Below are 115,343 nucleotides of genomic sequence, written 5' to 3'. Positions count from 1 at the left end.
TTGAGCTGCACATCGGCGGCGCGAATGAGAAGATTGTCTGTGATCCCGGTCGAGATCGCTGCAAGAGACCGCATCGAACAAGGGGCGACGATCATACCGGCCGTGCGGAACGATCCGCTGGCAATCGATGCACCGATATCGCTTTCCGCATGGAAATGAGCGGCGAGCCCGATTAGCCGCCCCAGCGCCTCGTTGCCCGCCTCATATGCGATTGTCCGGCGCGCTGCTGACGTGACGACGAGATGCAGTTCAACATCATCCATGGCCGCCAGGAGCCGGCCGACCTGAAGACCGATCGCCGCCCCCGAAGCACCGGACATGCCGAGAATGACACGCCTCATCATGGCTCACCTTCCCTTGTCTTGAGGGATCCAAGTCCAAGTTCGCGCCAGATCGCATCAACGCGCGCCGAGACCTCCGGCGTCATTTGCAGCACGCGGCCCCATTCCCGATCGGTTTCTGCGCCAAGCTTGTTGGTGGCATCGAGACCGAGCTTTCCACCGAGCCCAGGCTTGGGAGAGGCAAAATCGAGGTAGTCGATGGGTGTGTTATCCACCACCACCAGATCGCGGGAGGCGTCGAACCGCGTGGAAAGCGCCCAGATGACATCGCTCCAGTTTCTGACGTCAACATCGGCATCGACCACGATGATGAGCTTGGTATAGCTGAATTGCGGCAGCATCGACCAAAGCCCGAGCATGATCCGACGCGCTTGCCCTGGATAGCGCTTGTCGATCGAGACGACGATCGCCCGGTAGGAGCAGGCTTCTGGAGGCAGATAGAGATCAATGATCTCGGGAAACTGGCGCTTGACGATGGGAAGGAAGAGGGCATTCATCGCTTCTCCAAGCACCGAAGGCTCGTCTGGTGGACGGCCGGTGAAGGTCGAGAGGTAAACAGGATCCTGCCGCATCGTCATCGCCCTCAAGGTCATGACGGGAAACGGCTCGACGGAATTGTAGTAGCCCGTGTGGTCGCCATAGGGACCCTCAAGTGCGGTGTCCGCGATCGAAACGGTCCCCTCCAGAACGATTTCTGCAGTGGCTGGAATATCAAGGGGCTGGGTGAGCGCCCGCACCACATGGGCGCGCTTTCCTCTGAGCACACCGGCGAACGAAAGCTCGCTCATTGTCTCCGGCAGCGGCATGACGGCGGAGAGGATTGTTTGTGGATCAGCGCCGATCACGACCGCAATGGGCATATCCTGCCCCACCGCCTGCCACTGCCGGAAGTGTTTTGCAGCACCACGATGGGCAAGCCAGCGCGTGATCAATCGCTTGCGATCCAGCGCTTGCAGCCGGTAGACGCCGACATTGACATCCCTGGGGTCGGAGGGCGATGCGGTGACGACAAGCCCCCAGGTGATCAGCGGTGCCGGTTCGCCGGGCCAGCACCACTGGATCGGCAGTCGGTTGAGATCAACGGCCTCGTCTTCAAACACGATATCCTGGCATTCGGCGTGAGAGACCCTGCGGCATCCCAGCGCCATGGCGGAGCGAAGCACAGGCAGTTTCTTCAGGGCATCCCGGAGCGACGCCGGCGGCCTCGGTTCGCGCAATTCGGCCAGAAGGTCCGCGAGATCGCCGATCTTGCCGACAGGGATGCCATAGCCAAGTTCGATCCGCTCGCGCGTGCCGAACAGATTGGCAAGCAGCGGTATCTCTGACACTGCACCGTCCGACCGGACCGGGCGCTCAAAGAGCAAGGCCGGGCCTCCCTCTGCCAGGACGCGCCTGTGGATTTCGGTTACCTCATGGACAAGGCTCACCGGCTGCGCGACGCGGAGAAGCCGTCCCTGCCTTTCCAGTTCGGTCATGAAAGCTTGAAGACCGTCGTAGCGACGAGGCGGTGCGTTCTGTGTCATGCGGACCGCTATGACCTGTGAATTCGGTTGCGTCTTTGCGCTGGAGCAATCTGGATTGTCGGCCGTTCCCATAGGTTTGCGCCGGTTCAAACCACTCAAATTGGCGCAATGCAGATAACATCCATTCTGGCTCTCCCGCTGAAAGCCGTGCCGCTCATGCCGCTCGTATCAATTGAGCTCGTGGCAAGTCGCCTCTTCAAGCTCCTGCTCCTAGCTCATGGCGATATGTTCGAGCGCCTTGGCACATACAAAAGCTGCCGCTTTTCGTTTGCCCCGACTGATCTGCCCCTCGTCTTCCTGATCGAGCCCGACCTGCCTCGTCTCAAGGTGGTGCGCAAAGACGAGACCTTCACGGCGGATGCAGGTGTCGAGGCCCCGCTGGTCATGCTGCTGGCGCTCCTTGAGGGGCGCTGCGATGCCGATGCGCTGTTCTTTTCCCGCGACCTGAAGGTGATCGGGGACATGGAGGCCATGCTTGCGATGAGAAACGCACTCGATGACTGCGATATCGACCTTCCGCGTGATCTCGCGCGGATCGGGGGACCGGCCGCGCCCATCGTTCACAGGCTGGCCGTGGAAATCCGAAGCCGGTCGCTCAAGGGGATCCAGTGATGGAACTGATCTGTCCGGCGGGAACGCCAGCCGCCTTTCGTGAAGCCGTCGATGCAGGCGCTGATGCGGTCTATTGCGGCTTCCGCGACGAGACCAATGCCCGCAATTTTCCCGGCCTCAATTTCAGCCGGGACGAACTGGACGACGCAATTATCTATGCCCGTAAGAAAGGCTGCATGACATTTGTCGCCCTCAACACCTTCATGCGGGCTGGCGACGAAGAGATCTGGTATAGCGCAGCGGCCGACGCGGTAAGGCTCGGTGCCGATGCGCTGATCCTGGCCGATTTCGGCCTCATGGCCCATGTCCGGGAACACTATCCAGAGCAGCGCTTGCATGTCTCGGTTCAGGCGTCTGCTTCCAATCCCGAAGCCATCAATTTTCTCGTCGAAGCCTTCGACGCAAAACGGGTCGTCTTGCCGAGAACGCTGACGATCGGCGACATTGCCCGCATTGGTCGCAAGGTCAAATGCGAGATCGAGGTCTTTGTTTTCGGCGGGCTTTGCGTCATGGCCGAGGGACGCTGCTCGCTCTCCTCCTACGCCACCGGCAAATCGCCTAATATGAACGGCGTCTGCTCCCCGGCGAGCCATGTGCGGTACCGACAGGACGGCTCCGACATGGTGTCGGAGCTCGGCACTTATACGATCAACCGGTTCAGCCATGGGGAGGCCGCCGGCTATCCCACACTGTGCAAGGGACGCTTCGACATCGGCGATGCGCGTGGCTACGCCTTCGAAGACCCCGTGTCCCTCGATGTCATGGGCGAAATCGAAGCCTTGAAGGATGCCGGCGTCTCCGCCTTGAAAATCGAAGGACGCCAGCGCGGCAAAGCCTATGTGGCCGAAGTCGTGTCAACGCTGCGCCAAGTGCTCGCAACCGCCCCCTCGGGACGTGGCCCATTGTTGACCCGGCTGAGGGCGCTGAGCGAAGGGCAGAAGACCACGGTCGGCGCCTATGAGAAGCGCTGGAGATAAGCATGACTGAACTGACACTGGGCCCTGTATACTATCTCTGGGACGGCCCGAAATGGCGGGATTTCTATTATCAGATCGCAGACGAAGCGCCCGTGGATCACATTATCCTCGGCGAGACTGTCTGCTCCAAACGGCAGCATTTCATCGAGCCATACTTGGCAGACGTGGTGGAGCGCCTGGAACGGGCGGGAAAATCGGTGGCCTTTTCCTCGCTGGCGCTAATCACCTTGGAGCGAGAAAGTCGGATCGTGAATGAGCTGATCGAGACGTCGGACTACCCCATCGAGGTAAACGACCTCTCCGCCATCGGCCTGATCAAGGGCCGCCAACACCTCGTCGGCCCCTTGGTCAATGTCTATAATGGCCCAACCGCGCGCTTGCTGGCACAGCGCGGGGCAGACCGTATCTGTCTTCCGCCGGAACTTCCCTTTAGCTCGATCGCCAGGATCGCCGCCGACGCGCCGGATGTGGCTCTCGAAGTGATGGTATTCGGTCGCATGCCGCTTGCCATATCGGCCCGCTGCGCCCATGCCCGTTCCAAGGGCAGGATCAAGGACAACTGCCAGTTCGTCTGTGGCGAGGAGCCGGACGGCCTGTCAATCAGGACACTCGATCGCCAGTCATTCCTGGTGCTCAATGGCGTGCAGACAATGTCGCATACGTGCCAACTCCTGCTCAGCGAACTGAAGGACTTGCAAGAGGCCGGGGTCAATGCCTTCCGTCTCTCACCACAGGACTGCGACATGGCGCGCATCGCCGCCATCTTCCAGGAAACGCTGTCGGGCAGCATGGAACCCCAAGAGGCCATCGAACTGATCGGGCATACTTATCCCAAAGCCAAGTTCTCCAACGGCTTTCATCACGGGCGAGAGGGAGCTGGCTGGGTATCGCGGGCGAAAAACAATGCCCATGCGCCATAACGCGCGAGGGAGTGCGAGCACATCTTGTTTGCGAAAGCGCAACGACCGGATCTGCATTCCTCACCATAGTCGGCACCACAGCGATAACGCATTGAAGCGCAAAGCAAGGTGAACTCGATGGAACTTGACGCAAGCCAGACGGTCGGAAAGATCGCGACCTCCCTCCCCGGTGCAGCCGCACTTTTCCGCCGTCACGCCATCAGTTTCTGCTGCGGTGGCTCAGATAGCATCGAGGTTGCGGCTGAAGCCGCAGGACTCTCGCCGGAAACCCTGGTGGACGAATTGCAGGGCCTTGTCGACGCCGCCTCGACAGAAGCACCGGATGGAACTGCCGATCTGATCAAGCACCTCAGAACACGCTACCACGACACCCACCGCGCAGAACTCATCTCGCTGATCCCGCTTGCGGCAAAGGTCGAGCGGGTGCATGGCGACCACCCCGATGCACCGATCGGCCTGGCAAATCTGCTCGAGCGCATCCAGAGCGACCTACACAGCCACATGCATCGCGAGGAGCTCATGCTCTTCCCGCTCATGGAACGCGGCGACCATCAAGCTCTGACGAGACCCATCGAACAGATGCGCCACGAACATGACGTAGAGGCCGGGCATCTGGCAGAACTCGAGCACGTGACAGGCGGATTTCATCTGCCGGACGGCGCATGCAATTCATGGCATGCGCTTTACGCAGGGGCGAAGAAATTCGCCGACGATCTGGTCCAGCACATGCATCTGGAAAATGAAGTCCTCTTTCCACGCTTTACCGGCGGGACCCTCTAAAACAAATCTATTGAAGATGAGGAATCATGTTGAAGAGCCAGAAGCCGGACCGAGGCATAGACCGCGACAGGTTTGTTCCTCCGGTCGTCTTTAGATCGCGGCGTGAGCGTGTCTGTGACACCGTCTGCGACATGCATGAATGCGTGATCAGTGGCTGCGCCGGACCCGAGACGGTCGCCTATCTCATGGACCGGCTGCTGTCACTTGATCCTCGATACACAGGCGACAGACGATGATCGGCCCCTCCATGCCATCCGCTCAATTGCGCCTGGAGTTTGCGCGTAAATGTGCAGTTCGCGCTTCAAATCCCCATCAAACCTGCGTTGGATTGACGCACGCTGAGGTTTATTTGTTCGACGCTTGGCATTCGTCAAACCGAGCCAGAATGCGTTAGGCGGGTTTTTACCTCATCACCTCAATTCTCGCTAAAATCACATCGTATCATGATGTTACGATATTCGGCATGATGCCCCAGCTCAGGACAACCTGTAAGATGCGCATCACCGACTTTTCGATCAGCAAACGCCTCTGGCTAGCGATCATGATCCCCCTGGTTGCAGCACTCACCCTTGCCTCGATGGAGTTTCTAAGCTCGTGGGGTTCCTACCGGCAGATGCAGACCGTCGTCAAAGTGAGCGAGAACATCGCGGCGATGGGCGAGCTGATCCACGTCCTTCAAGGAGAGCGGGGACACAGCGCTGGATACATCGGATCAAAGGGCAGCACGGACAAGCAACCGCTTGTGACGGCGCGTCAGTCGACGGATGCGGCTCTGGCAAAATTGCCAGATCTCTCTGATGCCTTGGCGGAATTCGAAAACGCGGAGCTTAACCGTCGCTGGAGCTTCGTACAGGACACATTGAAAAGCCTCGCCGACACCAGACGATCTATAGACAATCTGTCCTTCACCGGAAAACAGTCCTTCGACTTCTATAGCGGCCTGATCGGTGAGCTCTCGGGCCTCGCCTCGGAACTGTCCCTCCAGGGTGTCGGGTCGAGGATCGCGGCCGAAATGATCGGCTATAACCTGCTCATGCAGGCAAAGGAGATCGCAGGCCAGGAACGCGCAACCGGCAACGCCTTCATCACCTCAGGCAACATTGACCCCGAGCGTATCGCTCCCTTTGCCCGCATGGCCGGCGCGCAGAATGCGTTGATCGATAATTTCCTCGCCCTGCAACAGAAGGAATGGCAATCCGCCTACGCTTCGCAGCTATCCATTCCAGCGTCGCAGGAGATCGAAGCCACGCGGTCGACCTTGATTGGGATTGGTTCAACAGCGGTCAGTGATTTGAGTGCTGATCGCTGGTTTACAGCCGCCAGTCAGCGCATTGACGCAATGAAGGCTCTGGAAACGGCAAGCCTCGAACGTCTCGCCAGCGAGGCACGCGCCATCGCCGCAGCCGCATTCACTCGCCTTGGAACGGTTTTGATCCTTTGCATCGTCGGGGCCATTCTGGTCTTTACCTTGTCGATGTTCCTGGCAGGAACCATCAGCCGTCCTCTGAAGGCACTCGTCAATTCAATGCGCAGATTGGCGGAGGGTTACCTCGAACCTACCGGGCAATCTGCCGACCGTAAGGACGAAGTCGGAGACATGGTCAAAGCGGTGGAAGTCTTTAGACTTGCCGCCATCCGCAATCGCGAACTGGAGCTTGAGGCAGAGCGTGCGCGCGAACAGGCCGAACGGGACCGAGTTGACATGCAAATCGCAGCAGAGGCAGAGGCCGAAGCGCGTGTGAACAAGGCGACGGGAACGCTGGCCCAGGCCTTGAGGAAACTTGCTGCTGGCGACCTTCTTTGCGAGGTGAACGAAGCCTTCGCACCGCAGTTCGAAGACCTTCGCCATGACTTCAATCGCTCGGTGGTGCAGTTGCGGCGAGCGTTGGTTGGTGTTGGCCAATCGGTCAAGACCGTCACCGGCGGAGCATCCGAAGTTTCTTCAGCATCGGATGACCTGTCGAGGCGCACCGAGCAGCAGGCCGCCTCGCTTGAAGAGACGGCCGCGGCACTCGAACAGATCACAGCCAATGTGACGGCCACGTCTAGACGCTCAGATTTGGCCCGCAGCGTAACAAAGAGCGCACGCGAAAGGGCAAACCGATCCGGTGAAGTGGTGCGAAACGCCGTGGCAGCGATGGACAAGATCGAGCAGGCATCGAGCCAGATCAGCCAAATTATCGATGTGATCGACCAGATTGCCTTCCAGACAAACCTGCTCGCTCTCAATGCGGGCGTCGAGGCAGCCCGCGCCGGCGAGGCCGGCAAAGGGTTTGCCGTGGTTGCGCAGGAAGTCCGGGAGCTGGCACAACGTTCGGCACAGGCAGCCCGGGAAATCTCAGGACTGATCGGTAATTCTGAACTGGCTGTTCGCCAGGGCGTCGAACTGGTCTCCGAGACCGGTACCGGACTGGCCGAAATCGACGAGCTCGTGCAGGAAGCCGCAAGCCACGTGGATGCCATCGCCATTGCAGCCCAGGAACAGGCAGTCGGTCTTTCGCAGGTCAATGTCGCGGTGAACCATCTGGATCAATCGACACAACAGAACGCGGCCATGGTGGAAGAGATGAACGCTGCTGGCGCAGCCTTGGCCAGCGAAAGTGCCACCCTTCAGAGCCTGCTTCTTGGCTTCCGTTTGACCTCACCTTCCGACGGCAACATTGTCCCAGAAAGGATGAGGGCCTGAGTCAATTGAGATTTCAATATCCTCAAATGAGACGGACGACGCAGTGGTCCGCAGCCGACACTCATGTCGTTCCTAGCTCCGAGCGTGGCCCGATCTTGCAGACGCCATCAAACGTCTGCTCGTGCGAGCCCGCGGGCCATCGCAGCGATGAGGTCGGTTCTGGTGACGATACCAATCAGCTTGTCATATTCCAGAATGGGCACGGCATCGACATCTGTATCACCCATCAAGGGCAACAACGCTCCGAGCGGCGTGGTCGCAATAGCGCGAGGGATCGTGACACTCATGATGTCGATTGCGAGGACTGGTTTATCCCTTTCGGGATCGATCAGCCTTCTCAGAGCGGGAATTAGACCTCGATCGAGACGAAGTGCGTCTTCTCTTGCGCGGCTGATGAGGTGCCTCTGGAAGATAATGCCAAGAAATCGCTGTTCATCGTCGACCACGGGCAGCGATGTGAAACGATGGCGCCGGAAGAGATCCGCGACCGTGCCCAAATCTGTGTTTGCCTTCACGGTGATCAGGTTCGAGGACATGATAGCGCCCGCAGTTGGAGTGCCGGTCTGGTGCGCTGCTGCCTGGAGCTCTGCTGCACCGATAAGGCGTGCCAAATCTTCAACGCCGAGGTTGAATGACTGTCGATAGCGTTGAAGGATGTCGCTTAGCTCAGCCTCGGAGAGGCCCAGCCGTTCGACGGCAATCCTGTCCGCTGTGCCGTGCCTGTTTTGCTGGTCAAATTGACGAAATGGATAGCGACGCCCTGTGAGCCTGGCATAGGCGATCGCAATCAGGACGAGGCTTGCAGTGCCCGTCGCAATCGGCGCAAGCGCGAACCAGAAGCCAAGGTGCTCCACAGCTTCCGGGCTCATGGCAGCCGTCATGGCCACTGCTCCTGCCGGCGGATGAACTGCCCGCAGCATGATTGTCACAAAGATCGCAATCGAAACAGCAAGGGCGATCCGTAACGTCGGCTCGTGGATGAACAGCGAGATTGCAACGCCAACAAGAGCCGCGACAGTATTGCCGATGACAGCAGACCATGGCTGAGCAAGCGGACTGTTGGGAACGGCAAACACAAGAACGGCAGTCGCGCCCAGCGGTGCGACGAGGTAGAGGCCATTTTCAAGATCGACGGCGGGAGACATCAAGAAATAGCCGGTCAACCAAAGCCCCATGAAAGCTCCAAGGCCCGCGCGCAGAGCCTCCAACGGAGCAGTGCCAGTCACTGCCGGCCCAAATGAACGTAAGAACTGCAATTGAATGATTCCGATCGATCGAAAGCACAAACTTTCAGCAATTGATTGAAGTTTCAACCGGCTGCTCGCGCTCCGAGCCGCCTTGATCCCAGAGCACCAACTATGGTCCGCCCTCTCACAATATCAAGTTTCTCCGATCGTTGGCGGAAGGTCAGGATCGACGTTTGACCGAGGCTTTTCCACGCGACCAGCACCGCGAGCGCGCATGGTTCAACACGCTAAACGAGGCCTATGTGAAGGCACGGTATTCTAAGCATTTCGAGATCAGCGAAGAGGCTTTGGTCTGGCTCCACGAGCGAACGGTCGTATTGCTCGATCTGGTCAGGCAAGTATGCGCCGAAAGGCTTCAGTTGCTGGCTCGCAATGAATGAACGATGCCGGTGTGTAGGGAGTGTTCGGGCCTCTAAAGTCTAACATTGGATCCGATCTCTGCATTCTTCCGAGTTCGACAACCGATCATTCTTCGTCCCCCGGATCAAAGCCGCGCTTGTGCGAGATCCGGGTGTACAATGAAGAACATCGGAGCTTTCAGCATCGCGGCGACCGCAGCTCGCGAAAGCGGGAATTCTCGTCACGCCAGGGTCGGAACAAAGGAAGCCGCAGGAGCCTTAGCGGAGCGACCCGAAAGGGTCAGGCGGGACCGACTTCACACAGGCTTGGCGTTCCGCATGAAACGCGCCAATTAGACGTGCGAGCTGTGTCTTGATGCAAGTCGTTCGCTAGGATCAGCATCGGCAATAGACGTAGATCTGCGAAGCCTCCGCCTTGAGCTGGTTCGAACTATCGACTCTGTTGTTGCACCCTCATCATTGGCATTTTTTTGGCCAGGCCAATAATTCAACGACCGTTTAGGCGCCATAGAACAAACTTGCTAAGCTGAATTGCACCTGAGGCAGAAGGCGCTTGTTGTAGTTTTCGCGCGAACTAAATGTTGGCCGCTAAAGGCAATGCATGGCGGGATCTGTAACTTAGACCTGAGCATGCCCCCCCTCAATCTGGACACGCTTGTCGATGCGATGCCTCGGCGCACCGCGCATGGCGAACAGATCCTTCAACTCGAAGGCACAGGCCATTACACTACGGACTACCCAACTGAAGGCCTCGGCTGCCACTGCTCAAATCATTCGTGACATTTGCTCTTGCGTGCTGACTTCATGAGAAAGAAAGCGTCGCCCGGCTATCGCACGAAAAACCGCGCCGACACCTATCAGAACAGGTTCATCGACGCCGATTGTCTGCATGGCATCTGGCAGGCCTCCAAGGGGCCCGGCCCAGCGGCGCTCCTGCGTGCGGCTGACAGAGGACACGACGACAACCGGCGTGTCGGACGTCATGCCGTTCTCGCTCAACCGTTGCTCGATCTGCCCTGCCATCCGCCCACCCATGTAGAAGATGGATGTCTGGTTTGCTTTGGCGAGCGAGGGCCAGTCAAGGGTTCGCGGCAATTCGGCGTTCCGGGAATGGCCGGTGACGAAACGAACCTGCTGGGCGTGGTCGCGGTGGGTGAGCGAGGTCTTTAGTGACGCCGCCATGGCAGAAGCCGCGGTGATGCCCGGCACGACGTCGACGGCAATCCCCTCGCTTTCCAGTCTTGCAATTTCTTCGCCCGCGCGACCGAAGATCATCGGGTCCCCCGATTTGAGGCGGACGACACGTTTGCCGGCCTTTGCGAAACGCACCATCATGTCGTTGATGTCGTCCTGGCGGCAGCTTTCCCGACCGCCTCTCTTGCCAACGAGGAAGCGTTTCGCCTCTCGTCTCGCCAGTTCCAGAACCTCCGGCGAGACGAGGTCGTCGAAGAGGATGACGTCGGCTGCCTGCAATGCCCGCATGGCCTTCAGCGTCAGAAGTTCGGCATCACCGGGCCCTGCCCCAACCAGTGTCACCGATCCCGAGCCCGGAGCAGACGCGATCTGCTCCGCCGTCACCAGCAATTCGTCCGCAGTCTCTTCCGTCGGCGGTTCATTCGTCATCAGGCTTTGCGCAACGAACCGTTCCCAGAAGAGCCGCCTTGGCCCACCGGGCGCAAGCCGGCGATTGACCGCTTCTCTCAGCCGATGCGCAAGGCTTGCCCATTGCTTCACGGACGGCGGCAAGAGTGTTTCGATCCGCTGGCGGATGGCCTGGGCGAGGATGGGGGCTGCCCCATCCGTCGAGATCGAGACGATAACCGGCGAGCGATTGACGATCGAGCCGAACTGGAACTGGCAGTAGGCCGGCTTGTCGATCACATTGACAGGCACGCCCGCCGCACGCGCCGCACAAAAGAAGGCGCGCGCCTCGTCCTCGGTTTCGCAGTCGGCGAGCGCAAGTGAAGCTCCGGTGAAGATGCCGCAATGCCACGGGTGTGCGTGGTGGATCAGAGAAGTCCGCTCGATCAGCGCCGTCATGGTCTCGCCGAGATCATCTGTTTCGCAATAGAGCTCGACCTTGGCACCGCAGGCCTGCAACAGCTCGGCCTTCCAGGCAGCGCCATCCGATCCGCCGGCGATGACCGCCCGCTTGCCTTGAAGGTTCCAGAATACTGGAAGCTTGGCGAGTGCGGAAATACGTTCCTGTCCGTCACTCGGCGGCAATGGATTGCGTGGCATCCAGGATTCTCCTGATTTCGGGGCGGCACGAGCCGCAATTCGTTCCGGCACTCAAGGCAACGCCGATGGCTTCGACCGACCGGCAGCCACCTCGTGCAGCCGCGTTGATCTGGTTGATGCCGACCGAAAAGCAGGAGCAGACGATCGCCCCCTTGTCCGGCCGGCCGGCAGCCGGTCGACCGGCAATCAGCATCGAGCGCGCACTGCGATCCGGATGGCTTTGCCAGAGCTGGTCGACCGCCCATTGCCGCGAGACAGAGACCGGGTTCGACGAGACGAATAGGCCGGCCATCAGCTTTCCTCCCTCGAAGGCAAGCAAGCGGTGGTCACCGGCTCGCTGGTCCATGTAGCCGGAGGATTCATGATGATCCTCAAGCTGCAGGCTGCGCCGCAGCCAGGTCTCCCAACCCTCGGCAGGTGGATCACCTGCAAATTCCACGCGGTAGCCGCCTTCAGCTTTCGCGATCGACCAGTAGGCAAACGGCAGATCGAGCGGGCGCGTTGCCGACACCAGGAAGCCGTGGGCTTTCGCCACGTGGCGGGTGACCGACGCCCGAGCCATTTTCAACGCCGGTTGGCCCGAGATCGGATCGACGCGGGAGGAGACCAGTGTATCGACGCCGGCGCTGGGCGCCGTCTCGCCCGTCCAGTGCATCGGCACGAAGATCGAGCCGCGGCTCTGGCGTTCGGTTAGCAGGGCCCGCACGATGATCGACCTGCCGTTAGCACCCTCGACGTTCACCAAATCGGCATCGCCGATACCGGCCTCATCCGCGTCTGCCGGATGGATCTCGCAGTAGGGTTCGGCGATATGTCCGGACAGCCGGGCGCTCTTTCCCGTCCGCGTCATCGTGTGCCAGTGATCGCGGATCCGGCCCGTATTCAGGGTGAAGGGATAACATCCATCGGCCTCTTCAAGTGCCGGTGCAGTGACGGGCACAAAGCGCGCCTTCCGGTCTGCAGTGAAAAAGCCGCCATCGGCGAAAAAGCGTGCAGTCGATGATCCATCTTGCCGCAAAGGCCATTGGAACGGCAGAAGGGCGTCATAGTCTTCCGCGTTGATCTCGGCATGGGCACCAATGTCGAAATCCCGTTCGCCTTTGTTCTCGAAAGCGGAGAGCGCCGCATGCTCGGCATAGATATCGGCCGGACCGCGATAGTCGAAACCAGGATCAAAGCCTAAGCGTTTGCCGATCTCTGCCAACTGCCACCAATCGGCGCGGGCCTCGCCTGGAACGGACAGGAATGGCCTCTGCCGGGAGATCCGCCTTTCGGAGTTCGTCACGGTCCCCGATTTTTCGCCCCAGCCGCTTGCCGGAAGCAGGACATGGGCGAGACGGGCCGTGTCGGTATCCTTTTGGATATCCGAGACCACCACGAAAGGACAGGCTTCAAGCGCTGCCTTGACGGCAGCGGCATCGGGCATGGAGACCACAGGATTGGTCGACATGATCCAGATCGCCTTGATCCGCCCATCGGCGACCGCCTCGAACATGTCGACGGCCTTCAGGCCAGCCCGCTCCGCAATGACCGGCGACTTCCAGAAGCGTTGCACGCGCTCGCGGTGCACGGGGTTCTCGATCGCCATATGGGCCGCGAGCATGTTGGCGAGCCCGCCGACCTCGCGGCCACCCATTGCATTGGGCTGGCCGGTCAATGACAGCGGCCCCATGCCAGGCTGTCCGATCCGGCCTGTCGCCAAGTGACAGTTGAGGATGGCATTGACCTTAGCGGTGCCGACGAACGACTGGTTGACCCCCTGGCTGTAGCAGGTGACGACCTTCTCAGTCTGGGCGAAGAGGCGGAAGAACTGGCGCAGCAGCATGCCGGAGACACCGGTCGCATCGGAGAGATCCGCCATGCTTCCGCGCGAGGCGGCAAGTAGCGCTTCGCCAAACCCAGAGGTGTGCTTTCCGACATAGTTTTCGTCGATTGCGCCTGTTTCCGCCAAATAGGCAAGGAGGCCATTGAAGAGAGCGATGTCACCGTCAGGCCGGACCGCGAGATGCAGGTCGGCAATGTCGCTGGTCGCAGTTCGGCGGGGGTCGATCACGACCACCTTCATGGCAGGACGTGCAGCCTTGGCCGCCGCCAGGCGCTGGTAAAGGACCGGGTGGCACCAGGCCATGTTGGAGCCGACCAGGACGACAAGGTCGGAGAGCTCCAGGTCCTCGTAACAGGCGGGCACAGTATCGGCGCCAAAGGCACGGCGATGTCCGGCAACCGAGGATGCCATGCACAGGCGCGAATTGGTGTCGATATTGGCAGAGCCGATGAACCCCTTCATCAGCTTGTTGGCGACGTAATAGTCCTCTGTCAGCAATTGCCCGGAGACATAAAAGGCGACGGAATCGGGGCCATGATCGGCGATCGTCCGCTGGAAGGTCGAGACGACGAGATCGAGTGCCTCATCCCAACCGGCGCGTTGGCCGTGGATTTCCGGATAAAGCACGCGCCCTTCAATGTCGAGCGTTTCGGCGAGCGCCGATCCCTTGGAGCAAAGACGACCGTAATTGGCCGGATGGTCCGGATCTCCCCGCACGCTGACCTTCCCCTTTTCGTCAACTGCGGCGATCACGCCGCAGCCGACGCCGCAATAGGGGCAGGTCGTCTTGGTTTCAGAGGGCATGTCTGCGGCTCCGCGCATTGATCATCCCACTTACTCGGCTGCGACCATCATGCTTTCGAGCATGATGGAGAGATGACCGTCGATATTGCGGACTGGAATGGTCTTGACCTCGCCTTCATCGGCCCCGAGCGCCCGGCCGGTTTCGAGCGAGATCACCCAGTTGTGCAGTGGGCAGGTCACGGCCTTGCCGTGGACAATGCCTTGCGTGAGAGGGCCGCCCTTATGGGGGCAGTGATCCTCGATGGCGAAGACCTCGTTCTCGGCTGTGCGGAACACCCCGATCTTGCCTTGGGGGGTCTTCACGCAGCGCGCGCCGCGCAGCGGAATATCGTCAATGGTGCCGATTGCGATCCAGTTTCCGTTCATCGCCTCACTCCGCAGCCTGATTGTAGTTGATGGTCGCCATAGGCTTGAACTCATGCTTGTCCTTGCCGGAGACGCGCTCGGACCAGGGGTCAACCTGGGCGAATTTCTGACTGAAAACGAAGCGGTCGTAGTAAGCGCGGCGCTTGTCGGCATCCTCCATGATCTGACGGCGGATTTCGTCATGGCCGATGCGTTTCGCCCATTTGTAGATGCGCTCGAGATAGCGCCCCTGCTCGCGATACATCTGGGTGAGTGCCACGATGTGCTCCAGCGCCTCTTCCTCGGTTTTGACGAGGCCGAGCACATCCGTGCCCTTGATATCCAGGCCAGCAGCGCCGGCGAAGTGGATCTCGAAGCCACTATCGACGCAGATCACACCGATATCCTTGCAGGTGGCTTCGGCGCAGTTGCGCGGACAGCCGGAGACGGCAAGCTTGAGCTTTGCCGGTGTCCACGAGCCCCACATGAATTTTTCGAGCTTGATGCCAAGCCCCGTCGAATCCTGCGTGCCGAAGCGGCACCAGTCGGAGCCGACGCAGGTTTTCACGGTGCGCAGACCCTTGGCGTAAGCCTGGCCTGACACAAAGCCGGCCTTGCCCAGATCGGCCCAGACGGCGGGAAGGTCTTCCTTCTCGATGCCGAGCAGATCGATGCGCTGGCCGCCGGTGACCTTGACCATCGGTATTTCGAACTTGTCCACGACATCGGCGATGGCACGCAATTCGGCGGCGTTCGTCACGCCCCCCCACATGCGCGGCACGACGGAATAGGTGCCATCCTTCTGGATGTTGGCGTGAACACGCTCGTTGATATAGCGCGACTGGTAATCATCGGCATATTCGTCGGGCCAATCCGAGACGAGATAGTAGTTGAGCGCAGGGCGGCATTTGGCGCAGCCGCAGGAGGTCTTCCATTCCAGCTCCTGCATGACGGCGGGAATGGTCTTCAACCCCTTCGCCTTGATCAGCCGGCGCACATCGTCATGGCCGAGTTCGGTGCAGATGCACATCGGGGTCACGGCTGCGGGGTTATAGGCGTCGCCCAACGTCAGCGCCATTAGTTGCTCGACAAGACCTGTGCAGTTGCCGCAGGAGGCAGACGCCTTGGTGTGGGCGCGCACGCCATCCAGCGTCGTCAGGCCCTTGGCCGTTATCGCCGAGGTGATCTTGCCCTTGCAGACGCCGTTGCAGCCGCAGATTTCTGCATCATCCGGCAAGGCTGCAACGGCCGCCATAGGGTCCAGCGGGGTTCCCCCCTGATAGGACTGGCCGAAGATCAGGGTGTCGCGCATCTGCGAAATATCGGTTCCACGCTTCATCAGGTCGAAGAACCAGGAGCCATCTCCCGTCTCGCCATAGAGCACGGCGCCGAGGATCTTGTTGTCCTTCAGCACGAGCCGCTTGTAGATGCCGGCCGAGGCATCGCGCAGCACGATTTCCTCTCGATCAGGCGCTTCTGCGAAGTCGCCGGCGGAGAAGAGATTGATGCCGGTGACCTTGAGCTTCGTGTTGACGACCGAGCCGTGATATTCGCTGGTCCCCCCGGTCAATCGATCGGCAAGGACGCGGGCAGCTTCGTAAAGCGGCGCGACCAGACCGTAGCAAGTGCCGCGATGTTCGGCGCATTCGCCGAGCGCAAAGACGTTAGGGTCCGAGGTCATCATGCCGTCGTCGACGACGATGCCGCGGTTGACGGCGATCCCCGCCTCCTTGGCGAGGCTAGAGGCCGGGCGGATGCCGACGGCCATAATCACCATGTCGCCTGATATCACTCGGCCATCTTCCAGCTCGATGCCCTCGACCTTCTCGGTGCCGAGGATCTGTTTGGTGTTGGCCTTGGTGATGATCTCGATGCCGCGTTCGGTGAGCGCCTTCTCAAGCAGGTAGGCTGCGGCGGGATCGAGCTGGCGCTCCATGATGGTCGGCATCAGGTGGATGACCGTGACATCCATGCCCTGCCGCTTCAGTCCGTAGGCTGCTTCGAGGCCGAGCAGGCCAGCGCCGATGACGATGGCCCTCCCCTTGCCTTCCGCTATCCTCAGCATGGCGTCGACGTCGTCGAGATCGCGGTAGGGCAACACGCCGGGCAATTGATGACCTGGCACCGGGATGATGAAGGGTAGTGAGCCTGTCGCGATGACCAGCTTGTCGTAGGCGACAGTGATGCCGTTCGCCGAGGTGACCGTCTTCGCATGCCGGTCGATCTCTGTGACCTTGGCGCCCTTGTACAGGGTCACGCCGTGCGCCGCGTACCAGTCGTCATTGTGGATGACGATGTCTTCATAGGACTTTTCGCCTGACAGCACCGGCGACAGCATGATGCGGTCGTAGTTGACGCGCGGTTCGGCGTTGAAGATCGTCACGTCGAAATGGCCGGGGGCCTTTTCGAACAGTTCTTCCAGCATGCGCCCCGGCGCCATGCCGTTGCCGATGATGACGAGTTTTTCAGCCATTGATGTTACTCCGCGGCTTCGACAAAGCGGTGGCGTTCGTAGAGGAACTTCAACACGGCTTCGCGGGATTTGAGGTAGGTGCGGTCTGCGGCGAGCGCGATGCGGTCGCGCACCCTCGGGATCGGGACCTCAAGCACCTCGCCGATGCGGGCGGCGGGGCCGTTGGTCATCATGACGATGCGGTCGGACAAGAGCACCGCCTCGTCGACATCATGCGTGATCATGATCATCGTGTTGCCGAGACGGGAGTGAATCTCCATCACCGCATCCTGCAGATGAGCGCGGGTAAGAGCATCGAGAGCTCCGAAGGGCTCGTCGAGCAACAAGATCTTCGGCTCCATCGCGAGCGCCCGGGCAATGCCGACACGCTGCTTCATGCCTCCGGAGATTTCCGCTGGGCGCTTGTCTTTGGCATGCGCCATCTGGACGAGATCGAGGTTGCGCATGACCCAGTCATGCTTTTCCGCCTTCGTCTTCTTGCCCGCAAAGACCTTGGAAACAGCGAGATTGACGTTTTCGTAGACGGTCAGCCAGGGCAGCAGCGAGTGGTTCTGGAAGACGACTGCACGTTCCGGACCAGGTTCATTCACCTCGACGTTCTCGAGGAGGACGGCTCCGGCGGACACCCGCGTCAGACCGGCGATCAGGTTGAGCAGTGTGGACTTGCCACAGCCGGAATGGCCGATAATCGAGACGAACTCGCCCTTGTCGATGGTGAGTGTGACGTCTTTCAGCACCTCAGTTCGCGTACCCGAACGTTCGAAGCTTTTGTCGATATGGTCGATCTTGAGATAGGCGTTCATGGTCGCTCTCCTCAGTTCTTCGCGGTGCCGCGGGTGATGACGTTGCCGAGGAGGGCGACCAGCTTGTCGAGGACAAAGCCGGTCACGCCGATATAGGCGAGCGCCACGATGATGTCGGAGAGACGCGAGGAATTCCACGCATCCCAGATGAAGAAGCCGATGCCGACGCCGCCGGTCAGCATTTCGGCGGCAACGATAGCCAGCCACGACAGGCCGACGCCGATGCGAAGGCCGGTGAATATGTAGGGGGCAGCAGCCGGCACCATGATGCGGATGAAGAATTCCAGCGGGTTGAGGCGCAGCACCCGGGCGATGTTACGATAGTCGTCTGGAATGTTGCGCACGCCGACGGCGGTGTTGATGATCACGGGCCAGATAGACGTGATGAAGATGACGAAGATCGCCGACGGGTTCGAATTCTGGAAGGCCGCAAGCGACAGCGGCAGCCAGGCGAGTGGCGGTACCGTGCGCAGGATCTGGAAGATCGGGTCGAGACCACGCATGGCCCAGACCGACTGACCGACGACGGCACCGAGAAAGACGCCAACGATGGCGGCGAGGCCAAAGCCGATTGCCACGCGCTGCAGCGAGATCAGCACCCGCCAGGCCAGACCGATATCCTGCGAGCCATAGTCGAAGAACGGATAGGCAATCAGATCATAGCTGTCGATCCAGACCTGCGACGGCGGTGGCAGGGTTGCGCCTGGGTTTGAACAGGCGATCTGCCAGACGGCCAGCAACGCAATCAGCACCACAAGCGGTGGCAATACATTGCGACAGATAAGGATTGCGATGTGTTGAACGTCGAATCTGCGAGCCGGGCGCTGTGCCATCATGACGACGGTACCGGTCTTCGTCGTGGACGTGGCCATCGCCTGTAGATCAGCCTTGCGAGCGGTTGCGGTCATGGTGTGGTCCTCTTGGGCGGTTGGTAGATGGTGGGCGATGAGGGATTGCCCCTCATCCCCCTGCCGGGACCTTCTCCCCATGAACGGGGAGAAGGGGATTTGGGCGAGGCTCCAGCCCCATCTCCCCTCGCCCCGCTTGCGGGGAGAGGGTGGCGGCAGCCGGGTGAAGGGCAAGGACGCCTTACGCCCCGGCCTTGATCGACAGGCTGTCGAGATAGGCCCTCGGGTTTTCCGGATCGAAGACCTTGCCGTCGAAGAAGGTCTCAGGACCACGCGACGAAGAGGCCGGAATATCGGCAGCAGCGATGCCGAGGTCGGCGGCTGCGGCGCGCCAGATGTCCTCGCGGTTGACCTTGTCGACCAGCGCCTTGATATCGGTATCGGGTGCGAATTTGCCCCAGCGGACGTTCTCGGTGAGGAACCAGGCGTCATGGCTCTTGAAGGGATAGGAGGCGTGATCCTTCCAGAACTTCATCTCAAGGCCCGTGTTTTCAACGAGGCGGCCATTGCCGTAGTTGATGGTGCCCTTGAGGCGTCCGGCAACATCCTTCGGCGGCACGTTGAACCACTGGCGCTTGCCGAGGATCGCGGACATCTCTTCCTTGTTGTCCATGCTGTCGGCCCAGATCTGGGCTTCCATAACGGCCATCATCAGGGCCTTCGCGGCATTCGGGTACTTCTCGATCCATTCGGTGCGCAGGCCGAGCGCCTTTTCCGGATGGCCCTTCCAGAGCTCTCCGGTGGTGCAGGCGGTAAAGCCGATGCCCTGGTTGACGAGCTGCTCGTTCCAGGGTTCGCCGACACAGAAGGCGTCCATGTTGCCGACCTTCATATTGGCAACCATCTGCGGCGGCGGGACGACGATGGTGGAAACATCCTTGTCCGGATCGATACCGCCGGCGGCCAGCCAATAGCGGATCCAGAGGTCATGGGTGCCGCCGGGGAAGGTCATGGCCACCTTGATCTCGCCGCCGGCAGCCTTCTTGGCGGCAAAGGCTTCCTTCAGCTTGGAGGCATCCAGCTGCACGCCGGTTTCGGCATATTCCTTGGCAACCGAAATGCCCTGGCTGTCGAGATTGAGGCGGGCGATGATCGACATCGGCACGGGCACATTGTTCTGCGTGACCTTGCCGGTTTCCATCAGGTAGGGCATCGGGGTCAGGATATGGGCGCCGTCGATGCCGTTCGCCTCGCCACCGAGGACAAGGTTGTCACGGGTGGCGGCCCAGGAGGCCTGCTTCAGCACTTCGACATCGGGAAGCCCATGTTTTTCGAAGAAGCCCTTTTCCTTGGCGATGATCAGCGGTGCTGCATCGGTGAGTGCGATAAAGCCAAGTTTTACGCCCGTCACTTCAGGCCCAGCGGTTGCAGCGAATGCGCCGGATGGGAATGCCAGGCGGGCAGCGCTCGCTAGTGCTGCCGCAGAACCGAGTTTAAGAATCTGACGCCGGCTGATGCTCGTTGCTGTGGTCTTGGTCATAGCTTGTGCCCCTCTTTGTCTAGTGACGGAGATCCGGAAAACGAAAAAAACGCCGCGTGCTTTCCTGCGGGGTCCTGGCGGGAGGAGCCGGACAGCAAGAAGCCTGCGACGTCATTGTCTGATGGTTATCTGCGCCTCTAAGGCGCTCATCCGTCCCGCGATCGCCGTTGACCGTGGACATAGAGAGTGAAGCAAGGGCCGTGCCAGTTTCGTCTGGCGACGGTTAAGCGTCCGAAAAACAAGCGCTGTTTTAATGGAAGGTGCGACCGCCTCTCGACAGTCACAAGATCAGCCTGCTCGTTCGAGGGCCTGACTTTTCGTGCAAATGCCTCAGGTTTGTGCACCGCAGCGCATCAGCTATCGACCGTCCTCGGGCTAGACGACAAGCTTGATCGGACCGGAAATCGCTCGACGTAAGCTTGGACTTCATCCGGATCAAAGCGCGTGCCATCCATGAAGCCATCATAGCCACCGGACGCCTTTTCGCTCGCCGCATCCGGTAGGGCGGCATCCTGCCCCAACGCTGTGATGTAGAGGTCAGGCCGGAAAGCGCTCCGCGCATGCATCATGCCTTCATCACTGAAGTCTGCCTGACCCCAGCGAAGCATCTGGCTGTAGATCCAGCTTGCCTGATCTGGCCGCGGATGATTGGCGGCCCCGCGATGGAAGAGGAAATAATCCGGGACGACCCGTTTTGTCCCCTGCGCATCAAGACTGAACTCGCCATTCAAGACGCGGCGAATGATGCCCGTGGGCGCTGCGATGTATTCCGGCGCGCTCAGGATCTCGGCAAGCTCGTTATGGTGAGCAGGGTCATCGCACCAGCGCGCCGCCCGATCGAGCGCGACGATCAGACGGGAGACCGTGTCGGCATTGGCATCGGCCCAGTCGGGGCGCATGCCGAGCACCTTTTCAGGTGCCAGAGGCCAGATATCCTGCTTGGCAGCCACGATGCGCCCCGTGCCCCGTTCCGACGCAATCATGTTCCAGGGCGCCCCGACGCAGAAGCCATCGATCGCGCCGGCCGCGAGCGCATCCGAAGTCAGCGGTGGCGGAACCACCACCAGCTTCACGTCCCGGTCCGGATCGATGCCGCCCGCCGCCAGCCAGTAGCGGAACTCGTAATTATGCGAGGAGAAGGGATAGGTCATCCCGAGTGTGGGCACCGGTTCGCCCCGCGTTCGCATGTCGGCGAGCAAGGCCGCCAGCGCCCTGGCATTAGCCAAGGCATCGGCATCATCTGCCAGCCCCGTCAAAGACTTCATCCGTTCGAAGATTCGGGCGGACAAGGTTATGGCATTTCCGCCGCGACCGAGGGAAAAGGGCGCGATCGTCGGCGAGGGATTGGAGCCAAGCCCGAGCATTGATGCGACGGGCATCGGCGAGAGCATGTGGGCGATGTCGAACTGGCGGAAGGCAAGCCGATCGCGGACATTCGCCCAGGTAACGTCCCGGACAAGCTCGAGGTGCAAGCCCTCCTTTGCCGCAAAGCCGAGTTCTGCTGCGACGATCAGGATCGAGGCATCCATCAGCGGGATGTAGCCCGCCCTGAGCGTCCTCTGCTCCTTGTCACGCACAGTCACGGGCGCATGGATGACAGTATCGCCGGATTGGGTTGAAACCATATCGCTCACCAGCATTCTCCGATCCATGCCGCGCTCACAGCAACAGTCCTGCAGCCGTCACGACACTCTGCGCGATATCGGCCAGCTTCTTCTTCTCGTTCATGGCGGTCTGTCGAAGCAGAGCGAACGCCTGCTCCTCGCTCAAGCCCCGCATTTTCATCAGGATGCCCTTGGCGCGCTCGATGACCTTGCGCTCCTCGAGCGCATTGCGCGCCTCGACCAGTTCGCGTTGAAGGCGGCTGAAGGCATTGAAGCGGCTCACCGCCATGTCGAGGATCGGCTTGATACGCTCTTTCTTCAGCCCATCGACCACATAGGCCGATACGCCGGCATCGACGGCAGCCTCAATGGCGGCAGTATCCGAGCGATCGACAAACATGGCAATCGGCCGCGAAATCATCCGGGTGAGCTGGAACATATGCTCCATCATGTCACGATTGGGGTTCTCTATGTCGATGATGATGACATCAGGATCCATCGTCTCGATCAGCCGCGCGACACCCTGCATCTCATGGATCACCCGGACATTCAGATGCCCGGCTTCGTTCAACCCCTCTTCGATGATCGAGGCCCGAATGGCATTTTCGTCAATGACAAGGATCGTCAGATCAGTCGAAGGTTTTGACATGCTCACGCCACGGCTGCCACGGACAACGAGTGCCGCGTGGTTCGCAGACATCTCTCTGGAGCCACTGCTGCGTCCAACACGCGCCGTGGCTTCCTTTCAACTGCATGAGTGGTCGTGTGTACGGACAATGCAGTCTCCCACTTACATCTGTACGTCATCAAGCAATTTTCACGCCAGATTTCTCGCCCTCATCACCACCATTGCAACCAACCTGGGCTTTCAGTTATTGCAGTTAGATGCCTTCTTCGCTATATTGGCAATCAAGGAGATAGAGTAATGGCCAGCCAGATTGTTCATTTCGCCAGACTGTCAGATCGCGACCGAAAAATAGCAACGCCCTTTCCAAAGCTGGTTGCCGGCGACAGGCTGGAACTCCACGTTCGTGATGCAGGTGGCAAGGAGCGGACCCTCCCCATCCCGCCCTCGGCCGCCGCGGCTGTTGAAGCTCTTCTGGCGCACATGCTGCGCGGAGAGCGCGTTGCCGTGCTGGCCGAGGACCAGGAACTGAGCCCGAGCGAAATTTCAGCCATTCTCGGCATCTCCCGTCCGCTCGTCGTCTTGCGCATGGACCGGGGCGATCTGCCATTCCGCTACGTCGGCAAACACCGCCGCGCCCTCCTTAAGGATGTGCTCGCGTTGAAGTCGAAGCTCGACAAACGACAGACGGCGATCGAAGGGCTAGCCGAGGACACAGAGGACCTGATCGAGACCTATGGCCTCTAATCCGCCCGTCGCGGTCTACGATGCCTGCGTCCTCTACCCCTTCCACCTGCGCAACATTCTGATCCAGTGCGCCTTCGACGGTCTCGTCGAGGCTCGCTGGACCGACGATATACATTATGAGTGGATGCGCAATCTCGCCGCTAACACACCAGGTTTCTCCATCGACCGTCTCGAAGCCACGCGCGACCGGATGAACGCCGTCCTCCCAGAGCAGTCGTGGCGGACTATCGCCCGTTGATGCACGAGCTCACGTTACCGGATCCCGACGATCGGCATGTTCTGGCAGCCGCCATTTCAGCGAAGGCCTCCGTTATCGTCACCTGGAACCTGAAGGACTTTCCCGCGAGAAACCTTCTCGCCCATGGTGTGACCAGTAAGTCGCCAGATGATTTCCTCATCGATCTCCATGCGGCGCTTCCTGATGCATTAATCTCCAGTGTCAGGAGTACAAGGCATAATCTGCGCAAGACAACCCCGTCCGTTGAGGCGTTCATCGACGCGCTTCATCAAGGCGGACTGAAGAAGTTTTCAGGGGTGCTTCGCCGGAACATAGCCGGATTGAAGTGAGCAGGATCCTTGAACTGCCGAGAGCGCCCCACGACTTCCGTGGGTTACCGTGTCGCCCTCGCCAGCTTTACGGACTTTTAACTGTCTGCCCCTAATTCCGCACGCCCTCGGCCTGAGGCACCGAGAAACTGCGGAATGACACATGCCAAACGAAGATCTTTCCAAACACCATTTTCAGAAGAAGACTTTGACCTACTGCGATGTCCGTATTGCACCCGTGGCGCCGGATTGGGTCGTAGAGAACATAAGGCCGTACCTTATCGGTTTGATCACTTGTCGAAAGACACCCGCTCTCGCGAACAATCGCTACGACTGGCGGCACATTGCACATGATTGCGGAATCGATGAAGCCCTGAAGACAACGCTGAAGAAGCAACTGCGACCAGCCCTGGATGCGATCATGCGCTGGCTGAAGGAGCCGCCTGTAGAAGACGACGCTCCGAAAGGCAGAAGACTGCAAGCTGCGCCGAAATCCGGTGCCACGGGACAGTTTTCCCCCTCCCCGACAAGCCAGCATCACGAAGTCGAAGAGGTCGAGAGCTCGCCCTCACCTGGCCGCCCCGGCCCTAAGCCGAGACCAGCTTCTGAAAAACCAGAACCATTGTTCGAGGCGAACGAAGACCCAAGTTCATTCGCCGATGCACTCGCCTATCAAATGCGCCGCTTTGGCGAGAGTTACTGGCAACTCCACCGGGCTGTCGTTCGCATAGACGAAACCTTTGATGCGAAGACCTTGCTGTCGTGGATTGAGGGCCAGCGTGTGCCTCGCTCGGTGGCCAGCTATGACGTACTTATCCTAAAGCAGACAGGATCCTATGAGCAGGCAAGCTATGCCATCCAGGACACGCCTGACGTCGTGCAGCAGCACTATGGGCGCTTTCTGCCGCAGGACAAAGCAGCATTGGCGGCGCGGATCCTCAACCAGGTATGGGAGGCAGCGTAGAGTGGCGGATGCGTCGCTCAGCCGATTGGAGGCAGATGCGCAAAGTATCAACGCCCGTCTACGACACTGCCTGTTGTCTCCGCCTTGAAGGGAATCGAACCCGCGGCATGTAACTTTAATCCCCGTCAAGCCATCTCCGCCCATCAACCATATTGTCACTTTGGGCCTTTGGTGGTAAAAATTGCTACCAAATGCCTTCGGAGGTCGCCTATGCCAAATGTTGAAAAGGTCAGCGTTTCAATGACACCCCAACACGCCGAGTTATTGCGTGACGCTGTGAACAGTGGCGCTTATGCCAGCGGAAGCGAAGTTGTTCGCGAAGCCATGCGCGACTGGTCGACCAAATGGATGCAAAAGCGCGAAGATATCGGCAAGTTGCGTGCGATGTGGGAAGAAGGCAAGGGTAGCGGCCCTGCGGTCGAGGTGGATTTTGATGCGGTGTTGGATGAAGCACGCCAGGAAATAGTGTCTGCAGCTCCCCATGCCCGCTAAGCTCTTTTGGACCCCAAAGGCGCGCGTCGACGTTAAGAGCATCTATATCAAAATGCGGGAAGAGCAGCCGCGCAGCTCGGATCGGTACTTCGCCAATATTCGCCGTAAGGTAGAATTGCTGATCGAGCACCCGCGCTTAGGCGAGCGTCACCCGGAAGTATTCCGAACGGCTCGAATGTTGGTCGAAGCGCCATATGTGATCCTCTACGAGATAAGGCCTGACACCGATGACGGCCCTATTGATACCGTCGAGATCGTCCGAGTGGTGGACGGACGCCGTGACCTCTCGGCGCTGTATAAGACCTGAAGGAATGATGGCAAAGTACCGAACGCCTTAGCTGGAGCTGACCTGCGGCGCGTCCAGAAGATTTAGCTTCGTCAATTATTTAGCTGCTCCGTGCGGCGTATGCAGAATTATGGATCTCACGCTGAGAGAGACCTAATGGCCCAACAACCTCAAACGATGCCGCCGGAACCGCCCTTTACGGCGGGGCGTTCTGCGGCGACCCTCGCGCGATAGCCGCTGGCGCGATAGGTGGCAACCGGGTTGATCGCACCACCAGCCCGACGACGGGCCTCCGCCAGGATCGGCTCGACGTCGGTGCGATAGGCGCGCTTCAGCGTATCTGTCGCCATCAGCGCGTCATTCCCGGACTGGTAACCTTCGAGCGCTGCGCGATCCACCAGAAGCGCCTGCGCATAGGCACGGCGGATCTCGTTGGCGCTTGCAATCAGGCTCTCGATCGGGTCCGTCACGTTGTGACTCTGGTCGATCATATGCGCCGGGTGGAAGCCCTTCACGCCACGATGCTCGGCATCAACCAACTCGTTGAAGACGAGGAAGAGGCGGTAGGGTTCGACCGAACCGGCATCCAGATCGTCATCCCCATATTTCGAGTCGTTGAAGTGGAAGCCGCCGAGCTTGCCGAACTGGATCAGGCGCGCGACGATCATTTCGATATTCGTATTCGGCGCATGATGCCCGAGGTCGACGAGGCAGAAGGCCTTATCACCAAGCGTCTGGGCGATCAGATAGTTTGTGCCCCAGTCCTGCACGACCGTCGAATAGAAAGCCGGCTCATACATCTTGTGTTCGGAGAACAGCCGCCAGTCATCCGGCAGCGCCTTGTAGATGTCGCGCATCGCTTCGAGATAACGCTCGAACTGGCGGGTGAAGTTGCTCTGCCCCGGGAAGTTCGAACCGTCACCGATCCACACCGTCAGCGCCTTGGAGCCGAGTGCGGCACCAAGTTCGATGCATTCGATATTGTGCTCGACGGCCTGACGACGGGTTGCTGCGTCCACATGGCTCAGCGAACCGAACTTGTAGGAATGCGCCTGATCAGCGCCATCCGAGAAGGTGTTCGAGTTCATCGCGTCGAAGCCGAGGCCCAGCGCATCGGCCTTGGCCCTGAGCTCCTTCGGATCGGCCTTGTCCCACGGGATATGCAGCGAGACCGTCGGCGTGGCACGCGTCAGCTGCTGGATCACGCCGCAGTCGTCGAGCTTGTCGAAGATGTGTCGCGGCTCACCGAGACCGGGGAAGCGCGCAAAACGCGTGCCGCCTGTGCCCACCCCCCAGGAAGGAACCGCAACGGAAAACTCCGCGACCTTGGCCGTCACGGCCTCGATGTCGATCGACTGGCGGGAAAGCTTGGCGCCCAGCGCCTCATAGTCGCTCTGATGGGCGCTCTGACGACGCTCGTTTTCTGCCGCGATGACATCTGCGGCGATCCGGGTCTCGTTCATTTGATCCTCCTTCGCGCATGAAGAACCTTGCTTCAGCGCATCTGTCGCATTTCAGGGGACATCATGCGAGAGGCGCAACGCCCCTCTCCTCCACACCCCATTTCACCCAATCGCCCGGCAGAGCGGCTGACAGCCTCGCGGCGAAACCGCCGCGAGGCTCTTGGGAGGTCAGCGGGTGAAACTCTGCGCGTTGCCGGCATCGACATTGATGATGTTGCCGGTCGACTTGGCCGAAAGATCGGACGCCAGGAAGTAGATGGCTTCCGCGATGTCTTCCGGGAAAACATTCAGCTTCAGCATCGAGCGGTTACGGTAGTGCTCCTCGAGATCAGTGACTTCGATCTTCGAGGAGGCCGCACGCTGTTCGCGCCACTCGCCGTTCCAGATCTTCGAGCCGCGCAGAACTGCATCCGGATTGACCGTGTTCACCCGGATGCCGGCATCGGCGCCCTCGAGCGCCAGGCAGCGGGCGAGATGGATCTCGGCAGCCTTGGCCGTGCAATAGGCAGACGCATTCGGCGACGAGGCAAGACCGTTCTTCGAGGCAACGAAGACGACGTTGCCGCCAAGCTTCTGGCGACGGAACAAGCGGAAAGCCTCACGGGAAACTAGGAAATAGCCGGTGGCCAGAATGCTGATATTCTTGTCCCACATGGCAAGCGTCGTGTCTTCGACCGGAGCCGAAGAGGCAATCCCGGCATTCGACACGAGGATATCGACGCCACCGAATTCCACGCAGGCTTCGGCGAAGGAGCGGATAACCGCATCCTCGCGCGTCACGTCGAGCTGGACGGAGCGGACCACATCCGCGCCATGTCTCTTCGAGAAGTCGGCGACGGTCTGCTCCAGTGCCGCCGCGTCGATATCGGCCAGCACCACGCAGGCACCTTCCGCCATCAGACGGTCTGCCGTTGCCCGACCAATACCGCCTGCGCCGCCGGTCACGAAGGCAACCCGGCCGGCAAGGCTCTTCGGCTTCGGCATGCGCTGCAACTTGGCCTCTTCGAGCAGCCAGTATTCGATGTCGAAAGCTTCCTGCTCCGGCAGACCCTGATATTCGGAAACCGTCGAGGCGCCGCGCATGACGTTGATCGCATTGACGTAGAATTCACCGGCAATGCGGGCCGTCGCCTTGTCCTTGGCAAATGACAGCATGCCAACGCCGGGAACCAGGAAGATCACGGGGTTCGGATCGCGGATCGCAGGCGAATTGTCGTGTTTGCAGGTCTCGTAGTAGCGCGTGTAGTCGGCGCGATAGGCTTCGAGCGCCTTGTCGAGGCCGGCAAGAACCGCATCGACATCCGGCTTTGCCGGATCGAAATCGACGATCAGCGGCCGGATCTTGGTACGCAGGAAATGGTCGGGGCAGGACGTGCCGAGGCTGCCGAGCGGCTGCAGGTTCTTCGAATTGACGAATTCGAGCACGGCATCCTGATCGTCGAAATGGCCGAGCTTGCGCTCTGCCTTGCCGATGCGACCGCGAATCTCTGGCATCAGTCTTGCAACGATCGCGCGACGCTCGTCTGCCGGCAGGCTCTTTGCGACGGCACCGCCGAAGATCGTCTTGCCTTCCGTCTCCTTCGCAAACCACGCGATCGCCTTGTTGATGATCTCGAGCGTCAACAAGTAGCAGTCCTTGGCATCATCTGCCCAGGTGAACAGGCCATGGCTTTCGAGAACCACGCCCTTGGCGTTGGGATTGGCCTTTACGAAGGCTTCGAGGTCGAGGCCGAGCTGGAAGCCCGGACGCCGCCAGGGCAGCCAGCCGATCTCCGAGCCGAAGATCTTCTGCGTCAATTCCTTCGAATTCTTCGAGGCCGCAATCGCGATGATCGCATCCGGATGCATGTGATCGACATGCGCGAAGGATACGAAACCATGCAGCGGCGTATCGATGGAAGCAGCACGCGGATTGAGGTTGAAGGTGCAGTGCGGCAGGAAGCCGACCATACGGTCTTCGTCGTGGACGCCCTGATAGATGCCCTTCAGCGCCTCAAGCTTCTCCTGATAGAGCGTCGCAAAGCCATCGAGCTTGATCGTTCCGACGTCGCCGCCTGAGCCCTTGACCCAGAGAACTTTGACCGCCTGTCCCGTCAGCGGATCGATTTCCATCACCTTGGCAGAGGTGTTGCCGCCGCCGTAATTGGTGATGCGCTTGTCGGCACCCAGGAGATTGGAACGGTAAAGAAGCTTGCCGGGCTCATCCAGCTTGGCCGCGTAGGCATCATCCCAACGGTTTTCGAGAAGGCGGGTTTGGCCCGTCATGACATCCTCCCTGCATTGATTTTCATGAGCGGTCAGCGACGGCTCATCTCATTCTTGTTCGCAGGTATCGCGCAGCCATCCCGCGATTGTCAATCAGTTTCGATCATTTCTTTTCATTGTGCGATGCAATATAATTATTTTTGATCGCTTCTGATTGACAGCGTAAAAACATTACGAATAAATCACCGTCGGGAGGACCCCATGCACGAACGCGAACGCCATCGCATTATTCTGAGCGCGATCCAGGAAAAGCCTGTGATCACGGTGCAGGATATTGCCGAGCTGACCGAGGCTTCAGAAGCCACGATCCGCAGGGACATCGCGTCTCTTCACGTGCAGGGAAAGCTGAGGCGCGTCCGCGGTGGCGCCGAGGCTGTCCATCCACCGCAGCTCGGCAATCTCGCCGCCCGCCCTTTCCGCGTCTCCGAATCGGTCAACATCGACAAGAAACGCGCAATTGCGCGCGCAGCGGTCGATCTCTGCGAAGAAGGTGATTCAATCATCATCAATGGCGGCACCACCACCTTCCAGATGGTGCATTTCATGTCGGCCCGCCGCCTGCAGGTGATGACCAATTCCTTCGCCATTGCCGAACACCTGGTGAAGCACTCGAAATGCACGGTTTCGGTTCCGGGCGGCGCTATCTATCGCGACCAGAGCCTGATCCTGTCGCCTTTCGACAATGACGCGATCCGCAATTTCTACGCCCGCCGCATTTTTATCGGCGCGCAGGGCATCAACGCACTCGGCGTGATGGAGTCCGACGCACTCGTCATCCAGAGCGAACAGAAGCTGGTACGCCAGGCCGAAGAGCTAATCGTGATGGTAGATTCCAGCAAGTTCGCCAAGCGTTCGAGCCTGATCCTGTGTTCGCTCGACAAGGTCTCGACGATCATCACCGATGACGGAATTTCCGACGAGGCGGCCACGATGGTCACCGACGCCGGCGTAAGACTCATGACCGTGAAGCCGATGGCTTCTTCGGCAAGGGAGGATACCTCGTCGGTCGCCTAGGGTGGCGCCGGGAGGGAGAGTAAAGCAGTTCATCAACCTGGGAGGAAAATATGAAACTGACAAAAATGTTGCTGGCCGGTGCAGCGATTGCACTCGCAACCATGGGCTCGGCCGCACAGGCCGCCGACATGAAGATCGCGCTCGTGGTCAAGTCGCTCGGCATCGGCTTCTTTGAAGCTGCCAACAAGGGCGCGCAGGAAGCAGCCAAGGAACTCGGCGGTGTGGAAGTGATCTACACCGGCCCGACCTCGACCACGGCCGAAGGCCAGATCGAAGTCATCAACTCGCTGATCGCCCAGGGCGTTGACGCCATCGCGATTTCGGCAAACGATCCGGATGCAGTTGTCCCGGCCCTCAAGAAGGCCATGGACCGCGGCATCAAGGTCATCTCCTGGGATTCGGGCGTAGCGCCTGAAGGCCGCATCATGCACCTCAACCCGTCGTCCAACGCGCTGATCGGCAAGATGTGCCTGCAGCTCGCCGCCAACCACCTGCCTGATGGCAAGGGTGACTTCGCGATCCTGTCCGCCACCACCACCTCGACCAACCAGAACATCTGGATCGAGGAAATGAAGGCACAGCTGAAGGACTTCCCTGGCCTCAATCTCGCGACCACCGTCTACGGTGACGACCTGGCCGACAAGAGCTATCGCGAAGCCAATGGTCTTTTGACCTCGCAGCCAAACGTCAAGGTCATCGTCGCTCCGACGACCGTCGGCGTTCTCGCAGCGTCTCAGGCCGTGAAGGATGCCGGCAAGATCGGCGACGTCTATGTCACCGGCCTCGGTCTGCCGTCCGAAATGGCGGGCGCGATCAAGTCCGGCGCGACGAAGGAATTCGCCATCTGGAACCCGATCGACCTCGGCTACTCCGCAACCCAGATCGCTTATCGTATCGTCAAGGGCGAAACCGATGCGGCTCCGGGTTCGGAAATCGAAGCCGGCCGCATGGGCAAGATCAAGGTTGGCGACAACGGCGAAGCCGCGATGGCAGATCCCTTCGTCTACAATGCCTCGAACGTCGAGGAATTCGCCAAGATCTTCTGATCATGGCAGACCAGACCCGGCGGCCCTTGCCGCCGGGATTCCCCTTCAGTCGGTAAGTAAGATGATGACCGTTCAATCTGCCAAGCTCGCGGCGGGCGCGATCCCCGCTGGCGAGCCCATCCTCGAAATGCGGGGCATTTCCCAGATCTTCCCGGGCGTTAAAGCCCTGGATCGGGTCGATATCGCCCTCTATCCGGGCAAGGTGACCGCGCTGATCGGCGAGAACGGCGCAGGTAAATCGACGCTCGTCAAGATCCTGACGGGCATCTATCGCCCGAACGAAGGCGAAATCCTGATCGACGGCAAGCCTACCACCTTCGCCAATGCCCAGGACGCCATCGACGCCGGCGTCACCGCCATCCATCAGGAAACGGTGCTGTTCGACGAGCTCACCGTCGGCGAAAACATCTTCCTCGGCCATGCGCCGCGCACGCGCTTCGGCCTCATTGACTGGCGTACCATCAACGAGCGATCCCGGCAGCTGATGAAAGCGCTGGAAAGCGACATCGACCCGACCACGAAGCTCAAGGACTTCTCGATCGCCCAGCGCCATCTGGTCGCGATCGCCCGCGCACTCTCCGTTGATGCCCGCATCGTCATCATGGACGAACCGACGGCAGCCTTGTCGCGCAAGGAAATCGACGATCTCTTCCGCATCGTCGAGGGCCTGAAACGCCAGGGCAAGGCGATCCTCTTTATCAGCCACAAGTTCGACGAACTCTACGAGATCGCCGACAACTACGCCGTTTTCCGCGATGGCCGCATGGTCGGCTCCGGCGTTCTAAAGGACACGCCCCAGGACGAGATCGTGCGGCAGATGGTCGGTCGCGACGTCCACGACGTCTTCCCGAAGATCGAGGCCGTGATCGGCGCGCCTGTCCTCAGTGTCGTCAGCTACAGCCACGAAACCGAATTCCGAGATATCAGCTTCACCTTGCGCAAGGGCGAGATCCTCGGCGTCTACGGCCTGATCGGTGCCGGCCGCTCGGAACTCTGCCAGTCGATCTTCGGCATTAACAGGCCGAAATCCGGCAGGTTGGAACTCGAAGGTCGCGAGATCGCCATTCGCAACACCTCCGATGCGATCACAGCCGGCATCGTCTATGTGCCCGAGGAACGTGGTCGCCACGGCCTGGCGCTGGAACTGCCGATCTACCAGAACATGTCGCTGCCCTCGCTGATCCGCACCTCAGTTGCAGGCTTCCTGAAGGCGACAAATGAATTGAAGCTTGCGCGCCGCTTTGCCGAACGGCTCGATCTGCGCGCGGCGGCTCTTTCGGTGCCGGTCGGCACGCTCTCGGGCGGCAACCAGCAGAAGGTCGTGATCGGCAAGTGGCTCGCCACCTCGCCCAAGGTCATCATTCTCGACGAACCGACCAAGGGCATCGACATCGGCTCCAAGGCCGCCGTCCATGCCTTCATCTCGGAACTCGCAAGCGAAGGCCTTTCGATCATCATGATCTCGTCCGAACTGCCCGAAATCCTCGGTATGTCGGATCGCGTCATGGTCATGCGCGAGGGCCTGCAGGCCGGTATCTTCGAGCGCGAAGGCCTGACCGCAGAGACGCTGGTGCGCGCCGCCACCGGCAATGCGTGAGGAACGACAATGCAAAACCTTCTGAAAAACCGGGAAATGCTGCTGGCTCTGATCATCATCGGCATGATCCTCGGCTTCACCACCCGCGCGCCCAATTTTGCCAACCCGGACAATCTGGTCACGATCTTCAACGACACCTCAATCCTGATCATCCTGGCGCTTGGCCAGATGGTCGTGATCCTCACCAAGTCGATTGACCTGTCGGTTGCCGCCAATCTTGCCTTTACCGGTATGGCCGTCGCGATGCTCGACAGCGCCTTTCCGGGCCTGCCGCTGGCACTCCTCGTGCTCCTCGCGATCGGCATTGGTGCAGCGCTGGGCGCCATCAACGGCTTCCTCGTCTGGGCGCTGCAAATCCCGCCGATCGTCGTGACGCTCGGCACGCTCACCATCTATCGCGGCATGAGCTTCGTGCTCTCCGGCGGCGCCTGGGTCAATGCACACCAGATGCAGCCGGACTTTCTCGGCGTGCCGCGCCTGCCGGTGCTGGGGCTGCCAATCCTCTCCTGGGTCGCGATCGCGGTCATCCTGCTCATCGGCTTCATTCTTGCCCGAACCGCCTTCGGTCGCTCGACCTATGCCGCAGGCGGCAACCCGGTCGCTGCCATCTATGCCGGCATTGATGTCGGTCGCGCCCGCTTCCTGGCCTTCGTGCTTTCGGGCGCGCTGGCCGGCCTCTCCGGTTACCTCTGGGTGTCGCGTTACGCCGTCGCCTATGTCGACATCGCCGCCGGCTTCGAACTCGACAGCGTGGCAGCCTGCGTCATCGGCGGCATCTCGATTGCAGGTGGCATCGGCACCGTGATCGGCACGGTCTTGGGTGCGCTCTTCCTCGGGGTCATCAAGAATGCGCTGCCCGTCATCGGCATTTCGCCCTTCGCCCAGATGGCGATCTCGGGCATCGTCATCGTGCTCGCCGTCGTCTTCAACGCCCGCGCCGAGGCCAAGAAGGGCCGCATCATCCTGCGCGACCGGGCAGCGGGAAAGGAGGCGACCGCATGAGCACTGCAGCCGAACAGACAAAGCGCGTCATCCCCGACCGTCTCGAAACGCCCTTCCGCCGACTGCTTGGCAGCTGGGAGGTTCTGCTCTTCTGCGTGGCGGTGCTGATCTTCATCGCCAATTCGTTTGCCTCGCCCTACTTCCTGAATGCCTGGAACCTGTCGGACGCCACCTTCAACTTCACGGAAAAGGCGCTGATCGCCTTTGCCATGGCGCTTCTGATCATCGCCGGAGAGATCGACCTCTCGGTTGCCGCGATCATCGCGCTCGCATCGACGGCGATGGGTTACGCCGCACAGCTCGGCGTCGGCGCGCCGGGTCTGGTCGCGATCGGGATCACCACCGGCCTTGCCTGCGGCGCCTTCAACGGCCTGCTGGTTGCCGGCCTGAAGCTCCCCTCGATCGTCGTGACCATCGGCACCATGAGCCTCTTCCGCGGCATCTCCTACATCACGCTCGGCGACCAGGCCTTTGGCAAATATCCCGCCGATTTTGCCTATTTCGGTCAGGGATATGTCGTGTGGGTCTTCTCCTTCGAATTCGTCCTCTTCCTGGTCATGGCGTGCCTCTTCGCCATCCTGCTGCATCGGACGAATTTCGGACGCCATGTCTACGTCATCGGCAACAATCCGCATGCCGCACGTTTCTCCGGTATTCCGGTCGAGCGAGTGAAGTTCATCCTTTTCGTTCTGACCGGCCTGATGAGCGGTATCGCCGCCGTCTGCCTCACCTCGCGCCTCGGCTCGACCCGTCCCTCGATCGCTCAAGGCTGGGAGCTTGAAGTCGTCACCATGGTCGTACTTGGCGGCGTTTCCATCCTCGGCGGTTCGGGCACCATCGTCGGCGTCGTCATCGCCGCTTTCGTCATGGGCCTCGTCACCTTCGGCCTTGGCCTTCTCAACGTGCCGGGCATCGTCATGTCGATCTTCATCGGCCTTCTCCTGATCATCACCATTGCCCTGCCGATCGTCGCCCGCCGGATCAAGCATGCGAGGAACGCGCAATGAGCGAGACCGAACGCCACGTCTTCAAGATGAAGCTCAATCCCGGCATGGAGGCCGAATACAAAAAGCGCCATGGCGAGATCTGGCCTGACCTCGTTGACCTGCTGCATGATGCCGGCATCAGCGACTACACGATCCATCTTGATCCCGAGACGAACCTTTTGATCGGCGTTCTCACGCGCACGAAGACGCACAAGATGGCCGACCTTCCGTCCCATCCGGTGATGAAGCGCTGGTGGGCACATATGGCCGACATCATGGCAACCAACCCCGACAATTCACCCTGGTCAGTCGATCTGAAACCCGTCTTTCATATGCCATGAGCCAGTCCTTCGAACGCATCGCCGTGATCGACATCGGCAAGACGAATGCCAAGGTGGTCGTTGTCGACACCGCAACTGGTACCGAAATCGCCGTTCGCAAGACCGCAAACGCAGTTGTCTCCGGCTCACCCTATCCACATTTCGACACCGACCGGCTCTGGTCGTTCATCCTGCAGTCGCTGTCGGATTATGCGCGACAGCCGGGCTTCGACGCCTTGTCGATCACGACCCACGGGGCAAGTGCTGCCCTCCTCGACGAGACGGGAGCGCTGGCCATGCCGGTGCTGGACTATGAGCATCTGTATCCGGCAGAGGTGATCAGCACCTACGATGCTTTGCACCCCGACTTTTCTGACACTTTCTCGCCAAGGCTTACCGGCGGGCTCAATCTCGGCGCCCAATTGCACTATCAGCGTACCTGCTTCCCCGCAGGCTTCTCTCGAGTCAGGACAATCATCACCTATCCGCAATACTGGGCCCTGCGCCTCACGGGGGTCGCGGCAAACGAAAAGACATCGCTCGGTTGCCATACCGATCTCTGGCTGCCTTTCTCCGACGGATTTTCACCTCTGGTCGAAAAGCTGGGCCTCTCGGAAAAAATGGCGCTGGTCCGCTCAGCCTTCGACGTCCTCGGCGAGATTCGCGCGGATGTCGCCCGCCAGATCGGATTGTCGAAACCTGTCCCGGTCTATTGTGGCATCCACGATTCCAATGCCTCGCTTCTACCCCATCTCGTCGATCGCAAAGAGCCTTGCACCGTCGTGTCGACCGGCACCTGGGTCATCTGTTTTGCGCCAGGCGGACAACCCTCCAAACTCGATCCAGCCCGCGACACGCTCGTCAATGTCGATGCCTTCGGCACGCCTGTGCCTTCTGCCCGCTATATGGGCGGCCGCGAGTGGGAGCTGACCACCAGCCATCTCCCTCCGACAAGCCCGGAGGCCGAATGGGCCGCGCTGGACGCGGTCATAGCGTACCAGAAGATGCTTTTGCCCAGCGCAGTGAAAGGGTCTGGTCCCTTCCCGATGGCTCAGGGAAAATGGATCGCGGAGCCGGACGACGCCGCGGGGTGTCGCGCTGCAGCCAGCCTCTACCAAGCCTTGATGACCGCGACCTGCCTAGAGATGATCGATTCCAAGGGAGAGATCATCGTCGAAGGCCCATTCGCAACGAACCAGATCTTCCTCGCCGGTATCCGCAGCCTGACCAAGCGGACCGTCCTGGCCTCCGCATCCCAAACCGGCACCGCTCTTGGTGCTGCGATTCTCGCAGGGATGCGGCCTGAACATTCAATGCGTCGAATTGAGCAATCTATTCCATATCTCATTGAATATGCTGAAGCGTGGCGAAGTCGAATCCCGCTGACCTATTCTCATGGTTGACCGCTTTTACAAGTGCGACCAGTTCATGTTCTGGACCTTTGGACTGGTGCACACTCACGAGCGCTTGGTCCGCCACGGTTTTGCCCAGTCTTGAGTTCCCTCAGCGGTCTTAGGTTTACCGTATTCGGGGCGTTAGCGGGGTGTTGCGATGCGACCACAGCATCAGATGGAGGAGCGAAAGCCGTGACGGGCAGCCGCTTCATCATCTGCGGTCAGGGCGATCTTGGGCTGCGTGGATCGATGTTGGCCGATAACCCCGGCCTTGCCTCACTCGGACATACTCAGGTCCTCATGACATAATCCATGAAAGCGCGGTCAGACACGGGGCTTAGAAGGTCACCACAAGGAGGCCGGTCTTGATCCCGATATCCGGCGTCCGGCGGGCCTAGCATCGCGGCAACCCCACCCCTTGTAGCTGATGCGCAGTCGGACTTAGGCGTTGATCGACTTCTGACTATCGTAGACGCCGCGTCGCAGGGTACCGATCTTGAAAGCCGCTCCGGCATCCTTTCTCTTCCCGAGAAGCAGATCGAAAAGGCGAGTGACATCATCGGGAAGAGGAGTGGCTTCGGGGGCAGCGCAAAAGCGTTCATTTACGCCCCTTTGCAAATCAATGGCCTCCCGCTCGACTACACGCCTGTGCTGGTGGGCTTTGATCCTTCGCCGCTCTTAGAGGGCGCTTGTGACGCTTTTGTCTGCTTTGTCACCCACCAGCCTATCGCCTTGACGCTCAAACGTATCCCGTGGCGTCTGCGGACCAGGAGCATCGTGTCCAAAGCGAGATCCGAAACGATACGCCGCAACCAGGCATTATCCGTCTCCGGTTCCTGCAGGCGGCGATGTGATCGCCCTTCAGGCCGCCATCATCGGCTAACAAGCCATAGTTCAATAAGGATCACTTTCGAGGGCAAGGCCATGGGATCAGTTGGCGATTATAGCGGCCAACTTGGGTCTTCAGAACTAAAAGAAACGGTGTTCCTTGCCGCTCATCGGCGACGCGTGAACAACCCCTCCCGACACGATCTCGAAATCACCCGGCACGCGGGCGACGATCTGCTTCAGCGTGGGGTGATCGAGGTAGACGACAGTGTCTGCGCCCAGCCGCTCGATATGGCGGACCTGGCCCTGCCATTTGCCCTCGCTCTTTGACAACGCAAGATGCTCGGGGCGAATGCCGTAGGTGGTGCAACCTTCTGCGGCGGCGACCTCGCCATCGTAGAGGTTCATTTTCGGCGATCCGATAAAGCCAGCGACGAAGGGGCTGACAGGGTTGTTGTAGAGGTCCATCGGCGGGCCGACCTGTTCGATGCGTCCAGCATTCAGGACGACGATCTTGTCGGCCATGGTCATCGCCTCGACCTGGTCGTGGGTGACGTAGATCATGGTCGCGCCAAGTTTGGCGTGAAGGTCGGTCAGTTCCATGCGCATTTGCGAACGCAGGGCCGCGTCCAAGTTGGAAAGTGGTTCGTCGAAGAGGAAAACCTTGGGATTGCGGATGATCGCACGCCCGATCGCGACGCGCTGGCGCTGCCCGCCTGACAGAGCCTTCGGCTTGCGGTCGAGGAGATGGGTGAGCTGCAGGCTTTCCGCAGTCTTTTCGACCTTCTCGGCGATCTCGCTCTTCGGACGACCTGCGAGCGACAGGCCGAAGCCGATATTCTCCCGCACCGTCAGATGCGGATAAAGCGCATAGGACTGGAAGACCATGGCGACGCCACGTTTTGACGGCTCGGCATGGGTCACGTCCTCGCCGTCGATCACGATCTGGCCCGAACTCGACGTTTCCAGCCCCGAAATCATCCGGAGCAGGGTGGACTTGCCGCAGCCGGAAGGGCCGACGAAGACGCAGAACTCGCCCGTCTCCACCGTCAGATCGATGCCCTTGATGACCTCGAAGCTGCCGAAGCTCTTGCGGATGTCCTTGAGAACGACACTGGTCATGCGACTATCCTTTGACGGCACCGGCGGTCATGCCGGCCACGATCTGTCGGTTGAAGAAGATGTAGACGATAAGCGGTGGGATGGTGACCAGCAGAATGTTCATGAAGAGCAGATTGAACTGCGTCTGGAACTGGCCCTGGAAGTTATAGAGGGTGAGCTGCACCGTCACGTTTTCGCGGCCCGGCAGGTAGTAGAGCGGATTGGTGAAGTCGTTGAAGATCGTGATCGACTGAACGACGATGACGGTCACGGTCACCGGCTTCAAGAGCGGCAGGATCACCCGGAAGAAGATCTGCAAGGGCGTTGCCCCGTCGATCAGCGCCGCCTCATCGAGATCACGCGGGATCGCCGCGATGAAGCTTCGAAACAGGAGAACCGAGAAGGCCAGCCCATAGGCAACCTGAATGAAGATCATGCCGGTGATCGTCTTGAAGAGACCGATGGACTGCAGCACCCAAATTGTCGGCACCACTGCCGGCGGGATCATCAGACCGGCCAGCACAAAGCCGTAGATCACCTTGTTCCAGCGCGACGGACGGCGCTGCAGGACATAGCCGACCATGGCGCCGAAGAGCACGAGCAGTGTCACCGCAAAGACCGTGATGACGGTCGAATTGAAGTAAGCGAGCAGCAGCAGATAGTTGCGGGTCTCCAACACCTGCAGGAAATTCTCCCACAATTGCCATTCAACAGGCCAGGTGAATGTCAGCCGCGAGGCGTCCTGACGGTTTTTTGCTGCCGTCAGGAAAATGAAGACGAAGGGCAGGATGAAGATGATGGACGCAAGGGCGAGCGATACGATCCCCGTGGAGAGCTGACGACGGGTCATAGATCCACCTCCCGACGATTGAACCACGCTGTGAGCGGCAGGATGATCAGCGCAATCAACAGGAAGAGGATGACGTTACCCGCCGTTGAGAGACCATAGAAGCCGGCCTGGTATTGCTTGTATATGACGCTTGCCAGCACATCCGACGAGAAGCCCGGGCCGCCCCGTGTCATGGCCCAGATCAGATCGAAGCTGCGAAGGCCGCCGATGAGAGACAGCGTCACCACGGTGACCGTTGCCGGGCGCACCAGGGGCACCGTGACGCGAAAGAACATCTGTGTGCGGGTAGCGCCGTCGATCCGTGCAGCCTCGTAGTAGTCCTGGCTGATCGTTGCGAGACCGGCAATATAGATCAGCGTCGCAAGACCGACCCCTTTCCAGAGATCGACAAGGATGACCGAATAGAGCGCCAGCGAAGGATCGGTTAGCCAGCCGGGACCTGGAAGCCCGAGAGCATTCAACGCCACATTGACCATGCCATTCGTCGGATGCATGAGCACCGCGAAGGTTATCCCGATGCCGATGGTCGACACGAGGACGGGAAAGAAGACGACGGTTCTCAGAAACCCCTGAGCCCATATTCCCGATGTCAAAAGCACGGCGAGCAACAAGCCAAGGACGGATTTGGCGGCTGACGTTGCGACCGCATAGATCAGCGTGTTGACGGTACCCTGGATCAGAAAAGGCTCGCGCAGAAACTGACGGTAATTGTCGAGACCGATGAACTCAGCCGAGAACAGGTCCCACCGCGTCAGACTGAACCAGAAGGACGCGAACGTAGGCACCAGAAACAGCACCGTGAAGACGATCGCTGCCGGCAGCACAAACCAGTAGGGATAAGGCGATTTCTGCGTAACCATATCTTTTCTCCGATACAGACCCCGCCCGGACCTGGGAGACCGGACGGGGTTCGACTGGCGACAGGTTACCAGTTGGGCAGGCCGAGTTGCTTGGCCTGCTTTTCGACATCCTGGTCATAAAGCGCGGCCGCCTCCGACGCAGGACGTATACCGGATCCGACTTCCACGGTAATCTGTTCCAGAGCCGGGCCCTTGACCGGCGAGAGGAATTCGAGCGCAGGCGAAGTGCCGCCTTCGGCTTCGAAATAGGGCAGCATATCCTTGACCGCCTGTGGAACATCTGCCGGAAGCTGGCAGTCCTTGATCAGATACGGACCCGAGGGAACGGCCTTCGCCATCAGTTCGCAGGCTTCCTTGGAGGCAACCCAATCGAGGAATTTCTTGGCCTCTTCACCATGCTCGGCGCTGGAGGGACTGTAAAGCGCAGACGGCATCCAGACGGTCAGGCCGTTCTTCGCAGCATCATCGCCAGGCTGGGCGAAGAAGCCAAGATCACCCAGATTGTCCGGATAGTTTTGGGCGACATTGCCGATCCCGAAGGTCAGCATCGGATAATGAGCCGCCTCCCCCGTTGCCACCATACGCATGCCGTCATCGAACTTGGCAGCCCCGAAATCGGCATTGAACAAGCCGGCCTTGCCTGCCTGCTCAAGGCGTTCGAAACCCTTGGCCGCCGCAGGTGTCGTCGCAAATTTCGCCTTGTTCTCGGTGAAGTCCTTGGCGAAACTCGGGGCTGCCGCATTGACGTTGTAGTAGTCGGCCAGCACGAAGAGCTGGGACGTCCAAGTGTCGCCATAGGTCTGAGCGATGCCGACTTTACCGGCCGCCTTGACCTTCTCGCTGTTGGCGATGAAATCGGCCCAGGTCTTTGGCACTTCCAGCCCGAGTTCTGCGTAGATCTTCCTGTTGTAGAAGATGCCACCGCCCATGGCAGGACCGAAGGGTACACCGCGCACGCTGCCATCCGCCGCGCTGACCACCGGCTTGAAGTTCTCGGAGATATTTCCTGCGTTCGAAAGACCTGAGAGATCGGCCAGCGTGTTCTCCGGCTTCAGCGCCTGAAAGAGTGATCCCGCGTTGTATTGAAAAATGTCAGCCATCTCGCCCGTCGCAAGTCGCGTCTTAACGATATTGTCTCCCTCGGCGCCTCCTGCGCGGTTCTCAATGTCGAAACTGATGTCAGGCCGCTTCTCACTGTAAGCCTTGGTCAAGACATCCAGGAAAACCACGGTTTCTGGATTGGTGTCAGCCAGGATGCTGAGCGTGACGTCGGCATGGGCGGCACTCGCCAGAAGACTGGCTAGCGATGCGGCCAGTATTGTTCTTGCAGTCATTCTCATGGTCGTTTCCTCCTCTATTGACCACTTGATCATTTACTGACCGCGGGCAGCGCCTGCGGCCATATCAGATGCTGAACGTGATGATGTGCTCGCCCGCTTTGAGGCTGATATTCATCTGGCGTTCAACAGACTGTCCATTGACCGAGACGTTGCTGCGAATGCTCGATGCCTTCAGCGATGCGGCGACCCCTTGTGGGAGTACGACGCGATAGGTCACCTGGTCTCCCTCCAGGCTCCACTCCACCTCGATCCTGCCCTGCTTCACATCGTGCCAAGCCTTGACGGGCGACAGCGCGGGCAAAATTGCCGGGTCCAGCTCAAGATGTGAAAAACCTGCCCCCTCAGCCGTCAGCTTCAAGCCCGCGACGTCTTCAAACAGCCATTGGCAGACGGCGCCATAGGCATAATGGTTGTAGCTGTTCATGTCCGGATCGTAGATCGAGCCGTCCTCGGCGATCGCGTCCCAGCGCTCCCAGATGGAAGTCGCGCCCCTCTCGACCTGATAGAGCCAGCCCGGCACCTTTCGGTTCAGGAATACCTTTTCAGCAAGATCGAGCATGCCGAGGCGCGTGAGCGCCGGGAGCAGTGCGGGCGTACCGATAAAGCCTGTGCCGATCACGCCATCGGTCTCCTCGACCACGCGGCGGAAATAGACCTTACCTGCGTCCTTGTAGTCATCCGGGACCAGATCGTAGAGGAAGGCCAGCGCCCAGGATGTCTGGTCGTTATGCGCGATCCGACCGGAGGGCGCAAAGAACTCCGTGCGGAAGGCGGCGCGGATCTGCTGCACCCGCTCGTCGAGCCGGCGTGCTTCGTCATCGCGGCCGAGAATGCGGGCGATACGTGCGGTCAACTGTGTCGAGATGAAATGGTAGAGCGTGGCGGCACAATCGTCAGCGACGGTCGGTCGCGGCTTACGGTTATCGCCGACGGGCTGGAGCCAGTCACCAAAGGTGAAGCCGTGATCGCCCCACTCGGCCGGCGGGCGGATGATCGGGCCGTTGGAAATACCCCAGAGATAGTCGAGCCATTTGATCATGGCCGGGAAGCACTCCGCCAGGACTTCCCTGTTGCCGTAATGCATGTAGAGCTGCCAGGGGATGATGACGATTGCATCGCCCCAACCGGTCGATCCAGCCCAGTCGCCGCGCTCGTCGATCGGATGCAGCCGCGTCGGGTCGGGCGAGAAGTGCGGAACCGCACCATTCTCCCGCTGGTCATGCATGACGTCACGCAGATACTTGATGAGGAAGCGTTCGCTGTCGGCGAGCCAGCAGGCCGTTCCGGCGAAGACTTGTGCGTCTCCCGTCCAGCCGAGGCGTTCATCGCGCTGCGGGCAGTCCGTCGGGATCTCGATGAAGTTCGAACGCTGTGACCAGATGGTGTTTTCAACAAGCCGATTGACCGCGGCAACACCTGTGGTGATTCCACCGGTAGCGACCGGTACCGAGCTGATCGGCACCATCTCAATGGATAGGAGGCTGACGTCTCCTTCAAGCGTTACCCGGGCATAACGAAAGCCCATGAAGGTGAAGAGCGGGGCATAGGTTTCCTCGCCCTCGCCAGACAGGATGTAACGCAGCTCGGCGCGGGCGCTGCGATAGTTCCGGTTGTCGAAGGCCTTGTCCGGTCCGAGGATTTCGGAGTGCTCGACGCGGATAGACGCGCCCGGCTTTCCGCTGACGCGGAACCGGATGTACGCACCGGCATTCTGACCGAAATCATAGAGGCGTCTGCCTTCGGCATCCTGCCACTGCTCGATCGGCGCGAGCGGTGCGAGTTCCTTCACCGCATCCGCCTCGTGCGGCACGAGCAGGCCCTTGTCAAACTCGAGTATGTCTATGCCGGCTTCGGCGCGAGGTATAATCCGGGCATCATAATCTTCGCCGAAATAGATACCGTTGCGCGTCACCGGGGAGAAACCGCTCTTCCAGCTCGCATCGGTGACCAGCAGTGCTGCGCCGTCAGCCTCGATTTCGGCGATGGCCGCAACGCGATCTCCCCAGCAATTGAAGATGGGGTTGGAGGCCCAGAGAAGCTGGCTGCGATACCAGCCATCGCCAAGCCAGATCTCGATCCTGTTTTCGCCGACATGAAGAAGCTCGGAGACCTCGTAGGCCTGATAGGCGATTCGGTCGTCATAGCAGGTCCAGCCGGGCGTCAGCAGATCATCACCGACGCGCTCGCCATTGATAAAGGCGCGGTAGAGGCCGAGCGCAGAAATTCTCAAAGTTGCCGTCGAAGGGAGGCTATCCACCTGCCAGGATGTCTGCACAAAGGCGCCGGCCGTCCCCTGCCCCTTGTCAATCTCGGGCGCAATCATCTCAGCCTGCGCAAATGGCTGACGACCGGATGACATAATTGAGCCTGCCAGAGAGGGCCTGTCCATGGTGTCTCTACTCCCGCCGACGCATGCACATCAGGCCGCACCGGTCATTGTGTGTATCGTTCTATGTATATCATTCTACAAAGTCGTTTGCCGCGCAAGCGCTTTTTGCATATAGTAAATGCACGGATCATGCGTAGACAGGATTACCTATGGAAAAACAGAAGCTTGGCCCACCGACGGATCGCGTGACGATCCGCCATGTCGCCGAGCATGCGGGCGTTTCGGTCGCCGCCGTGTCCAAGGTTCTCCGCAATGCCTACGGTGTGTCAGAGGCACTGCGGACCAAGGTCGAAAACGCCATCGACCTTTTGAAGTATCGTCCCTCCACAGCAGCGCGCGCCATGCGTGGCCGGACGTACACCGTTGGCATCCTTGTCGTGGAACTGACCAACCCGTTCGTCCCGGTGCTGCTGGAAGGGATCGACGCAGGTCTGGCGGAGGCGAATTACAAGGCTATGGTCGGCGTCGGCCGCGCGGCCTCCAAGCTTGAGACATCGATGATCGAGTCGATGATCGACACCAGGATGGATGGCTTGGTCCTGATCGGGCCGCAGATCTCGGGAAGCGTGGTGGCGCATTATGCGAAACAGATCCCCATCGTCGCCATTGCCCATCACGAACCCCAGGCGACCTTATACGACACGGTCAATTCGGACGATTTCGCAGGGGCACAGATGGCCGTCGAAGCGCTGGCATCGCGGGGTTACAGCGACATCGCCATGTTGAGCTACGACCGCTCCGACAGCCCCAGTTCGGTCGTCGCGGTGCAGCGCGAGGCGGGGTACAAGGCGGCCATGGCTGCGATCGGCTTGGAAGACAAGACACGGATCATCCGCCATCCCCATCCGAGCGAACCAAGGGCAAAGGAACTGGCTGCCCTCCTTGCTTCAAAAGACAGGCCGCGCGCAATCTTCGCGTGGTCCGATCTCGATGCAATCCCTCTGCTCGCAGCCTGCCACGAGGCGGGCGTGGAGGTCCCTGGCTCCCTCGCCGTCATCGGCTATGACGACTGTTCGCTCGCTGGACAGCCAGCCGTCAGCCTGTCCAGCGTCAACCAAGATCCAATGGAGCTCGGTGTGCGCGCGTGTGAACTCCTTCTCAGCCGTATCGAGGGGCGTGAAGAGGCTCAGCATTCGGCGGTACCGCCGAGGGTTGTTCTGCGCCGTAGCGTGTGAGTTTCGCGGAGCCGCGAGCGTGAGAGAAGCGGGACGGGCTATCTTGTCAGCGTCTTTTGCCTACCACCAAATCCGTAACCTGCAGTTCGGAATGGTTCTTCGCAGCAAATGTCGGCGCGATGTTAGTCTCGTAAAGGCTCAAACTTCCTGAGAACGCCCATCGCTTCCGCGATCAGTCTCATGTCTTCTTCATCAAGTCTGCGCTTAGGCCCACGCATTGCCATGCCCCCCCAATGGATGCCATGATCACGAGTCAGTCTGAGCCTGTCCAGAAGCGGGCTGATCGGAGCGTACTCGGCGTTCTTCAGGTATTCCACATCAACCCGATATGGATTGAAGTTCATCGTCTGCTCGGCCCGATAAGGTGCATCCGATGTCACACGGCCGATGGAAGTGAACGCCTTCACCACCTCGCCTTCTCCGATTCCCTCGCGGGGAGTAGCAGGCAAACCAATCGCCCTTTTTCAGAGACTTCACCGCGATATGCTTGCCGTGCCCAAGCTGTGCAAAGCCTCCATAGCGTCCTCCGCGGACATGGTGGCCGATGCGATACCCACCAACGCCATGGCTCAGTCCCCCTCAAGCGCATCAGCACAGCGTCGCAGAAGGTCTCCCAGCAGCTTCACCTCCTCGTCGGTCAGGTCGGCGAGCATCTGCCGCTCGACAGTCTCGGCCGCGATCGTGCCGGCCTGTGCTGCCGCTTTACCTTTTTCCGTCAGTTCCGTCATGATGATCCGCCCGTGTTCGGGATGCGGCGTGCGCACAATGAACCCGTCTCGCTCGAGCGTCACAAGCATGCCCTGCATGGACTGCGGCGTCACGAAGGCAGCGCGTGCCAGGGAAGCATTAGAAATCTGCGGGTTGTTGCCGATGGCAAGCAGCACAGCGTTCTGCGCCGCGGAGACGCCCGTTGCGGCCAGTTCCACCTCCAACCGCTGCCGCAGACGATGTTGCACGATTTTCAAACTGTAGCCGATCCAGACCTCTCCGCTAGAAGGGTCAATTTTACGCGTTGACATATCAGGTTCCTGATATTAAATGTAAGGAACCTGATAATATAACGGAGCATTCAAAATGACAACACCGATCGGACCATCCTTCATCGCGTTGCAGGTTCGTGACCTCGCAATCTCCGTGGCGTTCTACAAGGACGTGTTCGGCTTCACCGCAGCAGACCGAAACCCGCCGGGCGCGGTCGTTTTCACCACCAGGCCGATTGCTCTGGCACTGCGCGAACCTCTACGGCCACTGCCTGAAAACGGCCCCTTGGGAACCGGCATGGTGTTATGGGTTGCCTGCGACGACGCGAACGCCTTCCACGACCTGATCGCCGAGCGCGGTGGGAAGATCCTGAGCCCGCTGAGCGATGGCCCGTTCGGCAGATTTTTCGTGGCCAGCGATCCCGATGGTTACGCCATCACCTTTCACACTGCACAACGCTAAGCGCGAGAAAACACCCTCATTCAGACTGTTCTGACGACGTAGAAGGATATTGATTGCAATGACGTATCACACTCAGCCCAGGCTGTTCGTTACCGGATCGACCGGCGAGCTTGGACGCCTCGTTATCGAGGAGCTATTAAATCGGGTGCCGGCCAACAGCATCGTGGCGGGCGTCCGGTCGCCCGATCATGAGATGGCGAAGCATTTCAGCGCGCGCGGCGTCGAGATCCGCGTTGCCGATTATTCCCGCCCCGAAAGCTTGTCATCAGCATTTGAAGGTATCGATCGGCTGCTGATGATCTCATCTACCGCGGGAGCCAACCGGGTTGCCCAGCATCACAACGTCATCAATGCCGCAAAGGCGGCCAATGTCGGCCTGGTTGCCTATACGAGCTTGCTTCATGCCGACCAAGCGACGTCCGGCCTCGGCGAAGATCATATCCTTACCGAAGCGGCGTTGCGGACCTCGGGTCTGCCGTTCGTTCTCCTCCGTCACGGCTGGTATGTGGAGAACCACACGCTTTCCGTGCCGCCGGCACTTCAATATGGTGCAGTGATTGGCAGCGCGGGACTGGGGCGCTTTTCGTCGGCCACACGCGCTGACTATGCAGCGGCGGATTCTGTCGTTCTGACCTTGGATGGTCAGGAGGGGCGAGTTTATGAGCTGGCCGGCGACGAGAGCTACGACCTGGCCGACCTGGCAAACACAATCGCCTCAGCGGCGGGCAGACCAGTCACCTATCAGGATATGCCCAAGGCAAAGTTCAAGCAGGCACTTATCGGCATGGGACTTCCAGATAGCCTGGCCGAACTGATTGCGGAGTCGGACGTCGCCGCATCCAGGCGTGAACTGGAAGACCATGGCCGCCAGTTGCGGGCATTGCTCGGCCGTCCCACGACACCTTACCGAGAGGCTATCGAAGCGGTGGGGCGTGTCGCAAACTTTTCTGTTTAACGACCTGTGACCACGACCGTCGAAATTCCGCTCCCGATGTAGCGTAGCTATAAGACATCGAGAGCGAACACTTTCGGGTGACGAAAAACATGCCCAAGATCGGCTGCTTCCAATCAGTCAATACAGCACGCGGAAAAGGCTTTGGCTTCTTCGGCGAGTGACCGTCAATGATCAGAATGATCTGCTCGGGCGCCTCTCGTCTCCCGCTCTGAAGGGAGTCGAATCGCGGACCAAGAAGAGCAGATCGGAGCTTGGCATCGCGCAACTGGCGCGGTGCACGAAGCCGGAGCCATTTTGTTCGCCTGACGCTGGCATGCCGGTCGCGTCTCGCATACCAAGTTTCACAGCGGTGAACGTTCAGCCGCGCCGTTCGCACTCGGCGCCGAAGCGGACGCCTATACGTCATCTGGCCCGGACCCCACTCCCATTCCCCGCGCGCTCTTGGCCGATGAAGTTACGGGCGCGGTGTTGTCGGCTACCGGGAAGTAGTTCAGAACGCGATAACTTCGATGTGGTCGAACGGCCAAACTGGGGGACAGATCACCAGGCTCAAACCGGTCAAGCGGCAAAACTACGAGCGCGGGAAACTTGATTTTTTCGACGCAACGATTGTCATGGCGCCGTGATGTCAGCTGGATTGCCACAGACCCCGTTTGGACTCCGATTACCCCAAATGCCGGGTCCTTATTCCATCCCAAATCACACCCTGAGGCCAGCGCGCGCAAGACCGTGCTCGACGAGCCGGTCGACTATCGCAGGGTAGCTGATGCCGCTTGCCGCCATCGCCTTCGAATACATACTGATATCAGTGAATCCCGGAATAGTGTTCACCTCGTTGATCAGGAAGCTCATGTCCTCGGTCAGGAAGAAGTCGACGCGCGCCATTCCGTCGCAACCGAGCGCCCGGAAGGCAAGCGCTGCGGTCTCGCGGATCTTCGCCTCGACGTCTGCCGGAAGCTCCGCCGGAACCTTCAGCGCTGCGCCATGCTCGTCGATATATTTCGCATCGTAGCTATAGAAGCCGTGGCTTTCGGCCGGGATGATCTCGCCGGGACGGGACACGAACAACCCGCCCCTGGTGTCCTCGAGCACGCTGCACTCGATCTCGCGGCCGCGGATGAACTCTTCAGCAAGCAACTTGCGGTCATACTTGAACGCTTCCGCGAGCGCCGGCCCAAAATCCTGGCTGCTGCAGACCTTGCTCACGCCGACGGAAGACCCCTGACATGCCGGCTTGATGAACAGCGGCAATCCCAACGCGCTCTCAAGCGTGTGGAAGGACGGCGCCCGATCCGCATGCACGGTCACAGCCCGCGCTACCGGCAGCCCTGCCGCTCGCAGCAGCTGCTTGGCGATATCCTTGTCGAGCGCTGTTGCCGAACCCAGGATGCCGCAACCGACGAGCGGTACGCGGGCCACGTCCGCTTGCCCCTGTACCGAGCCGTCCTCACCAAAAATGCCGTGTAGAACGGGGAAGAGAACATCGATCTTCCCGGCATCGCTCATCCGACCGCCGTCAATCGCGATCATTCGCCCGCGCCCGCCGGGCACCAGCGCGATTTCGGTGCCGCTTTCCGGCCTGGCGAGCACGCCGTTCTCGAAGCGGCTACGCAGCCATTCGCCTTCCCGCGTCACGAAGATCGGCACGGCCTCGTATTTTGAAGGCTCCAGCGCCCCGATCACATTCGTCGCCGACATGATGGAGACGTCGTGTTCAGCCGAGCGGCCACCGAAGAGAACGGCGATGCGCAGCTTGCCGCGGGAAGATGTCATGAAGCCTCCAAAAGGACTTGGTGTCGAATTTGGTGTCAGAAACCGACCGCGATACCGCGATTGGCGAAGAACCGGTCGAAGACAGCAAGCGGCAGCGTCACATTTGCCTGGCTCGCAGCATCGTGCCCGGATGGATTGTGGAAACGGATCGTCTCAGGCGAGGCCGCCGTCACCAGAACGAGATGTCCGCCCTTCGAAGGCGGCAGGCGTTCCGGCCAACGGATGCCGCTATTGACCGAAGCGATGAAGAATGGACGGGCGGTAAGCAGCCCCGGAATGTTCCCTGTCGCGACATCCGTCATCATCTCCGCAGAGAGCCCGAAGCGTTCGCGCACATAAGTCACGAAGGGCGCATAGATCAGCCCCTTGATCGAGGCGTCGAGCTCGTTGACGACATAGCCGCCATAGGCAGTGCAGGCGCCGGCGAGAGCAAGCGTCGGATGCAGCTCGCCGCGCGCCGCCAGGATCATCTTCAGGCAGGCCATGCCGCAGACATTGACGGCCCAGCGCGCATAGTCCTCGACCGTCTCGGCGCCCGACTGCCGCCAGAGCGGATCGCGTAAGAGCGCCGCAGATCCTTCGGCAAGCACGGGCAACGTCATCTCGGGCGTCTCCCACTGGCTGAAATAAGGCACCGACCCAGATGATAAAGACAAAGCAAAAATCTCCTACATGGGTATACTCGTATACGAGATTCGCTGACATGATCAAGAAGATTGCTGTCTAGGAAAGGCTGGGCATGAACGAATTCACCGCAGTAAATGTTGAAACCATTCGGCCGGAGACCGTGGCGGATCGTATCGCAAGCGTTCTCAGGGAAGCGATTTCCGGTGGAGAGCTTCGCAGTGGCGTCGTTCTGCGGCAAGACGAGCTCGCCGCACGATTTGGTTTCAGCCGCATGCCTGTGCGTGATGCCTTGAGGCTTCTGGAAAGCGAGGGCCTCGTAACCATTCACCCGACAAAGGGCGCTTTCGTGGCAAGGATGGATGCCAGGGAGATTGCAGAGATCTATTCCATTCGCTCGCTGCTTGAGACGGAAGCCTTGCGCCAGTCATATGCAGGGCTGACGACAGCCGATTTGGATAGGGCTGCAACGCTTCTTGCCAAGATCGACGCTGAGACGGATGTGGGGCGTTGGGGGACGCTGAATAAGCAGTTCCACATGACACTTTACGGTGCGTGTCAAAATGAGCGGCTTATCGGCCTCATTGCTACCCACCATGATGCAGCCGACCGCTACGTGCGGGTGTTGCTATCCAGCTTGGACTATGAGCAGCAATCGCAGGAGGAGCACCGCGCTCTGCTAAAGGCTTGCAGAGATCGGAATATCGACGCTGCAAGTGCGATTTTGCAGCTTCATTTGATTGAAGGAAGTCGTAAGCTCAGCGCGGCCGCCCCGTCGAGCTAAGGCGGCTCGCCGGTTCAGCGTTTGGCCATGCCTTAAACGGGGCCTGACCCGCGATGGTTGGCCGCGCCGTGTTGCAGGATTGGAAGCCACCGATCTTCGGCATGTTCTTCTTTATCCTGGCACGGTCACTTTCGATGCCTTGCTGGAGGTGCTTGGTGACAGAGTGGACGAGGTCCGGATGGAGAAGCCCATCATCAACGGCCGCTTTGATCGTTGACGGCAAGGTATTGGCCCCGTCCGTCCCGATCCTGTTCGGCGACAACAAGGGTTCGCCGTTAAGCGGCTTGCGGAAAGACCGCCGCATTCAAAATCATGGTTCGCTCCGCAACTTTCGGAGCGGCAAATTCCATGCCGATGGTCAACATACGGTGGAGCCCGAAAATGTGCGACAAGCGCGATTTTTGACAGCGGGGGCGATCGGGCGAAACTCCAGGACCGCTCTTCTCATCACAGGACAGGTCATGTGTACGCCATCACAACGCCTTTTCCAGTTCCGGGATGGCATCGAAGAGATCGGCGACGAGGCCGAAGTCGGCGACCTGGAAGATCGGGGCCTCCTCGTCCTTGTTGATGGCGACGATCACCTTCGAATCCTTCATGCCGGCGAGATGCTGGATCGCGCCCGAGATGCCGCAGGCGATGTAGAGGTCGGGAGCGACCACCTTGCCGGTCTGGCCGACCTGCCAGTCGTTCGGCGCATAGCCGGCATCGACGGCGGCGCGGCTGGCACCGACGGCGGCCCCCAGCTTGTCGGCGAGCGGCAGGATCACCTGCTGGAACTTCTCCGACGAACCCAGCGCACGGCCGCCCGACACGATGATCTTCGCCGAGGTCAGTTCCGGGCGGTCGGACGAGGACAGCGCGTCGGAGACATGGCTTGACAGGCCGGGATTGGCCACGGCCGCGACGCTCTCGACCGATGCCGAGCCGCCCTCGGTGGCTGCCGCAAACGAGGCGGTGCGCACCGTGATGACCTTCTTGGCATCTGACGACTGTACCGTCTGGATGGCGTTGCCGGCATAGATCGGGCGCTTGAACGTGTCGGCGGAGACCACCTCGATGATCTCGGAGACCTGCATGACGTCAAGCAGGGCGGCAACCCGCGGCATGACATTCTTGCCGGTCGCGGTCGCAGCCGCGATGATGGTGTCGTAGCTGCCAGCCAGCGAGACCACCAGCGCCGCCAGCGGTTCGGCAAGGCTGTTGGCATAATCGGCGCTGTCGGCCAGCAGCACCTTGGAGACGCCGGACAGCTTGGCCGCGGCATCCGCAGCCGCCTTGGCGCCGGAGCCGGCCACCAGCACATGCACATCGCCACCGATTTTGACGGCTGCGGTCAGCGCCTTGGCGGTCTGGTCGGAGAGGGTTGCGTTGTCGTGTTCTGCCAGGAGAAGAATGGTCATGGTGTAATTCCTTTCTATCCGATCACAGCACGCCAGCGGTCTTCAGGCTGGACACCAGCTCCGCGACGCTCTTGACCTTGACGCCGGCCTGGCGGCCGCCCGGTTCCTCGGTCTTCAACACCTTCAGCCGCGCGGTGGTATCGACGCCGAAATCGCCAGGTGTCTTCTTGTCGAGCGGCTTCTTCTTGGCCTTCATGATGTTGGGCAGCGAGGCATAACGCGGCTCGTTCAGGCGCAGGTCCGAGGTGACCACGGCCGGCAGCTTGACATTGATGGTCTGCAAGCCGCCATCCACTTCGCGGGTGACGTCGGCCGAGCCGTCCTTGATCTCGAGCTTGGAGGCAAAGGTCGCCTGCGGCCAGCCCAGCAGGGCCGACAGCATCTGGCCGGTCTGGTTCGAATCGTCGTCGATCGCCTGCTTGCCGGTGATCACAAGGCCCGGCTGTTCGGCATCGATCACGCCCTTGAGGATCTTGGCCACCGCCAGCGGCTCGACCACATCGTCGGTCTCCACCAGGATCGCGCGGTCGGCACCCATGGCAAGCCCGGTGCGCAGCGTCTCCTCGGCCTTGGCCGGGCCGATCGACACCACGATCACCTCGGACGCCTTGCCCGCTTCCTTCAGCCGAAGCGCTTCCTCAACCGAGATCTCGTCGAACGGGTTCATCGACATCTTGACGTTCGCAAGCTCGACACCCGAACCATCCGACTTCACGCGGATCTTGACGTTGTAATCAACTACCCGCTTAACACTCACGAGTATCTTCATAGGTTTCCTCCAGCGGATGCTTTCAGGCGCTTTCACGCGCGATTTGGATGCCCTGGCAGACACCGATGAACACGGTGGCAAGCGCCGAAACGTCACCGCTTAATCCCATTTTCGCAGGCGCAGTCGCAGAAATGCGGGCGCCTCTCATACCAAGCCGATCATCAGGAGCAATCGCCCCGCCATTCGGGCTCACAGGCGGATCATCATCCGCAGGGCCGAACCGGCGGAGCGTTGCCAGCCCTTGGGAGGCGAGGGCATTGTCCTGGCTATGCACGGCAAAGGCGTGTTGTTGTTCGCGGGTCGCCCTGTCGTCATGAGCGACTATGTCGCCAGTCTTCGGCCTGGAATCGACGGCTCGATATGGCCGCTGGATGAAGGCGCCCGTCATGGCTTCACTCCTCACCGTTCGTCGCGGAGCCGATCAGCATCGCAAGGTTTCCGGGACGAAAGCCCGTATGCGGATTTTCGGCGAGCAGTTGCAGGGCAGAAGATCGCCACGCCAGCGATTGACCGGCAATCCAATGAAGCGGTCCGCCGAGTCTTGCCGGAAATCCGTAGCCGTGGACCCAAACGAGGTCGATATCGGACGGGCGCGAGGCAATGCCTTCGGAAAGCACAAGCGCCGCCTCATTGGCGATGGCTGCAAGAGCACGCGCCTGAATCTCGCTTGGCTCCAACGCGTGGTGAATGCCCCCCCTTTCGGACCGCCACCACGCTAGCATGTCCGCTACCAACACGCTGGTGACGCCACGTTTTGCACCTTCTGGATAGTCATACCATCCAGCCGAGGTCTTTCGGCCGAGCCGTCCCAGTTCGACCAGTTGCTCGAGAAACGACGACCCATCGGCGGGATCGATGCCCGACGCTCGCCGCCTGCGGCGATTGGCGGCCGCGATATCGAGGCCCGACAGATCCCCGACAGCAAACGGACCCATTGCAAAGCCGAAATCCTCCAAGGCCCGATCAATCTGCCCGGGGTCTGCCCCCTGCTCGATCATCACCTCGCATTGTAGGCGATAGGCATTATAGATGCGATTGCCGATGAAGCCCTCGCCGACACCGGAGACCACGGAAATCTTGCCGAGCCTGCGGCCCACGGCAAGCGCGGTTTTCAGCACGTCAGGGGAGGTGTTTGCCCCGCGCACCACCTCAAGCAATTTCATGCGATGAGCCGGGCTGAAGAAATGCAATCCGACGACCCGCGACGGATCCGCGATGGAGGCCGCGAGACCGTCGAGATCCAGATAGGAGGTGTTCGAAGCGATGATGGCATCCGGGCGCAGTATGTCGGCAAGCGCCTGCATGAGGGCCTTTTTCACGCCCATGTCCTCGAAAACCGCCTCTACAACCAGATCGCAGTCCGACAAAGAGCCGATATCGGTGGAGGTCGAGAATGACTCTTTCAGGATGTTAGATGACGATGCGTCACCGATCATCACCGAAAGCTTGTCCGGCAGGGACGACAGCGCATCAGCATTCTGATCGACGAGCCGCACCTTGTAGCCGGAAGACAGAAAGCAGGCTGCAATCCCTGCCCCCATGGTGCCCGCGCCCACCAAACCGACCGTGGCCAACGGTCGGGCGGGCAAGCCTTTCAACCCGTCAATGTCCCCGGCGCGGCGCTCCGCAAAGAACAGATGCCGCAGGGCCGCCGATTCCTTTGTCATGCGCAACAGCTGGAAAACCGCCCTTTCTTCCGCCAGCGCCTGGTCGAAGCTTAACGCAATGGCACGCCTGACGGCCGCAATGGCCTCTTCGATGCCGGGATGTCCGCGGCGCCTTTTGGTTGCGGCCGCGGCTGCGGCCTCAAGGCTCTCTGGAGAAAAGGCCACCACGGGCAGGTCGCGCACCAGACGCTTGCCGCCAAGCGACCGCGCCAGGGCTGCGGCTTCAGGGCGTAGATCATCGGCGATACGGTCGATCAGCCCAAGCGAAAGGGCTTCATCCGCCACGAGCCGGCGGCAGGATGTAATGATCTCAAGCACTGTTGCGGCATCGGTCAGGCGTGGCAGGCGAACGGTGCCACCGGCTCCGGGAATGATGCCGAACGTGACTTCGGGCAACCCCATCACGGCATCCGACGTTGCAATGCGCGCGTCGCAGCCGAGAGCCAATTCGAAACCGCCGCCGAGGGCAGCCCCATGGAGGGCTGCGACCACCGGCTTGGGAAATCGCTCCAGCGCCGCAATCACGGCGGGCACCTGCGGGTCCGCCAGAGGTGCGGAAAACTCTCTCAGATCGGAGCCGGCCACAAAAGTCTTGCCGGCGCCAATCAGAACCGCACCAGCGACCGTATCGTCATGCTCAAGCCGTTCAAGGCTTGCCAGGATGCCGCGGCGAACCTCGATCGATCCCGCATTGATTGGAGGGTTGTCGATAATGATGAAGGCGACATCGCCGTCCCGCTCGATCCGGACGCGTGACGGCGCTTCCGAAGGCAAGGTCTCAGTGTGCATGGTCGATCCCGATGTTTAGGCCTGGCTCACGTATTTGACGGTCTGGAAGGCTTCCAGACCTTCGATTCCACCTTCGCGCCCCTGTCCGCTATCCTTTAGGCCGCCGAATGGCGTTTCTGGCAGCGAGGCTTGCCAGTGATTGATGATGACGTTGCCGCTTTCCACCTCCTCGGCTACCTGGGCGCTGATGCGGCTGTCATGCGTGAACGCATAGGCCGCCAGGCCGAAAGGGAGCCGGTTGGCCAGCCGTATGGCCTCCTGCGTTGAGCCGAAGGGCTGGGTGACCGCCAGAGGGCCAAATGGCTCCACGTTCATTGCGAGACTGTCGTCGCCGGCATCCGCCAACAAAGTCGGCTGGAAGAAGAAGCCCCGGTTGCCGATGCGGCCGCCCCCGGTCGCGACCGCGATACCACGGTCACGGGCATCGTCGACGAATTCCTCGATGGACGATAGTCGGCGGGCATGGGCCAGCGGCCCCATCTGCGTCGTCGGATCCCGTCCATCTCCCACCTGGATGCGCCCGGCGGCTTCGGCGAAGGCCTCGGCAAACCGCGCGTGGATGCTTTCATGGACGAAAAAGCGGGTGGGCGAGGTACAGACCTGGCCGGCATTGCGAAATTTCGCTTTCGCCGCACTGACGGCCAACGCCTCGACATCGATCTCGGGAAAGATGAGAACGGGGGCATGGCCGCCCAGTTCCGAAATCATCCTTTTCATGCCGAGCGCGGCTTCGGCGGCAAGCGCCTTGCCCACAGCCGTCGAGCCAGTGAAGGTGACCCCCTTGATCAGAGGCGACGAGATGAGGTATTTGGAGATTTCTGCCGGATTGCCGGTCACGACGTTCAGCGTGCCGGCTGGCAGACCGGCTTCCTCCAGAATGGCAGCAAGGGCGAGCGTACAGGCTGGAGTTTCCTCGGCGGGCTTGATGACCACGGAGCAACCGGCCGCCAGCGCGCCGCTGATCTTGCGCGACGGCGTGATCAGAGGCGCGTTCCACGGCGCAAACGCCGCGATCGGCCCGACCGGCTCCCTCACCACGATTTGCCGCACACCCGGTTGGCGAGACGGGATCACCCTGCCATAGGCCCGCCTGCCCTCCTCCGCATCCCATGCGAAGATCGAAGCTGCCGTCTCTACCTCCAGCCTTGCTTCGGCCAGCGGCTTTCCGAGTTCGGTGGTGATGAGCCAGGCGAGATCTTCGGCCCGCGCACGGATCAGGGCCGCAGCCCTGAGCAAAATCATCGCCCTGTCATAAGGCGAAACCGACCGCCATGCCCGGAATGCGCTCTCGGCGCTGTCCAGCGCCTCGTCGAGCTGGCTCTTGCTCGCATGCGGCATGACGCCAATGACATCGCCGCGGGCCGGATCGAGAACCTCGGTCCCATCTCCCATAGCTCCGTCGATCCAGCGTCCCGCAATGAACAGCCGCAGGCGGGGATACTTGCTATCGGTTTTCATGGCCGGGCCTCCTCTTGTGTTGATGGGGTTCAGGCGGACCGGATCCTGTCCAGCACGGGGTGAAGATACGACATGAAGCCGTCATGATCCTCGCTCATGGGGAAATGTCCGAGGCCCTTCATAATCACGGCCTGTGCGCCCTGGATGGTGTCTGCCAACGCACGCGTGTCGTCCGGCGTGCAGGAGTAGTCGTATTCCCCGGTCAACAGGTAAAGCGGGCACTTGCTCGTATCGATGCGCGCGACCTCGGCGCGAATATCGCCATCCTGCTTGTAGAAGAACAGGTCGCCCTTGAAGATCCCAGGGCCGCCCTGCATGTAGTGCCAGAGGGTCTCCCAACGGTCTGCATCCGAGGCGAGAGGGCCAATAAGCCCGGAGACGATGGCCGCGCAGACCTCACCGCCATGCACATCGGGTCGATGCGTCCATGCGATATCATAGTAGGGATCGACATGCGCGCCGGACTGAAGCCCGATAGCAGCCCGGAAGGCCTCCGAATGATGCAGGGCGAGGTGCAGCACGACACGCCCTCCAATCGAGCAACCCATTACAACTGGTTTTTCGATCTCAAGCGCTTTCATCACCGAAAGGATGATGTCCACATAACCCGCCGAGGTCAGGCGATATTCCTCGTCATGCCAACCGGAGGGGGGCGACGATTTTCCATGCCAGGGCATGTCGAATACGACGACGCGAAAATTCTCAAGAACTCTCTGGTCGTTGAGCAGGTTGCGATACTGGCGCCCATCGGACCCTGCGGTGTGCAGGCACAAAAGCGGGATGCCCTGCCCGGCTTCCTCCACATAGATCCGGTGACTGCGTCCGTCGAGGTCCAGCCTCATGTAACGCCCGACGATCGGTTCAAAGCTCACGGTCACGTGTTGATCTCCTCACGAACAGCAGCAAGAATTTCCTTGAAGTAGCGAAGATTGGCCATGAAGGGATGGAGGTCTCCCTCGACCTTCAGTCGGCGCGCCTTCAAGAGGGCGAAAAGATCGTGAAACCCGGGCGCCGGCAGCGGCTCGAAAAACCGCTTCCAGTCTTCCGCTGAGGCACGCAAGGCAAAAGTCCAACTCGGCATCACGAATGGACCGGCTTGAACTGACGCGACCCGCCCCTTGTCGATGTCGACAAGATATCCCCGGTCGCCGATCTCCACGAGAAAACGAAGGCTGACATAGTGGCCTCGCTTCACCAGGGTCGCTCGTTTATTCACAACATCTGGAAGCACGCTCAGCATGTTTCCTACTCCTTTGGTTCAATCTTTGACGCCTGCATAAGAGCATCCACCGCCACAACGCCATCCCCCTCGCGAAGAATGAGGAACGGATTGACCTCCGCTTCCCGGATGCCCAGTTCCGGCCGTTCGGCAAGCGAGGACATGGCGACCACGGCCGCCGCCAGTGCCTCAAGATCACCTGCGGGCTTTCCGCGAAAGCCCTTCAGTGCCTTGAAGGCCCGAACGTCGTCGATCATCTCACGAGCTGTTTCCAGGTCGACCGGCGCAAGCCTAATGGCCCTGTCCTGGTAGATCTCGGTCATGACCCCGCCTGATGCCACCATGACGATGGGACCGACTTCAGGGTCGATCCGATATCCCACCAACGCCTCGCCCAACCCGCGAACCATCGCCTGCACGAGAATGTCGCAGCCCGCAGCCTGGGGAATCTTTTGCGTTACGCGCCTACCGATCTCCTCAGCCGCGTGCTGAAGCCCATCGCGGTCAGCGATACCTAGCACCACGCCGCCGATATCCGTTTTATGCAGCACGTGGGGCGAAAGAACCTTCGCGACCACCGGATATGTGATCGGCAGGGTTTCGGGCACATTGCCCTTATCGAGTCTGCAGACTGGCGCATGCATCACGCCAAGCGCCGAAAGCACCTGGTAAGCCTCCCATTCGTCGAGATTGCGAACGGCACCGGTAAGGGCAGCGCCGGCCGCGGCCTGCGGTTTGGGGCGGCCGCGTTTCAATGCGGCGGCTACGACATCCGCACAGGCCTCCGGCGAACGGAAGACCGGGATGCCCTCTTTCGCAAGAAGCTTCAAGGCTTCGGGCGCATCCGGAACGAGGAACACGGCCAGCGGCACATCGCGCCCGGCCACCTCGAGAATCGGCTTGACCGCAAGCTCGGGATGATTGCGTGCGGACGAACCGACGACTGCGACGACCAAGTCGAACTGCTTCGATTCCACCATTGTGGAAAGAGCGGCCTTCATGATCTCCGGCCTGACGCCCGCAAGCGTCAGGTCAACGATCCGGCCCTTATCGACCTCTACGCCATGCGCCTTGAAGGCGTCATATGTCTCCTGCTTCGGCTCCTCGACCGTGATGCCGCGAACGCCCAGTTGATCAACCACCATCGCAGCGCCTCCGCCTGTGGTCGTCACCATTCCGACCTGGGCTTGCCGGGAGGCCGGCTGGGTTCGCGCCAGAAGCGGCAAAGCCCCCAGCAGCCCCTCAAGCGTTTCGACACGCGCAATGCCACAATCCCTGAAGAAGGCGTCCGCGACCGCATCCTCGCCCGCGAGGGCGCCGGTATGCGATAGGGCCAGCTCCGCCGCCTGCGGCGAACGGCCCAGCTTCAACGCAACGATCGGCTTGCCCCGCTGATGTGCAAGGCTCGCAAATCGACGGATGTCCTCCGCCTTGCGCAGACTTTCCAGGAAGAGAAGATATCCGCCGACTTCCGGATCATCGAGCGTGGCTTGGCACAATTCACCGAGCGACAGATCGAGTTCATTGCCAACCGACACGAGCCCGGCAAACCCCACGCCCAGAGATTTGCCGCGCGACAGGAGTGCACCGATCATGCTGCCGCTATGGGATGCGACGAAGATGTTGCCCTTCGGAAGACCCTCCTCCGCAAAGGCGGCATTGGCTGTCAAGGCCATTTTGCCGTGCAGGTTGACGACACCCAGGCTCGACGGGCCGAGAATGCGCAATCCGGTTCCGCCTGCCGCCTCCAGCATTCGGTCCACACGCGCCTGGCCAACGGCGCCGGCTTCGGAAAAACCGTTGGCGAGCACCGTTGCTACCTTCACACCGCGTGCTGCGCATTCGGCGACGGCCTCGACGGCCGCGTCGGCACCAGTCAGGATGAAGGCATGGTCCACTTGTTCCGGCAGATCCTGCAACGAGGGCCAGGCCTTCTCCCCCAGCACTGTATCCCGCCGGGGATTGACCGGATATATGGCTCCCTCGTAGCCGGCTCGCCTGAGATAGGCGAGCGGTCGCCCCGCAGTCTTCGTCTCGTCGTCGGAGGCGCCGACCACGGCAATGCTGCGCGGCGCGAAGAAGGCAGCATGAAGTGCGCTATCTCGCGACATGTCGGTATCGGCTTTCATTCTGCGGCAGCCTGCGGGCGTGGGGGCCGTTGATCGAACCTGCGGTCAAACACATGCTCGGCAATCCTGTTCTTCAAGATTTCGGTCGAGCCGCCGGCGATCATCCAGCCACGGGTCCTTCGCATGCAGTATTCGGCGAGCGCTTCCGTGCTGTAGCCTGTCGCGCCCATGATCTGAATGGCTTCGTTTGCCGCCTCGAAGCCCGCCTGGTTGCAGGCGACCTTAGCCATGGCCGTGTCGGCGGCGTCAGGCAACGCACCATCTGGAACGCAGGCGCTGCGATACAGGAGCAACTGGGCCGATTCAAGCTTTAGCAGCAGGTCGGCAAACTTCCATTGCAGCCCCTGGAACTCGCAGAGTGGCCGTCCGAACTGTTTGCGGACCATTGCATGCTCGCGCGCGAGATTGAAGGCATAGCGTCCCAAAGCCAAGGACCGCGCCGCGTTGCCGAGACGTTCGACATTGAAGCCCGAGATCTGTTTCTTGAAGCCCCCCTGACCCAGAAGAAGGTTTGCGGCGGGAATGCTGCAGTTTTCGAAATGCAGTTCGGACCACTCTTCCCCGCTCATGAAGGCAGAGGGCTTGCTGACGGTGAAACCGGGCGTGTCGCGCTCGACGAGAACCGAGCCGATGCCGCCGGCGCCTGGGCCAAAACGCACATAGACGAGGTAAAGCGATGCATCTGGGCTATGGGTCGAGAACACCTTGGCGCCGTTGACGATGATGACATCGCCCTCGATCCGGGCAGATGTCTTGAGTTCCGTTACGGCAGAGCCTGCATCCGGTTCGGACATTCCAAGACTGATGACCTTGCGCCCGCCCAACAGGTCGCCGAGAAAGCGGCTTTTCTGATCGGCCGTGGCATACTCCACGAAAGTGCGGATAGGTCCGAAGTTTCCGGCCTGGACGACGTCTGCGCTGCGCGGACATACCGCAGCAACCTGCTCGATGGCGATGATCGCATCAAGAAGCGTCCCTCCCTGGCCACCGTCCTCTTCGGGAAAAGCAATGCCGAGCAGCCCTTGCTCTGCCATGAGCCTAGCCACATCGAAGGGAAAGCCTGGCGTGTGAGCCCGCTGCAAGGCGCCTGCCGCCAGATGCTGTTCGGCGAACCGTCGCACCGACTCCGCAAACATTCTTTGCTCTTCGCTCAGGATAAAATCCATGATCAATCCGCTCTTTGTTAAATTTTTCCGGCCGGCAACCTCTTGTGCCTTCCCAATAGATTTGGCCGAAAAGGCGCACCCACCACAACGTACTAGGCGTAGGGAGGCCATGAGTTTTCCGCTTAACCGTTCGCCGGCCGGCCCCTTAACAAGCACCCGTTGGGTCGATATGTTTTACCAAGTGGCGAGAAAAGAGCGATGTCAGCCGCTTGACCGGTGTCTGCAGATCGGCAAACAGACGCTGCCAATCGCCAGCAGCAACGATACCGACTGGACCGGAGATGTTCCAGGGTGCAGGTCTCGCCTGCGGTGATGTTTGATCTGGAGGAAATCGAGGAAGATGGCCGTCACCGGAATGCCGCCGCTGAACCCTCTCTACGTGTTCGAAGTTGCCGCTCGCCATGGGGGGTTCGGCAAGGCGGCGCAGGAACTGAACGTCACCCAATCTGCGGTCAGCCGACAGATCTCAGTCCTCGAAAACTATCTCGGCGTGCGGCTCTTTCACCGCGAACGCACCGGCTCGAAGCTCACCGAGGCGGGCGAGGAGTTTGCCGCGGAAATCGCCGAACCCTTCGCAAAGCTCGCCGCCGCCTCGCACCGTCTGGTGGAACGCAAGCCCAACTCCCCCTTGAAGCTCCGAGCCTACGCGACTTTCGCCAGCCGCTGGCTCATCCCACGGCTTTCCAATTTCTACAAACGCTATCCCAAGATCCAGATCACCGTCAGCAATACGGTAAAGCCCGTGGATTTCTCGCGGGAAACGGTGGAGATCGCCATCCAGGTGGGCACCGGCCACTGGCCCGGCATGAATGCCATCCACCTCTTCGACGATGTGATACAGCCGGTCGCCAGCCCCATGCTGTTGAAACGACAACCGATCAACTCGCCGGCAGATCTGGCCAGGCATGCGCGGCTTCACTCCTACTACCGCCGGCGCGATTGGTCGGATTGGTCGGCCGCGGCAGGGGTGCAGCTTCCGGATGATCGCGGCACTGTGTTCGAAAGCTCGCACCTCACCTATCAAGCGGCGATCGAAGGTCTGGGCGTGGCGATCGGGCAGAAGGCTCTGCTGAGCGAAGAATTGGCGACGGGGAAACTGGTTCCCCTGTTCGACAGCGTCATTCGCCCCTTGGGCTATTATCTGGTTTGGCCCATGGACCGGCCGGAATCCCGCAAGCTGCAGTCCTTCCGGGACTGGCTGCTGGAGGAAATCAGGAACGATCCGGCGCTTCGCTAGGACTAGGCTCCAGACTCAATTGACCCACCATGTGACATAGCCGCGATGTAGCACGTTGCCGCGAAGTTTATCATAAGCTTGTCATATCGCGTCGCGACACGCCTCCAGTCCTTGAGACGGCAGAATGCCCGCTCGATGATATTGCGTCTTCGGTAGGCGACCGGGTCGAACGGTCTGATCCTCTTTCGGGTTAGATTGTTGGGAATGACTGGTTGCGTGCCGCGCATTGCAAGGAAGTCGCGCAAAGCGTCGCTGTCATAAGCCGTATCTGCGGCGCAGAGACGTGTTGGTGGCAAGGGTTCAAGGAGCGGGATGGCAACGGGTGCATCGCCGCGTTGCCCAGGCGTTATTCGCAACGCGACTGGACGGCCGCAACCATCGACAACAGCATGGATTTTTGTCGATCTGCCGCCTCTCGATCGACCGATTGCTTCGGCATCTGCCCCCCTTTTCCGCCAGCGGCAGAGCGGTGTGCTTTTGCGGTCGTGCTATCGATCATATGGATGTCCCGATCGGTCGTTTGCACCAGAGCTTCAAACAGTCGCCGCCATATCCCTTTCGCTGACCAGCGATGAAAGCGATTATAGACCGTTGTTGGAGGCCCGTAGCAAGATGGACAATCCTGCCACCGGCAACCGGATCGCAAGACGTGGATGATCCCGCTGATGACCCGGCGGTCGTCGGTACGATGAGCGCCGGGTTGGTTGGTCGGAAGCAGCGGTGAAATCATCGCCCACTGATCGTCATCAAGCCAGAATTCGCCTGCCATGGTCAAACACTCCTGCTTCTGCAGGCAATGAATCATGGATAGCCATTCTCATCAACAATTTGATTGGGTTTCGACCCTAAAGCGCCGGATCATCATCAGCTTATTTCGCGGGAATGGGGCATCCGCCTTCCGCCTGTGGTCGGAACGCCTGGTCGGCAGGCACTGTCTCCAGCAAGGTGTAGAAATCCCAGTCGTACTTGGACTCCTCAGGGGTCTTCACCTGAAATAGATACATGTCACGCATGACGCGACCGTCGGTGCGAATGGTCGCGTTCTTCGTGTAGAAATCCTCGATGGGAATATCTCGCATCTTGGCCACTGCAGCCTTCGCATCATCGCTGCCTGTAGCCTTGATCGCCTTCAGATAGTGAGTGACCGCACCATAGACGGCCGCCTGGAGGCTACCGGGTGCCTTGCCGCCAGACCTCTCCATGAAGCGCTTGCTCCATGTCCGGGTCTCCTCGTTCATGTCCCAGTAGAAGCTATCCGCGAGAATAAGGCCCTTGGCTTTGCTGAGCCCGAGAGACTTGATATCGGGGAGATTGACCAGCAAAGCGGCCAGGCTCTGCCCCGAGGAAGTCAGGCCAAACTCCTGCGCCTGCTTGACGGTGTTCACCATGTCGCTACCCGCGTTCGCGATCCCGATGACCTGCGCACCGGACGCTTGCGCCTGCAGCAGGTAGGACGACATGTCCGTGCTGTTGAGCGGATGGCGGACGGAACCAAGCACTTTGCCGCCGTTCTTGTTGACCACCCGGGTTGCCGCCTCTTCAAGGGTGTGACCGAAGCTGTAGTCCGCCGTCATGAAGTACCATTCCTTCAAGCCGCGGCGGACCGCGGCACCGGCAACGACGTTGGCATAGGCATAATTGTCATAGGCCCAATGCACGCCGACCGGCGAGCAGGCCTTGCCTGTCAGGTCCGGCGTGCCGGGACCGGTCGCCAGGAAAGTCCGGTTCTTCGCCTTGGAAATCTCCTGCACGGACAGCGCGACGGCTGAAGAGACGACTTCTGTGATCGCGTCCACTTTCTCGGTGTCGTACCATTTGTTCGCAACGGCCGAGCCGATATCCGGCTTATTCTGATGGTCGGCCTGGATGATCTCGATGGGAACACCTGCCACCGTTCCGCCGAAATCCTCTGCCGCCATCTGCGCCGCCAGAAAGGCGCCGGCACCAACGTTGTCGGCGTAGGGACCGGACATATCGGTCAGAACGCCGATCTTGACCACTCCATCCGAGATGTCCGCCGCGGTTACCGGGGCGGCAGCGGCAAGCGCTCCAACCAATCCCGCCGCCACACATGCGATGACCTTCATGAATACCTCCCTTTTTGTTCGACAGCCAGCTGTCGGCCGTCCGGCGTAGGTTGCTACCTGCGCAAAAGAGCACAACAGACAAAACCTCATGGCACGATGCGCAATTCGAATAACACCCCGTCAGAGGTGCCGGTTGGACCAAAACGTCATGACCCCGTGAGTTATAGGCGCTTGCGGGATAGGCCCTCGAACCAGCAATGAAATCCTGCATGAAGTTCGTCTTCAGGCCCGGTCCGCGAGATGGATCAGAGAATGGAGGCCCGTTCCGAACGGACGGGTATCGGGAGGAACATTATGACCCAAACGGACGTCATCCTGGCGGCCAAGGAATTGTGCATCGAGTTCAACGGCTTTCGGGCCCTCGATGGCGCATCGTTCAATGTGCGGCGTGGGCATATCCATGCCCTGATTGGCCCGAACGGCGCAGGCAAGACCACCTGTTTCAACCTTCTGACACGCTTCCTGACCCCGACGTCGGGAACCATCCACCTGAATGGCGATGACATTACGGCGCTTCCGCCGGATGAGATCGCGCAGCGGGGGATGGTTCGCTCCTTCCAGATTTCCGCCGTCTTCGGCGACATGACCGTGCTTGAGAACGTTCGCGTCGCCCTGCAGCGTCGCAAGCATGGCGCTTCCTTCGATTTCTGGCGTAGCGAGTCCGTGCTGCGCGGCCTCAATGCCGAGGCGGAACAGCTCGTCCATGCCGTTGGCCTAAGCGAGTTCATCCATCTGCGTGCCGCAGAACTGTCCTATGGCCGCAAGCGCGCCCTCGAGGTCGCGACGACCTTGGCGCTGGATCCGCAGATGCTGTTGCTGGATGAGCCCATGGCGGGCATGGGGCACGAAGACGTGAAGCGGACGGCCGCACTGATCCGCGAGATCGCGCGGACCCGCACCGTCCTGATGGTCGAGCATAATCTGTCGGTCGTGGCCGAATTGTGCGACCGGATCACGGTTCTTGCCCGCGGCCAGGTACTCGCAGAAGGCGACTACGCCTCTGTCTCTCAAGATCCCAAAGTGATCGAAGCCTATATCGGAGCCGGCCATGCTTGATGCGATCCCAAAGACCGCAGGGTCATCCACCGATATCGAGATCGCCGTAAACGGCCTCCAGGCCTGGTACGGGGAGAGCCATGTCCTCCACGACATCGGCTTCGACGTCAAAAAAGGCGAGGTCGTAACGCTTTTGGGGCGCAACGGCGCCGGCAAGACGACGACGCTCCGGGCGCTCATGGGCCTGGTCAACAGGCGCGACGGGTCCGCTGTCATCTGCGGCGAGCAGACGATCAAGTATCCGTCGCGTCGCATTGCCCGGCTGGGAATAGGCTATGTGCCGGAAGAGCGCGGCATCTTTTCCGAACTTTCGGTGGAAGAAAACCTGATGTTACCGCCAAAGCTCAGGGATGGCGGCTTTTCACGCGAAGAGATCTTCGACCTTTTTCCCAATCTCAAGTCGCGTCTGCACAGCCAGGGCACGAAGCTGTCTGGCGGAGAGCAGCAGATGCTCGCGATGGCGCGGGTACTGCGGACGGGCGCGGATTGCCTTTTCCTCGACGAGCCGACGGAAGGCCTCGCCCCCGTGATCGTGCAGCAAATCGAGCGGGTGCTGCAGATGCTGAAGGCGCGGGGTTTCACCATCATCCTGGTCGAGCAGAACCTGCGCTTCGCGGCCTCCCTCGCCGATCGTCACTATGTGGTCGAACAGGGACGCATCGTCGCTCAAGCCAGCGGCGCAGACGGCATCGATTCACTCACGCGATATCTAGGTGTTTGACCATGGCCATGTTATTCGGCGTCCCCCTTGCGGCCCTCATGGGCCAACTTCTCCTCGGCCTGATCAACGGTGCATTCTATGCCATCCTCAGCCTGGGCCTCGCAATCATCTTCGGTCTGCTGCGGATCGTCAATTTCGCCCATGGCGCCTTGTACATGATGGGTGCTTTCGTCGCCTGGATGCTCTCGGCCTATCTCGGGCTCGGCTATTGGTGGGCGCTATTCCTTGCTCCGGTGATCGTCGGCCTTTTCGGCATTCTCCTTGAGCGACTTCTGATCTCGCGCATCGCGGCCCTCGACCACGTCTACGGCCTTCTCCTGACATTCGGCGTTGCCCTGATCATCCAGGGCCTGTTCATGAATGGCTTCGGTTCCTCCGGCATGAGTTACGACGCCCCGGCCCTGCTGACAGGCGGCTTCAATCTCGGATTCATGTTCCTGCCACTCTATCGCGCCTGGGTCATTGCCGCCTCGCTCGCGGTCTGCCTGAGCGCGTGGTTCGTAATTGAGAAGACACAGCTGGGCTCGTATCTCAGGGCGGCCACGGAAAATCCCGGTCTCGTCGGTGCCTTCGGCGTCAACGTGCCGCTGATGATCACGGTAACCTATGGGGTAGGCGTCGGTCTCGCCGCCTTCGCCGGCGTCCTCGCCGCACCGATCTATTCCGTTAGCCCGACGATGGGCGTCGATCTCATCATCATCGTGTTCGCGGTGGTCGTGATCGGAGGCATGGGTTCGATCCTGGGTTCCGTCATAACCGGTTTCGGTCTCGGCCTCATCGAGGGCATGACCAAGGTGTTTTACCCGGAGGCCTCATCCACCGTGATCTTCATCATCATGGCGATCGTCCTCCTCATCAAGCCTGCCGGCCTGTTCGGAAAGGGAATTCAATGAGCATCACCACTCGTGCGGCTGTCGACACAGGACCTGTTTCGGCCACCCGGAAAGCGCGGACATCGCATCTGGTAGCCTTTGCGATCGTGGGCGTCATGCTCATCGTCGCTCCGTTCGTGGCCTATCCGGTTTTCGTCATGAAGGTCCTGTGCTTTGCGCTTTTCGCACTCGCCTTCAATCTGCTGTTCGGCTTCGGAGGCATGCTCTCATTCGGCCATGCGGCCTATTTCGGCATGGCGAGCTATGTGTCGGCCTATACGGCGAAGCACTGGGGCGTGGGGCCGGAGATATCGATCCTAGCCGGTGTTCTGGTCGCCGCCACGCTCGGGCTCTTCATCGGTGCTCTCGCGATCCGCAGCAAGGGCATCTACCTGTCGATGGTCACGCTTGCCTTCGCTCAGATGGTCTTCTTCTTTTCCCTGCAGACACCCTCGTTTACCGGCGGAGAAGACGGCATCCAGACGGTGCCCCGCCGCCCACTGTTCGGATTGATCGACATTACCGACGACCGGGCTCTCTATGTGGTCGTCTGCGCTATCTTCCTGGCCGGGCTGTTCGTGATCTACCGGACGATCCATTCCCCCTTCGGGCAGGTCCTGAAAAGCATCCGCGAAAACGAAACCCGCGCTCTGTCCCTCGGCTACAAGGTATCGCGCTACAAGCTGCTGGTCTTCGTGCTGTCTGCCTCCATCGCCGGGTTGGCCGGTGCGACCAAGGCCCTTGTGTTCCAACTGGCGTCGCTGACCGACGTGCATTGGGCGATGTCCGGAGAGGTGGTGCTGATGGCGATCCTCGGCGGCATCGGCACGATCTTCGGTCCGATCCTCGGAGCAACCGTGATCATCGGCATGCAGAACTACCTGGCGTCCATGGGCGCTTGGGTAACGGTCATCCAGGGCTGCGTCTTCGTCGCCTGCGTCCTCGTCTTTCGCGAGGGCATCCTCGGCCTCGTCGCGCGTCTGGCCAAGACCAAGCTTTAACCCCTTCCAGGTGATCTCAGATGGATAACTATACCCTGACCGAATTCGGAGAGCCGCTCGTCATGCGCTGCGAGCCAGAGCTTGCACCCCGTGGAACGGAGGTCCTGATCGAGGTGTCCTGTTGCGGTGTCTGCCAGACCGACGTCAGCATCAGGAAAGGCTACTACGATCTGGGCGGCGGCAAGAAATACGCCATGCGCGACCGTGGGATGACCCCACCCATGATCCTGGGCCATGAAATCTCCGGCCGGCTCGTGGCCCTCGGCCCCGATGCCGCCATATCCGAAGACCAGATCGGCCGTACATTCGTGATCTATCCTTGGATCGGTTGCGGCGAGTGCGTCATGTGCCAGGGCGCAGAGGAAAATCTGTGTCTTGCGCCACGGTTTCTCGGCCTGCAGCGTCCTGGCGGGCACGCGGAACGTATCCTCATCCCCCATGCCCGCTATCTGGTCGACATCGGCCATCTGGATCCGGCACTGGCTGCAACCTATGCCTGTTCAGGTCTGACCAGCCTCGGCGCGCTCAACAAGCTCGCACCGCAAGCAAAGACCTTACCTCTCCTGCTGATAGGCGGCGGTGGACTGGGTCAAAGCGCCCTGAACATTGCCCGTGCACTCGGTTACACCCATGTGACCGTCGCCGATGTGGATCGCACGAAACGCGAGATCGCCGTTGCATCCGGGGCTACGCATACGCTCGATCCTCTGTCCTGCCGGGATGAGGACTTTGTCGGCCAGTTTGCCAGTGTCATCGATTTCGTTGGCAATCCCGCAACCTACGAATTCGGCCTGAAGGCCCTGCGAAGAGGGGGTCGTTATGTAATCGTCGGGCTTGCGGGCGGCGAAGTAAGCCAAGCGCTGCCGCCGGTATCCCTTCGTCCCATTTCGATTATCGGCTCTCTGACGGGAAGCCTGGAAGAACTTCGCACCCTGATCGAGCTTGCCCGTAACGGGAAGCTCAAGCCGACAATGATCGAGCGCCTGCCGCGCGAAGACGCGAATCATGCCCTGGACCGGGTTCGAGATGGAGACGTCGCCGGCAGGCTCGTGCTCGTCTCTAAATCCAGAGACGCATACGACCGCTGATACACCAGAGTTCAACCAGGAGGAGGAAGACATATGATTACCAGAAGACATCTGCTCGGCGGTGCCACGGCGGCAACCGTACTGAGCATGACCGGCATGGGCCGTGCCCAGTCCAGCAAGACGATCCGCATCGGCGTGCTCGTGGATCTGTCGGGCCAGTATCGCGACACCGGTGGTGAAACCGCCGTGATCTGCGCCAAGCAGGCGGTGAAGGATTCCGGCCTTCTCGAGCGCGGATTCAATGTCGAAGTCCTGGTTGCCGACCACCAGCAGAAGACCGATGTGGGCGTGGGAGTCGTCCGCAAATGGATCGACCAGGACGGCGTCGATGCCATCACCGAAATCAACAACAGCGCTATTGCGCTCGGCGCCGTCGATGTCATCAAGTCGAAGGACAAGGTCTTCCTCGCCAGCGGACCGGCCAGTGCGGACTTCACCGGCAAGGCATGCAGCCCGAACACCGTCCACTGGGCACTCGATACCTATTGCCGTGCCAAATCCACCGGCGGCGCCATCCTGAAGAATGGCGGCGATTCCTGGTATTTCGTCACCGCCAACTACGCGTTCGGACAATCGCTCCAGTCGATCGCCACCGATATCATTGGCCAGAACGGCGGCAAGGTTCTGGGGTCATCCGTCTATCCCTTCCCCGGCACGACGGATTTTTCGTCGTTTCTCCTCAGCGCAACAGCGACAAACCCCAAGGTCATCGCCTTTGCCAATACCGCGGGCGACCTCATCAACAGCGTCAAATCGGTCAAGGAGTTTGGCCTGGACAAGACCATCACGATCGCCGCCCTGGCGGGCTTTATCACCGAGGTTCATGCACTGGGCCTGGAGACCGCTCAGGGCCTGATGCTGACAGAGACCTTCTACTGGGATCGCAACGACCGGACGCGCGCCTTCACCGACCGGATCAAGAGCGAGTCGCCGAAAAACTACCCCAACAGCGAACATGCCGCGACCTATGGCAGCGTCCTGCACTACCTGAAGACTGTCGGGAAGATAGGTGCTGAGGAAGCCAAGGCGTCCGGCCGCACGGTTGTGCGCGCCATGAAGGCAATGCCCACCGATGATGACTGCTTCGGATCGGGGCGCATCCGCGAGGATGGCCGGGCGCTGATCCCGACCTATCTGCTGCAAGCCAAGGCTCCAAAGGACAGCAAGGGCGAGTGGGACATCTTCAATGTCGTCGCGGAAACGCCCGCCGAACAGGCATTCCGGCCCCTCGACAAGGGGCTGTGCTCCATGTCCGATATGTAATGCAACCTGGCCGCCCGTCTGTAGACGGGCGGCCGCAGAAACCGAGACCGGTGAGGACTATTCTTGAGCATTTCGCAGTGGCCTTCACCGTCCGTCGGATTAAGGGGGTCTGTCGCAAACGTATTCGGAGCGCGCGATCACCCCCCGAGCATCTTCATTGTCATACGTTGTTAACCCTTTGCGGTCCGAAGAGGCGCGCAAGCAAGTCGTTCGGGTCGTTGGAAGTCACCGATCTTCGGCGATTGCCCCACTGCAGTCACGGAGTGGAGCGCGACCGGGAAAGCTCGACTTCACGCCACTGTAGCCATTGTTGTCTCAGCTTGCCCTTGGAAACGCCGATAGCCTCTTCGAGAACCTCGAGATTGACGATACGTTCGGTGCGAAAATGGCGAAAGGCTTGCTTCGATTCACACCACGCAATCAGGAGACTATGCGCGTCAGCATAGCCCAAAAGCACTGGCCAGACGATACGGTGGGTGACCTCCCCACTAACAGCGCAATAGTCGAGCTGCATCTTTCGGCCCTCCCTGATCGCACGCCTGAGCGGGCGGGTGTCGAAGGCAAAGCCGTTGGTGATCTCTCCGGGTTTCAGGCCGACTGCGGGTTCGGCGATGAAGGGAAGAAGGTCGCCCGGGATTGCGGACGCAATCTTTGCGAGGACATCTTTGGCGGCATTCGTGATGGCGGGGTCACCCAGCTTTGCCACCATTTGAACGCCGAGCAACACAGCCTCGATTTCCTCAGGCGTCAGCATCAATGGCGGCATGTCGTATCGCGGATCAAGGACATAACCGAACCCTGCTTCGCCCTCGATGGGAACGCGCTGGCCAATCAGGTGCGCGATGTCGCGGTAGATGGTGCGGCGCGCCACCTCAAGTTCATCGGCAAGCTGCGCCGAGGTGACCGGATGGCTCGATCTTCGAAGGATTTGGATGATCTGAAAAAGCCGTTCCGCTTTTCGCATAGCTGCTGACTCCTGGTGCCACAACGCTGTCAGCACGACTGTGTCACAAAAGCCGGGAAAGAGATCGTTACGACGAAGGAAAAGATTATGAAATTTGCATCCATCCGTCTCGTCGCCGCCGACGTCAAAAAGATGGTGGCGTTCTACGAACTGGTGACCGGTACCCGCGCGGACTGGCTGGCTCCCGTCTTCGCCGAGATCGTCACACCAGGTGCTGTTTTGGCAATCGGCAGCGCCGAGACTGTCGCTCTGTTCAAGGAAGGCAGTGCGGAGCCCGGCGCCAATAGAACCGCTATTCTTGAGTTCATGGTATCAGACGTCGATGCGGAATTCGCACGACTTAAAGACCAGGTCGAGGTGGTGCATGAGCCCAAGGATTTGCCATGGGGAAATCGCACGGTCCAGCTTTCCGACCCCGAGGGCAGCCGTGTCGCTCTTTACACTCCCGTGACCGACGCAGCTAGACGACGCTTCAGTGGTCGTTGATGGGCTGGCACCGTCTGCCGAAGATCATTGCTCGGTCAAAGCCCGCCAACATGTCACCGCAGGCGGAGCCCAGGGGAAGAGACCGTACCAGCGCCGATGTCCGTTTCAGTTGGGGGCTCGCCCCGACAAACTGGGGAAGATACACCGTGCCGCCGGCGCCTGGAGGCCAATGGCATTGTTGGAACGGCGCGTTGTCAGCCTTACGCCGATCGCCGTTGCTGATGAAAGTTCTTTGCTGGGTCGCACTCTGGAAACACTCCTTTGGGCGGCGCCACCGTGTTGGCTGCAATCCGGCGGACTGCCGGTTCCTTCGCCAAGTAAGCAGAACTTTACAGCATGCTAGCACGCCATGGTTCAGCTGAAGAAGGTCGGACTGGAGCACCGCGCCGCGCACGACCCTTCGCAGCTTTCGGGCGGACAGCAGCAGCGTGTTGCAATCGCCCGGGCGCTGGCGCGGCAACCGAAGCTCATGCTGTTTGACGAGGCAACATCGGCGCTGGACCCAGAATTGACTGGTGAGGTGTTGAACGTCATGCGCAGTCTTGCGGAGGAGGGCATGACGATGGCGGTGGTCACGCATGAAATCGGTTTCGCCGCCTCCGTCGCCAGCCAGATCAACTTCCTCGATCACGCAAAGCTGCTGTTTCGGGGATCCCCTTCCGAAGTCGTCCAGAAGCCACGCCATCCTCGACTGGAACAATTCCTGGACACCTACCTCGACCGCGGCGCGTCTGCCCTACTCTAGACATGAACCGGACACCAAGGGATGCGAAACGAGCTGCTTCTATGATCAACGGTAAGAAGGCATCGTCCCCAGCGCTGGCTTTGCATCAGCGTATTTTGGGCGATATCGAGCAGAACATCATCACCGGAGTATGGCCCCCGGACATCGCATCCCCTCAGAGATGTCGCTGACGGAGCAGTATCAGTGCTCGCGAATGACGGTGAGCAAGGTTCTGGCGCAGCTTGCCCGGGCGTGACTGATCGTCCCGCGCCGCAAGACGGGCAGCTTTGTTTTGCCGCAACGGACCCATAGCGCCATCCTTGAGATTTCCGACGTTAGAGACGAGGTGACCGCGCTCGGCCTGCCCTATCGCTATGAGCTTCTCCTACGCCGCATCCGCCCGACTACCGTGGACGAAGCCAACCGGTTCACGGCCGTCGAAACGGCAGCAAATGCTCGACTTGCAATGCCTGCATTTCGCCGGGGATTGGCCCTTCTGCCTAGAAGAGAGAAACATCCACCTGGCCGCCGTTCCGGATGCAGCGGAGGAAGAGTTCCTGACACTGTCGCCGGGGGCATGGCTTCTAAACCACGTGCCTTGGACAGCGGCAGAACACCGGATTGCGGCCGTTGAGGCGGATAAGATCACGGCTGAGAGACTGAACGTTCCAAGGGGCTCACCGTGTCTGGCCATCGAACGGCGCACCTGGCGTGCCGGGGAGCCGGTGACCTTCGCCCGACTGACCTATCCGGGCAGTAAATGGACGCTGACCGCGCACTTCATTCCCTCGCAGAACTGAGGGCAATCGCCACCCAACATCCGCTTCGCAAAAGGGACAAGACCATGCCATTGGGCAAGCATAAACGCGATGAAGTCCCGGCACTGAAACCCTACAACACCGGACTGACGATCGAGGAAGTGAGGGTAGCGTATCAACCTGCACACATCGCCAAGCTTGGCTCCAACGAAAATCCATTCGGGCCGTCACCGAAGGCCGTTGAGGCGATGAACGCGCTCGGTTCGTCGATCGCGCTCTATCCCTCCTTTCCGCTTCACGAAGATTATGCGACGACGATGGGGGCGACGGTTGAACATGTCGTCATCGGAGACGATTTTTCAATCCCACTCGACGCCCTGATCGAAGCGGCCGGTCGCGCTAAGATGCTGATCTTCTCTAACCCGATGAACCCAGTTGGCGTTTGGTTGGGTATAGACGCATTTCGCCGACTCATCTCTTCCTTGTCGACAAACACGCGGCTGGTCGTCGATGAAGCCTATTTCGAGTACGCGGCGCTGGAAGAGGATTTTCCCTCGGCCCTTGAGGAGTTGAAGGGATCGGGCCTCAACTGGTTGGTCCTACGAACGCTCTCGAAAGCCTATGGTCTCGCGGGATTGCGTATCGGATACGGCATTGCCAGCAGCCCGGACTTCAAGTCTTACCTCGACCGGGCCCGCACACCGTTAAATGTCAACGCCGCCGACCAGGCTGCCGCAATCGCCGCCATCGCTGACGAAGACCACGTCCGGGCTGGAGTGCGCTATATCCGATCCGAGCGGCAGCGCCTGATGCAAAAGCTGACCGAAAGCGGCTTCAAGGTCGCTTCCTCGGCTGGAAATTTTCTTTTCATCGATGCCGGCCAGCTTTCCGATACGGTCGCCGCCGAACTATTGACCACGGGAACCATCGTCAAACCCTGGCGCCAGCAAGGCTTCCGCGACTTTATTCGTGTCAGCATCGGCAAGGCCGAGGACAATGACAAGTTTGTAGCCGAGTTCTTGGCGTCATCTGGAAAAGGTGAATAACGTCGAGCAGAAGGACGTCTCACTGCGTTGCCAGGGGACGCTCCTCCTCCGACGACGACGACGACGACGACGACGACGACGCAGAGGTCGCCATCCGCATGAGGTCGCGCAATGTGCTGATGCGTCGAAGTCTTGCAGATATCAAGCGCATAGAGCGGGTGTCGGGCACCTCGCTGTGTGAAAAGGTTTCGGCCAAAAAAAGCTCGTGAATACGAGGGGCCGACCTTACTCCATCACTCTCCATCGTGATCAGCTCCCGATCTTCCTTGAAAATATCGACGACCGGGGTCGCAGCCTCAAACGCTTAATTGGCAGTGTCGGCGACGCCGGCCAGGAAAAAGCCCAGCCCCGCTACCGCATAGGTTTTGGCAGCGTCGTAACCGGCAACGATGGCATCGATGGGCTCAACAGGATGCCTTCAGATGCGCACCGCAAGCCCGCCTGAAAAATTCAGTTGACATCGCAACTCAGTATCGCATTATGTTGTGCGAGTTGTGATAGCAACTCATTTGCAATGCGGCCTCGAGGAGCGGACCGCACGCATCAAGTGGTTTGGGAGGATCGCATGTTCAATCTGAAAAGTGCCGCCCTTGCGGCGGCATTCGCACAGCTATGCGCCGGAATCTGTTGGGCCGATACGATCAAGGTCGGTGTCATCGCCGAGTTTTCGGGCCCGTTTGCCATCTATGGCAAGCAGTACAAAGAGGCGATCGAGGTCTATGTCGCCAAGCACGGCAACCAGGCCGGCGGTCATACCATCGAGTTCATCTACAAGGATGTCGGCGGCGCCAATCCCGACCTTGCCAAGACGCTAGCGCAAGAATTGCTGATCCGCGAGGAGGTCGACTATCTCGCTGGCTTCACCTTCACGCCGAATGCGCTGGCCGTCGCGCCGCTCATCGACCAGTCCGAAACACCCACCGTGATCTTCAATGCGGCAACCTCCGCCATCAACAAGGGTTCGCCCTATTTCCTGCGGTCGAGCTATACCCTGTGGCAGGTTTCGGCCCCACTGGCAGACTGGGCGTTCGACCAGGGCATCAAGTCGGTGGTCACCGCCGTTTCCGATTATGGCCCAGGCATCGATGCCGAAAAGGCCTTCAAGGCGGCGTTCGAGAAGAAGGGCGGAAAGGTTCTCGACAGCATCCGTATGCCCGTCGCGACGACGGACTTCACGCCGTTCATCCAGCGCGTCCGCGGCCAGGCGCCCGAAGCCGTCTTCGCCTTCCTGCCCGGCGGCCCGCCGACCTTCGGCTTCACTAAGACCTATAACGAAAACGGGCTTGCAGCGGCCGGTATTCGCTTCCTTGGCACGGCCGAGACAGAGGAATCCAACCTGCAGGCACTTGGCGACGCGGCCATCGGGCTGACGACCGCCTATCACTATTCCGGCGCCCATGATTCCGATCTCAATCGGGAATTCAACAAGACGCTGACGGAGAAGTTTCCCGGAGCGGTCGCCAACTGGGCATCCGTCGGTGCCTATGACGGCACGCACCTGATCTACGAGATGGTCAAGGCGGCGGCCAGCGATGGACCGAAGGCGCTGGAAGCCGTGAAAGCCCTGACATGGGAAAGTCCGCGGGGTCCGCTCGAAATGGATCCGGAAACCCGCACCGTCAAGCAGAACGTCTATATCCGCGAGGTCGAGCGGGACAAGGACAGCGGCCTGCTCGTGAACCGCGAGAAGGGCGTCATCGCCACCGTCGGCGATCTTGGCTGGACCCAGTAAGCGAGCACTCACTTCGTCACGAGACCACCTCATCCGCGCGCAGCGGCGCGGATGAACGGCCTCCCTTGCCCTACCGGAGAAGACGATGTCCCTCATTCTCAATATCGCCATCGACGGCATCGCCTATGGAATGATCCTGTTCATGATCTCCGTCGGCCTGTCGGTGACCATGGGCCTGATGCGCGTCATCAACCTTGCCCATGGTGCCTTCGCCCTTGCCGGCGGCGCCTTGGCGCATTTTCTCGTGATCCACGCCGGCCTCGGCTATCTGCTGGCTGTCCCGCTGGCGATTGCGGGCGTCGTCATCATCGCCTTCGTCAGCGAGCGCATCCTGTTCCGCCGCATCTACGATCTGGGCGAACTGCAGCAGGTGCTCACCACGATCGGCATCACCTTCATGGGCATAGCGGTCGTCAGCAAGCTGCTCGGATCGAGCCTTCTGGCCATTCCCCTTCCCATATTCTTGCAACAGTCCGTCGATCTTGGTTTTCGCGTGCTGCCGGCCCATCGGCTTGCGGTCATCGTCGTGGGGCTTGGCGTCATCGGCGGACTCTATCTCACCCTGGAGCGCAGCCGCTTCGGAACCCGGCTTCGCGCTGCGGTCGACAACCGCAACATCGCCAGCGCGCTCGGCATCAACACCGATACGATCTATGCGGCCACATTCTGTCTGGGCGCGGGGCTCGCGGCGCTGGGCGGCATACTCGGAGCCGAATTACTCCCGATCGATGCCTACTATCCGCTGCGCTACATGGTGCTGTTCCTGATCGTCGTCTCTGTCGGCGGCTTGGGCTCGATCTCGGGCTCTTTCGCGGCAGCAATTGCGCTCGGGATACTGGAGACCGCATCCCGCTACCTGATCCCCGATTTCGGCACCATCATCTTCTTCGCCGCGGTCATGGCCCTTCTCGCCGTGCGTCCCGCCGGCCTGCTCGGAAAGGCATAACATGACCGCACACGATCTCGCCGCGGTGAAGCCAAACGGGTTTGCGGGCCGTATCCCGCTGCTGTCCGAAGCCGTGATTCTGGCGCTTGCCGTCGCGGCCTACTTCGCCTTCCCCTACGATCTTGCGCTTGTCACGCGCTTCCTGATCATGATCCTGTTCGTGCTCTCGCTCGATCTGGTGCTCGGCTATGCCGGCATCGCCACGCTCGGCCACGCCGCACTCTATGGCACGGGGGCCTATGCAGCGGGCCTTTTTGCCGTCCATGTCTCTGCCGACCCGATCGTCGGCCTTGCGGTGGGTGCGGTGGCGGGTGCAGGCCTTGCCTTCGTCTCGGGCCTGCTCCTGATGCGCGCCCACGGGCTGACCTTGCTGATGCTGTCCATTGCCGTCACGCTCATCTGCCAGGAGATTGCCAACAAGGCCCGCGATCTAACCGGCGGTGCCGACGGGTTGCGCGGCATCCGCATGGAGCCGGTGCTTGGCCTGTTCACGTTCGATTTCATTGGTCGCACCGGCTACTGGTACGCGCTCGCCGTCGTCTGTCTCTGCTATATCGCCCTTAAGGTCGTTACCAACTCGCCGCTCGGGCTTTCGATCCGAGGCGCCAAGGATAGCGCCTCGCGCATGGTGGCGATCGGCAGCCCCGTTTATTGGCGGCTGGTCACTGTCTATACGATAGGCGGTGGCATTGCCGGCATTGCCGGCGCCCTTGCGGCCCAGGTCACCCAGCTCGTCAGCCTGGAAGCCTATGCCTTCAATCTCTCGGCCGAGGCCTTGATCATGCTGATCCTCGGCGGAGCCGGCAGGCTCTATGGTGCGATCATCGGCGTCATCATTTTCATGACCGTCCACCACGTCGCTGCTGCCGTCGATCCATTCAACTGGCTGTTCGTCATCGGCGCCATGGTCCTTGGCATCGTCTTCTTCGTGCCACCGGGCGTGCTTGGCCTGCCCGAGGCCCTTGTCGCGCTCTTCCGGAGGAACACCAATGCGAGGCCTTGAAGTACGTGGCTTGAAAAAGTCCTTTGGCGGACTGACTGTGGCGGAAGGTATCGATTTCGACCTCCCGCCCGGCGCCCGCAAGGCTCTCATCGGGCCGAACGGCGCGGGCAAGACCACTTTTGCCAATCTTGTGACCGGCAAACTCCACCCCAGCGGCGGCACCATCCATTTCGATGGTGTCGACATTGGCACCCTCGGCGAAGCTGAACGGGTCAAGCGCGGCATTGCCAAGACCTTTCAGATCACGACGCTGTTTCGCACGCTGACAGTGCGGGAGAACATCCGCCTGCCGATCCTCGAGCGGCTCGGGCGCGGAGGACGCATCTTTGGTCGGGCAGCGGCCGATCCGGCGGTCGAAGCAGAAATACAGGCTCTGCTTGGACAGTTCGCCCTGACATCACTGGCCGACATACCAGTCCATCTGCTCGCCTATGGCCAGCAGAGGCTCGTCGAACTGGCGCTAACGCTCGCGCTCAAGCCGCGCGTCCTGATCCTGGACGAGCCCGCCGCCGGTGTCCCGTCAAGTGAAAGTCACCTGATCCTGCAGGCCATCGAGCAACTGCCAGCCGAGCTTGCGGTGTTGATCATCGAGCATGACATGGATCTCGTTTTCCGGGTGGCCAGTTCCCTCGTTGTCCTCGTCAATGGTCGTATCCTGACAGAAGGCACTCCCGCAGAAATCAGCTGCCATCCCATGGTGCGCCAACTCTATCTCGGAGAGACCACCCATGCCTGAGACAAAGCCTGACTTTGCGCTGTCGCTCCAAAACGTAACGGCCGGTTACGGCCAGACCCATATACTGCGGAACCTTTCACTGCGGATCATACGCGGCGAACGTGTGGCGGTGATCGGGCGCAACGGCGCCGGAAAGACCACGATGCTCTCAACCGTCATGGGTCTGACGCGGTTGCACGGTGGTCGCGTCTCCTTGGGCGAGGAGGATATCTCGCGACTTTCTCCGCATCAACGTTCGATGCGCGGCTTGGGTCTGGTACCCCAGACCAGGGACATTTTCGCCTCGCTCACCGTCGAAGAAAATCTGACGGCCGTCATGCGTGGGAAATCGACCCTTGATGAGGCCTATGCGCTTTTCCCGCGCCTGAAAGAGCGTCGCCGGAATGGCGGTACGCAGCTTTCCGGAGGTGAGCAACAGATGCTCACGATCGCCCGGACGCTGATGACCGAGCCAGATGTGGTGCTGCTCGACGAGCCGCTGGAGGGTCTGGCACCTGTCATCTGCGAGCAGCTCATGCAGGCTTTCGAGCAACTGGCGGCTGATGGTCGACGCACGGTGGTGCTGGTGGAGCAGCACGCTTCGGCAGCACTCGCCTTCGCCACCCGCGCCATCGTCATCACAAACGGATCCATCGTCTACGACGACAGCGCCGCCGCCCTGAAACAACAACCGGAGCTGCTGGAACGCCATATCGGCGTCGCCCGCGGCTGATTGCTCGAGGAGGTAAAAAAATGAATATGATTGAAGGCCACAAGGTATTCGAACCCGGCCCTGGCATCCCCGTGTGGGATATCGATCCATATGCCGAAGAGATCCTGCTCAGTCCCGCCGAATACTATGCGGAACTTCGCGCTCGCGGCCCCCTAGTCTACATTCCCAAATGGTCGGTGCTCGCCTCCGGTCGTTACGAGGAAACGCGCGAGATCTTTTCTGATCACAACAGGTTCGTTTCCTCGCGCGGTGTCGGCCTCAACGACTTCAAGTACGGCAAGCCCTGGCGTCCACCCTCGATCATCCTCGAAGTCGATCCGCCAGATCACACCAAGACCCGGAAGGTAATGGCACGGGCATTGTCGCCAAAGGCCATTTCCGGCCTCAAGGACGAGTTTCGCCAGACCGCCGAGACGATCGTCGGCCAACTATTGGAGCGCGGCAGTTTCGAAGCAGTCGCCGACCTCGCGGAAGCCTTCCCCGTTGCAGTCTTTCCAAAGGCTGTCGGCATGGTTGATAGCGACCGCCGCCGCCTGGTGGATTATGGCGCCATGGTGTTCAACGCGCTGGGCCCGGACAACAAGTTCCGCCGCGCAGCCATGGCCCAGGCCTCTGACATCGTTCCGTGGATCGCGGCCGCTTGCGCCCGCGACCGCCTGAGCACGGATGGCCTCGGCGCTCTGATCTATGCCGCGGTCGACGATGGCGAGGTGACGGAAGAGGAAGCCGCCATGCTGGTCCGCTCCTTCCTGTCGGCGGGTGTCGATACGACCGTGACCGGGATCGGCAGCGCTTTGTGGTGTCTGGCTTCCAATCCATCGGAATACGAGAAACTGAAGGCTGATCCGTCGCTGGCCCGGCCCTGCTTCGAGGAAGTCCTTCGCTACACGTCGCCGGTGCATACCTTCGCACGCACAGCCAACCAGAATACCGAGGTCGCGGGCGTCGCAATCGCCGAGGGTACAAAGATCCTCTGCGCCCTCGCTTCCGCCAATCTCGATCCGCAAAAATGGGCCGATCCGGAGACGTTCCGGATGGACCGAAAGCCCGTGGGCCACATGGCTTTCGGCGCCGGCGTCCATGGTTGCGTCGGGCAGAACCTGGCCCGGCTGGAACTTGAGGCGGTACTGACCGTGCTGGCCGAAAAGGTGGACCGCATCGAGTTCGCCGGCGAGGCTCTCTGGCGCCCTAACAACGCGATCCGGGCGCTCGACCGTATGCCGCTGCGCTTCATCGGCAGATAGGAGAAGCCATGACCAAGATCGTTTTCATGTCGCATGATGGCGCCACGACCGAGGTCGAGGCGATCGATGGCGACAATATCATGCGTGTCGCCCTTGCCAACGATGTCGATGGCATCATCGGGGAATGCGGCGGTTCCATGATGTGCGCCACCTGTCATTGCTATGTGGACGACGCCTGGGCCCAGCGCGTCGGCCCCCGCGCCGATGGCGAGGAGGACATGCTGGAAAGCGCGGCCTGCGAGGTCAGGCCGACAAGCCGCCTCTCCTGCCAAATCCGCATCGCCGCCGAACTGGATGGCCTGGTGATCCACCTGCCGGAGAGCCAGACATGACGCTCGAAAGCAACAAGGGTGTCGTGATCGTCGGAACGGGCCAGGGCGGCTTCCAGCTTGCCGCCTCCCTGCGCCAAGAGGGCTATGAAGGCGCGATCACCATGATCGGCGACGAACCGGGCCTGCCCTATCAGCGCCCGCCGCTTTCCAAGGCCTATTTGAAGGAAGGACGCGCCGAGGCGATCCAGTTGCGGCCGGAGAGTTTTTACGAGCGAAACGCGATCCGGCTGATCGCGCCGGAACGCGCGATCAGCATCGACCGGCAGGCAAGAGCGGTTGAGACATTGACGGGGCGTCCGATCGGCTACGACCACCTGGTTCTAGCCACGGGCGCCCGCAACGCGGTGCCACCCATCCCCGGGCTGGACGCTCGCAACGTCCATGGCCTGCGAAGCGCCGCAGATGCCGACACGCTGCGCGCGGGTCTTGCCATCAAGCGCCGGATCATTGTGATCGGCGGCGGGTTCATTGGCCTGGAATTCGCCGCCGTGACCGTCGCGTCCGGACACCATGTGACGGTGGTTGAAGCTGCGCCGCGTTTGATGGCCCGCGCGGTGTCGCCGGCCATGTCGGAACACTTCCGTTTGTTCCACGCAGCTCTCGGCACGCGCCTTGTACTCGGCACCGGCGTGACCGAGGTGCTGCGAGGCACCGACGGCCTGGCCATGGGGGTCAGGCTTTCCGATGGAAAAACATTGGATGGCGATATGATCCTGCTTGCGGCGGGCGTACGTCCCAACGTCGAGCTCGCCGAAGCAGCCGGGCTTGCCGTGGCAAACGGCATCATTGTCGATAACGGGCTCGTCACTGAAGACCCCTCAATCTCGGCATTCGGCGACTGCGCGGCCTTCCCCGACCCGGTGGGCGGCGAGTTGATAAGGCTCGAATCCGTTCAAGCCGCCACTGACCAGGCGCGTACCATCGCCCGGCGCCTGATCGGCAAGTTCTCCGGTTACGATGCCGTTCCCTGGTTCTGGAGCGACCAATCCGATTGGAAGCTGCAGATCGCAGGCCTTGGCACCGGTGCCGACGAGGATGTCGCCATCGAGTATCCCAAGGACCGAAAGCTTGTATTCCGCTTCAAAATGGGCCAGTTGTTGGCAGTGGAAACGATCAATGCCGCTGGCGAACACATGGCCGCCCGACAGCTTCTGCGACGGGCCGAACGGGTCACTCGCGCAGCTCTTGAAAAGCGACGCTTCGATATCGGCGGCTTGGCAAAGGCAGTGAAAGACCAAAACTGATGAGCCCACCTGAAACGCGGACGAAACCGTCACAAACCTTATTGCGCCAGACGTGTCCCGCGGGCCGGATCTCGAGATCCATCACGACCCGGGATGATGTCGAGATTCTCGACATCAGCAACTATATCCCGTTCTTCCTTTCCAGCATCAATAATGCGCTGTCTCGCGGTGCGTCCGCCATCTACCGGGAGCAATTCGGCATAGGCATCACGGAATGGCGCGCGATCTCGATGCTTGCCATCGAGCCCGAAATTACCGCCGCCCGCATCTGCGAAGTGGTGAACCTCGACAAGGCAGCCGCGAGCCGCGCGCTGGCGACACTTGACCAAATGGGTTATCTCGGCTCTGTGAAGTCGGAGAAAGATCCGCGAAAGCGGCGCTGGTGGCTGAATGACAAGGGCTACGAACTTCATGCCAGCATCATCCGCATTGCGCTGGCCCGCGAGGAAACCCTGATAGAAGGCGTGGATCCGCATGACCTGGAAGCGGGCATCCGCGCCATGCGTGTTATGATGAAGAACGTCCGAAATATGTAGCCAAACGTTCCCTCGCTCTTGAAAGGATTCGAACCACCGACCCGTTTGTCCATGGACAAAGCGGTGGATATCGAGACCATTCCACTGCTTAAGAGACCTGCTCCGTGACTCTCTGCAATGAACCAGCCCGGCTTGAGATGACCTTGCGAATTGCGTTCAAGATGGGGTGCCTGATCCCCTCGTCGGCCAGTTCTGCAACAAGGGCATCGGCCTCGCTCACAATCCTTTCGGCCATTTGGGCAAGATCGCGAACAAGGATGCGCTGAGAAGACTTGGTTTCGGGCACCAATGTCTTCCAATGCTTCAGTTGGATGGTGTCGGGCACATCGCGGCCGCCAATCTTCATGGCGAGCCTCTTTGACAAGCGGGGATAAACGGCCGTGCAAACGACATCGTAGATCGGCGCCAGATCCGGTTCATCGGAGCCATAAAGCAGGGCGTAGTTCTTGCCGTGGGCATCAGCGTTGCCGACGAGATAATGGAAAATCAGCATGCGGATGAATTGCAACCGATCCGCGACAGGTCTAGCGCAGGCCTGGTCGATCAGCCTGAGAGCATGTTCTGTCCCCGGTCCGCCCTCGGCCTCATACTTCAGCTCCGGCGGGACGCTAAGGGCCTGGCAGAAGTCTTCCTGGTGTAGGCGCTCAATGATGCCGTCTGCAGCTTTCGTCCGATCATAACGCTCAACCAGGAGAAAGGCAGTCGCCCCGTCTAGACGTATCTCGACATGGGGTACCGGCAGCTTGAGGCGGGCAGCCAGCCGCATACAAAAATACTCGTTCTCCACCGTGCCTTCCAACGCCTGGATGACTGGTTTCAAGATATGGGTCGTTGGTCTGCCGTCTTTTGCCAAGGCAATGGAATCTCCATCGACAATGACCGCCAGTTTATCCTGCCCGCCGGCGAGCGATAAGCGAATGCCCTCGTCTCCACCAAGCAAAGGCCGGGTCCGCAGCCTGCTGAGAATTTCATCCACACGTTCCGAAGTGAGGACTTCGGCGTGGGATCGGCCAGAAGGTTCGGGCGCCGTGCCTGTAGGGTAGAGTGACAAAGCACCTGCGCACTCGCCCCCGATAACTTCCAGCAGCCCGAAGGAATTGCCTGCCGAGAGGCCGAGCGCACCAGCTAGGCGTTGCCGCGCGCCTTCGTCCGGCAAGAGACCGGAGAAAAACGGGCGCACCACCGGATCACCAAAGGGTTCTTCTTGCAGGGGCATCGAGAACGAGATCGCACGCGATCGTTGGTCCAAGAGATACGCGCCATCGTAGGCAAAGGTCAGCAGGCCGTCGTCAAGCCGGGCAAGCACGCCGGCCTTGGTGTCGCGAAAATAGACATCCAATACGCGGGTCATGATCGAGGACCCTGGCGACGACCGACCGAAACAACGAGGCCCAAACCAGCCAGGACTTGCATCGCACGGCCAATTTGGCAGCTCTCTTTGCCGGCCTCGAGTTCACGCAGAAACCTTACGCCAACACCAATCACCCCGGCGAGTTGCTCCTGGGTCAATCCCTGCTGTTTGCGCTCCTGACGGATCAGCATGCCGAGGCTTTTTGTATCTGATATCTTTTCCATAATCACCCCTATCGGGACGATTATATCACCGAAAGGCGCAAATGGAAGCCAAAAGAACCGATCGGGATGATTTGCAGGTTTCCTTGCTTCGCACTGTCGAAATAGACCCGTTCGGGAGTATAGAACCAAAGGCAAAGGCACGTTCACTGCTTGAAGCGATTCTCGCGGTGCCACCTCAGGAACTGGGGATGTGGCCGCTCGAACACCCTGCTAGGCACGATCGCCTTCCCAGTCCTGTTGAGGAGTCCTTGAATGCTGTCAGGATCATTAGCCTGACGCGATATCAGGATATCAAGGTCGTCCGAAAGGCCAATCAGACCGCGATCAAACATCCAGTGTGCGGTACCCGAAAGAGCAATTCCGTTGGAAAGAATGTCAGGCCCGCTCGCTTCCACTGGCCGGATATGTGCGGCGTCGACCTCCGCCCGGCCACCACCGTTGATGAGCTTCAATCCCGTGATGGCGCATCGTTTGTCATAGGCGTGAAGAACGAGCCGGCGAAACAGCCGATTTCGAACAATCCGCGACGAGAGTTGCATAACCCGGTCGCGCTCCTGCTCGAACATGAACGGCGCTTGAGCTTCATCTGCAAATCCATCGACCGCATGCGTCACCCCCGGCTCATCCAGCCGAGGCAGTTCAGGCTCATGCTCGTCTATTCCAATCGATACGATGCGGTTGAAATCTGCTGAGGACATCGGCCGGACCGCAGCCTGTGCCCTGCCGGAAATACGGCCCTCTTCATTCAGCACGCCCCGCTCTATGACACCGTCTGGTCCACTGAACGGAACGGGATTGATAAAGTCGAGATAGCTACCGTGTTCAATCAGCGCCAGATACATGCCGGGCGCCTTCGGATCAGCAATTACCCGTTCAACCTTGGCGACAGCAAAATAGCCGCGGGTCGCTGCGACCTTCCGAGGCTCATAGTACACGATCCAGTCACCGACGCATGCCTGGACACGACCGAGATACTGGCCCGGAAACTGATATTGTTCAGCCGGGCTGTCGTCGTAAATCGAATCTGACCGGTGAATGAAAACCCCGAATCCCATCCGCAACCTTTAGCATGAGGCACTTGATGCTTCATTGGAAATTTGGGGACCTAGGCCTAGCCCCAAAAGCTCGCCGCTGCGGCAATACCATTTGTTAAATGTCCACTCCTATTCCCGCCCGCCCTCGACACCGGTATCGAGAGAAATGGAATAAGAGCATGGCAAAACACGATCTTTCAACTCATCACTTTCAACGAAAAATCTCGGATTTCTGCGAGGTGCGCATCGCGCCAATCGCCTCAAAGCGGGTGCTGGAAAGCATTCGGCCCTATCTCATAGGTCTTGTCATCCACCGCCGGCCACCACCGATCGTTAGTGGCCGTATAGATTGGACGGCCATTGGCGAGGCATGCGGGATCGAAAACCAATTGACAGCCGATTTGAAGAAGGCGCTCCGTCCGGGACTGGACGCGATTATCCGCTGGCTCGGAGAACCGCCTGCCGCCGATGACATCCAGTCAACGAAAACACGCACGAAATCGCGCAATGCCGTTCGGAGCAAGGTGGAAACTGCGACGCGTTCCAGACCGCGACAGATCCTCTCCGACAAGACCCCGGCTACCTCGTCGTCAGTGCCGAGGGGACCACAATCGAAACCAATCAGTCCATTCCCTGAGCCATTGTTTGAGGCGACCGATGATCCGGCGAGCTTTAACGATGCGCTCGTTTATCACATGCGCCGGTTCGGCGAGAGCTACTGGCAACTCTACCGCGCCGTCGTTCGCCTGGGCGAGACGTTCGATGACAAGACTCTGCTGTCGTGGGTTCAGGGCGAGCGGGTGCCGCGATCTCTGACGAGCTTCGAGATCCTGTCCCGTATCGAGCGGCGCTACCGACTGGGACAGGGCTATTTCAAAGCGAAGCTGCCGCACCAATCCCGCTCCCTATACGGCCATGATATGGGCGACATCAGCGCTGCGGAGCGGCGACGACTTGCATGGCATCTTCCTGATAATTTCAGCAGCTTGCCGTTCTCCAAGCGGGAGGAAATCATCGAATGGGTGCGCCGGGTCATCATCTCGGGCTCAACCGACTATCGTCGCTACCAGGCAGCGGCAACCAAACAGCGTTATGCAATACGATTTCCGGGGATCACCTATGGCGGAGGCACCCTGTCTCCACGACCACAAATGAACCCGGACAGCGCGAGCCACAATCCCAAGGCCTTTGAAGATCCTGATCTCCTGTCCGGCGTCGTCGATGCGCCGCCGCGGCTGGCTATGGAGATGGCCGATCTGATCCGCTTCAAGACATCGACGCTGACCGCAATCGGCTTCCAACGAAATGGAGTTTGGGGAGAGGAAACCGCATCCCAGAAGGTCGAGCATCTCGGCCTTATGTTCGGGGCGCTCGCCGCCTCACCTGCCGGCGTCGTCAAAGGGCGCGGTGTGCCGCTCAGCCAACTGACCTTTGGTCTGTTGATCTTCCCAGGCGTCTGGGACTGGTACCTCCAATGGCGGGAGAAGCGCCGTGGCTTCTACACCAAATGGGAAGAAGACATGCTGATGGTGGCGCAAGCTCTCACGCGGGCGGAGGTGGGCTGGATCCGCCAGCATCCGGAGCTCCTGAAGAAGGTTCAGCCAATCGAAGGGCTGATCGCGCCAGAGGAGATAGAATTCGCAGCGCGCGACTGGCACGGCGCCTGCGACGCATTCCACCGGCATGCTGCCAATCGCTCGAAGGAAATCCAGCGTGTCATGCGCGTGCACCGCGATCCGTTCGAGCCGATCATGGTGGTCCTTGAAGCAGACAGCCCACTGTTGGAATACCGCAAGATCACAGATGAGATCCTGAAGCGTATGCCGGATGAAAACCGCTATCCTCGGGCAGCAGCCGAAGCGGTCCGCTCTTTCCTTTTGCTGCGCCTCGGCCTGCATCTGGGACTTCGGCAAAAGAACCTTCGCCAGCTTCGCTTGTGCCCACGCGGGCATTTCCCGACTTCGGAGCGACGGCTGGAAGACATGAAATGCGGTGAATTGCGCTGGAGCGATCGGGAAAACGGATGGGAGGTCCTCATCCCATCAATCGCCTTCAAGAACTCAGGCTCATCCTTCTTCGGACAAAAGCCGTTCCGGCTGATCCTGCCCGATCTGCTCGATCTCTACAAATATCTTGAGGCCTATATCGATCGCCACCGAGGTGTGCTGCTTGGTTCGGCAAAGGATCCCGGCACCCTGTTCGTCAAGACGGTGAAGACAACCAGCCTGGACGCGGCATACGATTCCACCAAATTCTATGAAGCCTGGCGCACCGTGATCCAACGCTATGGCATCTACAACCCCTATACCGGCCGCGGCGCTATTAAGGGATTGCTGCCGCACGGACCGCATAATCTTCGGGATATTCTGGCAACGCATATCCTCAAGCAGACCGGATCGTATGAGCAGGCGAGTTATGCCATCCAAGACACACCGGATGTCGTTCAGCAGCACTACGGCCGATTCTTGCCGCAGGACAAGGCGGCGCTTGCGGCAAAGATCCTCAATCAGGTTTGGGAAGCCGCATAGCCGCTCGGATGAATGGCTGCTCCACATCGCCCATGCAGATGCAAACCAAGCCCCGCCTCTGTATGGGCCCTGCCGGTCGTCTCCGCCTTGAAAGGAATCGAACTGCCGACCCAGTCGGCGAGGCGTTATGTTCTTGCTAAATTTCCCTGTACGTGCAGCTACTTACTCTCGGGCATGGCCGATATGGAACCGGAAACAACGTCCGGTCCTAGAAGCAAGAGCTCTCATAGAGAGCTAGGGTGGCCTCCATGATCGCTTCCCGACCCCATCTTTGCCACGCAGACCGCATTCGTCCCTCCCTAAGACCTGTCGATCGTTGAGTGTCTGCCGATAGACAATACAGGGGCGATACGGGGCGCGCAGAGCGTGGTTCGCCACCATTCCAACTGTGATATAAGTGCGCTCTCTTCGCCATCACCCCCTAAATCGGCCGGGTCTGAGTTTTGGAGGAAAGTCGGGAATGGCCATCTACAGACTTCATAATCTTCTTTGCTTCGCCTCTTTTGCTGTCGCCGCTCCGGCAGCCGGTGCACAAGAAGCTAAGATACCAACAGGATACAAGCTTGTATGGTCAGATGAATTCGATGGTGCCGGGCTGCCGGATCCGGGGAAATGGGCTTATGATACCGAGGCTAATACGTCAGGCTGGTACAATAACGAGAAACAATATTACGCGGCGGAGAGACCTGAGAACGCACGGGTCAACAACGGTAACCTTACGATAACTGCACGGAAGGAACGGCTGAAGAGCGCGTCCGACTACGGCGGACAGAATTACACTTCCACGCGCCTGGTCACCCGAGGAAAGGCCGCTTGGACTTACGGCCATTTCGCAATCCGCGCACGCCTGCCGTGTGGCAGGGGAACTTGGCCGGCGTTTTGGATGCTTGGCCCTGGCGAGATCCCTTGGCCTGAAAACGGGGAGATTGACATCATGGAGCAAGTCGGCAGTGCTCCAGACAAGATTAAAGGGACAATTCACACGAAGGCAACAGCCGGCACATTCGGCGTCGGCAGTGAAACTATCGTCTCAGATGCATGCCGTCGCTTCCATGTCTATACAATGACCTGGACTCCCGCCGAAATTTCCATCGGAGTTAATGGGCGATCCTACTTCACCTACAAGAATTCTCACGAAGGCAGCAGCAGTTGGCCCTTTGATAGTCCCCACTTTCTCCTCTTAAACCTCGCCATCGGTGGCGACATGGCCGGCGAGATTGATGACACCATCTTTCCTGTTTCAATGGAAATTGACTACGTGCGCGTTTACCAAAAACAATTCGCCCAGTAATAAAACGGTCTGCAGCAACCCCCACCCCTGAACCGCGATCAGTAATTTCGGCGCGGATCAAAGCAACCGGACTGCAGTGACGGGGGAGGCTCGCTTGCCCTGAGATTGACCGGTTAGCACTAGAAAGGATCCACCTTGCATCAATTGCGACCAAGCAGGTATCTCTGATAATGAGCTGACGTTTTCAGCATGTAAATCCGCCCGTCGACTACAAACCCGTCAAGTTGATGCTCCAGGGTGTAAGCTGCAAGATCAGATATCGTGTTAATAAACCCCTTGTTTTTAAAATTGAGTGACGTGTTACACAGCACGCCGTAGCCCGTTAAAGCCTTAAAAGCAGACAGCAGCTCGAACAATGGAGCGTTAGTGTGCGCAGATACTGTTTGAATCCGTGCGGTCCGGTTCACATGGGTCACCGCTTCAAGCCGGTCTGTGGTGGCCCGATAGGTGTAAAGCATGAACGGGCTTGGGTGGCTGCATGCAAACCATTTGTTCGCATCGTCTTCCAAGCAGACAGGAGCGATTGGACGAAATTGCTCACGCTGTTTGATGACGTTCAGTCGCTCTCTGGTGCTGGCATTAAAGGGGGCAGCTAAGATCGAGCGATTACCGAGCGCGCGTGGTCCGATTTCGTACCGACCGCTTACCCATCCTAAGATCATGTCACCGGCCAACATTTCTGCAACGGTCGAGGTTCTGGGCTCGATTTCATCGAACAAGGTGCTGTCGACCAACCCGTCTGAAACGAAGTGCAATCCAGCGTACACATCCCAAGAAATCTTCGGGTCGCCAGTGAAGTGGAACTGTGCGTCAATGGCCGTACCAATCGCCGAACCGGAATCGTTGGTGACAGGAGGAACAAATACCTCGCTAAATAGGCCCGAATCTTTCCACTTGGTGTTCCAATCGCAGTTAAGCCCACACCCCCCGGTTATCAACAGCGGCATGCCTCGTTTGAGATTTTGCTCAGCGAATACGCGAAAGCGGTCAAAAAGGTCGTCGCTGAAGATACCAGCAAAATTTCGGAATTCAGGGTCTTCCACACCAACGTTGTAGTGCGGCAAATTTTTCAATGCTTCGCAATCACGCGGCTTGAGGTGATTACAATCCTGCAACAGGAAGGACGTGATTGTCTTCTCCTCGCTTGAAGGCTGACTTCTTTTCGAAAACGAAGCAAGAGCCATCAATTTTCCCGCGTCGGATAAGCGGGAAAATTCCGCAGTGCTTTTATCAAAGGTAGGATCCGCTAACGCGTAGAGCATAGCGTAACGATGGCCAGGCTCTGGCATCACGTCAGCTATTTTCTTGATATTTAGCTCCGAATCGATTGCATAAAATGCGCCAATGATACCTTCCCAAAGCAACGCGTAGCACGCGGTGCCCTTTGGTAAGCTGGACATCCCAAACGCGCACAGAAGGTGCGAGCGCTCATGGGAAGATGAGAAAAAATCGATGGTCTTTCCCAGAAAGCGTTTTTTACTGACGATCACCTGATCGCTACCACGGTAATCCGCCGCTGCCTCTCCTCCACGCGGAGAATCGCCGGGCCACCAGCCACCTTCACATATGACGTCGGGAACGTCAGGAAGTTCGGCAAGTGCGTCAAATGCATCGGGAACGGACACCGCCGAGTGTCGGTATTTCGAACTCTTCTCAGCCTCGACAGAGAACACCAACCGGCTATCCTCGATATACGCGAACGCGCCGTCATGGCCGGGGTTGTAAGAGAGTATTTTCATATTGAAACCCCGGTGATAGCAGCCTCGTTTGAATCTGAAAGATCCCTCTCGCTCTTCTCGAGCACCAATGGCCTGTGCGCGCTCACTCGTATCGAACGAACGTGTGCCGAGGCCGGAAGCCTCCGGGTTTTAAGGCGGCCCGCGAGGTCGGATGAGCGAGGGGGCCAAGCGTTAAAATGCAACTTCATTGGCAAGTGGGGGATCGGAGTCGGGTTCCAAAGGACACGCCGGTGGACCAGCAAGTCGTCCACTAACCATCGAATCTCGTTTGGGGTCCATTCGATGGCATACCGATGCTCACCCTTCGAGGCATCGAATCCCAACTCGATTTCGCTTGGAGAACCTCGGTAGCCATAGTCGAACTGGTCGCCGTCGCTGCCCGGGTTGTAGAACACATTGACGAGGAGACGCGTCGGCATGTTGCCCGCAATCTCGATGTCAATTTCCTGATGGGGGGAGTTGCGGTGCAGAAAGAATCCCGTGATCACTCCTGGTACATCCGATGCGCGGAACGTTGATTCGAATCTCCCAAAGAGGTAGTCGGCCTGGCTCGTCAGGGCACCTGCGCTGTACTGTCGAACGCCCAACTCTTCTCGGCGAACATAAATCGTTGCACCCTCAGCCCGGTCGTACTCGACGTTCAGAGGACGGAACAGCGCCAGATTTCCAGTGAATGTGTCTGATCGTGCAGACCACCGCAACTGATCGAGCTTCCTAAAGCTCTCGTCGGCCTCGCTCCAATTTTCCTCGCCTTCCGGCGTTTGCGGTACCACCCCAATGCCGGTCCAGGCGTTTTGACTCGGCTCAACCACCCATGGTGATCGGTCCCACTTAGGTATCTTATGATTACGGTCGAGGACAGGTTGTCCATATTTTTCCGCGATATGCCTCTGCCCCACGTCGTGCAACCTCGGGAACGGGCACAGAGGTGGCGCGCACCTGAGATGATCACAGAGGATCCGCCAAGCATTGACTGCGCTAGGGTCAAGGGCGACAACGTCCGTGCCATCCAGGCTGGTTAAAATGTCTCGAAAGGTTTCGCTAGATGCATCGCTCCGGGACCCCGTTACGATGAACTTGGCTTGTGGATATTTGCGCCGAAGATCCTCGACCATCGACGCAAGGGCTCCCACATTGACGTATGCATCGAATATCCGATCAACACGACCCTCTCGAAGTGCGTTCAGCTCATGGATAGGCAGACCATCTAGGTCACTGCAGCATCGGTATCCGAGCATGGACAATGCCATCGAAAGGGATGACAGGCCCGAGTCAAGTGGGCCAAACGCAAAAACAGGAAGCTGGTTCGGACGAGAATTGAAAAGGGCCGCGCCCTCGCTGTTGATAGCTCCGATTTTAGATAGGGTTGGAAGAACCGAGTACGAGTTAGTTGAAGAAACATCTGTTCGTTGGCCGACAATGCTGCGCCTGGTGGCTGCCACTTTCAAGGTGCTGAACTTTTGGTTGATCCAAAGATCGACGGGTCCTCGGCACGGAAGTAAACGGAGAAGCTTTTCTGCGCCTTGTCGGGAAAGGATGTATCCCGACATATACCAAAGTCCGCGCACCGGCCTGAACACGTTGCTCGATATGAACGACTTTGGCGCGCCGTTTTTCACTTCCACATATGAAACGTAAAGAACATCAAGGTCTTCAGATCCTTCTGTTGCAATCGTGAGTTCTCTCCAAGCTTGATCAAGTTGACGAGCAAATCCTGGATGGAACCATACGTCGTCTTCAAGGATGAGAGCATAATTGTCCGTGCCCTGCGCAATTCGTCTCCACACCTCTATGTGTGATTTGGCAACCGCAACTTCTGCCCTACTCATCCGGATCGGCGCTTCAAGCTCGAATTTGCTAGGCAGCGTCCGAGGCTGGGGCTCGACGAAAAGTTGATCCGCCAACGTGTAATAGGGATCTACATCAGAGTCTCGTGGTGGATCCTTGATAAAACTTCTAGCATCTACAGCATTGTGCCGTTCCGTGAGGCCAAGAAGATCATTGCCGGACTCATCCTTGATGCGCCGGAGCTCTTTCTTAATGCGGGACCATCGACCTGGCTCGCGCTCGAGATTAATTACATAGATCCTTCCGATTGTCTGATCGCAAGGATCGCGTTGCCGCCCGAAAGCTTTTGATGTCTGCTTCGGCAGGATTAAGCGGAGGCAGTGTCCCAGATGAAACGCCAAACGAAGGATGGCGAATGGGGTGCGGGCAAGGTTCATTGATTGACCGAAAGCGGGAGCGCGCTATACGCTTTTTGATTGGACAACCTCCAGTTCCTAGAGTCATTGCGGTAACTAAGCGGCCATTGACTGGTGGATATCAGCTCCCAATCGTGGGCGACCTTTAGGGCTTCGACGGAGCATCCTTCGTTGATGATCTCGAAGACTGAGCGGGTGAGATTTCCCGGGCCGGTCGTCGCTTGAACCTCAGGCAACTCGGTGTCTCTGTGCGCTTCAAGAGATGCAGTTGCATTCAACAACGCTCTCTCCACGATTGGATGATTAGGCGGGGCGATCAGCGGCGTTGTGTTGAAGTAAAAAATCCATCCCGGCTTATTAGCGCCGGGCTCGGTGAAAATTGACGGTGGCACCATTTGAGCTGTGGGGATATCGTAACAGAATGGCTGCAGCTTCAATCGTCCATCCACAAAAAGGTGATCAATTGGCATGCCATGGTAGACATCGTCGGCGTCGATGTAGAAACCGCCCTCTAGGAGCACGTAAGCGTAACGGAAGTAGTCCGACATCATTGAAGGATGGTAGCAAGCCTTGAAAGCGTCTTCGTAGCGTTCCCCTAGCCCGCTCCGAATGAACTGGCTCGCCGAGATCATATCAAAGACTTCTAGCTCAAACCCTTCGCTTTCCAGTTGCCTCCAAGACTCCATGCAAGCTCTGACATCATCAGGTAATCGCTGCAAATCGTCCCAGAACTGCACGATACGTTTTGGCGTTGGGCCGGGCCACCTCGTTAAATCGAGCGGAGAGTGCGCACGTCGCTGCACTATATCACGAACGAAATTAGATCGCGCACGTTCGCAAGGCACCAGTGGATCTGCGTCAAAAGCTTGGCCCACATCTGCTGCATTCATTTGCGCTGTTCCCCCCTTAGCAATTTACTACATCTAGCTCGCGCGGTAATTGTGGGAAATCCCGTTTTCACGCGTCTACTCCGATTCTTGTGGACAGGGTGCTGCGGCGCTGGAGCGATGCCACTCGGACGGCGAGTTCCTGTCGGGTGATATGGACCGATTAAACTTTCTAGGTCAGCGATTTTTGGAGTTTCCGCGGGGTTCCCGCGTTAGGCTCGGACGTGAAGCAATCGCGATATTAATCAAGCGTTTGGATGAGGGAACGATCCCCGAGCGATATTTCGTTCTCAAAACTCGGAGATTAGGCCCTTGGCGGTGGCGCACCGGAGATCCAAAAAGACCCAGCGACCTGAGAAAATTTACTTAGATACAATCGCCGAGCGAGAAAAATCAGATTACTCTCTCTAAAATACTGCATCCGATTCGCTTTTTTAATCGGGTGGGGTTCCGCTTTACTCTGCGCCGAACGATGAGTGAAATATTAAATGTCAAGCGACGGCTACCAAGACGAACCTGATCTACAACCGCTAACCTTGATGCAAGACGATGGAACACCGCTATACAGGCCGGCCGAGTTGGTCGACGAGCTCAGGGAGCTGCTACGAAAACCTCGCGGAGGGCTTGCCAAAGCGAAGGCGAATATTTCGAGCGCCGCTCTGGTCTACATAATGCGGAACTTGCGACCTAACCGCGAAGAATCTTGGTATTTCGAACTTTGGAACGAGCTTGTGAGCCGAGCGAAGGGCCTCGCGTTCAGACGGGCCTCTGGTTTGTCGAAGCAACAGGCTAACGACGTAGCGCAGGAAGTATGCGATTGGCTCCATGAGCTTGTCTTTTCTGGTACCAATAATGCCGATGTTCTTGAGGCCTTTTTCGGAACGTCTGTGTTCCGGAAGAGCGTCGATGAGATCAGAAAGCTGAAGCGCCGGGAAAGTGTTGAACGTAACGAAACGGACTTTGAAGTGGGAGAGCGGTCAGCGCGGGATTGGATCGATAACGCTGGATACAGAAACGCCGGGCATTCCATGCCGCGCGCCGAAGCCGCAGCGCGAGTGGCTGCCGTGATGGCACGGTTGACCGAGCGGGAGCGAGCAGCTGTGAATGCGGTCTACGTGGAAGGCCTTCAGCAGAAGTCAAACGATGCAGACGAAATGACCGCCGCCAAGAAACTCAACGTGAGCTCCAGAAGGATAGGTGAGCTCTTGGCAAACGCCCGGAAAAGAGCCTCGGGAGACGAGGAATAGATATGAACGATGAATCCCAACGACTGGAAGACATCCTGATCGCACTGATGGACAAGGAGGATTTGGTCGATGACGACATCGTGGCCATGATCGAGCTCCATCCGAAGCACCGGGAAGAGATTCTGCAGTTCTACGAAGATTGGCTTACGGCGGACGACGGCCGTGATGGCCCGCGCCATGACAGTGGTTACGTGCCCGACATATCTCATTTGTGGACGCCAACGGGCGAAAGCCGGATTGAGAACCCATTTGAGCACCTGTCTCCCACGGACCTCAAAAAGATTGTGAAACGTTGCGGCCTCTCTCTTTCACTGATGACCTCATTAGAGGAGCGGGCAATCCGGGCTTCAACGATACCCCTCCTGCTAGTTCGCCAGCTTGCTAGGGAGGCCAAGTCTACCGTGAGGGATATACTGCGGTTCCTCGACCAAGACCAAACGACGCTCGCTTCGGATTTCCGTTCTGACCACGCCCCCGTCAAGAGGGAAAAGATCAGCTTCTCGGAGGCAATCGAATCGTCTTCACTGTCAGAAGACGCCAAAGACCATTGGCGGAAATTTTCGGAATGATGCCATGGAGAACATCAATTCCGTCCGACGCGCCGCGAACGAATTAAGACGCAAAATTGACCCGGGACTCAAGCAGCTCGCCGCGACCGAGATCATACGGCTCGCGCTCGACGATCAAAGTCTGACGGTGGAGAGGCTCGGACCAAGCGACACCAACCTCATGGGCGGTGTCGGCGTACTGAAGCGTCGCTATCTGGCGATATACGTGGCTAACGATCTCGATCCAGGCTTCGAGGCCGAGGTCATCGCCCACGAAATCGCGCACTTCGTTATACATCTCGAGGCCGAGATCAAAATCGAGCGCGGCTACAGCGCGCCAGGCGCCGGCGACCCGCTACAACGAGTCGAAGCCTATAGCAAAAAGGAACGGCGGGAAGCCCAGGCAAATGCCTTCGCCCGCGAGTTCCTTCTTCCGCGCGCGCTCGCCAGACGGCTTTTCCACGAAGGGAAACGCGCCAGGGATATCGCCACGAGCCTCGGGATTAGACTGGAGACGGTCTATCAACAGCTGGCCGACTCCCTACTGCTGCCGGAGGCCATCGAGAAGCCACCAAAAGCGCCCCGGCCTCCGGAACCGCTTGACGCTTCCCAGGAGGAGGCAGCCCATCACCTTGGATCGCCTTTCCTCCTCGAGGCCGGGCCCGGGACCGGGAAAACCAAAACCATGGTCGAGCGCATCGTGTGGCTGCTTGCCCAGGAACACGCCAAGGCCGATGACATATTGGCGCTGACATTTTCCAATAAAGCGGCGGAGGAGCTTGCCGAGCGGGTCGAACATGCCGTTGGGGCCAGCGCGGTCAACATCTGGAGCGGTACGTTTCATTCATTCGGGCTTGAACTCCTGCGTAAATACCACGACCGCTTTAATCTTCCGCCCGATCCGAAGTTGGTTGACACGAGCGAGGCGATAAACCTGCTGGAGGAGACACTTCCGGCCCTGCCGATCGTGCACATGCAGAACCTGTTCGACCCAGCTTTGGCGTTGAGAGACATATTGCGCTCGATTTCGAGGGCGAAGGACGAACTGATCGGACCGGAGGAATACGAAGTCCTGGCCGAAAACATGATGCGCGATGCGGACCGCGCCGATGCCAATACCGTCAAGGCGGCTGCCAAGTGTTGCGAAGTCGCCCTTGTTTACAAGCACTACCAAGCGACCCTCGATTCGATGCGGGCGGTTGACTACGGTGATCTCATCCGACTTCCCGCCGTCAGGATGAGGACAGACGAAGATTTCCGTCGTCAGCTCTCGGACAGATACAGGTGGGTTCATGTCGACGAGTACCAGGATATCAATCGCGCAAGCGCCATGTTGGTGAAGGGCATCGTCGGTGATGGAAACCGCCTCTGGGTCGTCGGAGACGCCAGACAGTCGATCTACAGGTTTCGCGGGGCGTCGAGCCGCAACATGGCGCGCTTCCGAAGGGACTATACGAGCGGTAAGCGGGGCCAGCTGAAAGTAAATTACCGATCCACCGATCCGATCCTCTCCCAGTTCAAAGCTTTCGGAAATAGGATGATCGTGTCTTCTTATTCTCTTCCGCTCGACATAAGCGCCAAGAGAACCGCGGTCGGTGGAACGCCGGAGATATTCATCGGAACCGATTCTCAGGATGAGATCGACATGCTCGCGGGAAATATACGTGAACTTGAAAAAGCGGGTGTTTCCCTCAGAAGTCAGGCAATAATTGCGCGTACCAACGGCATACTGGCCGAGATGGCAGCGGAACTCGAGGCCCGAGGCGTGCCCGTGCTATACCTGGGTCCGCTTTTCGAGCGACCCGAAGTGCGAGACATGCTGTCACTGCTGTCGCTGATCGTCCAGGATGGCTCTACGTTGTTCAGGGTGGGTACCTTCCCCGAGTACGGCATCGCGCCGCTTGAGCTGTCGCGCGTAATCGAGGAAGCCAAGTCTCGTCAGGTTTCGGTTAAGGCGCTCTTTGACCAGATATCAACGCTTGCTTGTGTCACCCCCGACACCATCCGCCGCCTTGCTCTCCTGGCAAGCCATCTGGACGGGTTCGGACACGGCACGACGCCTTGGCTTGCCTTGATGGAATACCTGTTTGATCGAAGCGACTACGTCAGAACGGTGCTAGCGGGCCAAAACCCGTCTGACGATCTTAGCCGCGTCGCGGTCCGCCAGCTGATCGAGGCACTCAGGACCATGCCGCTTGTAGGCGGTAAGCTGCCGATCGTCCGCGGTCTCGAACGTGTCAGGCATCTCGTGCTGCTGTCGGACGATCGGGAACTGCGGCGTCTGCCGGACGAAATGCATGACGTGGATGGGGTCCAGTTGATGACGATCCACGCCAGCAAAGGTCTGGAATTCGAGGCCGTGCACCTGCCCCGGCTTAAGCGAGGGTCTGTCCCCGCACCCAACCGTGCCGACGCATGTCCGCCACCTGTCGGTATGGTAACGGAGAACCCCGAAACGAACGCTCACGATGCCGAGGAGGAGTGCTTGTTTTTCGTGGCGATGTCCCGCGCGAAGACACATCTCAAGCTCTATCGCCCAGCTAGGTCGGGAGGCAAAACTTCAAATGCCTCGATATTCGTAGAGAGACTATCGATCCAGAGCGGAAGGCAGGTCGCGCCGGTAGCCCGTCTCTTCCCGGCTCCGACGCTGGAACCGATCAACGATTTCGGCTTTCCCGAGGGATTGAATGCCGCAGACATCGAGTCTTTCGACCAATGCGGAAGGCGATTCTTTTATGATAAGGTCGCCAAGCTCGGCGGCTCGGCCGAGAGGTCCGCCTATTTGCAGGCTCATGGATGTATTCTCGCGGTCGTCGCAGCGGCCCGCTCCGCAGATATTCCCTTGACGATCAACGCTATGCGCGGGGTCTTCGAGACCGCTTGGAATTCGACGAAACTTGTCGGTCACCCTTTCGAGAAACAGTATCGAGCCCTTGTCGACAGGATGATGGGCAATCTTCTTCCGGTTCTTGCCTCCGTCTCGAAGGCGACGCCGTTTGGGCTCGTGTTGGCCAATCGTCAGATCGCCATCGCTCCGGATTTCGTAAAGGGAGACGCGGGCTCGCGCGAGTTCCTGACAGTCCGGTCGGGCAAGCGTTCCATGACGGAGCAAGATAAGATCGCACACACGCTCCTGCTCGAAGCGGCGCGCGTCAATTTCGGCAACAGCTTCTCCTTCGAGACCTTCCACGTGATGGACGGCAACGCAGGACAGATCGAACAGACAGCGGCGAAGCGTGCGAACCGTATTGCGACGGCGCAAGACGCGATCCGGTCCATCGAAGACGGCCTTTTCCCGGCCAAGAGAAGTGACTTTCTGTGCCCCCGCTGCAGGCACTTCTTCATCTGTCCAGCCCCTCAGGCAAGTTCTTAAAAAAAGTTCACGACCGGGGCTCCTCTTTTCGTAGGGCCCTTCGATTGACCCTGTGAGACCGACGCAATCAGGCCAAGGTCCATAGGAAACAACGAACTATGTCTCTTATCGAAAACCCCGAGATCGACGATGTCGCACTCGCCGTGCAGGAAGATCGCCCCCTGCGCCCCGGTCGCTACCGCGTTTCGCTCGCCGTCGACAGCGTCGATTTCCACCCGCTTATCCTCGATGATCCGGTTCCCCTCGGCCGCCAGATCCTCAAGAAGGCCGGCATCAACGACATCGATGGTCACTCACTGTTTGTGATCACCACCGAAGGCGACTTCGAAGACGTCCGGGTGGATGAGGAGGTCGATCTGCGCGATCGTGCCGCCTTCCGCTTCATCGCTTTCAGCACCGATCCGCTCTACCGCGTCAAGCTCAACGAGGCGCGCATCGTCTGGGGCCGTTCTCTCATCCCTGAAGCGGTGCTACGTGCGCTCGCCGGCATCAACGACGATGAAGCGGTCTTCCTGGAAGTGCGTGGCGGCAAGGACAAGCTGATCGAACCGGGCACCGACGTGGATCTCGCCGCAGACGGAGTTGAGAAATTCATCACGGCGCCCAACAAGGTCACCTACACTTTCTTCGTCAACGGCAAGCCTTATGAGACCGATAAGAAGAAGCTTACCGGCGCGCAGATCAAGTCGATGGTGCCCGACTGGGATCCGCAGCATGACCTTTCTCTGGAGGGTGAGGGCGACGATCCGGACCGCATCATTGCCGATGACGAGGTAGTTAGCCTCGTCCCGAAGCATGGTGTCCGCCGCTTCTCGTCAGTCCCTAAGGCGAACTTCGGCTGATGCCCGGCGTTCTCGACATGCAGCTGGACCAGCTGCGGGAGCGCTTCGGCGACGTTCAGACCCGGCAGCTGCCGAGCGGCACCACGCTCGTCACGGTGCCTGACGTCCGCCTGCCGGAGGGGTGGTCGAAGTCGTCGACCACCATCCGCTTCATCGTCCCGCCCGGATATCCCTTCGCGCAGCTCGACTGCTTCTGGGCGGATTCTGATCTTCTTCTCGCGCATGGAGGCCCGCCGCAGAACTCCGCGCCAACTCCCGTCCCGGAGACCGTCGAGCCAGCACTGTGGTTCTCGTGGCATCTCACAGGACCGTGGAACCCTAATCGCGACACGCTGTCGACTTGGATGAACGTAATTATTGATCGTATGAGGCAGGTCCAATGAGTCGTGTTCGCTTTCCTTCGCCTCTCTATTCCAACCTGGCGTCGACGTTGCTCAACGCCAATGGTCTGGAAAGCTGCGCAATCGCATATGCCCATCATGATGCACGTAGCGACACGTGGGTTGTCGCCGACGCCAGCATCGTGCCGGAAGACGCATATGAGCACCGCACGTGCGTATCTGCTGTCCTGAAATCGTCTTTCCTCATCGACGTTGCAAATCGCAGCCGGGTCACCGGCATGGCCGTTATCTCGATCCATACGCATCCCGCCAGCTCTGACCATCCGCATTTCTCGCCCATCGACGATGCGGGCGAGACCGAACTGAATTCGTATTTTGTTCGGCGAGCGGCACCAACGCCACATGTCTCGCTGGTGATCGGGCCGAATGGATGCCGCGCCCGCCCCCTCGGAAAGGAAGATGAGATCGACGTATGGGAAGTGGGAGATAGGCTCTTGCTCCATTCGCCCAAGCAGGACGTCTCCGATCAGGAACGCGACGATCGGCAGGTCAGGGCATTCGGAGCCCCAGGGCAACGGCTGCTGCGCCGCCTCCACTTCGGAGTGGTCGGTGCGGGTGGGACCGGATCGCTCGAGTGCCAGCAACTCGCCCATCTCGGGGCGACTCAGGTCACGGTGATCGATCCCGACCTGGTCGAGGAGACCAACCTGAACCGTCTCGTCGGCTCCGTTCCCTCGGACGTTGGCCAGCCGAAGGTCGAGGTCGCGGCCAGGATGATCCGCGCGATTAACCCTGATGCCACGGTGACCCCGCTTCAAGCTGACATAGTCGACGAGGAGGTAGCCAAGCTCATCAGTACCTTCGATTTCGTCCTGTTGTGCACCGACTCTCACGCCAGCCGGGCGGTCGTCAATCAAGCCGCCTATCAGTATCTGGTGCCGGTTATCGATATGGGCGTCAGCATCACTGCGTCGAACGGAGCCGTCAGCCACATCACTGGACGCGTGCAGATGCTCGCCCCTGGCCTTCCCTGCCTGACTTGCTCAGGCGCGCTCGACGGCGAGGCAATCCGGCGCGAAATGCTGTCACCAGACCAACGCGCGGCGGACCCATATGTTCAAGGCATCCACGAACCCCAACCCGCGGTGCTGTCGATCAATTCGACCATTAGCTCACTCGCAATCACCATGTTGCTTGGAGCTGTCACACCGGTTCCGATCAAGCCTCGATATCAGATTTATGATGGAATTCGCGGCCGGGTGAAGGAGATGGCAGTCGCCGTGCAGCCGAACTGTGTGGTCTGCTCACCTATGGGAGCCCTTGCCAAGGGCCCAACCTGGCATTTGCCGGTCCGGCCGAAACGTCAAGATGGGAGCGACAAATGATAGACCCAGCACGAATGGTTAGGATGGTCGGCAATGCCGAGTACAGAGATCAGGCTGAAGCAGCACTTCTCGCTCCAGGTGATACATCCATGGTATTTCGCGTGCGGCCCAGATCGATCGTGATGGCATGCCCTGATGGGTGCGGCGAGACTCTGGTAATCAATCTCGACAGCCGCGCCGACAAGGCATGGCGCTTTGACATGCGCGGCGAAGGACTTACGCTATTTCCTTCAGTTTGGCGTGAAGGAGGATGCGAAAGCCACTTCATCGTTTGGCGTGGGCACATTCTGTGGTGTGATCGGTTTGAAGAAGGAAACAGTGAACCGGTCTATAATCCCGAGATCGAGGATGCTGTTCTGAGCGCGTTGCATGATATCAAGCCGCGTAGCGCCGTGGAACTCGCCGAGGCTATTGATGAACTCGTCTGGGACGTCAATCGCGCAGCAGGCAGGCTTGTAGGTCAGGGTCGCGCGCGCTCATGGAAGACCAAAGGGGGGTGGGTTTTCGTGCGAGCATAATGAGGTTTCCTGCTAACGGGAACTTGGTAAGGGCAACAGGAAGCGGAAAAGCGCACTCGAAGTCTTCACGGCTTAGCGCTTGACCAAGCGCCATCCGTTTTGCGAGCTGTTTCGCTTTATAATATCCCCCACGCCCGAAACCTCCCCCTCCCGGTCATCTCGCGCAGGCCAAGCTCCAAAACGATCCGCCGCGCCGCCTGCGGCGTGACGTCAAGCGTTTTCGCCACCATCCCGGCCGATACCACTGGTTTTGCCATCACCAGCTCGACCAGCTCCGGCAGCTTTGAAGACGTCCGGCGTCCGTCCAGCTTTCGCTGGAACATCGTGCGCGCCAACGCGAGCCGGTCATGCTCTTTCCGACCGATCTCCGCGGCCGCAATCAGGCCGTGAGCGATGGCGAGCAGCCGTGTCTCCCGATCACGATGCCGGCGCCGATCGACGGGAATGGTTTTGAGGCCGAGATTGATGGCGACGAGATGGGCGCCTGACGTGATGCCGGCCTGGCGCATGATCGACGCGCAAAGCAGCCGGCCGAGCCAAGGCGCGTGTTGTAGAACAGCCAGCTCGTTCCAGGCATCGAGGGCGACAATCGCCTGCAGCATAGCCGGCAGATTTTCGGCCTGGCGCAGCACGCTGCGCCATTCCTCCAGCCGTGCATCCTCGTCCCAGTCGAGATCATAAACCAGCGCGTCTCGGTCTGCCGCGCTGGCGCGGCCGGGCCGCGTTGCGTTTTCGATCGTGGCCTCCGATCGGGCCAGTACCGCATCGATGGCGGCATAGTCGATACCGGGAAGATCTTCGCCACTGTCCGCGTCTTCCCCCTCCCCTGCCGGATCCGACGCGTCCGCACGCCGAATGCGGCGGACCGCCTCTCCCTGGTTTGCGCCGGCCGACGTGATGTCCGACGTTTGTCGCAAAGTCCGGATACCCCCTGCGGACAAGGCCCAATCCGGCGACTGCGCAGCGATGCGCCTGCGGGTACGCAGCACGTCGCGGGCGATGGTCAGCTCATGGGCGGGTGTGCGAATATCGCGGGTGTCGTCATGGAGGACGAGGTCTTCGAGATGGACGAGTTCACCGTCGATCCACAGCGAGGCGCAGGCGTCAGTGAAATGGGTGCGCTCGATCCAGCCATCGCCAACGGATGAACGGGCAATCCGCTCATCGAGACGGGCAAGCGCGATGCCGGCGTCGAAAGCCGGTCGCATCAGGGCGCTCATGCTGATTTTCGCGAGATCGTAAGCCATTGAAATCATGGTACATGATTTGCTAAAGGAACTCTATATCAATATTGGAGTTCTTCACATGGGATGATTGTCGGTTGGAGCTCTAACCATCGATAAGTAAACCTTATCGTATTTTAAATAAAAACTCCTGAATATTCGAGGGTATCAGGAGTGATAAATGAGATTTGTACTACAGCGTCACGAACCTACAATGAGATACATTCAATAGGTATCCAATTAAACAATTTGAACCCAGCGTGCATACGGCAATCCATCGACGGAGCTCGCCCACGATGGCCAAAATTGAAGGCGCACAGTTACCTTTGCGCCTACCAGTTGCCCTTACCTATGATTGAGAATTTCGCTCACCCCATCCCCATCAAGCACTTGCTGCTCGAACAAGGCCGCCGTCAACCGATCAAGCCGCTCTCTGTTGTCATTGAGTATCTCGGCCGCCCGCCCTAGCGCTTTCTCAAGCCGAGCATGGACGCGGGCGGCAAGATCCGGCTGCGCATCGAGCACTGACGTCGGGTGTTTATCCTCACGGTAGAGCAGCGGCTGCACCGCGCCGAAGCCGAGACTGCGATCCATCGCCAGGGCAAGCCTGGTCGCACGGGCGAGATCACTATCCTCGGCGCCTGCCGAGCCGACTGAGACGGAGCAGAAGACAATCTGCTCTGCGGCCCGCCCGGCCATCAGCATCGCCAGCAGGTCTTCTCGGTAGCTCAGCGTGTCACTGCCGGACCTTTGGAATGCCAGAAGGCTGTAGCCGCCATCGGGCATGTCGATAGTGATCCCCTGGATCGGACCGAGCTTGAGGACGTGATGGACGATCGCATGGCCCGCTTCGTGTACGGCAAAGCGCCAACGCAGATCATGGGGCAACAGAGGTCGATGCATCCGAATGCCATCCTCAAGGTCCTGACAGCGCATTGGACGCTTCTGCCTCCGGGCGACCTGACGCGCCTCGCGTACGATGCGCTCGACATCGGCTCCCGTGAGCCCCATCGCGCGGGTTCCCAGGCGCTTCAGAACCGATTGAACGGCGCTCTCACCTGATCCGGTATTGATCATGGCTTGATGTGTCATTGGCTTCCTCCATTCAGCGCTGCTTTTTGACTCAGGCTGTCGCCGGCATCCGAGGGCAGCTCGGCGATCTCGGGCTTCCCCTTGGTTGGCACCTGCCCCTCGGCGACCAGCATCTTCAGATCTTCACCGAGATGGTGCCGGAAGATTTCGGCAAGGGTCGCTGTGTCAGGCCGCGGGATTTCGATGTGGGTCTCCAGCCGTCCGGAGCGTTTCAAGGCCTCGTCGATCTGCTCCGGTCGGTTGGTGGCGCCGACAACAATCAGGCCCTCGCCCTTGACCGCACCATCCAACAGTTCGAGCGCTTTGTTGACGACACTATTCCAATAGTCCGCGTACTCGCGCTCTGCCGGCTGGCGTTTTCCGATGCCGTCGATCTCGTCGATGAAGAGGATGGCGGGAGCCACGGCACGCGCCTCGGCAAAAGTCCGGGTCATACGATTGAGCACGTCGCTCAGATGCGCACCCTGCAACCAGGTCGACACCGAACTGACGACGAGTGGCACCTGCAGGCTGTTGCAGAGCGCCCGGGCGAATGTCGTCTTGCCGGTCCCGGGCGGTCCCGAGAGGAGCAGTTTGGTGCTCATGTCAGACCATGGAAGGATCGAGGCTCGGTAGTCATCAAGGTCGGCCTTGAGATCAAGCGCCCAGGTCTTCGCCTTGCCGTATCCGGGCAGCGTCTCGACCGCGAGGCTCGGCGGGCTGCCGTCTTCGTTCCAGGGCTTTGGCTGAATGACCTCGGCCCCGGACGGCTTGTCGCGTCGCCATCCTCCGCTGCTGCTGTCTTGCCCAGTAGCCGAGGTATCGTGGTTTGCCTTGCCAGGCTTCTGTTTCGACGTGCTGGAGCCACTTGAGGAGCCGTCGCTCTCGTCGTCGTCATTCTCGCCGTCGCGCGCGGCGATCCGGTTGCGCTCCGTGAGCGACGCAAGGATCGCAACGACCTCGGCGGCACTGCGCCCCGGTCTGAACGCCAGCACGATGTCATCGATCGTGAGGTAGTGAACATCATACGCATTGGTCCATCGATCGAGTGGCAACCTGCCATTTGGGCCATAGACTGCTTCGAGCATCAGGACGAGGAACGGGTAGTCCAGTCGCCCGCCCTCCAGGTTGATGTCGGCCGCGATACTGACTGCGTCCGGAACACCTTTCGCATCTTCGCAGATTGCAACGACGGGATAGTCACGCCGCAGCGCATTGAGGAGCCGCCGCTGCAGATTGCCGCCTGCCACGCGACGCAAAAGGTGACCGAGCAGCAGAACGTATGTTCGTCCGGGGCCTTCGTCCCCGGCGATGGTCATGTCGTCATAGACATACTCCCCATCGAGCCCCTTGAGATCGCCAGCGGGCACAAAGCCCGGGACTTCGATCAGCCGTCGGATTGCCGCTTCGAAGCCGACAATGGGCGCATGCAGGGCAATCACCGGAGCCGGCATGGCTGCCGCGCGTGTCACGGTAGCCAAGGTCACACGGGCTCTCTCGATCGTCCTCGCAAGGACGGTGGCAGCAATGATGTTGCTGACGAGCGGACCTTTGCCAGCCTGGCCGATGAGGCTTAGGGCATAGGCGCGGTTTGCATGATCGGCATCAGACAGGCGCTCACTTTTAGAACCGGACTTCCGCCGAGATGTCGATCGCAGACCCGCGGGCACTGCGCCTTCGAACGCTCCCGCCGCTGGCTGCAGATAGTCGCCAAAGTGCCGCCGCACCCATGCCAAGTCCTTGTCACGATCGCCGGTGAGGGACGAGGTGTCGAACACGGGCGTGTAGCGCCGGGTCATGTGACCGTCGATCTCGATGGCCTTCACCTCCAGCAATCCGTTGCGCAGCGCATTGCGCCTCGCCTCGCGCCGGGCAAGCTGTTCGAGCCGGTGAACCAACAAACGGGCGATCTTACTCATTGATGTTACCCTCCGCAGTCTCGGCAATAATTGCCAAGTCGGATAGGCCAAGGTCTCGTGCCCGCAAGGCGCGTTTCCGGAGATGGCCCGGCTCTGGCCGGGCGCGCTCGCGAACCCTGCGACGCTGGATCTGCATGGCGGTGTTGCGGCTGCGCTTGGCGAGCCAATCCATAACCACTTGGCAGGCTGGATCGCCACGCTCGATATGGACTAGCAGGTGGGCCATCACGCGAGGCGGCACGATTCCGGTAAGTCCGTCTTGCGTTCGAACGTGAGCAAGTGCGAGGCCGATCGCGACGGCAGGATCATCCGTGGGCGATTGATCGGTGGGGGCACTCCGGGTGCGGAGCAAGGCATCGTGGGGACGGTGGCAGTCAAGTGTCGTCGGTCGGTTGGTCGAGGTGACCGCTTCGCAACGCATGCGCGGCAGCCCCTCCGAATGGATGTCAGAAGACATGGGAACTCCTTGGCCGGACCACATCGGGGTCCAGCGCCAACAGGGAATGGGAATGGTGAGGAAAGCCGCGGGCGCCAAGCCATTGCGGCCAACGCCTGCAGCCCGACGACCAGCGTCTGGCTGCAGCGTTCAGATCATCGAGCGGATCGGGTCAGTGCGTCCCAGGGCGTCTGGCATAGCCGATGCGGAAGAAGACCGGGCGCGGCTCGTCGTCATCTATAGTATCGACCCGCTCGAAGCGCTCTTCGTCCCAAGGGTCGCGATCCAAATCTTCGTCAAACGATCGGGCCGCCATGTCTTCCTCAAATGTTCGGCTCGGACCGTTGAGGTTGATCCGAGGTGGCTTCGGCGCAATCAGCGCGGCTTCAGTGTCGGCTGCCGCTTCGGTGAACCGCTCGTCGACCCCAATCGCCTTGCGCGCTTCGACCTCAAGAAGCTGCTGCACTCGGGCACCGAAGCGGCGGCGTAGCTCGGCCATGCAGGCCGCGGCCCCGTCGATCTCCAGCAGGTCATCGATTTCGGAGAGCGCCCAGATGCCGGTGGCGTGATCACTCGGACGGCTGGCTCCATCGACGATCGCCACCTCCACTGTATCGACCATCAATCGCTTTTGCGTCTTGTACAGCCAGTCCGGCAAGACCATCGCCGAAGCCATCATCTTGGTCTTGAGTTCCTCGAGCCGGCTCGTGTCGCCATAAGAGGCAAGCGATCGCTTGAGGTCGAGGATGTAGGCCGTATGTCGCGCCCGGTTGACCACGATCAGGTCCGGTGTGTAGCTGCCTTTTGCTGGCGACTCGCAATCGAGTTTGATGCCGTCGAGGCTCGACCAGTCATTGCCGGACACAGCTTCGAGAGCGGCTTTGACCAATGGCAGTTTGAGCGATTGCGTCAGCACCAGCACATTCGGGTTCGCTCTCGCCACACGTTCAAACGCGTATTCGAGGAGCTTCCCTTCGCGGAACGAGACCGCCCGGACGAGCGACGCGATGTGAACATAGTGGCCCAAGATCTCATCTTCGGTCGGTTCGCCGTCCGTGATCGCGGTAATGGCACGATCGATGAGGACATCGAGATCGGCTTCGACGTCTGCGAAGCGGACGAGGTGCGGATGGCGGCGCAGCACGGCTGGCTCGCGGACCGGCGCAGCAAGGGCGTTGCGGCCAAAGCCGAAAGGGTTCGGGCGGGAGCCCGAATGGCCAAAGCCGGTATCGGCGTTGCCCATGAGATTGGTGGTCGAACGGAGAACTTCCCCCTGAGGGGTTTGAGAAGTAAACGTGGTCATAGCCCGATTCCTTTCGCAAGAAGGCTGAGGGTCAGGCCCTTGTCAGTGGTGCAAACACTGGCTTGGGCCGCTTGTTCCGGTCATCCGGAACGCCCTTACCCTGGCAGGACCCGAGGTCGGGCTCAAGGACCCTGGGCACACAAAATGAGAACGAAGCCGGTACAAGGTTAACGGCGGGCTCACGATGCTTCATGAGCGCCCCTGCCCGACCCCAAACTCCGATGGCCTTGTTCGGGTTTAGCCACCGAACACCCAAACAAAAAAAAGGCCGACTAGCGGCCCCAGGGAAGGTTTGGGGGAAGGCAATGTTGCCGCCTTCCCGATCTCGACGCCGGTCACACCGCCATCACGGGCAAGGACACCTCGTCGAGGTTTTCGTCTTCAACCTCGGCCTCGTCCTCAAACTCGTCTACGACCTCGATCAGTTCAGACGTGTCGAGCGACGGAACCGCCTCAAGCGTCTGACGGCTTTCAAGGTCATCGTTACCTTCGACAGCGTCCGTAACGTCGGGGCCGGTTAGCTTTGCTTTCCGATCTTTCGAGATCACCCAGGACAGGACGGGCATGGCTTCGCCCTCGAGCCACTTGCGCAAATCGACCATTTTTGGCCAACGATCCTTGTCGGACAGTTGTGTCAGCACGGCTTCGACCCGCGCCCACTGACTGCCATAGGGGAACATCACGAGGCTTTTGTGTTCGGTCCTGACCTCAGACGACCCCACAAACTGCGTCAAATTGCGAAGTTCGTTTCGGGCGGTGCCTGCCGAGAGCGTCAGCACCTCCTGCAGTTTTTCCTTATAGAGCCGCTTGGCTTTCAAAGCCGCATCCATGACCCCGACGATCACCTGAAGGCGGGCAAGGAAGATCTTCTGTCCCTCGCGGGATTTAAGGGCAATCAGCGCCTGAAGTCCGCTCACGCCGCCGATGTCATAAGGATTGACGCGGGGTTTCTCCTGGCCATCAGACAGGATGGCCCTGGCATCCGAAACCCGGACCTGACCGTGCTCCTCGGCAAGCTTCAGCACTTGGCGGATTTTGTCCGGCTCCGCATGAGCGATCGTGAACAAGACGGTCGAACTGATATTGAGATCGATCATCTCGTCGCGGAACGCCTCGAGGTTCCGCGAGACGGCAATGAAGCCGGTCGCCGTGCGCGCAGCGATCCCGCAACGGCTGCTCACCCATTTCGCGAACGTCGGGGCCTCCAGCACATCGGCGGCTTCATTGAGAATGTCGCCGATCAGGAAGGTCTGCTCCGTCGAGCGGCGACCGAGCTCGAAGATGCGCTCGGCTTTGTTCTCGAGCAGGTTCTGAAGCGCTGGATCGATCTTCAGCTTTTCATATGTGTGGGCGGGGGTGGTGGGGGCCTTGGGCTTGGTCTTGGTCTTGGTGTTCATCTGGTACTCCAGTTACGCGTTACAATCATCCGACACACGAAGGCATCAGATAAAGCTATTATCGTCCAAATCATCAGACTATGCAAATCGCACTCAAATTCACGGCAAGCACAATCTACGTAAACGCACCCACATTCGCAGCCAAATCCTCCATGAATACCAACACCTAAACATGAAGTTAACCATACTAATATACAGATCAGGCATTCATGATTATACTTTTGGCGTCATTACATAAATCACCAAGCAGGTGCAGGTACATTTTCGCAGCCACGCCTGCGTCCTGCTCGCTCGACGGCCGCCTCCTGTGGGTAGGCAAAGAGCATTTTTTTCTACCCAGCGGCTGCTCGAAGTATTTTCTAGATCACTCAAGGTAAAGCCGCCGAGGGTCGCGGCGACGGCTGGGACGGCTCACGTTCACCCTCACAAGTCATCGCGCGTCTGCTCAACGTGCACGCACGTCAAGACAAATGCGCATCAGCGATTCCGACCTCTGGACATCCGATTCAGAACGCTGGAATGGCGTTTCGGCAAACGCCGTTTGCAATGATGCGGGCATCGCAGCGTGCCTTGCCTCGCCGACCAGTTCAGCCAGACGTGTCGAAGTGATCGAACTGTGGACACCAACAGCATTGGCCTCCGGTCGCTCCCAGCATTCATCAGCGCTTAAACTCTCGCCGATACCCGTGATGATTGACGCATTCGTTCCGCTTGGGGATCAGGAGTTCCGATGAGTAAAAAAAGCCGTGTTGCCGCCGACCGGGCCGAGGCCTTGGAGTCCGCGCTCAGAACCATCGAGGCGATCGACCAGACCGCTCCAATGGCGCTCCTCGACATCGGGATTGCGCTTTCGGAAGTTTTTGACGAGAAGCCATCATCGAAGGTGGTGTCGTCTATCGTAGAACGAACCGGTATCAAACGGTCCGTTATAGAGCGGGCTTTGTACGCCGAGTTCGTCCTTACTCCTCATCGCGCGAACCTCGAACGCTTGGGCGTGTCCGCGGAAGTGGTCGCCGCTCTGGCTGAAGGGGAGGAGCAGGACGTTGACGGCGGCGCGCAGGCACTTCAAACCTACCCCGGGATCTCTCTGGCCGACCTGCAGATCCTGATGAACTCGAGCGTCGAACCACGTGCCTATCAACCGCCACACCATGCAATCCTCCGCTTCGATATGGCGAGCATGGAGGAGCTGGCAGTCATGAAGACACGCAGCGGGTTTCGTATCTTCCGGGAGATGCTCAGCCGCACAATTCAGTTGATCAACCGCCTCGAAGAGGTCGGCTTTGACCACGACGAATCCGAAGACATCCGGCGGCAATTGCATATCGCCTGCGAGCACCTGGATACAATGATCGATAACCTGATCCTGCTTCCGCATCCGCTCGCCTCAAGCCCTAGCCACATGTTCCCGGCCTGGCCGCCCCAGGCGTCTGCATGGAACCAGCTTCTTGATAGTCTAGGGGAGCTCCATGATGTCAGTGAGAGCTCTATGCCTGACGTCGTCAAAGTGCGCGCGATGATGCAACAGCTTCTGGGGTCGCCGCTGCAGCCTTGATCATGCCAGTAGAACCAGAGCGCAGAAGTCGTCTTGACCTGCAGGCAAATCATCCTGCCGCCATCTCACATCGAGACAAATTGCGCATCAACGATTCCGAAGTCTGGAGATCCGATTCAGAACTGTGGAAGCACGTTTGTGCAAACGCCGTTTGCGCCGTTGAAGTCATCTCGACCTGCCGCGATTTACCCGCAACCTGTCTCAAGTTGCGCATTCCTGATTCAAATGTCTGGATTTCCGATTCATCAACCGGGATTTTCGATTCAGCCTCGAGCGAGGTTGCTGCGCTCATGCCGGTCTGGCATGCAGGCCACCTGTTGGTTTAAGGGGACGGGATGACACGCAAATCGGACGAGCTTCGCAATCGCGAACAGCGGGAACGCCAGCAGCGACTGCGCGACGCCGATCGCAAGGCAAGGCGGCCAAACCGCGACGATGTCGCCCGCACCGCCCTCTTCATGATCGTTTCTGCGATGGCGGCACGCAAGGCAGAGGCGGAACTCGATGAGCTGCAGGACCGCGTCGTCGCTCTTCTGGTAAAACAGGGCTTCGATGAGCGAGCATCGGATGCCGTATTCGATGAGCTTGCTGCCAAATACAGAACAGGAGAGTGGCCATTTCGTCGGAAGCTTCACCTGGGCGAGGCAGACGGTGACGAACTTGAGAACTGATCAGGTTTCTCGCCTGCCCCTGATCGGTGCCTGCCAGATGCGCTATCGCGTATCGCCTTTCACAAACCCCGTTTGCAAGATCTGACACATTCCCCCCGTTACTTCACAAAACGGCGTTTGATTCTGAATCGGATTTCTAGAGGGTTTCGGCCTATCCCCGGCGACCGTCATATTGTTGCGCGCACGCAACACTGCCCCATCTAAGTCAACGGTTGCCAAGCGGTTAACAACCATAAGCTGCCGGTCAAGTGCTCAAACTTTTCAGGCAAAGGCGCTGTCCCATTTTGAGAATCGACCGGATTTTGCTCAAGCTTCATTTATCTAACCAACAATTACAGGGACTTGCGTGATCGCAACTCCTGTGTTCTCTGGCTGGCAGCAGTGTTCAACCCAGGCCAGTCCAAGGAACGGAAAGGAGGCGCCCATGTTCGATTACGGCCATGTCACTGGCGCCGTTATGCCGCCGTCAGGAGACCCAGAGTGCCAGACCACGCCCGAGTTCGGGGTCTGCACCGGCCGCATGCCCGAGAAGGCTCTCGGCGCAGATCACCGTCGAATACGACGGCGAAGATCTGTGCACGAAAGGAGCCACTATGCTGCATGCACCCCAATCAGCGAACGGGACGTTCAGGTTCATCTATTCCGAGGATGACAACCGGCGGATCGAGGAATACCACCGGCAAAACGAGGCGGCGGTTGATCGTTTTCTCGAGCTGATCGAGCAAACTCCCGGCGTTGTGCGGGACGGTTACCACGTATTCCGGAAGCCGATCTGGGTGACCGTGACCGATGAAGGTTTTGCGGCATCGCCCAAGCCGCCACGGCGCAAGGACCTCGTCGGTCCCGGGACGTTTGTTCAGTTCCAGATCTGCGAGCGCCGTATCGGTGAACGCTCGGTAGAGGCCTTGACCCTTGCGCACATCGTCGGATGCATGCGCATTGGCGACCTATTGTCGGTGAACAAGCGCTTGGCAAAGATCGACCAGGATGCGGCCCGTGGGCTGTTGATGCAATTCGTATCCACTGTCCAGCATCAGGTCTACTCGACGGCGCACCATATGACGAAGCCGGTCCCCCAACCTTAAGCACACGCGAAGCGCCAGGTCATGACGACCTGGCTCTGGCCGGGGCTCCCAAGCCGTCCCGGCCAGGCTAAGCATGTCTCTCACGCGCAATCCGTTTATGAATGAGCACCCAATGCCCAAGAAAGTATTGTTTTACGCCCGCTACTCGACCGACCGCCAGAATGAGGTCTCGATCGAGACCCAGACGGAACTCGGCAAGAAGTTCGTTGCCGACAGGGGCTGGACGCTGTGCGGCGTTTACTCCGACTCCGCAATCAGCGGCACGTCGTTCACCTCACGCCCCGGTATCCAGCAGCTTCTCGCGCATGTAAAGCGCGAACAGATCGATGTGGTGCTCTGCGTCAATGTCGACCGCCTGTCGCGCGATGTCGAGCACACCTCGAAGATCCTGAAGGATCTCAATTTCCACGACTGCGCCATCTGGACCGTCGAAGCCGGCCGGGCGGTCACCGATATGGAGCTGCACATGCGCTCCACGATGAGCCATGAACTCGTCGAGCAGGGCCGGACCCGCACCCGCGAGGGTATGAAGACGGCCGTTCGCAAGGGGAAGGCAACCACTTGTCTCTCCTACGGCTACAAACTTTCCCAGCAGCGCGATGCCAACGGTGACCGCCTCAAGGGGCTGAGGGAGATCGATCCGGTCAAGGCCGAGATCGTGCGCGGGATCTTCAAGGACTATGTCGATGGCGTCTCACCGGCCGCCATTGCTCAGAATCTGAACGACCTGGGTATCCCGGGTGCACGGACCAAATACTGGCGCGACACCACCATCCGGGGCAGTGTCACTGATGGGACCGGCATCCTCAACAACTCCCTCTATGTGGGGAAAGTCGTCTGGAACAAGCAGAAGTTCCGCAAGGACCCGACGACAGAACGGCGAACCTCTCGTGCAAACGACAGGGACGAATGGGAGTTCAGGGACGAACCGAAGCTTCGCATTATTTCGGATGAGCTGTGGGAACGGGCAAAGCAGCGCCAGGCCGAGAGCCGGGAAGAGTACGATCGGCACTCGACGAACCGTCTCAACGCAACGCACCGTCCGGAATATCTTCTCAGCCGCATGCTCCAATGTGCCGAGTGCGGCGGGCCCTACGCGATCAGCGGAAAGGATCGCTATAGCTGCACCAACCGCAAGAAGCGCCTGCCGATCGATGAGCTTGACGGGGAATGCTGCACTAACAGCAAGACGATCACCCGCCATGAACTCGAAGAGCGCGTCCTCAACTGCCTTCCAGTCGCGTTTTACTCCGTCGACATCTTCGACCGGATTTCGAAGAAGATGATCGCCCACGAGGTGGCCAAACTGAAGAGCGCCCCTTCCCGCAAGGCGCAAGTCGAGGCCGAACTCGCAAAGATCAAAGCGGCACAAACGAGCCTGATGCAGCAGATCCAGGACCGGCATGCGGAAGGCCGGCCGCGACTTGCCCTCCTCGACGACCAGCTCGACGAACTCGAGGCAAAACGCGAAGAGCTCGCCCGAGAACTGGCGACAGTCGAGGAGCCGGCAGTGGATTTTCAGGGGAAGATCGAGAAGCTGAAGGCGCAGTTTAACCCGGCAAACATCGAGATTGGGATCCGCAAGCTGATCTTCCTCGCGCGCAACAACGCCGACGAAGCGGTCAAACAGCGGCTGATGCCGATCGTGCGTGACCTCATCCAGACCGTCGTCATCGGCAAGACGCCGGGCCATCAACCGGCAAGTCTGCAGGTGCATGGTGACATCGCCCACATCATGGCTTCCATGGACGCGATCGATGTCATGCAGCAGCAGTTCTTCGCTGCTGCCCAGAACGACCTGATGACGCGTATGGCTTCGGGAGAGATCGACACGGAGGCCAAGAAGAACAAGCTCATCGAGGCTTATATCGATGAACTGTCACGCAAATTGCCGGAGTGGGAGAATTTGCAAGTCTCAGTGGTTGCGGGGGCAGGATTTGAACCTGCGGCCTTCAGGTTATGAGCCTGACGAGCTACCGGGCTGCT

General features: G+C 59.7%; 101 protein-coding genes and 6 pseudogenes (1 of these 107 running past the window's edge). 58 read left to right on the top strand and 49 right to left on the bottom strand.

Annotated features, from left to right (window positions below):
- Positions 1-344, bottom strand: partial view of a UbiX family flavin prenyltransferase gene (locus DMY87_RS14470; protein WP_110792341.1) — the 5' portion only. Its footprint begins 226 nt before the window's first position; 344 of the gene's 570 nt are visible here — the first part of the coding sequence; the start codon lies at positions 342-344; its stop codon lies beyond the left edge, outside the window.
- Positions 341-1,864 (bottom strand): UbiD family decarboxylase, encoded by a 1,524-nt coding sequence (locus DMY87_RS14465; RefSeq protein ID WP_110792595.1) that lies wholly within the window; start codon positions 1,862-1,864, stop codon positions 341-343. The genes DMY87_RS14470 and DMY87_RS14465 overlap by 4 nt, the downstream gene beginning before the upstream one ends.
- A 108-nt stretch (positions 1,865-1,972) precedes the next feature.
- On the opposite strand from DMY87_RS14465, the gene ubiT reads away from it, so the two are divergent.
- The 5 genes from ubiT (at position 1,973) to DMY87_RS24185 (ending at position 7,839) form a co-directional block, all read left to right on the top strand.
- On the top strand, positions 1,973-2,476 hold the full coding sequence (gene ubiT, locus DMY87_RS14460) for a ubiquinone anaerobic biosynthesis accessory factor UbiT (RefSeq protein ID WP_110792340.1): 504 nt from the start codon (positions 1,973-1,975) through the stop codon (positions 2,474-2,476).
- On the top strand, positions 2,476-3,453 hold the full coding sequence (gene ubiU, locus DMY87_RS14455; RefSeq protein WP_110792339.1) for a ubiquinone anaerobic biosynthesis protein UbiU: 978 nt from the start codon (positions 2,476-2,478) through the stop codon (positions 3,451-3,453). Before ubiT ends, ubiU begins: the two co-directional genes overlap by 1 nt.
- 2 nt (positions 3,454-3,455) lie before the next feature.
- Positions 3,456-4,373 carry a ubiquinone anaerobic biosynthesis protein UbiV gene (gene ubiV / locus DMY87_RS14450; protein ID WP_110792338.1) on the top strand — a complete coding sequence of 306 codons (918 nt, stop codon included), beginning with the start codon at positions 3,456-3,458 and terminating at the stop codon, positions 4,371-4,373.
- Positions 4,374-4,481: 108 nt separating this feature from the next.
- Positions 4,482-5,153, top strand: a complete 672-nt coding sequence (gene ric, locus DMY87_RS14445) for an iron-sulfur cluster repair di-iron protein (protein WP_425353502.1) — start codon at positions 4,482-4,484, stop codon at positions 5,151-5,153.
- 493 nt (positions 5,154-5,646) lie between these two features.
- Complete coding sequence (locus DMY87_RS24185) at positions 5,647-7,839, top strand: methyl-accepting chemotaxis protein (protein ID WP_165826242.1); 2,193 nt, start codon at positions 5,647-5,649, stop codon at positions 7,837-7,839.
- A 107-nt stretch (positions 7,840-7,946) separates the two neighbouring features.
- On the opposite strand, the gene DMY87_RS14435 is transcribed toward DMY87_RS24185, so the two are convergent.
- Entirely contained in the window at positions 7,947-9,152 is a 1,206-nt protein-coding gene (locus DMY87_RS14435; RefSeq protein ID WP_245408924.1) for an HPP family protein, read from the bottom strand.
- A gap of 38 nt (positions 9,153-9,190) precedes the next feature.
- Between DMY87_RS14435 and DMY87_RS14430 the strand changes: the two are divergent.
- A pseudogene (locus DMY87_RS14430) lies at positions 9,191-9,466 on the top strand (HEPN domain-containing protein); the annotation flags it as partial.
- Positions 9,467-10,210: 744 nt separating this feature from the next.
- Here the strand turns inward: DMY87_RS14430 and cysG are convergent.
- From cysG to DMY87_RS14385, 9 genes are all read right to left on the bottom strand, one after another.
- A complete protein-coding gene (cysG, locus tag DMY87_RS14425; RefSeq protein WP_110792335.1) occupies positions 10,211-11,686 on the bottom strand; it encodes a siroheme synthase CysG in 1,476 nt (491 codons plus the stop codon).
- On the bottom strand, positions 11,658-14,315 hold the full coding sequence (locus tag DMY87_RS14420) for a nitrate reductase (RefSeq protein ID WP_110792593.1): 2,658 nt from the start codon (positions 14,313-14,315) through the stop codon (positions 11,658-11,660). The genes cysG and DMY87_RS14420 overlap by 29 nt, the downstream gene beginning before the upstream one ends.
- Positions 14,316-14,345: 30 nt before the next feature.
- Positions 14,346-14,681 (bottom strand): nitrite reductase small subunit NirD, encoded by a 336-nt coding sequence (nirD, locus tag DMY87_RS14415; RefSeq protein WP_110792334.1) that lies wholly within the window; start codon positions 14,679-14,681, stop codon positions 14,346-14,348.
- A gap of 4 nt (positions 14,682-14,685) precedes the next feature.
- Positions 14,686-17,133 carry a nitrite reductase large subunit NirB gene (gene nirB / locus DMY87_RS14410; RefSeq protein WP_110792333.1) on the bottom strand — a complete coding sequence of 816 codons (2,448 nt, stop codon included), beginning with the start codon at positions 17,131-17,133 and terminating at the stop codon, positions 14,686-14,688.
- Positions 17,134-17,138: 5 nt separating this feature from the next.
- Positions 17,139-17,936 carry an ABC transporter ATP-binding protein gene (locus DMY87_RS14405; RefSeq protein ID WP_110792332.1) on the bottom strand — a complete coding sequence of 266 codons (798 nt, stop codon included), beginning with the start codon at positions 17,934-17,936 and terminating at the stop codon, positions 17,139-17,141.
- Positions 17,937-17,947: 11 nt separating this feature from the next.
- Positions 17,948-18,844: a nitrate ABC transporter permease gene (gene ntrB / locus DMY87_RS14400; RefSeq protein ID WP_110792331.1), complete on the bottom strand. Its 897-nt coding sequence runs from the start codon at positions 18,842-18,844 to the stop codon at positions 17,948-17,950.
- Between the two features lie 181 nt (positions 18,845-19,025).
- On the bottom strand, positions 19,026-20,324 hold the full coding sequence (locus DMY87_RS14395) for a CmpA/NrtA family ABC transporter substrate-binding protein (RefSeq protein WP_110792330.1): 1,299 nt from the start codon (positions 20,322-20,324) through the stop codon (positions 19,026-19,028).
- 353 nt (positions 20,325-20,677) lie between these two features.
- Complete coding sequence (locus DMY87_RS14390) at positions 20,678-21,949, bottom strand: CmpA/NrtA family ABC transporter substrate-binding protein (RefSeq protein WP_110792592.1); 1,272 nt, start codon at positions 21,947-21,949, stop codon at positions 20,678-20,680.
- Positions 21,950-21,983: 34 nt separating this feature from the next.
- Positions 21,984-22,577: an ANTAR domain-containing response regulator gene (locus tag DMY87_RS14385; RefSeq protein ID WP_110792591.1), complete on the bottom strand. Its 594-nt coding sequence runs from the start codon at positions 22,575-22,577 to the stop codon at positions 21,984-21,986.
- A 276-nt stretch (positions 22,578-22,853) separates the two neighbouring features.
- Here DMY87_RS14385 and DMY87_RS14380 point away from each other — a divergent pair, with 276 nt between their 5' ends.
- The 6 genes from DMY87_RS14380 to DMY87_RS14360 all read left to right on the top strand — a co-directional run bounded on the left by DMY87_RS14380 (position 22,854) and on the right by DMY87_RS14360 (position 25,609).
- Positions 22,854-23,300 carry a MerR family transcriptional regulator gene (locus DMY87_RS14380; RefSeq protein ID WP_110792329.1) on the top strand — a complete coding sequence of 149 codons (447 nt, stop codon included), beginning with the start codon at positions 22,854-22,856 and terminating at the stop codon, positions 23,298-23,300.
- Positions 23,290-23,538, top strand: coding sequence for a hypothetical protein (locus DMY87_RS24400; RefSeq protein ID WP_245408923.1), 249 nt, complete (start codon positions 23,290-23,292; stop codon positions 23,536-23,538). Before DMY87_RS14380 ends, DMY87_RS24400 begins: the two co-directional genes overlap by 11 nt.
- Complete coding sequence (locus tag DMY87_RS24395; protein WP_245408922.1) at positions 23,517-23,867, top strand: PIN domain-containing protein; 351 nt, start codon at positions 23,517-23,519, stop codon at positions 23,865-23,867. Before DMY87_RS24400 ends, DMY87_RS24395 begins: the two co-directional genes overlap by 22 nt.
- 142 nt (positions 23,868-24,009) lie before the next feature.
- The gene (locus DMY87_RS24340) at positions 24,010-24,810 is read left to right on the top strand and encodes a hypothetical protein (RefSeq protein WP_205908169.1); all 801 of its coding nucleotides are present in this window, start codon (positions 24,010-24,012) and stop codon (positions 24,808-24,810) included.
- Positions 24,811-25,020: 210 nt separating this feature from the next.
- On the top strand, positions 25,021-25,302 hold the full coding sequence (locus tag DMY87_RS14365; RefSeq protein WP_110792328.1) for a ribbon-helix-helix domain-containing protein: 282 nt from the start codon (positions 25,021-25,023) through the stop codon (positions 25,300-25,302).
- Positions 25,292-25,609, top strand: coding sequence for a type II toxin-antitoxin system RelE/ParE family toxin (locus tag DMY87_RS14360; protein WP_110792327.1), 318 nt, complete (start codon positions 25,292-25,294; stop codon positions 25,607-25,609). The genes DMY87_RS14365 and DMY87_RS14360 overlap by 11 nt, the downstream gene beginning before the upstream one ends.
- A gap of 149 nt (positions 25,610-25,758) precedes the next feature.
- Here the strand turns inward: DMY87_RS14360 and rhaI are convergent, their stop codons facing one another.
- Both rhaI and DMY87_RS14350 read right to left on the bottom strand, forming a co-directional pair.
- On the bottom strand, positions 25,759-27,051 hold the full coding sequence (gene rhaI / locus DMY87_RS14355) for an L-rhamnose catabolism isomerase (protein WP_110792326.1): 1,293 nt from the start codon (positions 27,049-27,051) through the stop codon (positions 25,759-25,761).
- Positions 27,052-27,219: 168 nt separating this feature from the next.
- Complete coding sequence (locus tag DMY87_RS14350) at positions 27,220-29,316, bottom strand: bifunctional rhamnulose-1-phosphate aldolase/short-chain dehydrogenase (RefSeq protein WP_110792325.1); 2,097 nt, start codon at positions 29,314-29,316, stop codon at positions 27,220-27,222.
- A gap of 201 nt (positions 29,317-29,517) precedes the next feature.
- On the opposite strand from DMY87_RS14350, the gene DMY87_RS14345 reads away from it, so the two are divergent.
- The 8 genes and pseudogenes from DMY87_RS14345 to DMY87_RS24640 all read left to right on the top strand — a co-directional run.
- Positions 29,518-30,330: a DeoR/GlpR family DNA-binding transcription regulator gene (locus DMY87_RS14345; protein WP_110792324.1), complete on the top strand. Its 813-nt coding sequence runs from the start codon at positions 29,518-29,520 to the stop codon at positions 30,328-30,330.
- Positions 30,331-30,380: 50 nt separating this feature from the next.
- Complete coding sequence (gene rhaS / locus DMY87_RS14340; protein ID WP_110792323.1) at positions 30,381-31,376, top strand: rhamnose ABC transporter substrate-binding protein; 996 nt, start codon at positions 30,381-30,383, stop codon at positions 31,374-31,376.
- Positions 31,377-31,437: 61 nt separating this feature from the next.
- Positions 31,438-32,973, top strand: a complete 1,536-nt coding sequence (locus tag DMY87_RS14335) for a sugar ABC transporter ATP-binding protein (RefSeq protein ID WP_110792322.1) — start codon at positions 31,438-31,440, stop codon at positions 32,971-32,973.
- Positions 32,974-32,982: 9 nt separating this feature from the next.
- Positions 32,983-33,975: an ABC transporter permease gene (locus DMY87_RS14330; RefSeq protein WP_110792321.1), complete on the top strand. Its 993-nt coding sequence runs from the start codon at positions 32,983-32,985 to the stop codon at positions 33,973-33,975.
- Complete coding sequence (locus DMY87_RS14325; RefSeq protein WP_110792320.1) at positions 33,972-34,982, top strand: ABC transporter permease; 1,011 nt, start codon at positions 33,972-33,974, stop codon at positions 34,980-34,982. Before DMY87_RS14330 ends, DMY87_RS14325 begins: the two co-directional genes overlap by 4 nt.
- Positions 34,979-35,302, top strand: coding sequence for an L-rhamnose mutarotase (gene rhaM / locus DMY87_RS14320; protein WP_110792319.1), 324 nt, complete (start codon positions 34,979-34,981; stop codon positions 35,300-35,302). Before DMY87_RS14325 ends, rhaM begins: the two co-directional genes overlap by 4 nt.
- Positions 35,299-36,684 carry an FGGY-family carbohydrate kinase gene (locus DMY87_RS14315; RefSeq protein WP_110792318.1) on the top strand — a complete coding sequence of 462 codons (1,386 nt, stop codon included), beginning with the start codon at positions 35,299-35,301 and terminating at the stop codon, positions 36,682-36,684. Before rhaM ends, DMY87_RS14315 begins: the two co-directional genes overlap by 4 nt.
- Positions 36,685-37,074: 390 nt before the next feature.
- Positions 37,075-37,413 (top strand): annotated as a pseudogene (locus tag DMY87_RS24640) (ABC transporter substrate-binding protein); the annotation flags it as partial.
- Between the two features lie 231 nt (positions 37,414-37,644).
- Here DMY87_RS24640 and DMY87_RS14305 read toward each other — a convergent pair.
- The 5 genes from DMY87_RS14305 to DMY87_RS14285 form a co-directional block, all read right to left on the bottom strand.
- The gene (locus DMY87_RS14305) at positions 37,645-38,625 is read right to left on the bottom strand and encodes an ABC transporter ATP-binding protein (RefSeq protein WP_110792316.1); all 981 of its coding nucleotides are present in this window, start codon (positions 38,623-38,625) and stop codon (positions 37,645-37,647) included.
- A 4-nt stretch (positions 38,626-38,629) separates the two neighbouring features.
- Positions 38,630-39,454, bottom strand: coding sequence for a carbohydrate ABC transporter permease (locus DMY87_RS14300; RefSeq protein WP_110792315.1), 825 nt, complete (start codon positions 39,452-39,454; stop codon positions 38,630-38,632).
- Positions 39,451-40,314 (bottom strand): carbohydrate ABC transporter permease, encoded by an 864-nt coding sequence (locus tag DMY87_RS14295; RefSeq protein WP_110792314.1) that lies wholly within the window; start codon positions 40,312-40,314, stop codon positions 39,451-39,453. Before DMY87_RS14295 ends, DMY87_RS14300 begins: the two co-directional genes overlap by 4 nt.
- A gap of 65 nt (positions 40,315-40,379) precedes the next feature.
- Positions 40,380-41,654 (bottom strand): ABC transporter substrate-binding protein, encoded by a 1,275-nt coding sequence (locus DMY87_RS14290; protein ID WP_110792313.1) that lies wholly within the window; start codon positions 41,652-41,654, stop codon positions 40,380-40,382.
- 64 nt (positions 41,655-41,718) lie between these two features.
- Entirely contained in the window at positions 41,719-43,977 is a 2,259-nt protein-coding gene (locus DMY87_RS14285; protein ID WP_110792312.1) for an alpha-L-rhamnosidase, read from the bottom strand.
- A gap of 215 nt (positions 43,978-44,192) precedes the next feature.
- On the opposite strand from DMY87_RS14285, the gene DMY87_RS14280 reads away from it, so the two are divergent.
- Entirely contained in the window at positions 44,193-45,218 is a 1,026-nt protein-coding gene (locus DMY87_RS14280; RefSeq protein ID WP_110792311.1) for a LacI family DNA-binding transcriptional regulator, read from the top strand.
- Between the two features lie 122 nt (positions 45,219-45,340).
- On the opposite strand, the gene DMY87_RS14275 is transcribed toward DMY87_RS14280, so the two are convergent.
- Together DMY87_RS14275 and DMY87_RS14270 are read right to left on the bottom strand one after the other, a co-directional pair.
- Positions 45,341-45,628 (bottom strand): EVE domain-containing protein, encoded by a 288-nt coding sequence (locus tag DMY87_RS14275; RefSeq protein ID WP_110792310.1) that lies wholly within the window; start codon positions 45,626-45,628, stop codon positions 45,341-45,343.
- 159 nt (positions 45,629-45,787) lie between these two features.
- On the bottom strand, positions 45,788-46,237 hold the full coding sequence (locus tag DMY87_RS14270) for a MarR family winged helix-turn-helix transcriptional regulator (protein ID WP_110792309.1): 450 nt from the start codon (positions 46,235-46,237) through the stop codon (positions 45,788-45,790).
- Between the two features lie 55 nt (positions 46,238-46,292).
- On the opposite strand from DMY87_RS14270, the gene DMY87_RS14265 reads away from it, so the two are divergent.
- The 3 genes and pseudogenes from DMY87_RS14265 to DMY87_RS14255 form a co-directional block, all read left to right on the top strand.
- A complete protein-coding gene (locus DMY87_RS14265) occupies positions 46,293-46,661 on the top strand; it encodes a VOC family protein (RefSeq protein ID WP_110792308.1) in 369 nt (122 codons plus the stop codon).
- Between the two features lie 58 nt (positions 46,662-46,719).
- Positions 46,720-47,616 (top strand): SDR family oxidoreductase, encoded by an 897-nt coding sequence (locus DMY87_RS14260; protein WP_110792307.1) that lies wholly within the window; start codon positions 46,720-46,722, stop codon positions 47,614-47,616.
- A 56-nt stretch (positions 47,617-47,672) separates the two neighbouring features.
- Positions 47,673-47,812 (top strand): annotated as a pseudogene (locus DMY87_RS14255) (IS6 family transposase); the annotation flags it as partial.
- 503 nt (positions 47,813-48,315) lie between these two features.
- Here the strand turns inward: DMY87_RS14255 and DMY87_RS14250 are convergent.
- Positions 48,316-49,389, bottom strand: coding sequence for a D-alanine--D-alanine ligase family protein (locus DMY87_RS14250; protein WP_110792306.1), 1,074 nt, complete (start codon positions 49,387-49,389; stop codon positions 48,316-48,318).
- Positions 49,390-49,424: 35 nt separating this feature from the next.
- Complete coding sequence (locus tag DMY87_RS14245) at positions 49,425-49,991, bottom strand: hypothetical protein (protein WP_110792305.1); 567 nt, start codon at positions 49,989-49,991, stop codon at positions 49,425-49,427.
- Between the two features lie 137 nt (positions 49,992-50,128).
- Between DMY87_RS14245 and DMY87_RS14240 the strand changes: the two genes are divergently transcribed.
- Entirely contained in the window at positions 50,129-50,797 is a 669-nt protein-coding gene (locus DMY87_RS14240) for a GntR family transcriptional regulator (protein WP_110792304.1), read from the top strand.
- On the opposite strand, the pseudogene DMY87_RS14235 reads toward DMY87_RS14240, so the two are convergent.
- The 10 genes and pseudogenes from DMY87_RS14235 to DMY87_RS14190 all read right to left on the bottom strand — a co-directional run.
- Positions 50,772-51,098, bottom strand: a pseudogene (locus DMY87_RS14235) (DDE-type integrase/transposase/recombinase); the annotation flags it as partial. The gene DMY87_RS14240 and the pseudogene DMY87_RS14235 sit on opposite strands and share 26 nt — an antisense overlap.
- A gap of 172 nt (positions 51,099-51,270) precedes the next feature.
- On the bottom strand, positions 51,271-52,200 hold the full coding sequence (locus tag DMY87_RS14230; protein WP_110792303.1) for an electron transfer flavoprotein subunit alpha/FixB family protein: 930 nt from the start codon (positions 52,198-52,200) through the stop codon (positions 51,271-51,273).
- 22 nt (positions 52,201-52,222) lie between these two features.
- On the bottom strand, positions 52,223-52,969 hold the full coding sequence (locus DMY87_RS14225; RefSeq protein ID WP_110792302.1) for an electron transfer flavoprotein subunit beta/FixA family protein: 747 nt from the start codon (positions 52,967-52,969) through the stop codon (positions 52,223-52,225).
- 22 nt (positions 52,970-52,991) lie between these two features.
- The gene (locus DMY87_RS14220; RefSeq protein ID WP_110792301.1) at positions 52,992-53,357 is read right to left on the bottom strand and encodes a hypothetical protein; all 366 of its coding nucleotides are present in this window, start codon (positions 53,355-53,357) and stop codon (positions 52,992-52,994) included.
- A gap of 4 nt (positions 53,358-53,361) precedes the next feature.
- Positions 53,362-55,425 (bottom strand): 3-hydroxyacyl-CoA dehydrogenase NAD-binding domain-containing protein, encoded by a 2,064-nt coding sequence (locus tag DMY87_RS14215; protein WP_110792300.1) that lies wholly within the window; start codon positions 55,423-55,425, stop codon positions 53,362-53,364.
- Positions 55,426-55,440: 15 nt separating this feature from the next.
- Complete coding sequence (locus tag DMY87_RS14210; RefSeq protein WP_110792299.1) at positions 55,441-56,883, bottom strand: NAD-dependent succinate-semialdehyde dehydrogenase; 1,443 nt, start codon at positions 56,881-56,883, stop codon at positions 55,441-55,443.
- Positions 56,884-56,912: 29 nt separating this feature from the next.
- Positions 56,913-57,761 carry an alpha/beta fold hydrolase gene (locus DMY87_RS14205; RefSeq protein WP_205908168.1) on the bottom strand — a complete coding sequence of 283 codons (849 nt, stop codon included), beginning with the start codon at positions 57,759-57,761 and terminating at the stop codon, positions 56,913-56,915.
- Positions 57,758-58,123, bottom strand: coding sequence for a hypothetical protein (locus DMY87_RS14200; RefSeq protein WP_110792298.1), 366 nt, complete (start codon positions 58,121-58,123; stop codon positions 57,758-57,760). The genes DMY87_RS14205 and DMY87_RS14200 overlap by 4 nt, the downstream gene beginning before the upstream one ends.
- A 5-nt stretch (positions 58,124-58,128) precedes the next feature.
- Positions 58,129-60,231: an acetate--CoA ligase family protein gene (locus tag DMY87_RS14195; RefSeq protein ID WP_245408921.1), complete on the bottom strand. Its 2,103-nt coding sequence runs from the start codon at positions 60,229-60,231 to the stop codon at positions 58,129-58,131.
- Complete coding sequence (locus DMY87_RS14190) at positions 60,228-61,397, bottom strand: acyl-CoA dehydrogenase family protein (RefSeq protein ID WP_110792297.1); 1,170 nt, start codon at positions 61,395-61,397, stop codon at positions 60,228-60,230. Before DMY87_RS14190 ends, DMY87_RS14195 begins: the two co-directional genes overlap by 4 nt.
- A gap of 340 nt (positions 61,398-61,737) precedes the next feature.
- Here DMY87_RS14190 and gcvA point away from each other — a divergent pair, with 340 nt between their 5' ends.
- Positions 61,738-62,634, top strand: coding sequence for a transcriptional regulator GcvA (gene gcvA / locus DMY87_RS14185; RefSeq protein WP_205908167.1), 897 nt, complete (start codon positions 61,738-61,740; stop codon positions 62,632-62,634).
- Between the two features lie 2 nt (positions 62,635-62,636).
- Here gcvA and DMY87_RS14180 read toward each other — a convergent pair.
- Both DMY87_RS14180 and DMY87_RS14175 read right to left on the bottom strand, forming a co-directional pair.
- Positions 62,637-63,403 (bottom strand): IS5 family transposase gene (locus DMY87_RS14180; RefSeq protein ID WP_245408919.1). Its coding sequence is split into 2 segments (ribosomal slippage): positions 62,637-63,071 and positions 63,074-63,403, totalling 765 coding nucleotides; the frame shifts between segments, so codons are not numbered across the junction.
- A 100-nt stretch (positions 63,404-63,503) separates the two neighbouring features.
- Positions 63,504-64,721, bottom strand: a complete 1,218-nt coding sequence (locus tag DMY87_RS14175; RefSeq protein WP_110792296.1) for an ABC transporter substrate-binding protein — start codon at positions 64,719-64,721, stop codon at positions 63,504-63,506.
- 294 nt (positions 64,722-65,015) lie between these two features.
- Between DMY87_RS14175 and DMY87_RS14170 the strand changes: the two genes are divergently transcribed.
- From DMY87_RS14170 to DMY87_RS14145, 6 genes are read left to right on the top strand one after another with little or no spacing between them, the layout of a single operon-like run.
- Positions 65,016-65,777 carry an ABC transporter ATP-binding protein gene (locus DMY87_RS14170; protein ID WP_110792295.1) on the top strand — a complete coding sequence of 254 codons (762 nt, stop codon included), beginning with the start codon at positions 65,016-65,018 and terminating at the stop codon, positions 65,775-65,777.
- Positions 65,770-66,498, top strand: coding sequence for an ABC transporter ATP-binding protein (locus DMY87_RS14165; protein WP_110792294.1), 729 nt, complete (start codon positions 65,770-65,772; stop codon positions 66,496-66,498). The genes DMY87_RS14170 and DMY87_RS14165 overlap by 8 nt, the downstream gene beginning before the upstream one ends.
- A 2-nt stretch (positions 66,499-66,500) precedes the next feature.
- On the top strand, positions 66,501-67,391 hold the full coding sequence (locus DMY87_RS14160; RefSeq protein ID WP_110792293.1) for a branched-chain amino acid ABC transporter permease: 891 nt from the start codon (positions 66,501-66,503) through the stop codon (positions 67,389-67,391).
- Positions 67,388-68,371, top strand: a complete 984-nt coding sequence (locus tag DMY87_RS14155) for a branched-chain amino acid ABC transporter permease (protein WP_205908166.1) — start codon at positions 67,388-67,390, stop codon at positions 68,369-68,371. Before DMY87_RS14160 ends, DMY87_RS14155 begins: the two co-directional genes overlap by 4 nt.
- 20 nt (positions 68,372-68,391) lie before the next feature.
- On the top strand, positions 68,392-69,459 hold the full coding sequence (locus tag DMY87_RS14150) for a zinc-binding dehydrogenase (RefSeq protein WP_110792292.1): 1,068 nt from the start codon (positions 68,392-68,394) through the stop codon (positions 69,457-69,459).
- Positions 69,460-69,492: 33 nt separating this feature from the next.
- Positions 69,493-70,722 (top strand): ABC transporter substrate-binding protein, encoded by a 1,230-nt coding sequence (locus DMY87_RS14145; protein ID WP_110792291.1) that lies wholly within the window; start codon positions 69,493-69,495, stop codon positions 70,720-70,722.
- A 256-nt stretch (positions 70,723-70,978) separates the two neighbouring features.
- On the opposite strand, the gene DMY87_RS14140 is transcribed toward DMY87_RS14145, so the two are convergent.
- Positions 70,979-71,686, bottom strand: coding sequence for a helix-turn-helix transcriptional regulator (locus tag DMY87_RS14140; protein WP_110792290.1), 708 nt, complete (start codon positions 71,684-71,686; stop codon positions 70,979-70,981).
- An 87-nt stretch (positions 71,687-71,773) separates the two neighbouring features.
- Here DMY87_RS14140 and DMY87_RS14135 point away from each other — a divergent pair, with 87 nt between their 5' ends.
- The 13 genes and pseudogenes from DMY87_RS14135 (at position 71,774) to DMY87_RS14070 (ending at position 83,185) form a co-directional block, all read left to right on the top strand.
- Positions 71,774-72,172, top strand: coding sequence for a VOC family protein (locus tag DMY87_RS14135; protein WP_110792289.1), 399 nt, complete (start codon positions 71,774-71,776; stop codon positions 72,170-72,172).
- Positions 72,173-72,518: 346 nt separating this feature from the next.
- Positions 72,519-72,917, top strand: a pseudogene (locus DMY87_RS14130) (ATP-binding cassette domain-containing protein); the annotation flags it as partial.
- Between the two features lie 41 nt (positions 72,918-72,958).
- Positions 72,959-73,696 (top strand): annotated as a pseudogene (hutC, locus tag DMY87_RS14125) (histidine utilization repressor).
- 44 nt (positions 73,697-73,740) lie between these two features.
- The gene (locus DMY87_RS14120; RefSeq protein WP_110792288.1) at positions 73,741-74,700 is read left to right on the top strand and encodes an aminotransferase class I/II-fold pyridoxal phosphate-dependent enzyme; all 960 of its coding nucleotides are present in this window, start codon (positions 73,741-73,743) and stop codon (positions 74,698-74,700) included.
- A 574-nt stretch (positions 74,701-75,274) separates the two neighbouring features.
- A complete protein-coding gene (locus tag DMY87_RS14110) occupies positions 75,275-76,432 on the top strand; it encodes an ABC transporter substrate-binding protein (RefSeq protein ID WP_110792585.1) in 1,158 nt (385 codons plus the stop codon).
- An 85-nt stretch (positions 76,433-76,517) separates the two neighbouring features.
- Complete coding sequence (locus DMY87_RS14105; RefSeq protein ID WP_110792287.1) at positions 76,518-77,378, top strand: branched-chain amino acid ABC transporter permease; 861 nt, start codon at positions 76,518-76,520, stop codon at positions 77,376-77,378.
- Between the two features lies 1 nt (position 77,379).
- Entirely contained in the window at positions 77,380-78,381 is a 1,002-nt protein-coding gene (locus DMY87_RS14100) for a branched-chain amino acid ABC transporter permease (RefSeq protein ID WP_110792286.1), read from the top strand.
- Positions 78,368-79,117 (top strand): ABC transporter ATP-binding protein, encoded by a 750-nt coding sequence (locus DMY87_RS14095; RefSeq protein WP_110792285.1) that lies wholly within the window; start codon positions 78,368-78,370, stop codon positions 79,115-79,117. Before DMY87_RS14100 ends, DMY87_RS14095 begins: the two co-directional genes overlap by 14 nt.
- Positions 79,110-79,829, top strand: a complete 720-nt coding sequence (locus tag DMY87_RS14090; protein ID WP_110792284.1) for an ABC transporter ATP-binding protein — start codon at positions 79,110-79,112, stop codon at positions 79,827-79,829. The genes DMY87_RS14095 and DMY87_RS14090 overlap by 8 nt, the downstream gene beginning before the upstream one ends.
- Positions 79,830-79,849: 20 nt before the next feature.
- Complete coding sequence (locus DMY87_RS14085) at positions 79,850-81,073, top strand: cytochrome P450 (RefSeq protein WP_165826240.1); 1,224 nt, start codon at positions 79,850-79,852, stop codon at positions 81,071-81,073.
- Positions 81,074-81,081: 8 nt separating this feature from the next.
- The gene (locus DMY87_RS14080) at positions 81,082-81,405 is read left to right on the top strand and encodes a 2Fe-2S iron-sulfur cluster-binding protein (RefSeq protein ID WP_110792283.1); all 324 of its coding nucleotides are present in this window, start codon (positions 81,082-81,084) and stop codon (positions 81,403-81,405) included.
- Positions 81,402-82,649, top strand: coding sequence for an NAD(P)/FAD-dependent oxidoreductase (locus tag DMY87_RS14075; protein ID WP_110792282.1), 1,248 nt, complete (start codon positions 81,402-81,404; stop codon positions 82,647-82,649). The genes DMY87_RS14080 and DMY87_RS14075 overlap by 4 nt, the downstream gene beginning before the upstream one ends.
- The gene (locus DMY87_RS14070) at positions 82,649-83,185 is read left to right on the top strand and encodes a MarR family winged helix-turn-helix transcriptional regulator (RefSeq protein WP_110792281.1); all 537 of its coding nucleotides are present in this window, start codon (positions 82,649-82,651) and stop codon (positions 83,183-83,185) included. The genes DMY87_RS14075 and DMY87_RS14070 overlap by 1 nt, the downstream gene beginning before the upstream one ends.
- 88 nt (positions 83,186-83,273) lie before the next feature.
- Here the strand turns inward: DMY87_RS14070 and DMY87_RS14065 are convergent, their stop codons facing one another.
- The 3 genes from DMY87_RS14065 to DMY87_RS14055 form a co-directional block, all read right to left on the bottom strand.
- Positions 83,274-84,536 carry a type II toxin-antitoxin system HipA family toxin gene (locus tag DMY87_RS14065; protein ID WP_110792280.1) on the bottom strand — a complete coding sequence of 421 codons (1,263 nt, stop codon included), beginning with the start codon at positions 84,534-84,536 and terminating at the stop codon, positions 83,274-83,276.
- Positions 84,533-84,760: a helix-turn-helix domain-containing protein gene (locus DMY87_RS14060; RefSeq protein WP_110792279.1), complete on the bottom strand. Its 228-nt coding sequence runs from the start codon at positions 84,758-84,760 to the stop codon at positions 84,533-84,535. The genes DMY87_RS14065 and DMY87_RS14060 overlap by 4 nt, the downstream gene beginning before the upstream one ends.
- A 143-nt stretch (positions 84,761-84,903) precedes the next feature.
- Positions 84,904-85,815: an HNH endonuclease gene (locus DMY87_RS14055; RefSeq protein WP_110792278.1), complete on the bottom strand. Its 912-nt coding sequence runs from the start codon at positions 85,813-85,815 to the stop codon at positions 84,904-84,906.
- A gap of 158 nt (positions 85,816-85,973) precedes the next feature.
- Between DMY87_RS14055 and DMY87_RS14050 the strand changes: the two genes are divergently transcribed.
- Both DMY87_RS14050 and DMY87_RS14045 read left to right on the top strand, forming a co-directional pair.
- On the top strand, positions 85,974-88,322 hold the full coding sequence (locus DMY87_RS14050; protein ID WP_110792277.1) for a hypothetical protein: 2,349 nt from the start codon (positions 85,974-85,976) through the stop codon (positions 88,320-88,322).
- A 460-nt stretch (positions 88,323-88,782) separates the two neighbouring features.
- Positions 88,783-89,613: a glycoside hydrolase family 16 protein gene (locus DMY87_RS14045; RefSeq protein WP_110792276.1), complete on the top strand. Its 831-nt coding sequence runs from the start codon at positions 88,783-88,785 to the stop codon at positions 89,611-89,613.
- Positions 89,614-89,753: 140 nt separating this feature from the next.
- Here DMY87_RS14045 and DMY87_RS14040 read toward each other — a convergent pair whose 3' ends face one another.
- Genes DMY87_RS14040 through DMY87_RS14030 form a run of 3 tightly spaced genes read right to left on the bottom strand, consistent with a single transcriptional unit; the run spans position 89,754 to position 94,446 of the window.
- Positions 89,754-91,352 carry a carbamoyltransferase C-terminal domain-containing protein gene (locus DMY87_RS14040; protein WP_110792275.1) on the bottom strand — a complete coding sequence of 533 codons (1,599 nt, stop codon included), beginning with the start codon at positions 91,350-91,352 and terminating at the stop codon, positions 89,754-89,756.
- Positions 91,349-93,577 carry a family 16 glycosylhydrolase gene (locus DMY87_RS14035; RefSeq protein WP_110792273.1) on the bottom strand — a complete coding sequence of 743 codons (2,229 nt, stop codon included), beginning with the start codon at positions 93,575-93,577 and terminating at the stop codon, positions 91,349-91,351. Before DMY87_RS14035 ends, DMY87_RS14040 begins: the two co-directional genes overlap by 4 nt.
- Positions 93,574-94,446 (bottom strand): glycosyltransferase family 32 protein, encoded by an 873-nt coding sequence (locus DMY87_RS14030; RefSeq protein ID WP_205908165.1) that lies wholly within the window; start codon positions 94,444-94,446, stop codon positions 93,574-93,576. The genes DMY87_RS14035 and DMY87_RS14030 overlap by 4 nt, the downstream gene beginning before the upstream one ends.
- A 485-nt stretch (positions 94,447-94,931) precedes the next feature.
- On the opposite strand from DMY87_RS14030, the gene DMY87_RS14025 reads away from it, so the two are divergent.
- The 7 genes from DMY87_RS14025 (at position 94,932) to DMY87_RS13995 (ending at position 102,697) form a co-directional block, all read left to right on the top strand.
- Entirely contained in the window at positions 94,932-95,690 is a 759-nt protein-coding gene (locus tag DMY87_RS14025) for a sigma-70 RNA polymerase sigma factor region 4 domain-containing protein (protein ID WP_110792272.1), read from the top strand.
- Between the two features lie 2 nt (positions 95,691-95,692).
- The gene (locus tag DMY87_RS14020; RefSeq protein ID WP_110792270.1) at positions 95,693-96,259 is read left to right on the top strand and encodes a hypothetical protein; all 567 of its coding nucleotides are present in this window, start codon (positions 95,693-95,695) and stop codon (positions 96,257-96,259) included.
- A 4-nt stretch (positions 96,260-96,263) separates the two neighbouring features.
- Entirely contained in the window at positions 96,264-99,611 is a 3,348-nt protein-coding gene (locus DMY87_RS14015; protein WP_110792268.1) for a UvrD-helicase domain-containing protein, read from the top strand.
- A gap of 98 nt (positions 99,612-99,709) precedes the next feature.
- A complete protein-coding gene (locus tag DMY87_RS14010) occupies positions 99,710-100,453 on the top strand; it encodes a multiubiquitin domain-containing protein (RefSeq protein ID WP_110792267.1) in 744 nt (247 codons plus the stop codon).
- The gene (locus DMY87_RS14005) at positions 100,453-100,836 is read left to right on the top strand and encodes an E2/UBC family protein (RefSeq protein WP_110792265.1); all 384 of its coding nucleotides are present in this window, start codon (positions 100,453-100,455) and stop codon (positions 100,834-100,836) included. Before DMY87_RS14010 ends, DMY87_RS14005 begins: the two co-directional genes overlap by 1 nt.
- Positions 100,833-102,179 carry a HesA/MoeB/ThiF family protein gene (locus DMY87_RS14000; protein WP_110792263.1) on the top strand — a complete coding sequence of 449 codons (1,347 nt, stop codon included), beginning with the start codon at positions 100,833-100,835 and terminating at the stop codon, positions 102,177-102,179. Before DMY87_RS14005 ends, DMY87_RS14000 begins: the two co-directional genes overlap by 4 nt.
- A gap of 23 nt (positions 102,180-102,202) precedes the next feature.
- The gene (locus DMY87_RS13995) at positions 102,203-102,697 is read left to right on the top strand and encodes a ubiquitination-like system serine protease family protein (RefSeq protein WP_133253022.1); all 495 of its coding nucleotides are present in this window, start codon (positions 102,203-102,205) and stop codon (positions 102,695-102,697) included.
- Between the two features lie 116 nt (positions 102,698-102,813).
- Here the strand turns inward: DMY87_RS13995 and DMY87_RS13990 are convergent, their stop codons facing one another.
- The 6 genes from DMY87_RS13990 to DMY87_RS13965 form a co-directional block, all read right to left on the bottom strand.
- Entirely contained in the window at positions 102,814-103,953 is a 1,140-nt protein-coding gene (locus tag DMY87_RS13990; RefSeq protein ID WP_110792260.1) for an RHE_PE00001 family protein, read from the bottom strand.
- A gap of 312 nt (positions 103,954-104,265) precedes the next feature.
- On the bottom strand, positions 104,266-105,012 hold the full coding sequence (locus tag DMY87_RS13985) for an ATP-dependent metallopeptidase FtsH/Yme1/Tma family protein (protein ID WP_110792258.1): 747 nt from the start codon (positions 105,010-105,012) through the stop codon (positions 104,266-104,268).
- The gene (locus DMY87_RS13980) at positions 105,009-106,910 is read right to left on the bottom strand and encodes an ATP-binding protein (RefSeq protein WP_110792256.1); all 1,902 of its coding nucleotides are present in this window, start codon (positions 106,908-106,910) and stop codon (positions 105,009-105,011) included. Before DMY87_RS13980 ends, DMY87_RS13985 begins: the two co-directional genes overlap by 4 nt.
- Positions 106,903-107,367 (bottom strand): hypothetical protein, encoded by a 465-nt coding sequence (locus DMY87_RS13975; protein WP_110792254.1) that lies wholly within the window; start codon positions 107,365-107,367, stop codon positions 106,903-106,905. The genes DMY87_RS13980 and DMY87_RS13975 overlap by 8 nt, the downstream gene beginning before the upstream one ends.
- 151 nt (positions 107,368-107,518) lie before the next feature.
- A complete protein-coding gene (locus tag DMY87_RS13970) occupies positions 107,519-108,649 on the bottom strand; it encodes a hypothetical protein (protein WP_110792252.1) in 1,131 nt (376 codons plus the stop codon).
- Positions 108,650-108,984: 335 nt separating this feature from the next.
- Positions 108,985-110,046 (bottom strand): hypothetical protein, encoded by a 1,062-nt coding sequence (locus DMY87_RS13965; RefSeq protein WP_110792250.1) that lies wholly within the window; start codon positions 110,044-110,046, stop codon positions 108,985-108,987.
- 730 nt (positions 110,047-110,776) lie between these two features.
- On the opposite strand from DMY87_RS13965, the gene DMY87_RS13960 reads away from it, so the two are divergent.
- Positions 110,777-111,601, top strand: a complete 825-nt coding sequence (locus DMY87_RS13960; RefSeq protein ID WP_110792248.1) for a hypothetical protein — start codon at positions 110,777-110,779, stop codon at positions 111,599-111,601.
- A gap of 49 nt (positions 111,602-111,650) precedes the next feature.
- Here the strand turns inward: DMY87_RS13960 and DMY87_RS24045 are convergent, their stop codons facing one another.
- Positions 111,651-111,893, bottom strand: a complete 243-nt coding sequence (locus DMY87_RS24045; protein ID WP_133253021.1) for a hypothetical protein — start codon at positions 111,891-111,893, stop codon at positions 111,651-111,653.
- A gap of 43 nt (positions 111,894-111,936) precedes the next feature.
- On the opposite strand from DMY87_RS24045, the gene DMY87_RS13950 reads away from it, so the two are divergent.
- From DMY87_RS13950 to DMY87_RS13940, 3 genes are all read left to right on the top strand, one after another.
- Complete coding sequence (locus DMY87_RS13950) at positions 111,937-112,272, top strand: hypothetical protein (RefSeq protein WP_110792245.1); 336 nt, start codon at positions 111,937-111,939, stop codon at positions 112,270-112,272.
- A gap of 593 nt (positions 112,273-112,865) precedes the next feature.
- Positions 112,866-113,357: a hypothetical protein gene (locus tag DMY87_RS13945; RefSeq protein WP_110792244.1), complete on the top strand. Its 492-nt coding sequence runs from the start codon at positions 112,866-112,868 to the stop codon at positions 113,355-113,357.
- Between the two features lie 112 nt (positions 113,358-113,469).
- Positions 113,470-115,320, top strand: a complete 1,851-nt coding sequence (locus DMY87_RS13940) for a recombinase family protein (protein WP_110792242.1) — start codon at positions 113,470-113,472, stop codon at positions 115,318-115,320.
- Positions 115,321-115,343 lie beyond the last annotated feature (23 nt).

The sequence above is a fragment of the Peteryoungia wuzhouensis genome (genome assembly GCF_003205195.1).
Classification (GTDB): domain Bacteria; phylum Pseudomonadota; class Alphaproteobacteria; order Rhizobiales; family Rhizobiaceae; genus Allorhizobium; species Allorhizobium wuzhouense.
Note: the sequence above shows the minus strand (reverse complement) of the source record. Positions and strands in the feature narration are given on the sequence as shown.

Bases quoted from the DNA above. Each gene is read 5' to 3' on its own strand.
- DMY87_RS14465 (WP_110792595.1), bottom strand. From the start codon at position 1,864: ATGACACAGAACGCACCGCCTCGTCGCTACGACGGTCTTCAAGCTTTC.
- ubiT (WP_110792340.1), top strand. From the start codon at position 1,973: ATGCAGATAACATCCATTCTGGCTCTCCCGCTGAAAGCCGTGCCGCTC.
- ubiU (WP_110792339.1), top strand. From the start codon at position 2,476: ATGGAACTGATCTGTCCGGCGGGAACGCCAGCCGCCTTTCGTGAAGCC.
- ubiV (WP_110792338.1), top strand. From the start codon at position 3,456: ATGACTGAACTGACACTGGGCCCTGTATACTATCTCTGGGACGGCCCG.
- DMY87_RS24185 (WP_165826242.1), top strand. From the start codon at position 5,647: ATGCGCATCACCGACTTTTCGATCAGCAAACGCCTCTGGCTAGCGATC.
- cysG (WP_110792335.1), bottom strand. From the start codon at position 11,686: ATGCCACGCAATCCATTGCCGCCGAGTGACGGACAGGAACGTATTTCC.
- DMY87_RS14420 (WP_110792593.1), bottom strand. From the start codon at position 14,315: ATGCCCTCTGAAACCAAGACGACCTGCCCCTATTGCGGCGTCGGCTGC.
- nirD (WP_110792334.1), bottom strand. From the start codon at position 14,681: ATGAACGGAAACTGGATCGCAATCGGCACCATTGACGATATTCCGCTG.
- nirB (WP_110792333.1), bottom strand. From the start codon at position 17,133: ATGGCTGAAAAACTCGTCATCATCGGCAACGGCATGGCGCCGGGGCGC.
- DMY87_RS14405 (WP_110792332.1), bottom strand. From the start codon at position 17,936: ATGAACGCCTATCTCAAGATCGACCATATCGACAAAAGCTTCGAACGT.
- ntrB (WP_110792331.1), bottom strand. From the start codon at position 18,844: ATGACCGCAACCGCTCGCAAGGCTGATCTACAGGCGATGGCCACGTCC.
- DMY87_RS14395 (WP_110792330.1), bottom strand. From the start codon at position 20,324: ATGACCAAGACCACAGCAACGAGCATCAGCCGGCGTCAGATTCTTAAA.
- DMY87_RS14390 (WP_110792592.1), bottom strand. From the start codon at position 21,949: ATGGTTTCAACCCAATCCGGCGATACTGTCATCCATGCGCCCGTGACT.
- DMY87_RS14385 (WP_110792591.1), bottom strand. From the start codon at position 22,577: ATGTCAAAACCTTCGACTGATCTGACGATCCTTGTCATTGACGAAAAT.
- DMY87_RS14380 (WP_110792329.1), top strand. From the start codon at position 22,854: ATGGCCAGCCAGATTGTTCATTTCGCCAGACTGTCAGATCGCGACCGA.
- DMY87_RS24400 (WP_245408923.1), top strand. From the start codon at position 23,290: ATGGCCTCTAATCCGCCCGTCGCGGTCTACGATGCCTGCGTCCTCTAC.
- DMY87_RS24340 (WP_205908169.1), top strand. From the start codon at position 24,010: ATGCCAAACGAAGATCTTTCCAAACACCATTTTCAGAAGAAGACTTTG.
- DMY87_RS14365 (WP_110792328.1), top strand. From the start codon at position 25,021: ATGCCAAATGTTGAAAAGGTCAGCGTTTCAATGACACCCCAACACGCC.
- DMY87_RS14360 (WP_110792327.1), top strand. From the start codon at position 25,292: ATGCCCGCTAAGCTCTTTTGGACCCCAAAGGCGCGCGTCGACGTTAAG.
- rhaI (WP_110792326.1), bottom strand. From the start codon at position 27,051: ATGAACGAGACCCGGATCGCCGCAGATGTCATCGCGGCAGAAAACGAG.
- DMY87_RS14350 (WP_110792325.1), bottom strand. From the start codon at position 29,316: ATGACGGGCCAAACCCGCCTTCTCGAAAACCGTTGGGATGATGCCTAC.
- DMY87_RS14345 (WP_110792324.1), top strand. From the start codon at position 29,518: ATGCACGAACGCGAACGCCATCGCATTATTCTGAGCGCGATCCAGGAA.
- rhaS (WP_110792323.1), top strand. From the start codon at position 30,381: ATGAAACTGACAAAAATGTTGCTGGCCGGTGCAGCGATTGCACTCGCA.
- DMY87_RS14335 (WP_110792322.1), top strand. From the start codon at position 31,438: ATGATGACCGTTCAATCTGCCAAGCTCGCGGCGGGCGCGATCCCCGCT.
- DMY87_RS14330 (WP_110792321.1), top strand. From the start codon at position 32,983: ATGCAAAACCTTCTGAAAAACCGGGAAATGCTGCTGGCTCTGATCATC.
- DMY87_RS14325 (WP_110792320.1), top strand. From the start codon at position 33,972: ATGAGCACTGCAGCCGAACAGACAAAGCGCGTCATCCCCGACCGTCTC.
- rhaM (WP_110792319.1), top strand. From the start codon at position 34,979: ATGAGCGAGACCGAACGCCACGTCTTCAAGATGAAGCTCAATCCCGGC.
- DMY87_RS14315 (WP_110792318.1), top strand. From the start codon at position 35,299: ATGAGCCAGTCCTTCGAACGCATCGCCGTGATCGACATCGGCAAGACG.
- DMY87_RS14305 (WP_110792316.1), bottom strand. From the start codon at position 38,625: ATGACCAGTGTCGTTCTCAAGGACATCCGCAAGAGCTTCGGCAGCTTC.
- DMY87_RS14300 (WP_110792315.1), bottom strand. From the start codon at position 39,454: ATGACCCGTCGTCAGCTCTCCACGGGGATCGTATCGCTCGCCCTTGCG.
- DMY87_RS14295 (WP_110792314.1), bottom strand. From the start codon at position 40,314: ATGGTTACGCAGAAATCGCCTTATCCCTACTGGTTTGTGCTGCCGGCA.
- DMY87_RS14290 (WP_110792313.1), bottom strand. From the start codon at position 41,654: ATGAGAATGACTGCAAGAACAATACTGGCCGCATCGCTAGCCAGTCTT.
- DMY87_RS14285 (WP_110792312.1), bottom strand. From the start codon at position 43,977: ATGATTGCGCCCGAGATTGACAAGGGGCAGGGGACGGCCGGCGCCTTT.
- DMY87_RS14280 (WP_110792311.1), top strand. From the start codon at position 44,193: ATGGAAAAACAGAAGCTTGGCCCACCGACGGATCGCGTGACGATCCGC.
- DMY87_RS14270 (WP_110792309.1), bottom strand. From the start codon at position 46,237: ATGTCAACGCGTAAAATTGACCCTTCTAGCGGAGAGGTCTGGATCGGC.
- DMY87_RS14265 (WP_110792308.1), top strand. From the start codon at position 46,293: ATGACAACACCGATCGGACCATCCTTCATCGCGTTGCAGGTTCGTGAC.
- DMY87_RS14260 (WP_110792307.1), top strand. From the start codon at position 46,720: ATGACGTATCACACTCAGCCCAGGCTGTTCGTTACCGGATCGACCGGC.
- DMY87_RS14250 (WP_110792306.1), bottom strand. From the start codon at position 49,389: ATGACATCTTCCCGCGGCAAGCTGCGCATCGCCGTTCTCTTCGGTGGC.
- DMY87_RS14245 (WP_110792305.1), bottom strand. From the start codon at position 49,991: ATGACGTTGCCCGTGCTTGCCGAAGGATCTGCGGCGCTCTTACGCGAT.
- DMY87_RS14240 (WP_110792304.1), top strand. From the start codon at position 50,129: ATGAACGAATTCACCGCAGTAAATGTTGAAACCATTCGGCCGGAGACC.
- DMY87_RS14230 (WP_110792303.1), bottom strand. From the start codon at position 52,200: ATGACCATTCTTCTCCTGGCAGAACACGACAACGCAACCCTCTCCGAC.
- DMY87_RS14225 (WP_110792302.1), bottom strand. From the start codon at position 52,969: ATGAAGATACTCGTGAGTGTTAAGCGGGTAGTTGATTACAACGTCAAG.
- DMY87_RS14220 (WP_110792301.1), bottom strand. From the start codon at position 53,357: ATGACGGGCGCCTTCATCCAGCGGCCATATCGAGCCGTCGATTCCAGG.
- DMY87_RS14215 (WP_110792300.1), bottom strand. From the start codon at position 55,425: ATGCACACTGAGACCTTGCCTTCGGAAGCGCCGTCACGCGTCCGGATC.
- DMY87_RS14210 (WP_110792299.1), bottom strand. From the start codon at position 56,883: ATGAAAACCGATAGCAAGTATCCCCGCCTGCGGCTGTTCATTGCGGGA.
- DMY87_RS14200 (WP_110792298.1), bottom strand. From the start codon at position 58,123: ATGCTGAGCGTGCTTCCAGATGTTGTGAATAAACGAGCGACCCTGGTG.
- DMY87_RS14195 (WP_245408921.1), bottom strand. From the start codon at position 60,231: ATGAAAGCCGATACCGACATGTCGCGAGATAGCGCACTTCATGCTGCC.
- DMY87_RS14190 (WP_110792297.1), bottom strand. From the start codon at position 61,397: ATGGATTTTATCCTGAGCGAAGAGCAAAGAATGTTTGCGGAGTCGGTG.
- gcvA (WP_205908167.1), top strand. From the start codon at position 61,738: ATGGCCGTCACCGGAATGCCGCCGCTGAACCCTCTCTACGTGTTCGAA.
- DMY87_RS14175 (WP_110792296.1), bottom strand. From the start codon at position 64,721: ATGAAGGTCATCGCATGTGTGGCGGCGGGATTGGTTGGAGCGCTTGCC.
- DMY87_RS14170 (WP_110792295.1), top strand. From the start codon at position 65,016: ATGACCCAAACGGACGTCATCCTGGCGGCCAAGGAATTGTGCATCGAG.
- DMY87_RS14165 (WP_110792294.1), top strand. From the start codon at position 65,770: ATGCTTGATGCGATCCCAAAGACCGCAGGGTCATCCACCGATATCGAG.
- DMY87_RS14160 (WP_110792293.1), top strand. From the start codon at position 66,501: ATGGCCATGTTATTCGGCGTCCCCCTTGCGGCCCTCATGGGCCAACTT.
- DMY87_RS14155 (WP_205908166.1), top strand. From the start codon at position 67,388: ATGAGCATCACCACTCGTGCGGCTGTCGACACAGGACCTGTTTCGGCC.
- DMY87_RS14150 (WP_110792292.1), top strand. From the start codon at position 68,392: ATGGATAACTATACCCTGACCGAATTCGGAGAGCCGCTCGTCATGCGC.
- DMY87_RS14145 (WP_110792291.1), top strand. From the start codon at position 69,493: ATGATTACCAGAAGACATCTGCTCGGCGGTGCCACGGCGGCAACCGTA.
- DMY87_RS14140 (WP_110792290.1), bottom strand. From the start codon at position 71,686: ATGCGAAAAGCGGAACGGCTTTTTCAGATCATCCAAATCCTTCGAAGA.
- DMY87_RS14135 (WP_110792289.1), top strand. From the start codon at position 71,774: ATGAAATTTGCATCCATCCGTCTCGTCGCCGCCGACGTCAAAAAGATG.
- DMY87_RS14120 (WP_110792288.1), top strand. From the start codon at position 73,741: ATGCCATTGGGCAAGCATAAACGCGATGAAGTCCCGGCACTGAAACCC.
- DMY87_RS14105 (WP_110792287.1), top strand. From the start codon at position 76,518: ATGTCCCTCATTCTCAATATCGCCATCGACGGCATCGCCTATGGAATG.
- DMY87_RS14100 (WP_110792286.1), top strand. From the start codon at position 77,380: ATGACCGCACACGATCTCGCCGCGGTGAAGCCAAACGGGTTTGCGGGC.
- DMY87_RS14095 (WP_110792285.1), top strand. From the start codon at position 78,368: ATGCGAGGCCTTGAAGTACGTGGCTTGAAAAAGTCCTTTGGCGGACTG.
- DMY87_RS14090 (WP_110792284.1), top strand. From the start codon at position 79,110: ATGCCTGAGACAAAGCCTGACTTTGCGCTGTCGCTCCAAAACGTAACG.
- DMY87_RS14085 (WP_165826240.1), top strand. From the start codon at position 79,850: ATGAATATGATTGAAGGCCACAAGGTATTCGAACCCGGCCCTGGCATC.
- DMY87_RS14080 (WP_110792283.1), top strand. From the start codon at position 81,082: ATGACCAAGATCGTTTTCATGTCGCATGATGGCGCCACGACCGAGGTC.
- DMY87_RS14075 (WP_110792282.1), top strand. From the start codon at position 81,402: ATGACGCTCGAAAGCAACAAGGGTGTCGTGATCGTCGGAACGGGCCAG.
- DMY87_RS14070 (WP_110792281.1), top strand. From the start codon at position 82,649: ATGAGCCCACCTGAAACGCGGACGAAACCGTCACAAACCTTATTGCGC.
- DMY87_RS14065 (WP_110792280.1), bottom strand. From the start codon at position 84,536: ATGACCCGCGTATTGGATGTCTATTTTCGCGACACCAAGGCCGGCGTG.
- DMY87_RS14060 (WP_110792279.1), bottom strand. From the start codon at position 84,760: ATGGAAAAGATATCAGATACAAAAAGCCTCGGCATGCTGATCCGTCAG.
- DMY87_RS14055 (WP_110792278.1), bottom strand. From the start codon at position 85,815: ATGGGATTCGGGGTTTTCATTCACCGGTCAGATTCGATTTACGACGAC.
- DMY87_RS14050 (WP_110792277.1), top strand. From the start codon at position 85,974: ATGGCAAAACACGATCTTTCAACTCATCACTTTCAACGAAAAATCTCG.
- DMY87_RS14045 (WP_110792276.1), top strand. From the start codon at position 88,783: ATGGCCATCTACAGACTTCATAATCTTCTTTGCTTCGCCTCTTTTGCT.
- DMY87_RS14040 (WP_110792275.1), bottom strand. From the start codon at position 91,352: ATGAAAATACTCTCTTACAACCCCGGCCATGACGGCGCGTTCGCGTAT.
- DMY87_RS14035 (WP_110792273.1), bottom strand. From the start codon at position 93,577: ATGAACCTTGCCCGCACCCCATTCGCCATCCTTCGTTTGGCGTTTCAT.
- DMY87_RS14030 (WP_205908165.1), bottom strand. From the start codon at position 94,446: ATGAATGCAGCAGATGTGGGCCAAGCTTTTGACGCAGATCCACTGGTG.
- DMY87_RS14025 (WP_110792272.1), top strand. From the start codon at position 94,932: ATGTCAAGCGACGGCTACCAAGACGAACCTGATCTACAACCGCTAACC.
- DMY87_RS14020 (WP_110792270.1), top strand. From the start codon at position 95,693: ATGAACGATGAATCCCAACGACTGGAAGACATCCTGATCGCACTGATG.
- DMY87_RS14015 (WP_110792268.1), top strand. From the start codon at position 96,264: ATGGAGAACATCAATTCCGTCCGACGCGCCGCGAACGAATTAAGACGC.
- DMY87_RS14010 (WP_110792267.1), top strand. From the start codon at position 99,710: ATGTCTCTTATCGAAAACCCCGAGATCGACGATGTCGCACTCGCCGTG.
- DMY87_RS14005 (WP_110792265.1), top strand. From the start codon at position 100,453: ATGCCCGGCGTTCTCGACATGCAGCTGGACCAGCTGCGGGAGCGCTTC.
- DMY87_RS14000 (WP_110792263.1), top strand. From the start codon at position 100,833: ATGAGTCGTGTTCGCTTTCCTTCGCCTCTCTATTCCAACCTGGCGTCG.
- DMY87_RS13995 (WP_133253022.1), top strand. From the start codon at position 102,203: ATGGTCGGCAATGCCGAGTACAGAGATCAGGCTGAAGCAGCACTTCTC.
- DMY87_RS13990 (WP_110792260.1), bottom strand. From the start codon at position 103,953: ATGATTTCAATGGCTTACGATCTCGCGAAAATCAGCATGAGCGCCCTG.
- DMY87_RS13985 (WP_110792258.1), bottom strand. From the start codon at position 105,012: ATGACACATCAAGCCATGATCAATACCGGATCAGGTGAGAGCGCCGTT.
- DMY87_RS13980 (WP_110792256.1), bottom strand. From the start codon at position 106,910: ATGAGTAAGATCGCCCGTTTGTTGGTTCACCGGCTCGAACAGCTTGCC.
- DMY87_RS13975 (WP_110792254.1), bottom strand. From the start codon at position 107,367: ATGTCTTCTGACATCCATTCGGAGGGGCTGCCGCGCATGCGTTGCGAA.
- DMY87_RS13970 (WP_110792252.1), bottom strand. From the start codon at position 108,649: ATGACCACGTTTACTTCTCAAACCCCTCAGGGGGAAGTTCTCCGTTCG.
- DMY87_RS13965 (WP_110792250.1), bottom strand. From the start codon at position 110,046: ATGAACACCAAGACCAAGACCAAGCCCAAGGCCCCCACCACCCCCGCC.
- DMY87_RS13960 (WP_110792248.1), top strand. From the start codon at position 110,777: ATGAGTAAAAAAAGCCGTGTTGCCGCCGACCGGGCCGAGGCCTTGGAG.
- DMY87_RS24045 (WP_133253021.1), bottom strand. From the start codon at position 111,893: ATGAGCGCAGCAACCTCGCTCGAGGCTGAATCGAAAATCCCGGTTGAT.
- DMY87_RS13950 (WP_110792245.1), top strand. From the start codon at position 111,937: ATGACACGCAAATCGGACGAGCTTCGCAATCGCGAACAGCGGGAACGC.
- DMY87_RS13945 (WP_110792244.1), top strand. From the start codon at position 112,866: ATGCTGCATGCACCCCAATCAGCGAACGGGACGTTCAGGTTCATCTAT.
- DMY87_RS13940 (WP_110792242.1), top strand. From the start codon at position 113,470: ATGCCCAAGAAAGTATTGTTTTACGCCCGCTACTCGACCGACCGCCAG.